Origin of the sequence: Catellatospora vulcania (assembly GCF_009720385.1) — a bacterium.
GTDB lineage: Bacteria > Actinomycetota > Actinomycetes > Mycobacteriales > Micromonosporaceae > Catellatospora > Catellatospora vulcania.
In genome coordinates this window covers 1-113,052 of sequence record NZ_ML769302.1, presented here as the reverse complement: position 1 = coordinate 113,052, position 113,052 = coordinate 1, and the positions used below count along the sequence as shown (strand labels likewise).

Annotated in this window: 112 protein-coding genes and 3 tRNA genes (1 of these 115 only partly in view); 78 read left to right on the top strand and 37 right to left on the bottom strand. The window is 71.3% G+C overall.

The genetic code is table 11. From position 1 onward, the window contains the following. The 6 genes from F6W97_RS04795 to F6W97_RS04770 all read left to right on the top strand — a co-directional run. Positions 1-226, top strand: the final stretch of a protein-coding gene (locus F6W97_RS04795) for an acyl-CoA dehydrogenase family protein (protein ID WP_155369523.1). Its footprint begins 935 nt before the window's first position; only the last 226 of its 1,161 coding nucleotides appear in the window; its start codon lies beyond the left edge, outside the window; it ends in the stop codon at positions 224-226. Between the two features lie 120 nt (positions 227-346). Continuing rightward, complete coding sequence (locus F6W97_RS04790; protein WP_155368926.1) at positions 347-1,117, top strand: DUF4230 domain-containing protein; 771 nt, start codon at positions 347-349, stop codon at positions 1,115-1,117. A 123-nt stretch (positions 1,118-1,240) separates the two neighbouring features. After that, a complete protein-coding gene (locus F6W97_RS04785) occupies positions 1,241-2,599 on the top strand; it encodes an L-serine ammonia-lyase (protein ID WP_155368925.1) in 1,359 nt (452 codons plus the stop codon). A gap of 112 nt (positions 2,600-2,711) precedes the next feature. Next, the gene (locus F6W97_RS04780) at positions 2,712-4,880 is read left to right on the top strand and encodes a bifunctional glycosyltransferase/CDP-glycerol:glycerophosphate glycerophosphotransferase (RefSeq protein ID WP_155368924.1); all 2,169 of its coding nucleotides are present in this window, start codon (positions 2,712-2,714) and stop codon (positions 4,878-4,880) included. A 239-nt stretch (positions 4,881-5,119) separates the two neighbouring features. Further along, complete coding sequence (locus F6W97_RS04775; RefSeq protein ID WP_155368923.1) at positions 5,120-6,430, top strand: ABC transporter ATP-binding protein; 1,311 nt, start codon at positions 5,120-5,122, stop codon at positions 6,428-6,430. Between the two features lie 142 nt (positions 6,431-6,572). Continuing rightward, positions 6,573-7,037: a DUF4442 domain-containing protein gene (locus tag F6W97_RS04770; RefSeq protein ID WP_155368922.1), complete on the top strand. Its 465-nt coding sequence runs from the start codon at positions 6,573-6,575 to the stop codon at positions 7,035-7,037. A gap of 5 nt (positions 7,038-7,042) precedes the next feature. Here F6W97_RS04770 and F6W97_RS04765 read toward each other — a convergent pair whose 3' ends face one another. Continuing rightward, positions 7,043-8,299, bottom strand: a complete 1,257-nt coding sequence (locus F6W97_RS04765) for an MFS transporter (protein ID WP_230686420.1) — start codon at positions 8,297-8,299, stop codon at positions 7,043-7,045. 132 nt (positions 8,300-8,431) lie between these two features. On the opposite strand from F6W97_RS04765, the gene F6W97_RS04760 reads away from it, so the two are divergent. Together F6W97_RS04760 and F6W97_RS04755 are read left to right on the top strand one after the other, a co-directional pair. Beyond that, positions 8,432-8,504: transfer RNA gene (locus F6W97_RS04760), tRNA-Arg, on the top strand. 935 nt (positions 8,505-9,439) lie between these two features. Next, positions 9,440-9,880 carry a hypothetical protein gene (locus F6W97_RS04755; protein ID WP_155368921.1) on the top strand — a complete coding sequence of 147 codons (441 nt, stop codon included), beginning with the start codon at positions 9,440-9,442 and terminating at the stop codon, positions 9,878-9,880. A gap of 65 nt (positions 9,881-9,945) precedes the next feature. Here the strand turns inward: F6W97_RS04755 and F6W97_RS04750 are convergent, their stop codons facing one another. Next, complete coding sequence (locus F6W97_RS04750) at positions 9,946-10,509, bottom strand: hypothetical protein (RefSeq protein ID WP_155368920.1); 564 nt, start codon at positions 10,507-10,509, stop codon at positions 9,946-9,948. Between the two features lie 166 nt (positions 10,510-10,675). Between F6W97_RS04750 and F6W97_RS04745 the strand changes: the two genes are divergently transcribed. Continuing rightward, complete coding sequence (locus F6W97_RS04745) at positions 10,676-11,260, top strand: GNAT family N-acetyltransferase (protein ID WP_196278980.1); 585 nt, start codon at positions 10,676-10,678, stop codon at positions 11,258-11,260. Positions 11,261-11,417: 157 nt separating this feature from the next. On the opposite strand, the gene F6W97_RS04740 is transcribed toward F6W97_RS04745, so the two are convergent. From F6W97_RS04740 to F6W97_RS04725, 4 genes are all read right to left on the bottom strand, one after another. Then, entirely contained in the window at positions 11,418-11,948 is a 531-nt protein-coding gene (locus F6W97_RS04740; protein ID WP_155368918.1) for a GNAT family N-acetyltransferase, read from the bottom strand. Between the two features lie 234 nt (positions 11,949-12,182). Next, positions 12,183-12,605: a hypothetical protein gene (locus F6W97_RS04735; protein ID WP_155368917.1), complete on the bottom strand. Its 423-nt coding sequence runs from the start codon at positions 12,603-12,605 to the stop codon at positions 12,183-12,185. 198 nt (positions 12,606-12,803) lie between these two features. Then, positions 12,804-12,983 carry a hypothetical protein gene (locus F6W97_RS04730; protein ID WP_155368916.1) on the bottom strand — a complete coding sequence of 60 codons (180 nt, stop codon included), beginning with the start codon at positions 12,981-12,983 and terminating at the stop codon, positions 12,804-12,806. A gap of 177 nt (positions 12,984-13,160) precedes the next feature. Continuing rightward, positions 13,161-14,321, bottom strand: a complete 1,161-nt coding sequence (locus F6W97_RS04725) for a helix-turn-helix domain-containing protein (RefSeq protein WP_155368915.1) — start codon at positions 14,319-14,321, stop codon at positions 13,161-13,163. A gap of 327 nt (positions 14,322-14,648) precedes the next feature. On the opposite strand from F6W97_RS04725, the gene F6W97_RS04720 reads away from it, so the two are divergent. Together F6W97_RS04720 and F6W97_RS04715 are read left to right on the top strand one after the other, a co-directional pair. Next, positions 14,649-15,293: a DUF5701 family protein gene (locus F6W97_RS04720; protein ID WP_155368914.1), complete on the top strand. Its 645-nt coding sequence runs from the start codon at positions 14,649-14,651 to the stop codon at positions 15,291-15,293. 142 nt (positions 15,294-15,435) lie between these two features. Next, a complete protein-coding gene (locus F6W97_RS04715) occupies positions 15,436-17,973 on the top strand; it encodes a hypothetical protein (protein WP_155368913.1) in 2,538 nt (845 codons plus the stop codon). Between the two features lie 74 nt (positions 17,974-18,047). Here F6W97_RS04715 and F6W97_RS04710 read toward each other — a convergent pair whose 3' ends face one another. The 4 genes from F6W97_RS04710 to F6W97_RS04695 all read right to left on the bottom strand — a co-directional run bounded on the left by F6W97_RS04710 (position 18,048) and on the right by F6W97_RS04695 (position 22,309). Next, entirely contained in the window at positions 18,048-18,917 is an 870-nt protein-coding gene (locus tag F6W97_RS04710) for an aldo/keto reductase (RefSeq protein WP_155368912.1), read from the bottom strand. A gap of 135 nt (positions 18,918-19,052) precedes the next feature. Beyond that, positions 19,053-20,339, bottom strand: coding sequence for a WD40 repeat domain-containing protein (locus F6W97_RS04705; RefSeq protein WP_155368911.1), 1,287 nt, complete (start codon positions 20,337-20,339; stop codon positions 19,053-19,055). Next, positions 20,336-20,860 (bottom strand): SigE family RNA polymerase sigma factor, encoded by a 525-nt coding sequence (locus tag F6W97_RS04700; RefSeq protein ID WP_155368910.1) that lies wholly within the window; start codon positions 20,858-20,860, stop codon positions 20,336-20,338. The genes F6W97_RS04705 and F6W97_RS04700 overlap by 4 nt, the downstream gene beginning before the upstream one ends. Positions 20,861-21,025: 165 nt before the next feature. Continuing rightward, positions 21,026-22,309, bottom strand: coding sequence for a nucleotide sugar dehydrogenase (locus tag F6W97_RS04695; RefSeq protein ID WP_155368909.1), 1,284 nt, complete (start codon positions 22,307-22,309; stop codon positions 21,026-21,028). Between the two features lie 277 nt (positions 22,310-22,586). Between F6W97_RS04695 and wecB the strand changes: the two genes are divergently transcribed. From wecB to F6W97_RS04640, 11 genes are all read left to right on the top strand, one after another. After that, a complete protein-coding gene (wecB, locus tag F6W97_RS04690) occupies positions 22,587-23,675 on the top strand; it encodes a non-hydrolyzing UDP-N-acetylglucosamine 2-epimerase (RefSeq protein ID WP_155368908.1) in 1,089 nt (362 codons plus the stop codon). A gap of 26 nt (positions 23,676-23,701) precedes the next feature. Continuing rightward, the gene (locus F6W97_RS04685; protein ID WP_230686419.1) at positions 23,702-24,907 is read left to right on the top strand and encodes a glycosyltransferase; all 1,206 of its coding nucleotides are present in this window, start codon (positions 23,702-23,704) and stop codon (positions 24,905-24,907) included. A gap of 122 nt (positions 24,908-25,029) precedes the next feature. Next, a complete protein-coding gene (locus F6W97_RS04680; protein ID WP_155368907.1) occupies positions 25,030-25,554 on the top strand; it encodes a hypothetical protein in 525 nt (174 codons plus the stop codon). Between the two features lie 60 nt (positions 25,555-25,614). Continuing rightward, positions 25,615-26,988, top strand: coding sequence for a glycosyltransferase (locus tag F6W97_RS04675; protein WP_230686489.1), 1,374 nt, complete (start codon positions 25,615-25,617; stop codon positions 26,986-26,988). A 39-nt stretch (positions 26,989-27,027) separates the two neighbouring features. Then, positions 27,028-27,594, top strand: coding sequence for a hypothetical protein (locus F6W97_RS04670; RefSeq protein ID WP_155368906.1), 567 nt, complete (start codon positions 27,028-27,030; stop codon positions 27,592-27,594). Positions 27,595-27,712: 118 nt separating this feature from the next. After that, positions 27,713-29,329 carry a N,N-dimethylformamidase beta subunit family domain-containing protein gene (locus F6W97_RS04665; protein WP_155368905.1) on the top strand — a complete coding sequence of 539 codons (1,617 nt, stop codon included), beginning with the start codon at positions 27,713-27,715 and terminating at the stop codon, positions 29,327-29,329. 230 nt (positions 29,330-29,559) lie between these two features. Continuing rightward, complete coding sequence (locus F6W97_RS04660; protein ID WP_230686418.1) at positions 29,560-31,245, top strand: glycosyltransferase family protein; 1,686 nt, start codon at positions 29,560-29,562, stop codon at positions 31,243-31,245. 71 nt (positions 31,246-31,316) lie between these two features. Continuing rightward, a complete protein-coding gene (locus F6W97_RS04655) occupies positions 31,317-32,894 on the top strand; it encodes a glycosyltransferase family 4 protein (protein WP_196278979.1) in 1,578 nt (525 codons plus the stop codon). A 142-nt stretch (positions 32,895-33,036) separates the two neighbouring features. After that, a complete protein-coding gene (locus tag F6W97_RS04650; protein WP_155368904.1) occupies positions 33,037-34,293 on the top strand; it encodes a nucleotide sugar dehydrogenase in 1,257 nt (418 codons plus the stop codon). A 78-nt stretch (positions 34,294-34,371) separates the two neighbouring features. Beyond that, positions 34,372-35,781, top strand: coding sequence for a glycosyltransferase family protein (locus tag F6W97_RS04645; RefSeq protein WP_230686417.1), 1,410 nt, complete (start codon positions 34,372-34,374; stop codon positions 35,779-35,781). A gap of 11 nt (positions 35,782-35,792) precedes the next feature. Then, a complete protein-coding gene (locus tag F6W97_RS04640; protein WP_155368903.1) occupies positions 35,793-37,394 on the top strand; it encodes a hypothetical protein in 1,602 nt (533 codons plus the stop codon). A gap of 122 nt (positions 37,395-37,516) precedes the next feature. Here F6W97_RS04640 and F6W97_RS04635 read toward each other — a convergent pair whose 3' ends face one another. The 5 genes from F6W97_RS04635 to F6W97_RS04615 form a co-directional block, all read right to left on the bottom strand. Further along, the gene (locus F6W97_RS04635) at positions 37,517-39,076 is read right to left on the bottom strand and encodes a glycosyltransferase family 4 protein (RefSeq protein WP_155369516.1); all 1,560 of its coding nucleotides are present in this window, start codon (positions 39,074-39,076) and stop codon (positions 37,517-37,519) included. Between the two features lie 213 nt (positions 39,077-39,289). Continuing rightward, complete coding sequence (locus F6W97_RS04630) at positions 39,290-40,303, bottom strand: Gfo/Idh/MocA family protein (RefSeq protein ID WP_269059665.1); 1,014 nt, start codon at positions 40,301-40,303, stop codon at positions 39,290-39,292. Next, the gene (locus F6W97_RS04625; RefSeq protein ID WP_155369514.1) at positions 40,300-41,391 is read right to left on the bottom strand and encodes a DegT/DnrJ/EryC1/StrS family aminotransferase; all 1,092 of its coding nucleotides are present in this window, start codon (positions 41,389-41,391) and stop codon (positions 40,300-40,302) included. The genes F6W97_RS04630 and F6W97_RS04625 overlap by 4 nt, the downstream gene beginning before the upstream one ends. An 88-nt stretch (positions 41,392-41,479) precedes the next feature. Beyond that, on the bottom strand, positions 41,480-42,247 hold the full coding sequence (locus F6W97_RS04620; RefSeq protein ID WP_155368902.1) for an ABC transporter ATP-binding protein: 768 nt from the start codon (positions 42,245-42,247) through the stop codon (positions 41,480-41,482). Continuing rightward, positions 42,240-43,139, bottom strand: a complete 900-nt coding sequence (locus F6W97_RS04615; protein ID WP_155368901.1) for an ABC transporter permease — start codon at positions 43,137-43,139, stop codon at positions 42,240-42,242. Before F6W97_RS04615 ends, F6W97_RS04620 begins: the two co-directional genes overlap by 8 nt. A 153-nt stretch (positions 43,140-43,292) precedes the next feature. On the opposite strand from F6W97_RS04615, the gene F6W97_RS04610 reads away from it, so the two are divergent. Continuing rightward, positions 43,293-43,889, top strand: a complete 597-nt coding sequence (locus F6W97_RS04610) for a TetR/AcrR family transcriptional regulator (RefSeq protein ID WP_155368900.1) — start codon at positions 43,293-43,295, stop codon at positions 43,887-43,889. Between the two features lie 179 nt (positions 43,890-44,068). On the opposite strand, the gene F6W97_RS04605 is transcribed toward F6W97_RS04610, so the two are convergent. Both F6W97_RS04605 and F6W97_RS04600 read right to left on the bottom strand, forming a co-directional pair. After that, entirely contained in the window at positions 44,069-44,605 is a 537-nt protein-coding gene (locus F6W97_RS04605; protein ID WP_155368899.1) for an acyltransferase, read from the bottom strand. 125 nt (positions 44,606-44,730) lie between these two features. After that, on the bottom strand, positions 44,731-45,039 hold the full coding sequence (locus tag F6W97_RS04600) for a hypothetical protein (protein ID WP_155368898.1): 309 nt from the start codon (positions 45,037-45,039) through the stop codon (positions 44,731-44,733). A 64-nt stretch (positions 45,040-45,103) separates the two neighbouring features. On the opposite strand from F6W97_RS04600, the gene F6W97_RS04595 reads away from it, so the two are divergent. The 7 genes from F6W97_RS04595 to F6W97_RS04565 all read left to right on the top strand — a co-directional run bounded on the left by F6W97_RS04595 (position 45,104) and on the right by F6W97_RS04565 (position 52,066). After that, on the top strand, positions 45,104-45,898 hold the full coding sequence (locus F6W97_RS04595; protein WP_155368897.1) for an inositol monophosphatase family protein: 795 nt from the start codon (positions 45,104-45,106) through the stop codon (positions 45,896-45,898). A 141-nt stretch (positions 45,899-46,039) separates the two neighbouring features. After that, positions 46,040-47,080 carry a coiled-coil domain-containing protein gene (locus tag F6W97_RS04590; protein ID WP_155368896.1) on the top strand — a complete coding sequence of 347 codons (1,041 nt, stop codon included), beginning with the start codon at positions 46,040-46,042 and terminating at the stop codon, positions 47,078-47,080. A 252-nt stretch (positions 47,081-47,332) separates the two neighbouring features. Further along, positions 47,333-48,475 carry a substrate-binding domain-containing protein gene (locus F6W97_RS04585; RefSeq protein ID WP_155369513.1) on the top strand — a complete coding sequence of 381 codons (1,143 nt, stop codon included), beginning with the start codon at positions 47,333-47,335 and terminating at the stop codon, positions 48,473-48,475. A 93-nt stretch (positions 48,476-48,568) separates the two neighbouring features. Further along, the gene (locus tag F6W97_RS04580; RefSeq protein WP_155368895.1) at positions 48,569-49,312 is read left to right on the top strand and encodes an ABC transporter ATP-binding protein; all 744 of its coding nucleotides are present in this window, start codon (positions 48,569-48,571) and stop codon (positions 49,310-49,312) included. A gap of 95 nt (positions 49,313-49,407) precedes the next feature. Then, on the top strand, positions 49,408-50,118 hold the full coding sequence (locus tag F6W97_RS04575) for an ABC transporter ATP-binding protein (protein ID WP_155369512.1): 711 nt from the start codon (positions 49,408-49,410) through the stop codon (positions 50,116-50,118). Continuing rightward, positions 50,118-51,008 (top strand): branched-chain amino acid ABC transporter permease, encoded by an 891-nt coding sequence (locus F6W97_RS04570; RefSeq protein WP_155368894.1) that lies wholly within the window; start codon positions 50,118-50,120, stop codon positions 51,006-51,008. Before F6W97_RS04575 ends, F6W97_RS04570 begins: the two co-directional genes overlap by 1 nt. Further along, entirely contained in the window at positions 51,005-52,066 is a 1,062-nt protein-coding gene (locus tag F6W97_RS04565) for a branched-chain amino acid ABC transporter permease (protein WP_155368893.1), read from the top strand. The genes F6W97_RS04570 and F6W97_RS04565 overlap by 4 nt, the downstream gene beginning before the upstream one ends. A gap of 110 nt (positions 52,067-52,176) precedes the next feature. Here the strand turns inward: F6W97_RS04565 and F6W97_RS04560 are convergent, their stop codons facing one another. After that, positions 52,177-53,139, bottom strand: coding sequence for a C40 family peptidase (locus F6W97_RS04560; protein ID WP_196278978.1), 963 nt, complete (start codon positions 53,137-53,139; stop codon positions 52,177-52,179). 138 nt (positions 53,140-53,277) lie between these two features. Here F6W97_RS04560 and F6W97_RS04555 point away from each other — a divergent pair, with 138 nt between their 5' ends. The 5 genes from F6W97_RS04555 (at position 53,278) to ddaH (ending at position 58,026) form a co-directional block, all read left to right on the top strand. Beyond that, complete coding sequence (locus F6W97_RS04555) at positions 53,278-53,580, top strand: metal-sensitive transcriptional regulator (RefSeq protein ID WP_155368891.1); 303 nt, start codon at positions 53,278-53,280, stop codon at positions 53,578-53,580. Positions 53,581-53,597: 17 nt separating this feature from the next. After that, positions 53,598-53,816 carry a heavy-metal-associated domain-containing protein gene (locus F6W97_RS04550; RefSeq protein WP_155368890.1) on the top strand — a complete coding sequence of 73 codons (219 nt, stop codon included), beginning with the start codon at positions 53,598-53,600 and terminating at the stop codon, positions 53,814-53,816. Further along, on the top strand, positions 53,809-54,795 hold the full coding sequence (locus F6W97_RS04545; RefSeq protein WP_230686415.1) for a hypothetical protein: 987 nt from the start codon (positions 53,809-53,811) through the stop codon (positions 54,793-54,795). Before F6W97_RS04550 ends, F6W97_RS04545 begins: the two co-directional genes overlap by 8 nt. A 14-nt stretch (positions 54,796-54,809) precedes the next feature. Continuing rightward, positions 54,810-57,014 carry a heavy metal translocating P-type ATPase gene (locus F6W97_RS04540; protein ID WP_155368889.1) on the top strand — a complete coding sequence of 735 codons (2,205 nt, stop codon included), beginning with the start codon at positions 54,810-54,812 and terminating at the stop codon, positions 57,012-57,014. A gap of 166 nt (positions 57,015-57,180) precedes the next feature. Next, positions 57,181-58,026 (top strand): dimethylargininase, encoded by an 846-nt coding sequence (gene ddaH, locus F6W97_RS04535; protein WP_407924538.1) that lies wholly within the window; start codon positions 57,181-57,183, stop codon positions 58,024-58,026. 118 nt (positions 58,027-58,144) lie between these two features. On the opposite strand, the gene F6W97_RS04530 is transcribed toward ddaH, so the two are convergent. After that, positions 58,145-59,098: an HpcH/HpaI aldolase/citrate lyase family protein gene (locus tag F6W97_RS04530; protein ID WP_155368888.1), complete on the bottom strand. Its 954-nt coding sequence runs from the start codon at positions 59,096-59,098 to the stop codon at positions 58,145-58,147. A gap of 72 nt (positions 59,099-59,170) precedes the next feature. Here F6W97_RS04530 and F6W97_RS04525 point away from each other — a divergent pair, with 72 nt between their 5' ends. Continuing rightward, positions 59,171-59,983: an SDR family NAD(P)-dependent oxidoreductase gene (locus F6W97_RS04525; RefSeq protein ID WP_155368887.1), complete on the top strand. Its 813-nt coding sequence runs from the start codon at positions 59,171-59,173 to the stop codon at positions 59,981-59,983. A gap of 111 nt (positions 59,984-60,094) precedes the next feature. Here F6W97_RS04525 and F6W97_RS04520 read toward each other — a convergent pair whose 3' ends face one another. From F6W97_RS04520 to F6W97_RS04510, 3 genes are read right to left on the bottom strand one after another with little or no spacing between them, the layout of a single operon-like run. Continuing rightward, positions 60,095-60,664 (bottom strand): DUF4190 domain-containing protein, encoded by a 570-nt coding sequence (locus F6W97_RS04520; RefSeq protein ID WP_230686414.1) that lies wholly within the window; start codon positions 60,662-60,664, stop codon positions 60,095-60,097. Between the two features lie 15 nt (positions 60,665-60,679). Then, a complete protein-coding gene (locus F6W97_RS04515) occupies positions 60,680-61,222 on the bottom strand; it encodes a DUF4190 domain-containing protein (RefSeq protein ID WP_155368886.1) in 543 nt (180 codons plus the stop codon). Between the two features lie 25 nt (positions 61,223-61,247). Then, the gene (locus F6W97_RS04510; RefSeq protein ID WP_155368885.1) at positions 61,248-61,685 is read right to left on the bottom strand and encodes a DUF4190 domain-containing protein; all 438 of its coding nucleotides are present in this window, start codon (positions 61,683-61,685) and stop codon (positions 61,248-61,250) included. Positions 61,686-61,841: 156 nt separating this feature from the next. On the opposite strand from F6W97_RS04510, the gene F6W97_RS04505 reads away from it, so the two are divergent. Beyond that, the gene (locus F6W97_RS04505) at positions 61,842-63,041 is read left to right on the top strand and encodes an acyl-CoA dehydrogenase family protein (protein WP_155368884.1); all 1,200 of its coding nucleotides are present in this window, start codon (positions 61,842-61,844) and stop codon (positions 63,039-63,041) included. 47 nt (positions 63,042-63,088) lie between these two features. Here F6W97_RS04505 and F6W97_RS04500 read toward each other — a convergent pair whose 3' ends face one another. Then, complete coding sequence (locus tag F6W97_RS04500) at positions 63,089-63,772, bottom strand: hypothetical protein (protein WP_155368883.1); 684 nt, start codon at positions 63,770-63,772, stop codon at positions 63,089-63,091. 79 nt (positions 63,773-63,851) lie between these two features. Here F6W97_RS04500 and F6W97_RS04495 point away from each other — a divergent pair, with 79 nt between their 5' ends. Beyond that, a complete protein-coding gene (locus tag F6W97_RS04495; RefSeq protein WP_155368882.1) occupies positions 63,852-64,259 on the top strand; it encodes a hypothetical protein in 408 nt (135 codons plus the stop codon). Beyond that, entirely contained in the window at positions 64,256-64,579 is a 324-nt protein-coding gene (locus tag F6W97_RS04490; RefSeq protein ID WP_144122103.1) for a DUF3817 domain-containing protein, read from the top strand. Before F6W97_RS04495 ends, F6W97_RS04490 begins: the two co-directional genes overlap by 4 nt. On the opposite strand, the gene F6W97_RS04485 is transcribed toward F6W97_RS04490, so the two are convergent. Both F6W97_RS04485 and F6W97_RS04480 read right to left on the bottom strand, forming a co-directional pair. After that, on the bottom strand, positions 64,566-66,623 hold the full coding sequence (locus F6W97_RS04485) for an intein-containing Rv2578c family radical SAM protein (protein WP_155368881.1): 2,058 nt from the start codon (positions 66,621-66,623) through the stop codon (positions 64,566-64,568). The genes F6W97_RS04490 and F6W97_RS04485 overlap by 14 nt on opposite strands. Positions 66,624-66,650: 27 nt before the next feature. Further along, positions 66,651-67,007 carry a thioredoxin family protein gene (locus tag F6W97_RS04480; protein WP_155368880.1) on the bottom strand — a complete coding sequence of 119 codons (357 nt, stop codon included), beginning with the start codon at positions 67,005-67,007 and terminating at the stop codon, positions 66,651-66,653. A 150-nt stretch (positions 67,008-67,157) separates the two neighbouring features. On the opposite strand from F6W97_RS04480, the gene F6W97_RS04475 reads away from it, so the two are divergent. Continuing rightward, entirely contained in the window at positions 67,158-67,538 is a 381-nt protein-coding gene (locus F6W97_RS04475) for a thiol-disulfide oxidoreductase DCC family protein (protein WP_155368879.1), read from the top strand. Positions 67,539-67,653: 115 nt separating this feature from the next. Here F6W97_RS04475 and F6W97_RS04470 read toward each other — a convergent pair whose 3' ends face one another. Then, complete coding sequence (locus F6W97_RS04470; protein ID WP_155368878.1) at positions 67,654-68,118, bottom strand: MaoC family dehydratase; 465 nt, start codon at positions 68,116-68,118, stop codon at positions 67,654-67,656. A 217-nt stretch (positions 68,119-68,335) separates the two neighbouring features. Here F6W97_RS04470 and F6W97_RS04465 point away from each other — a divergent pair, with 217 nt between their 5' ends. From F6W97_RS04465 to F6W97_RS04425, 10 genes are all read left to right on the top strand, one after another. After that, positions 68,336-68,869 carry a hypothetical protein gene (locus F6W97_RS04465; protein WP_155368877.1) on the top strand — a complete coding sequence of 178 codons (534 nt, stop codon included), beginning with the start codon at positions 68,336-68,338 and terminating at the stop codon, positions 68,867-68,869. Positions 68,870-69,045: 176 nt separating this feature from the next. Next, positions 69,046-69,714, top strand: a complete 669-nt coding sequence (locus F6W97_RS04460; protein ID WP_155369508.1) for a TrmH family RNA methyltransferase — start codon at positions 69,046-69,048, stop codon at positions 69,712-69,714. Positions 69,715-69,777: 63 nt separating this feature from the next. Next, entirely contained in the window at positions 69,778-70,434 is a 657-nt protein-coding gene (locus F6W97_RS04455; protein WP_155368876.1) for a DUF6758 family protein, read from the top strand. 155 nt (positions 70,435-70,589) lie between these two features. Next, complete coding sequence (locus F6W97_RS39985) at positions 70,590-70,748, top strand: hypothetical protein (RefSeq protein WP_170213147.1); 159 nt, start codon at positions 70,590-70,592, stop codon at positions 70,746-70,748. A gap of 5 nt (positions 70,749-70,753) precedes the next feature. Continuing rightward, positions 70,754-71,656, top strand: a complete 903-nt coding sequence (locus tag F6W97_RS04450; RefSeq protein WP_155368875.1) for a PH domain-containing protein — start codon at positions 70,754-70,756, stop codon at positions 71,654-71,656. A gap of 235 nt (positions 71,657-71,891) precedes the next feature. Then, entirely contained in the window at positions 71,892-72,599 is a 708-nt protein-coding gene (locus tag F6W97_RS04445) for a SigE family RNA polymerase sigma factor (protein WP_407924537.1), read from the top strand. Beyond that, positions 72,596-73,828, top strand: a complete 1,233-nt coding sequence (locus tag F6W97_RS04440; RefSeq protein WP_196278977.1) for a hypothetical protein — start codon at positions 72,596-72,598, stop codon at positions 73,826-73,828. The genes F6W97_RS04445 and F6W97_RS04440 overlap by 4 nt, the downstream gene beginning before the upstream one ends. Then, entirely contained in the window at positions 73,828-74,691 is an 864-nt protein-coding gene (locus F6W97_RS04435; protein WP_155368873.1) for a PHP domain-containing protein, read from the top strand. Before F6W97_RS04440 ends, F6W97_RS04435 begins: the two co-directional genes overlap by 1 nt. Positions 74,692-74,719: 28 nt before the next feature. Beyond that, on the top strand, positions 74,720-75,337 hold the full coding sequence (locus tag F6W97_RS04430; protein WP_155368872.1) for a MarC family protein: 618 nt from the start codon (positions 74,720-74,722) through the stop codon (positions 75,335-75,337). Positions 75,338-75,446: 109 nt separating this feature from the next. Further along, positions 75,447-76,316 carry a RecB family exonuclease gene (locus tag F6W97_RS04425; RefSeq protein WP_155369506.1) on the top strand — a complete coding sequence of 290 codons (870 nt, stop codon included), beginning with the start codon at positions 75,447-75,449 and terminating at the stop codon, positions 76,314-76,316. A gap of 1 nt (position 76,317) precedes the next feature. On the opposite strand, the gene F6W97_RS04420 is transcribed toward F6W97_RS04425, so the two are convergent. Beyond that, a complete protein-coding gene (locus tag F6W97_RS04420; protein WP_155368871.1) occupies positions 76,318-76,773 on the bottom strand; it encodes a Fur family transcriptional regulator in 456 nt (151 codons plus the stop codon). Between the two features lie 158 nt (positions 76,774-76,931). On the opposite strand from F6W97_RS04420, the gene F6W97_RS04415 reads away from it, so the two are divergent. Then, a complete protein-coding gene (locus F6W97_RS04415; RefSeq protein WP_155368870.1) occupies positions 76,932-77,417 on the top strand; it encodes a DUF2231 domain-containing protein in 486 nt (161 codons plus the stop codon). Positions 77,418-77,420: 3 nt separating this feature from the next. Here F6W97_RS04415 and F6W97_RS04410 read toward each other — a convergent pair whose 3' ends face one another. After that, positions 77,421-77,708, bottom strand: coding sequence for a translation initiation factor 2 (locus F6W97_RS04410; protein WP_155368869.1), 288 nt, complete (start codon positions 77,706-77,708; stop codon positions 77,421-77,423). Between the two features lie 47 nt (positions 77,709-77,755). Here F6W97_RS04410 and F6W97_RS39980 point away from each other — a divergent pair, with 47 nt between their 5' ends. Further along, the gene (locus tag F6W97_RS39980) at positions 77,756-77,929 is read left to right on the top strand and encodes a hypothetical protein (protein WP_196278976.1); all 174 of its coding nucleotides are present in this window, start codon (positions 77,756-77,758) and stop codon (positions 77,927-77,929) included. 73 nt (positions 77,930-78,002) lie between these two features. On the opposite strand, the gene F6W97_RS04405 is transcribed toward F6W97_RS39980, so the two are convergent. Both F6W97_RS04405 and F6W97_RS04400 read right to left on the bottom strand, forming a co-directional pair. Continuing rightward, a complete protein-coding gene (locus tag F6W97_RS04405) occupies positions 78,003-78,323 on the bottom strand; it encodes an FmdB family zinc ribbon protein (RefSeq protein ID WP_155368868.1) in 321 nt (106 codons plus the stop codon). 104 nt (positions 78,324-78,427) lie between these two features. Continuing rightward, on the bottom strand, positions 78,428-79,039 hold the full coding sequence (locus F6W97_RS04400) for a 5-formyltetrahydrofolate cyclo-ligase (protein ID WP_155368867.1): 612 nt from the start codon (positions 79,037-79,039) through the stop codon (positions 78,428-78,430). An 86-nt stretch (positions 79,040-79,125) separates the two neighbouring features. On the opposite strand from F6W97_RS04400, the gene F6W97_RS40460 reads away from it, so the two are divergent. From F6W97_RS40460 to F6W97_RS04365, 7 genes are all read left to right on the top strand, one after another. Beyond that, positions 79,126-81,693, top strand: a complete 2,568-nt coding sequence (locus F6W97_RS40460; protein WP_230686413.1) for a GGDEF domain-containing protein — start codon at positions 79,126-79,128, stop codon at positions 81,691-81,693. 9 nt (positions 81,694-81,702) lie between these two features. Further along, on the top strand, positions 81,703-82,650 hold the full coding sequence (locus tag F6W97_RS04390) for a UTP--glucose-1-phosphate uridylyltransferase (protein WP_155368866.1): 948 nt from the start codon (positions 81,703-81,705) through the stop codon (positions 82,648-82,650). Position 82,651: 1 nt separating this feature from the next. Further along, positions 82,652-83,956 carry a molybdopterin molybdotransferase MoeA gene (locus tag F6W97_RS04385; RefSeq protein ID WP_155368865.1) on the top strand — a complete coding sequence of 435 codons (1,305 nt, stop codon included), beginning with the start codon at positions 82,652-82,654 and terminating at the stop codon, positions 83,954-83,956. Between the two features lie 67 nt (positions 83,957-84,023). Next, positions 84,024-84,650, top strand: a complete 627-nt coding sequence (locus F6W97_RS04380; RefSeq protein WP_155368864.1) for a GNAT family N-acetyltransferase — start codon at positions 84,024-84,026, stop codon at positions 84,648-84,650. 130 nt (positions 84,651-84,780) lie between these two features. Continuing rightward, positions 84,781-85,545, top strand: a complete 765-nt coding sequence (gene sepX, locus F6W97_RS04375; protein ID WP_196278975.1) for a divisome protein SepX/GlpR — start codon at positions 84,781-84,783, stop codon at positions 85,543-85,545. Positions 85,546-85,720: 175 nt separating this feature from the next. Beyond that, positions 85,721-85,794, top strand: a tRNA-Ala gene (locus tag F6W97_RS04370). A 211-nt stretch (positions 85,795-86,005) separates the two neighbouring features. Further along, positions 86,006-86,164, top strand: coding sequence for a hypothetical protein (locus F6W97_RS04365; RefSeq protein ID WP_155368862.1), 159 nt, complete (start codon positions 86,006-86,008; stop codon positions 86,162-86,164). Positions 86,165-86,234: 70 nt separating this feature from the next. Here F6W97_RS04365 and F6W97_RS04360 read toward each other — a convergent pair whose 3' ends face one another. Continuing rightward, positions 86,235-87,761, bottom strand: coding sequence for a dolichyl-phosphate-mannose--protein mannosyltransferase (locus F6W97_RS04360; protein ID WP_230686412.1), 1,527 nt, complete (start codon positions 87,759-87,761; stop codon positions 86,235-86,237). Between the two features lie 85 nt (positions 87,762-87,846). Here F6W97_RS04360 and rsmI point away from each other — a divergent pair, with 85 nt between their 5' ends. Continuing rightward, on the top strand, positions 87,847-88,677 hold the full coding sequence (rsmI, locus tag F6W97_RS04355) for a 16S rRNA (cytidine(1402)-2'-O)-methyltransferase (protein WP_155368861.1): 831 nt from the start codon (positions 87,847-87,849) through the stop codon (positions 88,675-88,677). 201 nt (positions 88,678-88,878) lie between these two features. Here the strand turns inward: rsmI and F6W97_RS04350 are convergent, their stop codons facing one another. Continuing rightward, positions 88,879-90,645, bottom strand: a complete 1,767-nt coding sequence (locus tag F6W97_RS04350) for a hypothetical protein (RefSeq protein ID WP_155368860.1) — start codon at positions 90,643-90,645, stop codon at positions 88,879-88,881. Between the two features lie 112 nt (positions 90,646-90,757). Here F6W97_RS04350 and metG point away from each other — a divergent pair, with 112 nt between their 5' ends. Continuing rightward, entirely contained in the window at positions 90,758-92,533 is a 1,776-nt protein-coding gene (gene metG, locus F6W97_RS04345) for a methionine--tRNA ligase (protein ID WP_155368859.1), read from the top strand. On the opposite strand, the gene F6W97_RS04340 is transcribed toward metG, so the two are convergent. After that, complete coding sequence (locus F6W97_RS04340; protein WP_155368858.1) at positions 92,530-93,762, bottom strand: hypothetical protein; 1,233 nt, start codon at positions 93,760-93,762, stop codon at positions 92,530-92,532. The genes metG and F6W97_RS04340 overlap by 4 nt on opposite strands. 142 nt (positions 93,763-93,904) lie before the next feature. Between F6W97_RS04340 and F6W97_RS04335 the strand changes: the two genes are divergently transcribed. Next, positions 93,905-94,759, top strand: a complete 855-nt coding sequence (locus tag F6W97_RS04335) for a TatD family hydrolase (protein WP_155368857.1) — start codon at positions 93,905-93,907, stop codon at positions 94,757-94,759. Positions 94,760-94,826: 67 nt separating this feature from the next. Here F6W97_RS04335 and F6W97_RS04330 read toward each other — a convergent pair whose 3' ends face one another. After that, on the bottom strand, positions 94,827-95,162 hold the full coding sequence (locus F6W97_RS04330) for a DUF805 domain-containing protein (RefSeq protein ID WP_269059670.1): 336 nt from the start codon (positions 95,160-95,162) through the stop codon (positions 94,827-94,829). 226 nt (positions 95,163-95,388) lie between these two features. Here F6W97_RS04330 and F6W97_RS04325 point away from each other — a divergent pair, with 226 nt between their 5' ends. The 6 genes from F6W97_RS04325 (at position 95,389) to F6W97_RS04300 (ending at position 101,628) form a co-directional block, all read left to right on the top strand. After that, a complete protein-coding gene (locus F6W97_RS04325; RefSeq protein ID WP_155368855.1) occupies positions 95,389-96,720 on the top strand; it encodes a cytochrome P450 in 1,332 nt (443 codons plus the stop codon). Between the two features lie 9 nt (positions 96,721-96,729). Further along, positions 96,730-97,587, top strand: a complete 858-nt coding sequence (gene rsmA, locus F6W97_RS04320; protein WP_230686410.1) for a 16S rRNA (adenine(1518)-N(6)/adenine(1519)-N(6))-dimethyltransferase RsmA — start codon at positions 96,730-96,732, stop codon at positions 97,585-97,587. 185 nt (positions 97,588-97,772) lie between these two features. Beyond that, positions 97,773-98,729, top strand: coding sequence for a 4-(cytidine 5'-diphospho)-2-C-methyl-D-erythritol kinase (locus F6W97_RS04315; protein ID WP_155368854.1), 957 nt, complete (start codon positions 97,773-97,775; stop codon positions 98,727-98,729). An 8-nt stretch (positions 98,730-98,737) separates the two neighbouring features. After that, a complete protein-coding gene (locus tag F6W97_RS04310; protein WP_155368853.1) occupies positions 98,738-100,537 on the top strand; it encodes an ABC-F family ATP-binding cassette domain-containing protein in 1,800 nt (599 codons plus the stop codon). A gap of 84 nt (positions 100,538-100,621) precedes the next feature. Beyond that, positions 100,622-101,083, top strand: a complete 462-nt coding sequence (locus tag F6W97_RS04305; protein ID WP_155368852.1) for a DUF4383 domain-containing protein — start codon at positions 100,622-100,624, stop codon at positions 101,081-101,083. Between the two features lie 50 nt (positions 101,084-101,133). Further along, positions 101,134-101,628 (top strand): DUF4383 domain-containing protein, encoded by a 495-nt coding sequence (locus tag F6W97_RS04300; RefSeq protein WP_155368851.1) that lies wholly within the window; start codon positions 101,134-101,136, stop codon positions 101,626-101,628. A gap of 3 nt (positions 101,629-101,631) precedes the next feature. Here F6W97_RS04300 and F6W97_RS04295 read toward each other — a convergent pair whose 3' ends face one another. Both F6W97_RS04295 and F6W97_RS04290 read right to left on the bottom strand, forming a co-directional pair. Next, positions 101,632-102,237 carry a TetR/AcrR family transcriptional regulator gene (locus tag F6W97_RS04295; protein ID WP_230686486.1) on the bottom strand — a complete coding sequence of 202 codons (606 nt, stop codon included), beginning with the start codon at positions 102,235-102,237 and terminating at the stop codon, positions 101,632-101,634. 131 nt (positions 102,238-102,368) lie between these two features. Then, complete coding sequence (locus F6W97_RS04290; protein WP_155368849.1) at positions 102,369-103,358, bottom strand: acyl-CoA desaturase; 990 nt, start codon at positions 103,356-103,358, stop codon at positions 102,369-102,371. A gap of 136 nt (positions 103,359-103,494) precedes the next feature. Between F6W97_RS04290 and F6W97_RS04285 the strand changes: the two genes are divergently transcribed. The 3 genes from F6W97_RS04285 to glmU all read left to right on the top strand — a co-directional run bounded on the left by F6W97_RS04285 (position 103,495) and on the right by glmU (position 105,759). Continuing rightward, positions 103,495-104,196 carry a helix-turn-helix domain-containing protein gene (locus F6W97_RS04285; RefSeq protein WP_155368848.1) on the top strand — a complete coding sequence of 234 codons (702 nt, stop codon included), beginning with the start codon at positions 103,495-103,497 and terminating at the stop codon, positions 104,194-104,196. Positions 104,197-104,220: 24 nt separating this feature from the next. Then, a tRNA-Gln gene (locus tag F6W97_RS04280) sits at positions 104,221-104,292 on the top strand. Between the two features lie 36 nt (positions 104,293-104,328). Further along, positions 104,329-105,759: a bifunctional UDP-N-acetylglucosamine diphosphorylase/glucosamine-1-phosphate N-acetyltransferase GlmU gene (glmU, locus tag F6W97_RS04275; protein ID WP_330164953.1), complete on the top strand. Its 1,431-nt coding sequence runs from the start codon at positions 104,329-104,331 to the stop codon at positions 105,757-105,759. A gap of 62 nt (positions 105,760-105,821) precedes the next feature. On the opposite strand, the gene F6W97_RS04270 is transcribed toward glmU, so the two are convergent. After that, positions 105,822-106,061, bottom strand: coding sequence for a LuxR C-terminal-related transcriptional regulator (locus tag F6W97_RS04270; RefSeq protein ID WP_144122137.1), 240 nt, complete (start codon positions 106,059-106,061; stop codon positions 105,822-105,824). Positions 106,062-106,288: 227 nt separating this feature from the next. On the opposite strand from F6W97_RS04270, the gene F6W97_RS04265 reads away from it, so the two are divergent. The 7 genes from F6W97_RS04265 to F6W97_RS04235 all read left to right on the top strand — a co-directional run. Then, entirely contained in the window at positions 106,289-107,269 is a 981-nt protein-coding gene (locus F6W97_RS04265; protein WP_144122138.1) for a ribose-phosphate diphosphokinase, read from the top strand. 404 nt (positions 107,270-107,673) lie between these two features. Next, on the top strand, positions 107,674-108,312 hold the full coding sequence (locus F6W97_RS04260) for a 50S ribosomal protein L25/general stress protein Ctc (protein ID WP_155368847.1): 639 nt from the start codon (positions 107,674-107,676) through the stop codon (positions 108,310-108,312). A gap of 76 nt (positions 108,313-108,388) precedes the next feature. Next, complete coding sequence (gene pth / locus F6W97_RS04255) at positions 108,389-108,985, top strand: aminoacyl-tRNA hydrolase (protein WP_155369501.1); 597 nt, start codon at positions 108,389-108,391, stop codon at positions 108,983-108,985. A gap of 124 nt (positions 108,986-109,109) precedes the next feature. Beyond that, complete coding sequence (locus tag F6W97_RS04250) at positions 109,110-110,753, top strand: sugar transferase (protein ID WP_155368846.1); 1,644 nt, start codon at positions 109,110-109,112, stop codon at positions 110,751-110,753. Then, positions 110,753-111,532, top strand: coding sequence for a 3'(2'),5'-bisphosphate nucleotidase CysQ (locus tag F6W97_RS04245; RefSeq protein WP_155368845.1), 780 nt, complete (start codon positions 110,753-110,755; stop codon positions 111,530-111,532). Before F6W97_RS04250 ends, F6W97_RS04245 begins: the two co-directional genes overlap by 1 nt. 61 nt (positions 111,533-111,593) lie before the next feature. Beyond that, positions 111,594-112,520 (top strand): sulfate adenylyltransferase subunit CysD, encoded by a 927-nt coding sequence (cysD, locus tag F6W97_RS04240; RefSeq protein WP_155368844.1) that lies wholly within the window; start codon positions 111,594-111,596, stop codon positions 112,518-112,520. Next, positions 112,520-113,052, top strand: a 533-nt coding sequence (locus tag F6W97_RS04235; RefSeq protein WP_196278974.1) for a GTP-binding protein, incomplete at its 3' end; no start/stop codon positions are given. The genes cysD and F6W97_RS04235, both read left to right, overlap by 1 nt.

Here is a 113,052-nt window from a genome sequence, read left to right as displayed (position 1 = left end):
GCTGCGCCCGGAGATGGTCAGCGCGGGCAAGCTGAACAACGTGCGCGAGGCGATCGCGATCGCCCGGCAGTGCCGCACCATCCTCGGCGCCAACGGCGTGTCCGGGGAGTACCCGGTGCTGCGCCATGCCAACAACCTGGAGAGCGTGCTCACCTACGAGGGCACCTCGGAGATCCACCAGCTGGTGCTTGGCCAGCGCCTGACCGGTATCGCCGCTTTCGGCTGAGGCCGCACGGCATGAGCCCGGCTGCCGGCGGGTATTGGTCTGGCCGCGGAGGGTGCTTGTTGTCGGCAGCGGGTAATACCGTGGTGTCCGTACACCCCAGCGGTCAGACAGGAGACGTCAATGGGCGCCGCCGACGAGCCGACGCAGAACCTGCCGGAGTTCAAGCCCGGCCGGTCCCGGCCGACCGAACCGCTGCCCCGGCAGCGACCCGACGACGATGATCATGAGCTGGTGGAGCCGCCGCGCCGCTCCGGCTTCGGACGTGCCCTGGTGGCCCTGCTGGTCGTGGCCGGGCTGCTGGTCGGCGGCTACTTCGGGCTGACCGCGGCCGGGCTGATCCCGAAATGGAGCAACCCGTTCGCGGAGCGGACCACCGACAACACGCAGCCGCCGCTGCTGCTGTCGATCAAGGACCTGAGCCGGTTCGTCGCCGCCGAGGGCAACTTCGAGGTCATCGTCGACCTCAAGGAGGACCGCAAGTTCATCCCGGACTGGCTGCTCAACCAGCGCACCCTGTTCGTGGCGGCGGGGACCGTCGAGGCGTACGTCGACTTCAGCAACCTGTCCGACGACAAGATCGTCGTGTCGCCGGACCGCAAGTCAGTCACCATCACGCTGCCCCCGCCGACCGTCGGCGAGCCGAAGCTGGACCTGGACCGCAGCTACGTCTTCGCCGAGGAGCGGGGCCTGATCAACCGGGTCGGCGAGTTCTTCGACGGCGACCCGAACCGCCAGCAGGAGACCCTGCTGCGGGCCGAGCAGCAGCTCGCCGAGGCGGCGAAGAAGAGCACGCTGCAGCAGCGGGCCGAGGAGAACACCCGCAAGATGCTGGAGAGCATGATGCGCTCGCTGGGCTACACCTCGGTGACGGTGATCTTCGACGGCGCCTGACCTGCGGCAGGTGATCCGAACGCGATGTCCGCGGCCGTTCCGGTCGCGGACATCACGCTGCGAAGACCGCTTCACATCCGGGAGCTAAGGTTGGGTGTCCGTTCCAGCGTCGGAAGGCACCCCGTGATCAGCGTGTTCGACCTTTTCAAGATCGGGATCGGGCCCTCCAGCTCGCACACGGTCGGGCCGATGCGTGCCGCGAACCGGTTCGCGACCGGGCTGAAGGCTGACGGGCTGCTCAGCGACGTCACCATGGTGCGGGCCGAGCTCTTCGGTTCCCTCGGCGCGACCGGCCACGGGCACGGCAGCGACAAGGCCGTGCTGCTGGGGCTGGCCGGTGACGACCCGGAGACGGTCGACACGGCCACCGCCGACGCCCGGTTCCGCGAGATCAAGGCCGCCGGCCGGGTCCGGCTGCTCGACATCGAGGACGCCTCCTTCGAGCTGACCCTGCACCGCCGCCGCTCGCTGCCGTACCACCCGAACGGCATGACCTTCGCGGCCTTCGACGCGGCCGGGAACACCGTGCGCGAGCGCACCTACTACTCGGTGGGCGGCGGCTTCGTGGTGGACGAGAACGCGGCCGGGGCGGACCGCATCAAACCGGACGACACGGTGGTGCGCTTCCCGTACCGGACTGGCGTCGAGCTGCTCCAGCTCGCCAAGGACACCGGCCTGCGGATCAGTGACATCGTGCTGGCCAACGAGCTGTCCTGGCGCTCGGAGGCCGACGTGCGGGCCGGGCTGCTGCGCATCTGGCAGGTCATGCAGGACTGCGTGGAGACCGGCTGCAACGTCGAGGGCACTCTGCCCGGCGGGCTGAAGGTGCGCCGGCGCGCCGCCGAGCTGCACCGCACCCTGTCCAAGGAGCACTTCGTCACCGACCCGCTGCGGGTCATGGACTGGATCACGCTGTTCGCGCTCGCCGTGAACGAGGAGAACGCCGCGGGCGGCCGGGTGGTCACCGCCCCGACCAACGGCGCGGCCGGCATCGTGCCCGCGGTGCTGCACTACTACGCGCGGTTCATCCCCGGCGCGAACGAGGACGGCGTGGTGCGCTTCCTGCTCACCGCGGCCGCGATCGGGGTGCTGTTCAAGGAGAACGCGTCCATCTCCGGGGCCGAGGTCGGCTGCCAGGGCGAGGTCGGCTCGGCCTGCTCGATGGCGGCGGCCGGGCTGGCCGAGGTGCTCGGCGGCACGCCGGAGCAGGTGGAGAACGCCGCGGAGATCGCGATGGAGCACAACCTCGGGCTGACCTGCGACCCGGTCGGCGGCCTGGTGCAGATCCCGTGCATCGAGCGCAATGCGGTGGCCAGCATCAAGGCGATCACCGCGGCCCGGATGGCGATGCGCGGCGACGGCAACCACTTCGTCTCCCTGGACAAGGTGATCAAGACGATGCGGGAGACCGGCGCCGACATGAAGGTCAAGTACAAGGAGACCGCACGCGGCGGGCTCGCCGTCAACGTGATCGAGTGCTGAGGGGCAGTCCTGCCGGTTCCCATGACTGAGACCGGCTCACGTTGCTAGCCTTGGCGCGCCATACCCGTACGTGGGCCGCTCCGGCCCCGCCGCACAAGGGGCCGATGCCTTCGTGACGCTGCTGAGCATCGTCCTGCCCGCCTACAAGGTGCAGGGCTATCTGCGCGAGTGCCTCGACTCGATCCTGGACCAGGGCTTCGACGACGTGGAGCTGATCGCGGTCGACGACCGGTCGCCCGACCACTGCGGCGAGATCTTCGACGAGTACGCCGCCCGCGATCCCCGGGTCAAGGTGCTGCACCTGCCGCAGAACGTGGGCCTCGGCGAGGCCCGCAACGCCGGGCTGGCCAAGGCCGTCGGCGAGTACGTGTGGTTCGTCGACACCGACGACACGCTCACCCCGGGCTCGCTGGACAAGATCGCGACGGCGCTGCGCGAGCAGGCTCCCGACGTGCTGATGGTGGACTTCGAGCGCACGTACCCGATCGGGCGCGCCAAGCGCAGCGGCCTGCGCCGGACGCTGGCCGCCGCGGCCGGGCCCAACGGGGCCGACCTGCACGCGCGGCCGGGCCTGATCAAGACCATCCACACCGTCTGGAACAAGATCGTCCGGCGGGACCTGCTGGCCAAGCTCGACCTGAAGTTCGCCCCCGGCTGGTACGAGGACGTCTCCTGGACGTACCCGCTGCTGGTCGGCGCGGAGCGGATCTTCACGCTGGAGGAGGTCTGCTACGCCTACCGCCAGCGCCGCCAGGGTGCGATCACGCGCACCGTCAACCCGCGGCACCTGGAGGTCTTCACCCACTGGGAGCGGGCCTGGGAGCTGATCGACCTGCAGGGCAGCCGGGCCGACCCGGTGCGCCCGGCGCTGTTCGCCCGGATGATCTGGCACCTGATGCAGACCGTCGGCAACGACGACCGGCTCCCGCCGAACCTGCGCAAGCAGTCGTTCCTGCGGACCGCCGAGATGTTCGCCCGCTACCTGCCCGAGGGCGGGTTCGCCCCGCCCGGCGGCGCGGACGGGCTGCGCTACCGCCTGGTGGCCAAGCGTTCCTACGGCCTGTACGCGGCGATGCGCACCGCGCTGCGGGTGCAGCGCAAGGCCCGTGGGGCCGCCGGTGCGCTGCGCAAGGATCCCGGCGAGGGCCGGACCAGGCTCAGCCTGTTCGCACGCGCCTACTACGGCTTGCAGCGCCGCCTGCCGCTCGACCCGAACCTGGCCGGCTACGCGGCGTACTGGTACCGCGAGGTCTCCTGCAACCCGGCCGCCGTCGAGCAGGCGGCCCGCCGCATCGCGCCGCACGTGCGCGGCGTGTGGATCGTCGGCAAGGACGCGTCGGTCCCGGCGGGCACGACTCACGTCGTGGAGGGCTCGCGGGCCTACTACCGGCTGCTCGCGCGGGCCAAGTACCTGGTCAACAACGTGAACTTCCCGGACTTCGTACGCAAGCGGCCCGGCCAGGTGCACCTGCAGACCCACCACGGCACGCCGGTCAAGGCGATGGGCCTGGACGAGCAGTACTTCCCGGCGGGCGAGAAGCACAACTTCGCCGCCCTGCTGCGCCGCAGCGACCGCTGGGACTTCAGCGTCAGCGCCAACGCCCACAGCACCGAAGTGTGGGAGCGGGTCTACCCGTGCGCGTTCGAGTCGCTGGAGTCCGGCTTCCCTCGCAACGACCGGCTGGCCCTGGCGGGCGCGGCCGAGTCGGCGGCGGCCCGGGCGGCGCTGGGCATCCCGGCCGACGAGACCGTCGTGCTCTACATGCCGACGTCGCGCCCGGAGCCGCTGGCGCTGCCGCCGTTCGACCCGGCGACGCTGGCTGCGGCGCTGGGCCCGCGCGGTCGGGTGCTGGTGCGGGGCCGCCTGGTGCCCGGCGTGGACTCGCCGGACCCGCAGGTGCAGGACGTGTCCGGATACCCGGTGGTGGAGGACCTCTACCTGGCCGCGGACATCCTGGTCAGCGATTACTCGTCGGTCATCTTCGACTTCGCGGTGCTGGACCGGCCGATCGTGCTGCACGCGCCGGACTGGGCCGAATACCGGGCGGCCCGGGGGGCTTCGCTCGACGTGATCGAGCACGCGCCCGGCCCGGTCACGCGCAGCTTCCCCGAACTGCTGTCGCTGCTCGGCGACGGCGGCGCATACGCGGACAGTGAGCGCCGCCAGGCTTTCCGTGACCGTTTCTGCGCCTGGGAGGACGGCCACGCCGCCGAGCGGGTGGTGCGCCGCGTTTTTCTCGGCGAGCAGGTGACGCCGCCGCGGCAGCTGCCGCCGCGCTGAATTCCGTAACGCCTTTCCGGGGCCCGGGTCGCTGCGGCGGTCCGGGCCTCGCCGTATGCACCCTCCGAAAAAGACACGCTTTGTTCACGGCCGACTCCGCAGCGTCGAGATCCACGCGGGCAGCAAAGTAATACGTCTGTGACCGCGTGAACATGGAACGTTTACCCGATAGGAAGCTGGGGGATTTTTCGAGAGTGTGTCCAGATTCGGGGCCGGATCGAGGGCTGTGGGAGGAGACGGTGACAACCGTCGCGCTCAAAGACGTCACCAAGGTTTTTCCAGATGGGACCGTAGCGGTCGACAACGTCAGCCTGGACGTGGCCGACGGGGAGTTCATGGTGCTCCTGGGTCCTTCCGGCTGCGGCAAATCGACCGTGCTTCGCATGATCGCAGGGCTTGAGGATCCCAGTAGCGGCGCCATCATGCTCGACGGGCAGCTGGCCAACCAGCTCCCGCCGCGCGACCGGCGCATCGCCATGGTCTTCCAGGACTTCGCGCTGTACCCGCACATGACCGTGGGGGAGAACATCGGCTTCCCGCTGCGGCTGTCCGGCATCGAGCCGGAGCCGCGGGCGGAGCGGGTCGCCGACGTCGCCAGCGCCCTGGGCATCGGGGACGTGCTCGGCCGCAAGCCGAGCCAGCTGTCCGGCGGCCAGCGCCAGCGGGTGGCCATGGGCCGCGCCATCGTGCGCCGTCCCGGCCTGTTCCTGATGGACGAGCCGCTGTCCAACCTCGACAGCGGCCTGCGCGCCGAGCTGCGCGCGGAGATCTCCGGGCTGGTCCGCGAGCTGGGCGTCAGCACGGTGTATGTGACGCACGACCAGGCCGAGGCGCTGACCATGGCCGACCGGGTCGCCATCATGCGCAAGGGCGTGCTGCAGGACGTCGGCACACCCACGCAGGTGTACGGCAAGCCGGCCACCCTCTACGTGGCCGCCTTCCTGGGCAGCCCGCGCATGAACCTGCTGGAGGCGTCGGTCTACGTGCACCTCGACCGCTACGTCCAGCTCAACCTGGGCGAGCAGTCGCTGTACCTGAAGTGGGACGACATCCGCGCCCGCGCGGTCTCGCACTTCCACGGCGAGCGCATCGTCATCGGCGTACGGGCCGAGGCCCTGACGCCGGTCGCCCCGGACACCCCGGGCGACGTGCTGCAGGGGCGCATCCGCTACCTGGAGCACCACGGTCACGAGTCGCTGGCCTTCGTGGACATCGGCGCGACCGCGGTCGTGGTCGACGAGATCGGCCGTTCCGCGGCCGAGCAGGAGGAGCACGGCTCCCGCCTGCGCCGCTTCGGCCACGTCATCAACCGGATGAAGGGCCGCACCAACGGCGCCGCCACCTCGGTGGTCGAGCGGCCGTCCCACCGTGAGCGGGAGAGCGTTCTCTCCGACCCGGGCCGCCACCACCGGCGCGCCGCCGAGCTGGCGGTGCGGCTCGCGCCGTACCCGCAGATCACCTCGGGCCACCCGCTGTCCATCGCGGTACGCATGGACGCGCTGCACTTCTTCGACGAGCGCGGTGACCGGATCGACGTCGGCTGGCGCTGACGGGTCACCGTTCCGTCGGGCCTTCGGGCCCATGATCGCCGTTTCGGGTCGAAAACTAGGGTCTCACCACAGTTTTCGACCCGAAACGGCGATCTTCGTTTCCGCCTTGCCGCACAAGTTACTCGCCGGTAACGTAGCGGCCATGACGATCGACGCCAAAGCCGTCGCCGAGGGCATGCTGGCCAGCGTGCCGTTCGCGCGCACCATCGGGATCCGGTTCACCGAGGTCACCGCCGACGCGGACGGCGTACGCGCCGTCGCCGAGCTGCCCGACGACCCCGCCGTACACAACCACGTCGGCGGCCCGCACGCCGGCGCCATGTTCAGCCTCGCCGAATCCGCCTCCGGCGCGATCGTGCTCGCCGCCTTCGGCGACCAGTTGCACCGGGCCACACCGCTCGCGGTGCGGGCTGGGATCGCGTACAAGAAGCTGGCCATGGGTGTCGTCAGCGCGACCGCCACGCTGTCCCGGCCCGCCGCGGACGTGGTGGCCGAACTGGACGCCGGGCAGCGGCCCGAATTCGAGGTGAACGTCGTCATCGCCGACGCCGAGGGCGTCACCACCGGCGAGATGGCCATCACCTGGACCCTGCGCCCCAAGCGCTGACCTGCTCAGCCGACGGTTGCGGGCACGGCCGGCACCGGGCTGTTTGGTGCGGCGGCCCGCTGGTCCGCCTGCCGCAGTCCCCAGCGGATGATGTGCGGCGCGGTGAGACCGGCGGCTGCGAAGATCGCGGCGAGGGCGCTCCAGCCGGGGGCGCCCCAGCCGATGACCAGCGCCGTGATCACCGGCGGCCCCACCATGTTGCCGATCTGCCGCCCGGTCTGGTGCACGCCCTGGTACTGCCCCTGCGCCCAGTCCGGGGCCAGGTCGAAGACGACCGCGAAGGTCGCGCTCGACAGCCACAGCTCACCCAGCACGTGCACCACCGAGGCCGCCAGCACCAGTACGGTCACCAGCCACGACGGCCGGCCCGCGGTCAGGCCGAACAGGACGCACGACGCGGCCACGACGAGCGCCCCGCGGCGGGCCACCCCGACCGCGTCGGCCGCGGTGTGCGTGCCCCTCGACGCCCACACCTGCAACGTGACGCAGCCGATGGTGTTGACCAGCAGCGCCGCCGAGACGAGTGCGACCGGTCCACTCGTATGCGTGATCAGCCACAGCGGCAGCGCCAGGCTCAGCACCTCGTTGTAGAGCGCCGCCACCACCCCGTCGAGCAGCGCGAACGCCAGAAACGGGCGATCGCGCAGGGCGACCATCCGGGGGTTGCCCGGCGGCGCCGACACCCGCGCGACGGCGGTGACCCGGGTGACGACGGCAGCGGCGAGCAGGAACGTCACCGCGTTGCCGAGTAGCACTGCCAGGTAGCCGGCCCGGGTGTCGAGCAGCAGCGGCAGGCCGCCGGCCAGGGTGCCCAGCGCGATGCCGGCGTTGTTCGTGGATCGGATGAAGGCGCGTGTGCGCACCCGCTCCGCCGGGGGCACCGCGCCCGCGATCATCGCGCCGTTGGCCGCTTTGACGGTCGCGTCGGCGACCGCGATCACGCAGGCGACCAGCACGTACGACCACAGGTGGCGGACCTGGGTCAGACCCGCGAAGCAGAACGCGAGCACGATCAGCGCGGTGATCTGCACCTGCTTCGGGCCCCGGCGGTCGGCGAGGTAGCCCATGGGTGTGGTGAGCAGCATGCCGGCCAGCGCGGCGGCGCTCAGGCCGAGCGCGACCTGGGCAGGGCTCAGCCCGACCGAGCGGGTGAGGAAGAGCGCGCTGGTGGTGAGGTATGCGCCGTTGCCGAAGGTGTTCACCAGGGTGGCGAACATGAGGACGCGTGGCGTGCCCGGGGCGGGGAGGAGCTTGCTGATCACGGTTCAGATTCAACAATACGTACGTACGGTTTGTAAAGCGAGGGTGCTGTGAGCAGCGCGCGGAACACGGACGAGCGCGCGGACGACCTCGCACCGCGAGATGTTCCGTTGGTCGCTAGACTGTGCACTCGCGCCCTCGTAGCTCAGGGGATAGAGCAACGGTTTCCTAAACCGCAGGTCGCAGGTTCGATTCCTGCCGGGGGCACCTCCACGATCAGGCAATTCCCCTTCCGAACTGGGAAGACCCAATCGGCCGATGCCGTGTGCAGTCGTGTGCCGCCCAGAGCCGCCGTTTGTCGTCAGTCCCCATCGCCGGCCACAACAGGCCAGAGGGGAAACGCTGGGCGGTGCGAGACGACACCAGCGTTCGAGCCCGCACCGGCACCACCACGACGCACCGCCGTGGAGACGCGGGGTCGGCTGGTCGATCGGAAGTTCGACGGTCTGCTCGATCGGGAAGTGCTTCTTCGGAGGCGGCACGCCCGGCCAAGTGAAGACATTGACCGTACGCAGGCCGAGCCAGCGCAGACTCCGCCCGATCCGCGCGAATGCATCGCTCCCGCACGGCGACTCCCACGCCTCACCCCGGTAAACCGCCACGCCGCTGCGATCCTCCACGTGCAAGGTCGTCCGTCCGTCACCGTTGCCGTCAACGGTGTATGCGACGTACGCCTTCAACCGCCGGTCGGGACTGGCCTTCGGCTTGGAAACAAGATGCAGCTCGAGGTCGTCCGCCACACATGCGCGATAGGCCGCTGCCAAGGGTGCGGTCGCCCAGCCCTCGCCGGCAGCCATCCGCATCAGCTGATACTGGACCACGTCAAGCGTGGCCAGAGGGATGGGGAGCGGGGACGTTACGTGTCCGCGCAGGTGGGGACCCCTCCGTAGCGCCGAGAAGGTGCCCCTTCCTAAACCGCAGGTCGCAGGTTCGATTCCTGCCGGGGCACCTCGACGATCAGGCATTTGCCCTCCCGACTGGGAAGACTCACCTGTGCCGATCGATGGCTTGTGCAGCCGTGTGCCACTCAGAGCCGCCGGTGTCGCCAGTCGCGGAATGCGCACGAAATGATCTTGGACGCGTGTAGCCGGGACAAGATCGCACAACCCCACGAACCCACCACCATGGTTATGCTCCGCAGGATGCACAGCCATGCGCCGAAGATCATCGCTATCAACCATGACGACTACCACGCCAAGCACGTCGGTAGGGCCTCGGACGGCCGCCAATTCCTACTCACGACGCCGTTCGTGCCGGGACGCGAGGGCAACGAGTTCGTAGCGCTGTATCTCTTCGACGAGGCCGGCGCATTGCTGGAAGCGCAAATCGATGAGTTTGGCAGCCGGGACGCGATGGACGAGGCTGCCGTACGCCGGATGTACGAGGCGCGGCTGGCCGGTCTAGGCGATGTCAGCTTTGAACGGATCGAGGTAGCGCCGTTTCGCATCGAGCGCTTCGGGGTGGAGTTCGGCCTCATCTCCGAGGAGCCTGAGGACGAGGACGACACCTGGTGGGTGACGATGGAACCAGGCGACTACATGGCCTTCAGCGAGCCCTGGGGCAGCGGCGACTACGACACCTGACAGCGAGTATGAGCAGAAGCGATGCTGCGCTTGATCCGTAGGTTCAGGGTTCGCCAGGCTTACAGCTAGGCCGCGGGTTGCGGTAGGGCTGCGCGCTGGGTCAACTCTGCAAGGAGTGTGGTCATCTCGGCGTCGGTCAGCGCGATCATGCCCGCACGGGCACCGGTGCCGACGAAGGCCGGCGTCGGATAGCGCCGCCCATCCCGCAGGTCGACCCACAGCACCCGAGACTTTTCTTGGTGGGGCCGGACGGTGAACGCCTCCACCCGGTCGTACGCGATCGTCAGAGGCTGATTCCCGGCGTGCAGCCTGAGATCTGTCTCGTCGGCGAAGACGCCCACGGACAGCGCCCGCCGGGAGAACCAGGCCAGGACCATGAACGGGGCCATCATCGTGGCGGCCTCGAGTAGGTTCGCCTCTCGCTCCAATACCGCAGCGATCCCTGTCGCCACCGATAGCACAACACCGATCCAGTAACCCATCAGCATGAGGAGCCGCTGCGGGACGTCCGGTGTCAGGCGATTGCTGCCAGCGGGAGTGAAGGGTGAGAGCGCCACAGCCGAATTTTGGGCCATGGTGGTATCTGGCGCTACATGATCGAGTTGGTGATGCGGAATCGAGATCAGCATCGGCGCTACGGAAATGCACGGAATGATCTAGGAGCGGAGGGGCGTCACCGGCAGATACCAGGACGCGGTGTGAGTCGGCCACCCAAATTGCATGAGTCGCCCGCAGGTCATGAGCACGGCCACGGCTCCCCGGCGCGCTTCGCATTCCTCCCTTACGATCCGCTGCATGTGGACCACTACTACTACCACCCGGTTCATCTGGCCGATCGGGAACAGTACCGTCCTGATACCGCGGACGCCGGCGATCGCCACCGCCTACCACGCCCTGCTCGCCGCCAACCATGTCCGCCTGGCTGTCTGGTCACCCGGCTCCGAGAAGCCCACGCCGGAGACCACCCACGCCGCCTTGGAACGCTCCGGGCATGCATGGCTTGACGGCACCCGCCTTCCGCTGGCGATAGGCGTTTCCGCCGATAACGGCCACCGTCTGGTCGGCGCGATGAATCTGGCCATCGACAGCGCCGCGGGGAGTGCTGAGGCGGGTTTCTGGATCGACGCCGCCGCAGAAGGCCAGGGGCTGGTCACCCGGGCGCTGAACGCCGTGCTCGGGCACGCCTTCGATGACCTCGGCCTGCACCGTGTAGAGATACGGACGCTGACCGCCAACGACCGCAGCCGCCGCTTGGCGGAACGTCTCGGTTTCACCCTGGAGGGCGTCCTGCGCGGGGCGGTCAAGTTCCCGGACGGCCACCGAGATGTGGTGGTGTACGCCGTCCTCGCCGACGAATTCGCGAAGCTGGCGCTACCGTAGCAATGCTCGATCGCCGCAACGCATCGTTCTGCTGCGAAGCGCGCGACTCCCGCCCCGATCGCGCGATCATGTCAGGCATCAATCTACGTCGTAGTGCCAGGCGTCAACCGGTGCAGAGCCACGCGGCGGCAATTCCTGTGGCGGCAGTCCTGCCGAATCAGCGGCGTCGCTTCTCGAAAAGGTCGTTCGGAGTGTCGTAGTACCTCGTCGTGCGGCCCAGGTGGGCCATGCCGAGCCGCCGGCAGACAGCCTGGGAGGCAGAGTTTTCGGGATCCGTGACGGCGATGACCTTCGGCAGCCCATGGCTGAATGCGCGGTCGAGTATCACGCTCGCGGCCTCGGTGGCGTAGCCGCGTCCCCACGCGTCCGGGTGCAGGTGCCAGCCGATCTCCACGTCCTTCGGGCCGTCGGAGGGCTCGCCTGCCGACAGCGGAATCGGCTTGAGCAGCAGATTTCCGATCCGCTGGCCGCCCGTGGCTGTGGTGATCATCCAGATGCCGTGGATCGGGTCGTCGACTGCGCGCCGGCGTGCGATCGAGGCGAGCGCCTCTTCGCGGGTGCGCATGGTCGTGGGATGCGCACCCAGGAAACGCATCACCTCCCATCGCGATTCAAGATCGAGGAGGAAGTCGGCGTCGTCATCGCGCCAGGGACGTAGCAGCAGGCGATCGCTGGTTATGACACGCACGTGACCCAACCTAACCCGGTCGCATTCCGTCAGCTGGATGACGGCTGAGGAGTGTCCTCGCCCTCGCCTGGCTCCGATCGGCAGAATGCCGACACGGGGGACTGTCGCACCGTGACCAGCCGGTGCGCACGGATCACACGCCTGGCTTACGCCTCGCTCTGTTCGGGAGGCGACAAGCGAATCGGCTGTGCCCGTCTGGTGACGGTCACAGCCAATCGGCTCGTCGGAACGTGGTCAGGTTGCCGAGCAGGCGGCGGTCAGCTCGGCGATCGCGGCTTCCAGCTTCTGCTTGCCGGGCTTGGCGGTGGCGGACTTCATGTACGCGTCGCCCAGGGCCATCATCTCCTGCTGAACCTTGTCGGCGGCGGCGCTGACCGCCTCGTTCGCGCCGATGGAATGCGCGATGACCATGGCCGAGCCGGCGGCCCACTGGGCGCTTACCGCGAGGTGCCCGGCCGGCGGTCCGATCTTCTCGGCCTTGGCGATCTTATCCGCGTTGTCTTTGATGTCTTTTTCGATGTCGTCGCAGGCTTTCGCGGTGGCTCCGTTGTCGGCCGGGGCGGCGCTCGATGCCGCTGGGACCGACGGCGTGGTGGAAGGCTCCGATCCGGGTTGCGAATCGCAACCCGACATCGCGATCACCGCCGCGATGGCCATACCGCCTAGGACGAACCGTGCCTGATGCATTGATGTTCCCCCCATGATCCTAATGTCGGGCCGGATGCTACCAGTCACGGTCCAAGCTGGTGGGTCGGTCGACGAGGGTGCCGGCCGGGCGGGGCAGACCTTCTGGCGGAGCTCCGCGAACCTGCTGCCGAATCGCGGTCGATGATTCCTGAATCGCAGGTCGTAGGTTCATCTTTGGACCACCTGTACAGCCTCGCGGCCGGCTCGTACGGCGGGCTTTCGTCGCAGTATTTCCTGCAAGGCCAGCGCCACCTTCAATTCGTCGACGGTGTCGATCTCCAGCGCCTGGTTGGGTGTGGTCGCCTCGGTGATCTTTATGCGGACCACCCGGTACACGGGTTCGCGCACGTGCTCCTCCCCCTGTCGGGGAGCCGGAGACCTGATTGCGAGCCATGGTCTCCGGCTCCAGGACGGCATCCGTGCTTCCCCGGGGCTGGATGCGTCACTGAAGGGAGCATTGCCGAAGCATCGGCATCCGTCATTGGCACTTCGCGGTACGCATCGCGGGAAGTGCCAACCGCAGCGTCAATACGTCAGTCGGACCGCGTCGGCGAGGGCGCGCATGTCTTCGGTCAACCGTCGCCGACGCTCGATCATGGAGCGCACGATGTCCCGGGCATAACGCTGCTGCACCAGCCATTCCGGCGCACGGGCCCGAATGGTGAACATGGTGGCTACGGCTTCGCCTGCCAGGCCCAGCCGGACCTGGGCATTCGCCACGTCCAGCAGGTGTCTGTTCCAGTTGTCCGAGGTAGGGACGATGCTGGCAGGAGGTATCCCCGCGGACAGCGCCAGGACCCGGTCGGGCTGGTCGTCGACCATGGCCAGCTCGGCCTGCTTGGCCTGGACGAGCAGCGGCCCGAAGGGGCGTAGGAAGTCGCCGGCCGGCTGAAATTCACGCCCGGCGACAAGGGCGGCAGCCTTCGCGAGACGCATCGCGTCCGCCGACTCGTCGGGCTGGTTGTTCCGGATCGCCGCCATCGCGATCCTGATCAGCATCCAGCCCCATGCGGCCAGTTCACGATGCGTGGCGCTCGACAGTTTTGGTTCCAGGTCGTCGGCCCACCGAGTCGACAGCCGGATGCACTCGTCCAGCTGCCCGCGCCGCACCAGCAACCAGGTCAGGTTATGCACGGCAGCCGACGCGTCGAAGGAGTCCCGGGCATCGGCCAGGGCCTGTGTCAGCGCGGATTCGGCCGCTTCGTACTGATGGGTGTGGACGAGAAGGCCGCCGGTCAGGGTGAGAATCCTGCCTCGGATCGACCGGCCGTCTTCGCCGAGTGCCTGGGCATCACGGATCAGAGCGGGCAGAACAGGAAGCATCGCCGAGAACCTGTTGCCGCGAAACAGAGGTGTGAGCTGTTCGAATGCAGTCGTCACACCCTGCAGCGTCGAACTTTCCTCCGGTTGCGGCGAGTCAAGACTCAGGGCGTTCCGCACCGCCGCCCAGCGGTCGATGTCCTCCGGCGTCGCCCGCTCGGCGTCACTGCCGACGGCCAGTGTCGTCGTGGAGACGTGCAGGGCGAGCGCGAGTTTTCGCAGCGTCTCCAGGCGTGTCTCGGTCACCTCGCCCTGTTCGATCTTTCGGATGAGCGAGATCGAGACGCCGGAGAGCGCGGCAAGCTCGCGCTGGGTGAGTCCTTGGCGCTTGCGAACTGATCGGAGTCGATCGCCGAGGCCGGCCATGGCGTCAGGCTACTCGGCATCGTCCTGCCCGTGTGTTCCGCGACGTGGGTCGGCGCGGCGGCCGGCGTCGCGTACTGCCGGCGGCCGCACCGATGCGGTCAGCGGCGGCAGGTGCCGGACGGCAGGGTCGGGCTGCCCCGCAGCACTATGTTTCGGCGCATCTCGGCGTTCTTGTCGCCGACTCGTCTGCGGGCGTGAGCGCCGTGGTGGTCAAGTCCTGTGCTCACTTCCCGGGCACGCGGGAGGTTGCGGTGGCAACGCGTCTCATCCGGCTGCGATCGGGAGCCTTCGGGTACGTTCGCAGCTCAAGCCATTCTGGAGGTACACATGCCCGCGCCGCTGCCCACTCTGAGCGCACAGGCCGACCGCCTCGTCGAGCTGGGCCTGCATGAGGCGGCGGGGCTCACCGCCGCGCAGGTCCGCGAAGCGGCCGAGGCGGGCGCTCCGGACGCGCTACTGGTGATCCACCCGGGTCGGGTGCCGCCGTCGGCGCTCGCGCCGCTGCTGGAGCGGGACGGCAAGCCGGGTTTCGTGGTGGCGGACATGACCGACGTCGACACGTTCGCGCCGATCGACGTCGCGATGCCGCCGCAGGCAGTGCTCTACCTGCTGAACGGTGTCGAGCGCGGGGACGCCATGGCGAACTGGAGCCCCGACGAGGCGCTGCCGGCGATCACCGCTGCGGGGCGTACACCCCTGATCCTCACCGAGGGCATCATGTGGCTTCTGCAACAGCCGGAAGCGCTGGAGCGCAACCGGTGCTTCATGACGATCGGCTCGCGGCTGCGCAAGGCGAACGGCTCGCTGGACGCGCGGACCCCGGCTCTGTGGATCAGCAACGGCACGGGCCGGGACGGCGCCGCCCGGCGGCACGCGCCGAAGGTGGGCTGGTGCTGGGCGGGCAACCGGCACACGTGGCTCGGGTTCGCCTCGGCGGCCGGCCGATCCGCGCTGAGGGCCGTCGCGACCTGACGTGACACCGACGGGGTTGTCCGGGCGTTGCATCATCCTTATCGGATGCGTGCGCGGGTGAAATCAATGTTCGTCTGTCGCACGGGTCTGGCAACATGATCTCGCTCCCGCACCCCCGCGTGGAGCGTCACGGGGAGACGACATGAGAGCTGACAGCTCCGTACGCCCGAAAAATCCCTTCCTCCGCGGCTCGCTGGCGCTGCTGGCGGCCACGGCCACGATCGCCGCCGGCATCCTGATCGGACCGGCGGCGTCGTACGCGGACCCGACCGCGCCGCCGTCACCGAGCCCTTCACCGAGCCCCTCGGCGTCGCCGTCCCCGGCCTCGTCGCCGAGCCCGGGGCCGTCGGTCGCACCGACCGGGGATCCCCAGCCCAGCCCGTCCGGCGGGCCGGACACCACACCGGTGCCGTCGCCCACCGCATCGCCGAGCACCCCGGTCGCCGCCTGCGGCGGACCGCTGGCGCTGGGTCAGATCGCCGTCTGCCCGTCGATCACCGACAGCGAGCAGCACGTCTACACGGTCACCACGACGAAGAGGTCGGACACGCTGCTCACCACGTTCACCCGCGGGTCGGGCAGCTGGCTGACCGGCTCGATCGCGGCGTCGAACGGCAACGCGGTGTGCTCGCTCCAGACCGATTCCGGCAGCTGCCGGCTGGACCGGGCCGGCACCTACACGATCACGGTCGCGGTGCTGTACGGCCAGGGCACCGGCGACTACACCGTGTCGGTGGAGTCGATGCTGACGCCGTCGTCGTGTACGACGCTGCCCGGCAGCTTCTTCTCGTTCGCCTCCCCGGGGGTGTCCGGGGTGCTGCCGCTGGGCGCGGCGCCGCGCTGCTTCAAGTTCAGCCAGCCGGTGGGCACGGTGCTGAAGCTGCTGTCCCCGTCGACCGGGTCCGGCGACGTGCAGGCGTCCATCCTGGACGCGCAGTACCAGGAGATGGGCTGCCCGGTGCGCTACACCACCGAGTGCACGCTGACCTCGGCGGGACCGTACCGGCTGTTCCTGCACGAGTACTACGGCAACGAGGCGCCGTTCACGCTGCGCCTGCCGCGGTTGAGCAACGCGGCGGGCTGCCCGGTGCTGCGGCCGGGTCCGTTCGGCGACCAGGGGGCCGCGATCGGCACCGGCTCGCTGTCCGCGACCGCCTACCTCAGCTGCCACCAGCTGCGGACCGCCACGGCGGGGCCGGTGGCGCTGCGGTTCAGCCCGGAGCAGTCGATCAACTGGGCGCTGTACGACGACGCCGGGCAGCGGATCTGCGAGCGCTGGGTGGACTACCGGTTCTGCCGCCTGCCGGTGGCCGGTGACTACACCCTGCTGCTGGAGAACAACCAGACCTGGGGCGACCCGTTCGACTACCAGGTCGCCTCGGTCGCGCTGTTCCGCAACGCCGGGTGCGCCACGGCGACCCGCACGACCTGGACCACGCCGACGCTGCAGGTGCGTCAGACGTCCGGGGTGCAGGTCGACTGCCAGCCGTTCAAGGGCGACGCGGGCGACCGGATCGTCAGCTACGCGGCCCCGGCCGAGTACAACGACGTGCTGAAGTTCGTGCTGAACAGTGCCGGTGAGGTGATCTGCACCGAGTATTCGGAGCAGGACGGCTGCGTGCTGCCCGCGACGGGCACGTACCGGGTGGTCTCCTACCTGAGCAACTGGGGGCCGGACGTCTCCGAGGCGACGTACCAGCTCCAGGTGCGGCGGCTGTCGAACCCGGTGGGCTGCCCGACCGTGACCGCCGGGTCGTACGGCGCCGCCCCGGCGCTGGGCACGGTCCGCTGCCGGGTGCTGGACCTGCCGGCGGCGGGCGGTTACGTCATCAAGGCGTTCGACGCGGCCGGCTGGGACTCCGACGTCCAGGTGTACGACGCGGCCGGGCTCAAGGTGTGCACCAGCTGGGGCCGGTGCGACATCCCCGCGGCGGGCCGCTACACCGCGGTGATCAAGGGGTACGGCAACAGCGCGATCATCGCCGACGACCACCGGTTCGCGTGGTCGGTGCTGCCGGCCGTCCCGGCGGGCTGCCCGGTGCTGTCGGATGCGGCGAACCCGCTCGCGGTGCACCGGGGCACGTTCACCGGGGTCGCCGAGGTCGACTGCGTGCAGCTGGCCAGCCCGGCCGGGGCGCGGGTGATCGAGCTGGTGCCCGGTGACGCGGTCGGCGCGGGCCGCCCGTCGGTGACCGTGTTCGACGCGACGGGCGCGTACGTCTGCGACTCGTCGTGGGGCCTGCGCCAGTCGTCCTGCGAGCTGACCGGCACGGCGCCGTTCTTCGCCGTGTTCGGCACGCCCGAGGGCCAGACGTCCGGCTCGTACGCGATGGCGTTCCCGCGGGTGGACGGCCCGCCGGCCTGCCCCGTGCTGCCGCGCACGGCGGAGGGCTCGACCGTCACCAGCTCCGGGGAGGCGTTCGGGTTCTGCTTCGCGATCCCGGCCGGCGAGCACGCCGCGCGGGAGGCGTTCACCTACCGCCGGACCTCCGGCGGCGGCGACGCCACCATGTGGGTGATCGACGGCACCGGCCTGCGCTACTGCGGCTCGTTCGGCCCGTCAATCGACCGCACCATCACCTGCAACCTGCCCGAGGGTCCGGCGACGGTGATCCTGGAGACGGACGCGGTCGACGCGACCTACCAGCTGACCCACCGGGACGCGACCGTCACCCCGTGACCGGGGTGATCCGCTGACCGGGAGCCCGGCCGATCCACTGCGGACCGGCCGGGCTCCCGCCGTTTTTCGACGCGTCAGACGGCTGTCTCGAGGGCCTGGTACTCCGCGTCGGTCAGTGTGATCTCCGCGGCGGCGATGTTCTCCTCGACGTGCGCGACGCTGGACGTGCCCGGGATGGGCAGCATCACCGGGGAGCGCCGCAGCAGCCAGGCCAGCGCCAGTTGCGCCGGGCTCGCCCCGTGCTGCTCGGCGGCAGTGGCCAGCGGGCCGCCGGGTTTGGCCAGCTCGCCGGTCGCCATCGGGAACCACGGGATGAACGCGAGGTTCTGCTCCTCGCAGTGCCGCAGCACGTCCTCGGCACTGCGGTTGGCCAGGTTGTAGAGGTTCTGCACGGAGACGATCGGCGCGAGCCTGCGGGACTGCTCGATCTGCGCCACGGTCACCTCGGACAGCCCGATGTGCCGGATCAGGCCCTCCTGCTGCAGCAGCACCAGCTCGCCGAGCTGGTCCTCCAGCGGCACCTTCGGGTCGATGCGGTGCAGCTGGTAGAGGTCGATGCGGTCCAGGCCGAGGTGGCGCAGGCTGAGCATGCACTGCTGGCGCAGGTACTCAGGGCGGCCCACCGCACGCCAGTCGCCGGGACCGGCCCGGGTGAACCCGCCCTTGGTCGCGATGACCAGGCCTTCCGGGTACGGGTGCAGCGCCTTCTTGATCAGCATCTCGCTGACGAAGGGGCCGTACGAGTCGGCGGTGTCGATCAGGTCGACGCCCAGCTCGACCGCCCGGCGCAGCACGCGGACGGCCTCGTCCGGGTCTGCCGGGTCCCCCCAGACCCCGGGGCCGGTCAGCTGCATCGCGCCGTAGCCGAGCCGGTTGACGGGCAGGTCGCCGCCGATGCTGAAGCGGCCCGAGGCCGCCGCGGGAAGGGTGCTCTGCGCCGTCATGAGTGCTCCTCACCTGGTGCTCGCCGGACGTCACGCCCCGCCGAACAGCCTAGCCCGGCACGTTCCGGTCAGGGTCCGGAAGCGGGGAGCCGTCGCTCAGCCGTTCGGGACTGCAGCGGCTGCGGGCGATGGGCGCTACCTCAGGGAGCGTCGGCGGCGCAGGCGTACCGCGGCGTACCCGAGGGCCAGCAGCACGATCGCCCACCCGGCTCCCACGAGCAGCGACCGGTAGCGGTGGACCGCCGGTCCGGGGTCCGGCGGGCCGGGCTGCCGCGGGGTCCACTGCACCCGGGTGGAGGCCACGGTCAGGGCGCTGACCGTCTGTGGCGTCTCCGGCGTTCGCATCAGCAGTTCCGGCACCTCGGTCAGCCGCACCACGTCCCGGCCCATGGTGACGATCGGAGCCCCGTTCTCCCAGGCCAGGATGATCGGCTTGGCGAAGGTCTGCTCCCGCACCGGCATCCTGGTCAGCCTCTCCTGCCACTGGATGCACTTGCCGGTCGCGCCGGTGTCCGCGTCCAGCAGGCACAGGCCGCTCGCGTCGACGACGCTCCGGCCGTCGGGCGTCCAGGCGAGCTGTCCGGCGACGCCGTCGCCGGAGTCGACCGAGCGGCTCCAGCCGACGCCGCCGTCGCGCCGGTAGGTGTGGAGGTCGCCGTGACGTTGCACGATCAGCGTCGAACCGTCCGGCGACAGCGCGGCGTCGACCTCGCGGGGCAGCGGCCCGTCGGGCAGCGGGGCCGTCCACGCGACCGCGCCTGTGCCGAGGTCGACCACCTGGATCTCGCCGCGCACCGGATACAGGTACCAGGGGTTGTCGAAGTGGACGAGCACGGCCTGGCGGCTGTCCGGGGAGAAGGCCAGGGGCAGCCCCGTCGGCAGCGTCCGGGCGATGCCGGTGGTGACGTCGAGGAGCCGGGAGTGCTCGCCGTGGCCGGTGAGCACGTACCGCCCGTCGGGGGACAGCATGAGGGCCCCGGTCCAGGGTTCGTCGTCTTGGGTCAGGTCGTAGGTGCGGTAGGCGTCGTCCGGGCCGACGAGGGTCAGCGGTCCCACGGGATGGCTCACGCTCTCCCCGCGGTCCTCGTCGACGGTGTAGTCGGTGTCGAAGACGTCGCCGTCGAACGCGACCAGCGCCCGCCGCATCGGAGCATGCCGGATGTCGGCCGTCCATGCCGGAGCGTGCACGAGATAGGCGGGCAAGGGGTCCACCGTGGTGTCATCGAAGGCGGCCGGAGGCGGCGGCGCGGCGATCTGCCCGGTCAAGCCGATGCCACCGACTGCCACGACGGCGGCGGCCAGCCCCGCGAGTCGTCGGCGGAGCCGGTCGCGGCGGGCCCGGTCGAACAACCCCGGTGGCACCGGCAACGGCGGGGCGCTGTCGGCGACCTGGTGCAGGGCGTCGTGCAGGGCGTGCGTCATCGGGCCACCTCCTGCGGGAGCCGGCCGTCGACCAGCTGCGCGAGTTGCGGGTTGAGGGCGCGCAGCCGCATCAGCGCGTGCCGGGTCTGGCTCTTCACCGTGCCCACCGAGCAGCCCAGCACCTCGGCGGTGTGGGACTCGCTGCGGTCCTCGTAGAAGCGCAGCACCAGCACCGCCCGCTGCTTCGGCGTGAGGCGGCGCAGCGCCAGGTCGAGCACCATCCGGGTGTCGTGGCACGGTTCGGCGACGGCCGTCTGCGGCGGCTGGTCGGTCAGCAGCTCGGGTGGCCTGCGCCGCAGCGCGCGCCACCGGGACACGGACTGGGTGTAGAGGACGCGCCGGACGTACGCCTCGGGGTCGTCGAGCCCGCTCCAGCGCACGGCGGCCCGCGCCAGCGCCGATTGGAGCAGATCCTCGGCGTCCTGGCGGTGTCCCGTGAGCAGGTACGCCGTCCGCCCGAGCGCGGCCGAGCGGCCGGTGACGAACTCCTCGAACGCCGCCCGTGCCTGTGCTGTGTCCACGACACCTCCCCCTGACCTGACGCCTGGCGGGCAGACCGTGGAGGGAACCCCATTCGCGACCCGGGCCGCAGGATCGTGCCGGAGCCTGCCGTCCAGGTCAAGCGGATGGCGAACGGCCGCCGCACCGGTAAGGGTGCGACGGCCGTCGGTGTGCAGCGGGCGGGGTCAGCCGCCGATGACGACGCGGTCGGTGCCGGCCCAGCGGGCCGGGTCGGTGACGCGGCGGCCGTCGACCAGCACCCGGACGCCGGGCAGCTCGGCCGGGCCGAGGTTGCGGTACTCGGCGTGGTCGGCCTGGATGATCGCGGCGGTGACGGCCTCACCCTGGTGCGGCGGCAGGCCGTGCGCGGCCAGCTCCTCGACGGTGTACATCGGGTCGCTGACGAACGGGTTCGCGCCCCGGGCACGCAGCGCCTCGACGGTCGGGAAGACGCCGGAGAAGGCCGTCTCCTTCACGCCGCCGCGGTACGCCGCGCCCAGCACGAGCACGTTCGCGCCGGTCAGGTCGCCGTACGCGTCGGCGAGCAGGCTGACGGCGTACTCCGGCATGCCGGCGTTGGCCTCGCGGGCGGCGCGCACGACGGTGGCGGTCGGGTCGTTCCACAGGTACATCCGCGGGTAGATCGGGATGCAGTGGCCGCCGACGGCGATGCCGGGCGAGTGGATGTGGCTGTAGGGCTGGGTGTTGCAGGCCTCGATGACCTTCGTGACGTCGACGCCCACGGTGTCGGCGAAGCGGGCGAACTGGTTCGCCAGGCCGATGTTGACGTCGCGGTACGTGGTCTCGGCGAGCTTGGCCAGCTCGGACGCCTCGGCGGAGCCGAGGTCCCACACGCCGTTGGGCTTGTCGAGGTCGGCACGGGCGTCGAAGTCGAGCACGGCCTCGTAGAAGCGCACGCCGTGGGCGGCCGAGGCCTCGTCGACGCCGCCGACGAGCTTCGGGTAGCGGCGCAGGTCGGCGAAGACGCGGCCGGTGAGCACCCGCTCGGGGCTGAAGACCAGCGAGAAGTCGGCGCCGGCGGTCAGGCCGGAGCCTTCGGCGAGCATCGGGGCCCAGCGGTTGCGGGTGGTGCCGACGGGCAGCGTGGTCTCGTAGCTGACCAGGGTGCCCGGCCGCAGCCCGGCGGCGATGGCGCGGGTGGCGCTGTCCATCCAGCCGAAGTCCGGCACGCCCTCGGCGTCGACGAACAGCGGCACGACCACGACGACGGCCTCGGACTCGGCGACGGCGGCGGTGGTGTCGGTGGTGGCGCGCAGCAGGCCGGCGGCGACGGCCTCCTTGAGCTTGACGTCGAGGTCGGTCTCACCGGGGAAGGGGACCTGGCCCTCGTTGACCAGCGCGACGACGCGCTCGGACACGTCGGCGCCGATCACCTCGTGCCCCTTGGACGCGAACTGGACCGCGAGCGGCAGGCCGATCTTGCCGAGGGCTACAACACAGATCTTCATGGTTTCTTTCTTCCTCGCTGCCTCGCCCGTCGCTGGCGGCGGACGAGCCGGTCCATCGTTGCAAGAGCCGTGGTCGGCGACAACCGGACGGGTCTGACCGGCTGCGCCATAGGCGCTGGTCCCGGTGCGGCGGACCGGGGCGAAGTATAACGGCCGCGCCGCGGACGGCCCGCGGCTGCGGGGACGGCGGTGAGCGGGACTACGGTCCCCGGCGGACCGGTAGGGTCGGGGTGATCCGGATGCCCGGCTCGTCGCGCCTAACCAGGAGAAAGCAGACATGAAGGTCGTCAGTATCGTCGGCGCCCGTCCGCAGCTGGTCAAGCTGGCCCCCATCGCCGCGGCGTTCGCGAACAGCGGCCACGAGCACTTCATCGTGCACACGGGGCAGCACTACGACGCCGACCTGTCCGACGTCTTCTTCTCCGGCCTGGGCATCCCCGACCCTGACGTGCACCTGGGCATCGGCTCCGGCAGCCACGGCGTGCAGACGGGCAACACCCTCGCCGCCCTGGACCCGGTGCTCGACCGCGAGCGCCCGGACTGGGTGCTGGTCTACGGCGACACCAACTCGACGCTGGCGGGGGCGCTGTCGGCGGTGAAGCAGCACCTGCCGGTGGCCCACCTGGAGGCCGGGCTGCGCTCGTTCAACCGGCGTATGCCCGAGGAGCACAACCGCATCCTCACCGACCACGCCGCCGACCTGCTGCTCGCGCCCACCGCGGAGGCGATGCGCCACCTCGCCGGCGAAGGGCTGGCCGCCCGGTCGGTCCTGGTCGGCGACGTGATGGTCGACGTGTGCCTGCGGGTGCGCGACGCGGTGCTCCGCGGCGAGCACCAGGTCGGCGGGCTGCCCGACGGCATCAGCCCCGACGAGCCGTACCTGCTGGCCACGCTGCACCGGGCGGAGAACACCGACGATCCGCAGCGGCTGGCGGGCCTGGTGGAGGCGCTCGCCGCGCTGCCGGTGCCGGTGGCGCTGCTGGCCCACCCGCGCCTGGTGGCGCGGGCCAAGGAGCAGGGGCTGAAGCTGGCCCAGGGCGCGGTGCACGTGGGCCGCCCGCTGCCGTACGGCGGGATGGTCGCCGCCGTGCTCGGCTCGACCGGCGTCGTCACCGACTCCGGAGGCCTGCAGAAGGAGGCCTACCTGCTGGCCCGGCCGTGCACCACGCTGCGCTCGGAGACCGAGTGGGTCGAGACGCTGATCGGCGACTGGAACCGGCTCGTGCCCGACCCGGCGGTGCTCGGCACCGCGGGCTGGGTCGGCACGGCGACCCGTCCCGCGCCGGACACCGCCCGCGACACACCCTTCGGGGACGGGCGGGCGGCCGAGCGGGTCGTCGCGGTGCTGGCCGAACGCGCCGCCTGAGACATCGGCCGGCGGGGGCGGGCGCGATGGCACAGGGCAGCGACGCGGACGTGACGGTCGTCACGCCCTGGTATCCGAGTGCCCAGCTGCCGTTCCGCGGCTCCTTCGTGCAGGCGATGGTGGAGGCGGTCGCGCCCACCGTGCGCCGGCTGTCGGTGTACCACTGCGACGACTGGGTCAGCCGGATGACGCCCCGCCAGGACGCCGAGGTGACCGCGGCCGCCCATGCCCTGTCCGGCGCGGCGCGGCAGGTCCGGCCCGGACCCGGCGGGGCCGAGGTGGTGCACCTGCCGGTGCCGATCCCGGCGGGGACCGGATACGCCGACAACGCGCGGCGGCACGCGGCGATGCTGCGGGCCGTGCTCGGCGGGACCCCGCTGGCCGGCGAGGTCGTGCATGCCCACGTCGGGTTGCCCAGCGGGTGGGCGGCGCTGCACAACCTGCGGCCGGGCGCACGGCTGTTCGTGACCGAGCACGCGAGTTTCCTGCCGCTGATCCTGGCCGACGCCGACGCCCGCGCGCGGTACGGCGAGGTGCTGGCGCGCTGCACGGCGCTGTTCGCGGTCGGCGACGGCGTCCTGGACCTGCTGGCCGGCACATTCCCCAGGCACGCGGACCGGATCCGGCTGATGCCCAATCCCGTCTCCTTCGCGGCCGGGCGGCAGACGCCGGTGCGTTCGCTGGAACGCTGGCTGTATGTCGGCTCGCTGAAGGTGGAGAAGGGCGTCGACCTGCTGCTGGAGGCGTTCGCACAGTGCTGGGCCGAGGACGCCGCGCTGCGGTTGACGCTGGTCGGCGAAGGCCCGCTGGACGGGCCGCTGCGCGCACGGGCCGCGGCGCTGGGCGTCGCGGACGCGGTGGTCCTGACCGGCGCGGTCACTCCGCCGGAAGCGCTGCGGCTGATGCGTGAACATGATCTGCTGGTGCACAACAGCCGGTCGGAGACGTTCGGCATGGTCGTGGTGGAGGCGCTGGCCGCGGGCCTGCCCGTGCTGGTGACCCGGTGCGGTGGTCCGGAACGGACGCTGGCCGGGATCGAGTACGCGGCGGGCGGGCTGGTCGAGGTCGACGACGATCCGGCGACGTTCGCGGCCGGGTACCGGCGGTTGCGGGCGAGGTTCCCGGAAGGGCTCGACCTGGCGTACGCCCGCGAGGCGTTGGCGGCCCGCTACGGCTACCCGGCGGTCGCGGCAGCGCACCACGAGGCGTGGTTCGGCAGCACGCCGGTCTGACGCGGGCCGGGGTGGCCGCTGCGACGCGGGGCTCGGGGACGGCTGTCGCGGGCGGTGCCAAGACGCGCTGCCGGTCGGGTCGTGCGCTGCCTCGGCTCCGGCCCGAGGCATGAGGAGGGGTCGTGCGGGTGCTGTTCCTGGCGCTGGGGGCGACCCGGCGGCGCGCGGTGGTCGAGGAGTCCGCGCGGGTGGTCGCCGCCGGTGGAGACGCGGTGGTGCTGCTCGGCAGCGCGCAGCCGTGGGCGCGGGAGGATCTCGATCCGCGGGTCCGGCTGGTGGATCTCGGTGAGCTGACGGCGCATACCCGGCCGGTGCGCTGGGCGCAGGCGCTGCTGGTGCGGCTGCCGCGGCGGGCGGCCCGGTTGGCGGGCCGAGGACGGCTGCGGGAACCGATGGGGCGCGCCTGGCGGGCGTACGAGCGCGGCGTCGCCCAGCCGGTGCACCGGCGACTGGTGGCGCCCGCGAGCGTGCGCTGGTGGCGGGGACCGGTGCTGCGCCGCGAAGTGGCCGCCCGCGGCCCGTTCGACCTGATCGTGGTCGCCGATCCGCTGTCCATGCCGGATGCGGCGCGGCTGCTGCGGCATGGGGTCGCGGGATCCCGGCGTTCGCCCCGGCTGGCCTTCGTGCTCGGTCTAGGCTGCGAATAGCCGCCCGGCCGGTATGTCCGGGCCGCCCGGCCACCCGTCGCCACGAGGGAGAACGGCGTGATGAACAGACGTGGCCCGCGGCGACCGCGCGTGCTGTACCTGGCCTTCTATTACCCGCCGTCGCGCGCCAGTGGTGTCTACCGGGCCAGGGCGACGGCCAACCACCTCGCTGCCCAGGGCTGGGACGTGACCGTGCTCGCCGCCCCGCTGAAGTTCCTGCACGAGGTCATCGGCTCGGTCGACGAGGAGCTGGCGACCACCGTGGACCCCCGGATCCGGGTGGAGCGCCCGGCCCAGCACCAGTTCGCCTGGGAGCACGACGTACGCCGGTTCGGCGCGCTGCGGCGCTCCATGCCGCTGCTCGCCCGCAAGCTGTACCACCTCAGCCAGGAGAAGATCTTCCCCGAGCACTACTACTCGTGGGGGCTGTCGGCGGTCGCCCACGGGCTGCGGATGCATGCGCGCCGCCGGTTCGACGTGGTGCTGGCCACCGGCAATCCGTTCGTGTCCTTCGCGGCGGCGTGGGGGCTGCACCGGCTGACCGGGCTGCCGTACGTGCTGGACTACCGCGACGCGTGGACGCTCAACCTGTTCACCGACCGGCCCGCGTACCCGGTCGACCATCCGGCCTGGGCCTGGGAGCGGCGGGTGCTGACCCGGGCGTCGGCGGTCTGCTTCGTCAACGACGCGCTGCGGGGCTGGCACGCCGAGCGCTACCCCTCGGTGGCGGACCGGATGATGGTGGTGCCGAACGGCTGGGATCCGGACCTGCTGCCGGGGCTGGCGGGCGGCGCCGGGGCCCGGGGCGCGGGCCCGCTGCAGTTCGGCTACCTGGGCACGCTCACCACCACCCAGCCCGTCGAAGAGATGATCACCGCGTTCCGGCGGGCCCGCGCGCATCCCGAGCTTGCCGACGCGACGCTCAACATCCACGGGCACCTCGGCTTCTTCGCGCACAGCCAGGCCCATCTCGCGGCCCGGCTGGGGATCTGCCTGGACCCGGCGCCGGACGGGGCGGAGCGGGACGTGGTCTATCGCGGGCCGGTCTCCAAGACCGACGTCGCCGGCGTCTACCGGGACAGCGACGTGCTCGTCTTCCTGGCGGGCGGGGCGCGCTACGTGACCTCCGGCAAGATCTTCGAGTACATGGCCGCGGCCCGGCCGATCGTGTCGGTGCACGCGCCCGGGATCGCGGCAGCCGAGGTGCTCGACGGTTACCCGCTGTGGTTCAACGCCGAGAGCCTGGACCCGGACGAGATCGCCCAGGCGATGGTCGCGGCGGGCAAGGCCGCCCGTGATCTGAGCCCTGAGCAGCGTCGACAGGCGTACGAGCACGCGCAGGCCTATGCCCGCCAGACCGTGCTGGCTCCGCTGGAAACTCGACTACGCACAGTGAGCAATGTTCATAGGATAGGTGGCGGGGCCGCCTGGTGAACGGCGGCGGTGACGGGCTGCAGATCGGGAGAGCGCGCCATGTCGGGCAACCGGCCGAGGGTGATCGTGCTGGCGTTCGCCGCGCCGTCCAAGCGGGTCAAGGACTACGCGGCAGGGTTGCTGGCCCAGGGCGTCGAAGTGGATCTGATCACATCCGTGGCCGCCCCCTGGCGTGCGGCGGGGCTTGACCGGGCGGTGCGCATCCACGCCGTGGCCGAGGCCGAGGAACGCCATCCGGTCCGCCGGGTGGAGAACCTGCTGCTCTACCGGATCCCCGGCCGGATCCTGCACGACCTGCGCCGCAGCCGGCTCGGGCCGAACGCGGACCGGCGTCTCGAAGAGCTGTGCGACCTGCACCGGCGGGCGGCGGGACGGCTGCACCGGATCTTCTACCGCAGGGTCTACAACGTGATGCGTCCCTTGGTGATCGCGCGTGCGGCCCGGCGTCCGCTGCAGGGCGTCGACTTCGGCCGGGTCGAGCGCATCGTCGCCGCCGACATCTTCGCGGTGACGCTGACCTGGGAGCTGGCCAGGAGGTTCCCGGGCGTGGCCGCGACCACGGCGCTGGAGGCCGGCCCGCCTGCCGGTGGCGGCCCGCCGTCCTGACGGGATCGTCCACGGCAAGCCGGTGGGATGAATCGATCAGGGCGCTTCGGCGGCGGCCGAACACCCAGAAAGCGTGATAACTTCGGATCCCCCTCCACCGGATTGAAGCAGGCAGGCTGTGCCCCGAGTCTCCCGTCGCACCGCGTTGTCGATCGCCGTCGGTTCTGTGGTCGCCGGCGCGGGCCTGGCGTTCCACGGCTCCCGCGAGCTGACCGGCGATCCCACGCCGGCATCACTTGATCAGACGGTCGGCAGCGCCCCACCGCGGTCCACCGCGCCCCGGCCGCTGCCGGAGCCCCTGCCGGCCACGCCCGGGGTCACGGCGACCGAGAACGCCCTGCCCGGCCATCGGGACTGGGTCATCGGCGCGGACCGCACCCGGTCCGCCGACGACGTGGCAGGTCAGATCAAGGGCTACACGTCGGCCAGCACGGTGCTGCTGGGCGGGGACGTCTCCTTCCACGTGTCGGTGGCCGACGCCGAGGACTACACGGTCGGGGTGTACCGGCTCGGGTGGTACGGCGGGCTCGGCGCACGCAAGGTGCTCACCAGCCCGGTGCTGCGCGGGTCCCGGCAGGCGCCGCCCGAGCTGAACCCCGGCACCGGCATGATCAGCTGCTCGTGGCAGCCGTCCTGGACGCTGAGCGTGCCCGCGGACTGGGTGCCGGGTCTCTATCTCGCGGTGTTCACCACGGCGTCGGGCTTCCGCAACTACGCGCCCTTCGTGGTCCGCAACGCTCAGCGCGTCAACCGGCTGTGCCTGGTCCTGCCGTTCACCACGTACCAGGCGTACAACCAGTGGCCGCTCGACGGAGTGCTCGGCAAGAGCCTCTACTACGGGTACCCGGTCGATCCGACGCTGGGCAACGAGCAGGCCGACGGTGTGCGCAAGACCGGGGTGCGCAGCTCCGACCTGCGCAGCTTCCACGTGTCGTTCGACCGCCCCTACATGGCGACCGGGCTGCCCAGCCGGTTCGACGACGACCGCTACTTCATCCAGTGGGCCGAGGCGGCCGGCTACGACTTCGACTACGCGACGAGCGAGGATCTGCACTCGGGGGCGATCGACGCCGCGGGGTACGCGGGCCTGGTCTTCAGCGGCCACGACGAGTACTGGTCCCGGGAGATGCGCGACCGGGTGGAGCAGGCGCTGGCCGGCGGCACGAGCCTGGCGTACATGGCGGCCAACAACGTCTACTGGAAGATCCGGTTCGCGCCGAGCGCGGACGGCCGGGCCAACCGCGTGGTGGCCTGCTACAAGAACCGGCTCGACGCGGCGGGCAACAGCTCGGCGACGATGCGCTGGCGTGATCCGGAGCCGGGTCCGGCCGAGGCGGAGCAGCGTCTGCTCGGCGTGCAGTACAACGGGATCGTGAAGGCGGCGGTGCCGCTGGTGGTCACGGACTCCGGGCACTGGTTCTGGAACGGCTGCAAGGTCAAGGACGGCGACAGCATCCCGAAGGTCGTCGCAGGCGAGGCCGACGGCTTCGACCCCGACGTCCACCTGCCCCGGTTCACCACCCGCGGGTTGCTGTCGGCCTCGCCGTACCAGTTGCGCAACGGCACCCGGATGGTGCAGAACACCAGCCTTTACGAGACCGACAAGAACGCCGTCGTGTTCGTCGCCGGGACGCTGAGCTGGACCCGCGGCCTGGCCGTACGGGGCTTCCGGGACGTACGTCTGATGCGGGCCACCGAGAACCTGATCGAGCGGATGCTGCGGCAGAAGGCGTGAGCTGCGTCACCGGGTCGATCGGGTGCGGCAGGCCGGTCCGGCGGGGACATACCCCCTCGTCAGCCGGTATGTCCAGGGTTTGCCGGTGATCATGCCCTGTGGCAGACTCGGCGCGTCGCACGTCCGACACTTCGCTGGGGCGTGTCACCGTTTCGGATTCGCAGAGGGGCCCCCGCGCAGATGATCATTGATCCCCCAGGGGCCCGGGTGACCCGATCGGAGGGGCGGCGATGAGCTTCGCCCGCTCGACCAGAAGAGCCACCGCCCGCTCGGCCAGGGCCGCGCTGCGGCTGGCGGCCTCGCCGTCGGTGATGCGTTCGCGGATGCTCGCCGGCCTGTGGGGCGCGGTCGTCTCCGCGCCCGGAGTGCCCGACCGGGCCCGCCGTGAACTCGCCGGCGTGGTGCACGCGAGCCTGCTGCGGGCCGGCCGTCCCGCCGAGGCGGCCCGGACCGCCGCCACCGCGCTGGGCCGGATGCGCAACCGCCGGGCGCGCGCCGACCTGCTGGCCCGGCAGGCCAAGGCCGAGCTGGACTTCGGCACCCCGCCGAGCCTGCAGGCCGCTGTCGCGGCCGAGCTGGCACTCGCCGACGCGCTGTACGCCCAGGGCAACCACCGTGCTGCGGTGGCCTCGCTGCAGACCGCCCAGCGGCAGCTGTTCGACCGGCGGCTGCACTTCGACCGGCTGACCTCGCCGCTGACCCAGGACCCGACCGGCTTCCTGTCGGCCTGGCACGCCAGCCCGGCCGCCCGCGCGCTGTCGGCCCCGCGCGGCCGCCGCGGGCCCGCGGCCCCGCTGCCCACCGACCGCCCGGTCCGCCTGCTGATCGCGACGTACGGCAACCACGGCTTCCTCAACCCCATCCGGCGGCACTTCGAGCAGCTGAGCAACGTCGAGGTGCGCTTCCTGGACCCGGGTGAGGACGGCGGCACGCAGGTGCCGATGCTGAACAACTCCCGCGCCATGATGGAACACGCGCTGGCCGGCGGCTCGCCCTTCGGCGACGAGGTCGCCGCATGGCTGGAGCCGCACGTGAGCTGGGCCGACGTGGTCTTCGTCGACTGGCTGGCCGCGCTGACCGTGCTGTTCACCCTCGTCGACCCGGGTAAGACCAGGATCATCGCCCGGCTGCACAGCTTCGAGGCGTTCGCGGTCTGGCCGCACCTGGCCGACTACTCGCGCATCGACGACCTGGTGTTCGTCTCGGACTTCCTGCGCGACCTCACCGTCGCGGTGACGCCGGCCCTGACCGCGGGCGGCACCACCCCGCACGTCGTCAGCAACGCCATGGACCTGCGCTCCTTCCAGGGCGACAAGGACGCCGACGCCCGCTTCACGCTGGGCCTGGTCGGCATCAAGGCGGTGGCCAAGGACCCGCGCTGGGCCGTGGAGGTGCTGCGTCACCTGCGCGCCCACGACGAGCGCTACCGCCTGTTCTTCTACGGCCACGAGCTCAACGCCGACGCCAGCCCGGACGCCCGCCGCTACTGGGACGGCTTCCTGGCCGACATCGCCGACCTGGAGCCGTCCGGGGCGGTGGTGCGCCGCGGCCAGACCGCGGACATGCCCGCCGCGCTGCGCGAGGTCGGTGTGATCCTGAGCACCTCGGTCCGGGAGAGCTTCCACTGCGCCCTGGTCGAGGGCGCGGCCAGCGGCGCCGTCCCGGTGGTCCGGGACTGGCCGTTCTTCGCCGGCGGCCCGTCCAGCGCCCGCACGCTGTTCCCGGCGGACTGGATGGCCGACACCCCCGAGGAGGCCGCCAAGCGGATCCTCGCCCTCACCGCCGACGAGCAGACCTGGCGCGAGGCCGGGGCGGCGGCGGCGGCCCATGCGATCGCCACCTGGGACTGGGAGGTCGTCAAGCACCAGTTCGAGCAGCTCGTGCTGGGCGCGACCGGTGTGCGACGAGACGGCTGATCAGTAGACTCGGCGGGCCTGCGGCCCGCCCCCTGTACACGCGGGGCACCGCCCCCGAGGAGGAGTGATCAATGGCCGAGACCAGGGAAAACCGCCCGGCCCGCATCGTCATGCTCGTGGACAACGGGGTGAACGGCGATTCCCGGGTGCAGAAGACCGCGCGGTCGGCCGCCGAGGCGGGGTGGGAGGTCATCCTGATCGGCCGCTCACCGACCGGGCACCCCGAGCGCTGGCAGCTCGGTGACGCCGAGGTGCGGCTCGTGGTCATGCACAGCCCGATGGCCAAGCGCCGCCACGAGTTCCGGCGGCACTGGCTGATCACCCCGTTCGCGTACCCGCCGACCGGTGTCGCGGCCCAGCGGCTGCAGTCGGTCAAGGCGTGGAAGCAGGACCTGAAGATGAAGCGGGCCCTGCGCAAGCTCAAGGGCAAGGGCCCCGGCCTGTCCGTGCAGGTCCAGGGCGCGCTCGCCGGGCTGTACGGCAAGTGGGTCTCGTTCCGCTACTGGCAGCTCAACATCGGCCAGCGCTACCGCGGTTCGCTGCGCTCGCCGTGGGACCAGGCCTACACCTGGTTCCAGCACAAGGTGCGCGGCCACGGCGCCTGGCGCAAGCTGGAGCCGCAGCTGTGGGACTTCGAGCTGGCGTACGCGGACACCGTCGACGCGCTCAAGCCCGACGTGATCTACGCCAACGACTTCCGGATGCTCGGTGTCGGGGCGCGGGCCAAGGTCCGGGCCGCGGTCGCGGGGCACAAGATCAAGCTGATCTGGGACGTGCACGAGTACCTGCCCGGAGTGAAGCCGCGGGCCAACAACCGCCGCTGGATGGGCGCGAACCGGGCACACGAGCACGAGTACGCCCCCTACGCCGACGCGGTGATCACCGTCTCGGCGAAGCTGGGCGAGCTGCTCAAGCGTGACCACCACCTGCCCGAGCTGCCCTCGGTCGTGCTGAACACCCCCAGCGCCGCCGACGCGGCCGCCAAGAACGCCCCGGGCGCCCCGGACATCCGCAGCGCCTGCGGGCTGGGCCCGGACACCCCGCTGGTGGTGTACAGCGGCGCCGCCGCGGCCCACCGCGGCATGGGCGTCATGGTCGAGGCGCTGCCCCGGCTGGCGGGCGTGCACACGGCGTTCGTGGTCAACGACCCGACCGGGCCGTACCTGACCAGCCTGAAGAAGCGCGCCGCCGAGCTGGGCGTGGCCGACCGGCTGCACGTGCTGCCGTACGTGTCGCACTCCGAGGTGGTGGGCTTCCTGTCCACGGCGACGGTCGGGGTGATCCCGATCCACCACTACCTGAACCACGAGATCCAGCTGATCACGAAGTTCTTCGAGTACTCGCACGCCGGTCTGCCGATCATCAGCAGCGACTGCGAGGTGATGGCCAACACCACGCTGGCCAACAAGCAGGGCGAGGTCTTCAAGGTCGAGGACGTGGCCGACTACACGCGCGCCGTGCAGGCGATCGTCGCCGACCCGGAGCGCTACCGGGCGGCGTACGAGGCGATGGACCTGGACGTGTGGACCTGGGAGGCGCAGGCGAAGGTCCAGGACGCGATCTACCGCCGCCTCGTGCTGCCCCACCAGCGCCCGGCAACGGGTGCGCAGGAGGTCGACGAGCCCCTCGCGGTGCCCGTCGGCAGCTGATCCGACCAGGGATTTTGTCATGATCACCGACGGCGGCAGTTCGGGTGGCCCGGCTTCTTCGGGTAGCATCCGCACAGCCGTTGTCGGCGGATCTCCTCCGGCTCCCCCTCCGATGCGACACATCGTGGCTTAAGGAACAAAAATGACAGATGTCGTGATTCTGGGCTTGGGTTACGTCGGTCTCCCGCTCGCGCGGGAGGCGACGCGATCCGGCGCGTCGGTGCTCGGCTTCGACGTGAAGGCCGGTGTGGTCGACGCGCTCAACGGCGGCGTGTCCCACATCGACGACCTGTCCGACGCCGACATCACCGAGATGATCGCCGGCGGGTTCCGGGCCACCACCGACGAGTCGGAGATCGCCTCGGCGCGCACCGCCGTCATCTGTGTGCCCACCCCGCTGGCCGACGACGGCGGCCCGGACCTCGGCGCGGTCGTGTCGGCCGTACGGGCCGTGGCCCGCAACCTGCGCCCCGGCATGCTGGTCGTGCTGGAGTCGACGACCTACCCGGGCACCACCGACGAGGTCGTGCGGCCGATCCTGGAGGAGACCGGGCTCGTCGCCGGCGTCGACTTCCACCTGGCCTTCTCGCCCGAGCGCATCGACCCGGGCAACCAGAAGTTCGGCCCGCGCAACACCCCGAAGGTGGTCGGCGGGCACACTCCGGCCTGCTCCGAGCGCGCCGCCGAGTTCTACGGCCGGTTCATCGACACCATCGTGCGCACCAAGGGCACCCGCGAGGCCGAGACCGCCAAGCTGCTGGAGAACACCTACCGGCACGTCAACATCGCGCTGGTCAACGAGATGGCCCGGTTCTGCCACCAGCTCGGCATCGACCTCTGGGACGTCATCGACGCCGCCAGCAGCAAGCCGTTCGGCTTCCAGGCGTTCTACCCGGGCCCCGGGGTGGGCGGCCACTGCATCCCGATCGACCCGAACTACCTCAGCCACAACGTGCGGGCGAAGCTCGGTTACCCGTTCCGCTTCGTGGAGCTGGCGCAGGAGATCAACGCGACCATGCCGGCGTACGTGGCCCGGCGCGCGCAGAACATCCTCAACGACGCGGGCATGGCCACCAACGGCTCGCGCATCCTGCTGCTCGGCGTGACCTACAAGCCCGACATCGCCGACCAGCGCGAGTCGCCCGCGACGCCGCTGGCCAAGCTGCTGGCCGGGCTCGGGGCGAAGCTGAGCTACCACGACCCCTACGTGGCGAGCTGGCACGCGCCCGGCATCGACGTGCAGCGGGTCGAGGACGCCGAGACCGGTGTCGCCGAAGCCGACCTGGTGATCCTCGTGCAGAACCACCGCGCGTACGACGCCGAGGCGCTGGCCGCCAAGTCGAAGCGCTTCTTCGACACCCGCGGCGCGACCACGGGCGACCAGTCGCACCGGCTCTGACCAGCGCGTAAGGCGACGACGGCCGCCGGGGCAGGTTTGCCCGGCGGCCGGTCACCGGTTCTTGAGAAGGAGTCCCCCGTGAAGGCAGGCGAGCTGGCCGGGCCGCGCAAGCCGGGGCACGACGGCGTGCGGCCGCACGTCATCTACCTCGCCATCGGCTTCCCTCCGGCGGCGAAGAGCAGCGCCTACCGGCTGCGCGAGACTGCGAACCAGTTCATCGCGCACGGCTGGGACGTCACGGTCATCACGATCAGCAACGAATCGTGGGAACGCGAGTTCGGGCTGGACCACACCCTGTCGGCGCGGGTCGACCCGCGCATCAGGATCGTGGAATTGCCGATCGCGCGCGAGGACCTGGAGACCGACATCCGCCGGTTCTCCCGGCAGCGCGCGCTGGAGCCGCAGCGCTGGCTGAGCGCGCTGCGCCGCCGCCAGCAGGAGAGCTTCCCCGAGTCCGTCTTCGGCGGCTGGCGCGACGCGCTGGAGGAAGGCGTGCTGCGGGTGCACCGCGAGCACCCCGCCGATCTGCTGATGACCTCCTGCGCGCCGTACGTCAACCTCGCGCCGACCTGGCGGCTGTGGACCGAGCACCGGGTGCCCTACGTCGTCGACTTCCGCGACGGCTGGTCGATCAACGTCATCGACGGCACCGAGGCGTTCGAGCGCGACTCCGTGGCCGGCAAGTGGGAGCAGCAGGTCCTGGAGCAGGCGCGGGCGGTCTGGTGCGTCAACGACCCGATCGCCGACTTCTACCGCGAGCGCTACCCGTCGATCGCGGACCGGGTCCGGGTGGCCCGCAACGGCTTCGACGCCGACAGCGTGCCCGCCCCGTCGACCCGCACCGCCGACCCCGAGCAGGGCCTGGTCTTCGGCTACCTGGGCACGGTCAACTTCCCGCCGTCGGTGCTCGACGCGGTGCTCACCGGCTGGCGGCTGGCCCGCGAGCAGGACCCGCTGCTGGCGCGCTCGCGCCTGGAGGTGCGCGGGCACATCGGCGCGGGCGAGCAGCGCGGCGTCAACCCCTACATCGAGCTGCTGGAGGCGGCCCAGCCCGACGGGGTGACCTTCGGCGGCAACGTCGCCAAGGCCGACGTCGCGGGCACCTACGGCAGCTGGGACGCGCTGGTGCTGATGCTGGTCGGCGGGCGCTACGTCACCTCCGGCAAGGTGTACGAGTTCGTCGCCACCGGCCTGCCCATCGTCTCCGCCCACGAGATCGAGCACGATGCGGCCACCGTGCTGGACGGCTACCCGCTGTGGACCGGAGCTGTCGGCCTCAACCCGCGCCGCCTCGCGGAGTCTTTCGTCACGGCGGCCCGGCTGGCCGTCGAGGCCCCCGCCGAGGTCAGGCAGGCCGCCCGGGAGCACGCCGGCCGGTTCACCCGGCCCGCGCAGATCGCCCCGGTCGTCGCCGAACTGAGCAGCCCCGTGCCCGCCCAGCGCCCGGACGGCAGCGCCGCGCTCGGGCCCGCCGAGGTCCTGAACTGAGAGGCACGTCCATGGCAGACAGAGCCGCGACGAGGGTCCTCGTCATCGTCGGGACGGTCCCCAAGCAGCAGGCCGCCCTCGCCGCGAAGCTCGCCCAGCTCCGGGCGATGGGCGCCGAGGTCATGCTGGCCTGCAACTTCGACCCGGCCCTGCTGACCGTCGACACCGCGCCCGCCACCCGCACCGCGCTGACCTCCGCCGACGGCGAGTACAACGCGTGGCTGCGCGGCGCCCTCGAAGTGGCGTCGGGCCCGCGCAAGGTCTGGCTGCTCACCCGCCGCAACGCGGCGGTACGCCGGTACGCGCGCCAGGCCGACGTGCTGGTCGCGCTGGACCACCTCGCCGTGTACGCGATCTGGGAGCTGGCCCAGCGGCACCGCCGCCCTGCCGCCGTGTACGGCATCGAGGCGTCCGTGCAGGCGGTCACCGCCCACCGGTCCCACCCTGACCAGGCCGCCCGCGGGCTGCTGCCGTCCGCGCCCGCGTGGGGCGGCGTCGCCGTCCGGGACGCCGGCCAGGCGGCTTTGACCAGCGCGGCCTTCGCCGCCGGTGCGACGCTGTCGCCGACGGTCATGCGCACCTCGGTGGGCGCGCGGTTCTGGGGGGCCATGGTCGCCCTGCCGCGCATCCCCGACCCGGTGCGCCGGCACATGGCGTTCACCGTGCACGCCAACATGCTCAAGGCCGGCCGGGCCGACGCCGCGGCGAAGGTCTCCGCGCGCGCCCGCCGCCGCATCCGGGACCGGCACGTGCTGGCCGACCTGCTGCTGCGGGAGGCCGCCGAGCAGGCCCGCTACGGTGCGACGACCGGCATGGCCGCCGCGATGCAGGCCAACCTCGCGGTCGCCGACGCGCACCTGCCGCGCCGCGAGTTCACCAAGTCCGCGGCCGCGGTGCACCGCGCCCTGGCCGTGCTCTTCGACCGCAGGCTGCACCGGGACCGCCCGGCCACGCCGCTGGCCGACGACCCGGCCGGATACCTGGCCGCCTGGCGGCAGAGCACGTCGGTGCAGCGGCTGACCGCCCCGCGCGGCCGGTCCGCGCAGGCCGCGCCGGTCCCGGCCGGTCGGCCGGTGCGTGTGCTGCTGCTCGCTGACCGCGCCGACGACGCGATCGAGGCGCGCGGCGTCGAGTCGTACGAGGAGCTGCTGCGGCGGTACGAGCGCGACAGCCGCGTCGAGGTGCAGGCCGTCGACCTGGCCGCGCTGGAGGAGTTCGCGCCGTTCCGGCCGGGCGACAAGCAGATCGTCGAACACCTGGTCACCGGCGGTTCGGTGTACGGCAACAAGCTGGAGGCCCTGCTGCGCCCGCACCTGTCCTGGGCGGACGTGGTGCTGGTGGAGGGCGGCGGCTCCGCCGCGGCGGCACTCGGCCTGCTGGACCCCGCGGACACCCGCGTCGTGATCCGGCTGCACGGCGCCGAGACGCTGTCGGCGTGGCCGCACCTGATGGACTTCACCCGCGTCGACGACCTGGCCCTGTCCGGCCCGGCCGCCGAGAAGTCGCTGCTCGCGCTGCTGCCGCAGCTCGCCGACGGCCCGCGCCGCCACGTGCTCGGCGACGCGACCGCGGCGGAGGACCTGGACGCGATCCTGCTCGACCACCGCGCCTGAAAGCGCCCGCCGGATCGTTCGGCGGACGGTCGACGCCCGGCGCACCATCACAGACAGCTCGCGACTCACATACACGGAAGAGGCCCGGACCGCATCGGTCCGGGCCTCCGTTGTTTGTCTGATCAGGCCAGGCTGGCGGCCGGGTCGCGGCGGGCGGTCGTGGGGGCGGCCGGACGGCCCGGCATGAGCCCGGCGTAGACGCCGTCGAGCACGTCCGCCTGGGCCTCCCAGGTCCAGTTCTGCAGCAGCCCCGGGCGGTCGTACGCGGCCCGGTAGCGCTCCGGGTCGGCCAGCACGGCCTGCACCGCGCTGACGTACCCGTCGAGGTCGAGCGCGGTGAAGACCTCGCCCTGGCCGGTCTCGCGTACGGTCTGCGCCATCGCCTGCACGTCGCTGACCACGATCGGCAGCCGGGCGTGCGAGTACTCGAAGAATTTCGTGATCAGCGCGATCTCGTGGTTGGGCTGGTGGTGCAGCGGGATCACGCCGATGTTCGCGGCGGCCAGGAACGGCGCGACCTGCCAGTGCTCGACGTAGGGCAGCAGGTGCACCCGGTCGCCGACGCCCGCGGCGGCGGCCCGCGCGGCCAGCTCGTGGGAGGCCTTGTTGGCCCCGGTGGGGTGCAGCGTGACGAGCGCGACGTGCACGCCGGGCAGGCGCGGCAGCGCCTCGATCATGGTGTCCACGCCGCGGCGGGGGTTGACCCCGCCGCAGTAGACCAGCAGCGGCACATCCGGGCCGATCCCGCACAGCCCGCGCAGGTCCGGCACGGCCTTGCCGCGCTGGTGCTCGTCGGGCGCGCAGACCGGGGCGTTGAGCACGACCGACGGCATCGTCGGCAGCTTGTGCTCCTCGCGCAGCATCGCCGACAGCGTGGGGGACACGGTGACCACCGCGTCGGCGTACGGCGCGTACTCGCGCACGTGGTCGATCTGCGCGGGGTGCCAGCGCGGGTTGGCGGCCCGGGGCATGACCCCGGACACCGACTCGTGCGCGTCCCAGACCAGCTTCACCTGCCGCCCGCGGGCACGGGCACGGGCCGTGGCACGCACCCCGACGCCGAGCATGCGGAAGTCGTTGGCGTGGATGATGTCGGCGTTCAGCTGGTCGATCACCGGCCCGAAGGCCAGCTCGTAGTCCCACAGGCCGGGGTCGAGCCGCCGCCAGCTGCGGCTGCCCAGCACCTTCCGCCAGAACGCGATCTGAACGCGGTTGAGCAGCGAGTTCTTCTGGTTGGCCTGGCGCACCCGGGTGAGCTGACCGGCCCGGAGACGAGTCCAGGTGAGGCCGATGGACGCGGTCACGTTCGCCAGCCGCAGGCCGAGGCCGGCGAGCGCGTCCGCCGGACGGCCCTTCCCGGCGCTGCGGCGGGCCTTGAGCTGGGCGAGGCGGGCGACGACGTCGGCCTTGCGGCCCTTCTTCAGCTGCACCCGGTAACCGGCCTGCTCGCCCGGGGCGTAGGCCAGGGGGCGCCGCCAGCGGGCGTAACGCAGGCGGCCGTACGGCGAGCTCAGCGCGTAGTGGACCGGGACCAGCCGGACCTCGGCCTGCCCGATCTGCCAGCTGTGCGGCTCGCTGTCGCCGGAGATGCCGACCAGGATGACCTCCCAGCCGGCCGCCGCGGCCGAGCGGGCGCTCTTCTGCACCCGGGAGTCGCCGACGACGCCGTTGTCCACCAGCATCACGACGCGTCCGCGGGACGTGCCGTCGGTCCGCTCAACACTCACGTGTGATCCACTCCGCTTCGTTCACACCGCCCGGCGCTCGGCCGCCGAGCCACCATACCCGAGGGGAAGGCCGCCCGGCATGGCCAAGATCGGCTGCCGGAGGGCCGGTAAGACCGCAGGCCGGACACCTTGCGGAGTCCGGCCTGCGGGTGGTTCACGTGCCGTGCGTCAGTGCTGCTCGGCGGGGGCGTCGATGCGGATCGTGCTGCGCTCGGCGGCCGACCGCAGCACCGCCGCGGCGACCTCGACCGTACGCAGACCCTGCCGCAGCGTCACGATGTCGCTGGCCTTGCCCTCCACCGCGTCGCGGAAGCGCTCGTGCTCGACGAGCAGCGGCTCCCGCTTCGGGATGGCGTAGCGGACCATGTCACCCTCGGCGACGCCGCGGAAGGACCGCAGCGCCTCCCACTCGGTGTTGATCGCACCGTTGGCGTAGAAGGTCAGGTCGGCGGTCAGCGTGTCCGCGACGAAGCAGCCCTTCTCGCCGGTGATGACCGTGGACCGCTCCTTGAGCGGGCTGAGCCAGTTCACCAGGTGGTTGACCATGGAACCGTCGGCGAGCTGGCCCACCGCGGCGACCATGTCCTCGTGCGGGCGGCCGCTGCGGAACACCGTGTGCGCCGACACCGAGGTGTACGCCTGCCCGGTGACCCAGCTGGTCAGGTCGATGTCGTGGGTGGCGAGGTCCATGACCACGCCGACATCGGCGATGCGGTGCGGGAACGGGCCCTGCCGGCGGGTGACCACCTGGAAGACCTCGCCCAGCTCGCCCGCCTCCAGGCGGGACCGCAGGTTCTGCAGCGCCGGGTTGTACCGCTCGATGTGCCCGACACCCGCGACCAGCCCGGCCTGCTCGAACGCGTCGACCAGGCGGCGGGCCGCGTCCAGCGTCGAGGCCAGCGGCTTCTCGATCAGCGCCGAGACACCGTTGGCGGCCAGCTCCAGGCCGACCTCCTCGTGCAGCGCCGTCGGGCAGGCGACCACGGCGTAGTCGATGCCCAGGGCGATCAGCTCGGAGACCGTGTTGACCACGGGGACGCGCAGCGTGCCGGTGGTGTCGCCCATCGGGTCGACGACCGCGACCAGCTCGACGCCGCCCAGACCGGACAGCACGCGGGCGTGGTTGCGGCCCATCGCGCCCAGGCCGATCAGTCCGGCGCGCAGCTTGCGTTCGGTGCTCACAGCAGACCCGCCACACTGTTCGCGGCGTCGGCGATGCGCTCCAGCTGGGCCGGGGTGAGCTGCGGGAAGATCGGCAGCGACAGCACCTCGGCGGCGGCCTTCTCGGTCTCCGGCAGGTGCCAGTCCTTGACCTTGCCGTCCTCGGTGAGGAACGGCTTGAGGCGGTGGATCGGCGTCGGGTAGTACACCGCGTTGCCGATGCCCTTGGCGGTCAGCGCCTGCTGCACCGCGTCCCGGGCGCCGCCGGGCACGCGCACCGTGTACTGGTGGTAGACGTGCTTGGCGTTGTCCGCGACCGGCGGGGTCACCAGGGCGGTGATCCGGGAGTCGAGGAACTTGGCGTTCGCGCGGCGCTGCTCGGTCCACTCCGGCAGCTGCTTGAACTGCTCCCGGCCGATGGCCGCGGCGACGTCGGTGAGCCGCACGTTCGCGCCGACGATCTCGTTGGCGTAGCGCTGCTCCATGCCCTGGTTGCGCAGCAGCCGCAGGGTGCGGGCGAACTCCGCGTCCGCGGTCGTGATCATGCCGCCTTCGAGCGAGTGCATGTTCTTCGTCGGGTAGAAGCTGAACGTGCCCGCCACGCCGAACGCGCCGACCGGGGTGCCGTTGAGCGCAGCACCGTGCGCCTGGCAGGCGTCCTCCAGGACGGCCAGGCCGTGGCGCTGCGCGAGCGCCATGATCCGGTCCATCGCGGCGGGGTGGCCGTACAGGTGCACCGGCATGATCGCCACGGTGCGCGGGGTGATCGCGGCGGCGACGGCGTCCGGGTCGAGGCAGAAGCTGCCCGCCTCGATGTCGGCGAAGACCGGCTCCGCGCCGACCAGCCGCACCACGTTCGCGCTGGCCGCGAAGGAGAAGGACGGGACGATGACCTCGTCGCCGGGGCCGACGCCCATCGCCATCAGGGCGAGGTGGAGTGCCGAGGTGCCCGAGTTCACGGCCACGCAGTGCCGGCCGTCGACCAGGGTCGAGAAGTCCTCTTCGAAGCCCTTGACCTCCGGGCCCTGCACGACCATGCCGCTACGCAGCACGCGCACCGCGGCTTCGATCTCCGCTTCACCGATGACCGGGCGTGCCGGGGGGATCATCTCGTCGTTCAAGGGGTCCTCCTCATTTCCGTGCCGCTCACCGGGTCGGTGCCGATGGCGCGTTCGAGTCTATCTGCGCTGGTGGGCGTCATTTGGCGCCGGTGAATTCCTCATACGCGGTGAGAACCTCCTCGGTCGGGCCGTCCATACGGATCACACCCGATTCGAGCCAGATCGACCGCTCGCAGGTGTCGCGCACCGAGCTCAGCGAGTGGCTGACCAGGAACACGGTGCCCGCCGAGGCCCGCAGCTCGCGGACCCGGTCCTCACTGCGCTTGCGGAACTTCGCGTCACCGGTGGCCAGTGCCTCGTCGATGAGCAGCACCTCGTGCTGCTTGGCCGCGGCGATGGAGAACCGCAGGCGGGCCGACATGCCGGAGGAGTACGTGCGCATCGGCAGCGAGCTGAAGTCGCCGCGCTCGTTGATGCCCGAGAACTCGATGATCTCCGGGGTGCGCCGCTTGACCTCTTCGCGGTCCATGCCCATGGCCAGGCAGCCGAGCACCACGTTGCGCTCGCCCGACAGGTCGTTCATCAGGGCGGCGTTGACGCCGAGCAGGGAGGGCTGGCCCTGGGTGTAGATCGCGCCCCGGGTGGACGGGATGACACCCGCGACCGCCCGCAGCAGCGTGGACTTGCCGGAGCCGTTGCTGCCGATCAGGCCGATGGCCTCACCCTCGTACGCGGTGAAGCTGACGCCCTTGACCGCGTGCACCTCGCGTACGGTCGGCGACTTCTTGCGCGACACGATCCGGCGCATCGCGCCCAGCGGGGAGTTGTCCTTCGAGCCTGCGCCGTGGATGCGGTACACGATGTGCACGTTGTCGACGACGACGGTGGGCTTCTTCTCAGCCACGTCCGTACTCCTTCTCGCCGCGCCAGAAGTAGAGGAAACCGCAGATGCCCATGACCAGGGCCCAGACGGTCGCGGTGGTCCACATGTAGGTCGTGGTCATGCCCGACTCGTTCGGGCCGGCGAGCAGCGCCTCACGGGCCAGCTCGATGAAGATCAGCATCGGGTTGAGCTTGAGCAGCGTCGCCGCCCAGGTCGGCATGTGGTCCATGACGTTGGCCAGGCTGTAGAACACGCCCGAGCCGTAGAGCCAGGTCCGCAGCACGAACGGGATGATCTGCTTGAGGTCGGTGATCTTCGAGCCGAGCCGGGCGAGCAGCATGGCCAGGCCGGCGTTGAACACCGTCTGCAGGAAGAGCAGCGGCACCAGGGTCAGCCAGGCGAAGGTGATCGGCTCGCCGGTGACCAGCACGATGCCGATCAGCACGGCCATCGCCGCCAGCAGCTGGTTGAGCTGCGTGAGCGTCACCGACAGCGGCAGGCTGGCCCGGGGGAACTGCAGCGCCCGGATCATGTTCAGGTTGCCCGAGATGATGCCGGTGCCTGCCGAGGCCACCTGCGTGGTGTATCCGAAGATGAAGATGCCCGCGCACAGGTAGCCGACGAAGTTGTCGATGTTGTGCCGGGTGCCCAGGATGACGCCGAAGATCAGGTAGTAGACCGCGGCGTTGGTCAGTGGGGTGAGCACGTGCCAGAGCTGGCCGAGCCGGGCGGTCGTCAGGGTCGCGACGTTGCGGGCGTTCGCAAAGGCGACGATGAAGTGACGGTAGGCCCAGATCCTGCGGGCGTACTCGACCAGGCCCGGCCGCTCGCCCGCAACGCGGAGCCCATGCCGGGCGGCGAGCTGGTCCGGTGCGAGGGCGGGATAAGGCTCTGTCACCACAGCTTCAGCCATGGTACGGGCTCCGATCTCCGAGCTGGGGATGAGTGGCGGTGACACACGGTAGCCGACTCCAAGGATGGAACGCCACCGTAGCGACGTACTGGTGATGTTAGTCCCCGGCAACGTCGCGACGCAACCGTTGCGTCGCTGCGCTATCGTAGGCACGTGCTGGCAGAGAGTAGGCGTGTCCCCGCGGGGGCCGCGGTGCTGAGAGGTGACATCACCGAGGCGATTCAGGCCGCGGTGGTGGAGGAGCTTGCCGCCGTGGGCTACGGGCGGCTCTCGATCGAGGCGGTGGCCCGCCGCGCCGGTGTGGCCAAGACCGCCGTGTACCGCCGCTGGGGCTCGAAGCTCGCGATGGTGCTGGAGATCGTGGCGGGAGTGGCCGGCCGCAAGCTGCCGCTGCCCGACACCGGCACGTTGTCCGGCGACCTGACCGTCTTCCTGCAGATCCTCACGATCGCGCTGCGCCACCCGCTGGCCTCGCAGATCATCCCCGACCTGCTGGCCGAGGCGGCCCGCAACCCGGAGATCGCCCAGACGCTGCAGCAGGCGCTGCGCGCCAACCAGCACGAGATCGGGTCGCTGCTGGTCGGGCGCGCGATCGAGCGGGGCGAGCTGCCCGAGGGCGCCGACCCCGACCTCGCCGTCGACCTGATCGTCGGCCCGATCTACTGGCGCCTGACGGTCAACCGCGACCCGCTGCCCCCCGACTACGTCCCCCGCCTGGTCACCGCGGTGATCGCCGCCCTCTCCGCCTGACCCGCCCGCCGCGCCGCGTGCTGTGGGCGCGCCTCGCGCCGCCTTGATCATCCGGCTTGCCGGGCACCTGTGCGTATCTTGAGCATGCTTTTGCACAGGTGCCGGGCAAGTCGAGCGATCTTGGTGCGTTCGGGTCCGCGACAGGCGGGCCACGGCGAGCCGGGCCTGGCCGAGCGTGGTCAGAGGCCCTCGGGGCGTTCGGCCTCGCGGGAGATGACGTTGCCCTTCTCGTCGACCCATCCGAGGTGGCGGGCCGGGTTGCCGGCGACGAGCTGGTTCGGAGCCACGTCCTTGGTCACCACGGAGCCGGCCGCGATCATGGCGCGCTCGCCGATGACGGTCCCGCAGACGATGGTGGCGTTCGCGCCCAGCGAGGCGCCCCGCTTGATCAGCGTCGGGGTGATCTGCCAGTCCGGGTTCTGCGCCCGCGGCCGCAGGTCGTTGGTGAAGACCACACACGGGCCGACGAAGACCTCGTCCTCCACGGTGACGCCCTGGTAGACCGAGACGTTGTTCTGGATCTTCACGAGGTCGCCGATCACCACGTTCGAGTCGACGTACACGTTGCGGCCGATCACGCAGCCGGCCCCGATCGTCGCCGTGTTGCGCACGTGGGCCAGGTGCCAGATCTTGCTGCCGGCGCCGACCTGGGCGCCTTCCTCGACGTCGGCACTGGGGTGCACGAACACGGAGGGAGTGGAGGAGTTGCCAGTCATCTGTCGACCACCGGTGGTCCGGGGCGCTCCGCGCCGGGTTTGGGCTGCTCGGGGCAGCCGGACGCGGACCAGATTAGCCCCGGCGGGCGGCCGTGCCGGGCCGGGGTCACCGGCCCGCGCGCAGGTCAGCGGGTGACCTCCACCACGACCTGGCTGTCGGTGATCGAGGTGACCTTCACGGAGAAGTCGCCGACCTGGACGCCGTCGCCGCGCTGCACGGTGACCTCCTGGCCGGCCACCTTCAGGGTGACCGAGTCGTTGTTCGCGCTGACGAGCTGCACCTCGATGCCCAGGATCGAGATCTTGGCGTTGGTGACGTTGCGCTCGAAGGTGATCGTGCAACCGGTCGAGCTGCAGGTGCTGGTGGCGCCCTCGCCGCTGCAACCGGCCAGGGCCCCGCCCGTGAGAGCGGCCATCAGCGCTGCGGTGGCCATGAGCCGACTCGTCCTCCGTGCGAACATTAGGCGATCATAAACCCTTCGGCATCGGGGAGTGGCGATGATTGACCGGATTGTGGAGATTCTCCGGGAGACCGCGGAGGCGGTGGTCCTGCCGAGGTTCCGCAACCTGGCCGACGGGGAGATCGTCGAGAAGAGCCCCGGCGACCTCGTCACGATCGCCGACCGGGAGGCCGAGGTCATGCTGACCGCGCGGCTCGCGGCGCTGCTGCCGGGCTCGCTGGTGGTCGGCGAGGAGGCCGTCGCGGCCGACCCGGAAGTGCTCACCCGGCTGGACGACGACGGCGCGGTATGGCTGATCGACCCCATCGACGGCACCGGCAACTTCGCCGCGGGCAAGGAACCGTTCGGCATGATGGTCGCACTGATGCGCGGAGGCGTGCCGGTGCTCGCGGTGATCTACGAGCCGGTCCCCGGGACGGTCGCCGCGGCCGAGGCGGGTTCCGGCTCCTATGTCGACGGCGTCCGGATGGTGCCGGACCACACCCCGATCCGCGCGGACCAGCTGCGCGGCGCGGTGATGACCAAGTACCTGCCGCCGGAGCTGCGCGAGCAGATGGAGTCCCGGCTGCCGAACCTCTCCGAGGCGATCCCCGGCCTGCGCTGCGCGGCCCGGGAGTATCCCGAACTGCTGCGCGAGACGCGGCACTTCGCGCTGTTCTGGCGGGCCAAGCCGTGGGACCACGCGCCGGGTGCGCTGCTGATGCGCGAGGCGGGCGGGGTGGTCCGGCACTTCGACGGCGCGGACTACGACCCGGTGCACCCGCGCAACGGGCTCGTCGTGTGCCGTGACGATGCGGTGTTTGGGCTGGTACGCAGCGTGTTGCTGGCATGAACAACTTTCCTGTCGGCGCGGCGCTGCGGTAATCTGCGTCGCGGCCGCACGTCTGCGGGTGCCCCCGACACCCGTGGCGGCCGCCGCCGCGCGCACCCCCAGCTCCTTCCCTTCGCGGCGTGAGACGGAAGGACCACGTCCGTGACCCTGACGGTGCGCCGCCCTAGGCGTCGTTTCGTGCCGGCCATCGCCGTCGCCGTGGCGGCAGCGTTCCTGGTGACCGCGTTCCCCACCGCCGCGCTGGCCGAGCCCAACGAGATCTCCTCGACCAAGGTGGCCAAGCTGCGCCAGACCCTGGAGAGCGCGGCCGGTCAGTACCTGGAGGCCGAGGGCCTGCTCACCAAGGCCAAGACGGAGCAGACGGCGCTCAACAAGTCGCTGGTCCTGGCGGAGAACCGCTACCTGCGTGCCAAGACCGGGGTGCAGAAGTACGCCGCCGAGGCCTACAAGGCCGGTCGGCTGGGCGTCATCGGCGTCATGCTGAACGCCAACTCGCCGGACGACTTCCTGGCCCGCTCCGCCGCGTTCGAGAAGATGACGGCGCGCGACGAGGCCCGCATCAGCGAGCTGGTCGCCTCCCGTAAGGAGATCGACAGCACCAAGGCGGAGATCGACGCTCGGGTGCGCGAGCAGAACAAGCAGCTCGCGGAGATGTCGAAGCTGCGCGCGGCGACCGAGCGGGCGCTGTCGGCCGTCGGCGGGTACGCCACCAACGGCTGGGTCGACCCGTACGCGCCGACCGCCACCGCGGCCAAGCGCAACTCCGACGGCAGCTGGCCGTCGCAGGGCTGCACCGTCGACGACCCGACCCCGGCCAACGGCTGCATCACCCCGCGCACCCTGCACGCGCTGCAGCAGGCCCAGCGGTGGTTCCACCACTACGTCTCCTGCTACCGCTCCGGCGACATGTACGAGCATCCGAAGGGCCGGGCCTGCGACTTCTCCTCTGAGCCGGACGGATTCAAGAACTTCTCGTCCATGGGCGCGAACCGGCTCTACGGTGACAAGCTGGCCTCGTTCTTCGTGAAGAACGCGAGCAGGCTCGGCGTCATGTACGTGATCTGGCGCTGCAAGATCTGGCTGGCCGGATCGGGCTGGAAGACGTACCGGGCCGCGGGTGGCACCTGTGGCGACGACCCGGCCGGCGACCACACCAACCACGTCCATCTGTCCATCCTCTAGCTGCGCGCTACATCGCCTCGGCGGTCGTTGTGGGTCCGGCCCACATGGCCGCCTGTGAGGTGTCTCTCTAGCGTGGTCCGCGACCCCGAGGTGACTCGCTCCGGCAACACCGCATTAACAAGAGCGACCTCTCGGCATCAGCAGATCACTCAACGAGGAGATGCAGTGAGCGAGCGCAGCAGACTGCACAGCTTTGCAGATAATGCCGGTTTGTCCCGGCGCGTGTTCGTCGCCTCGACGGTCGCCGCTGCCATGCTGGCCGCCGCCGGTTGCAGCAGCCCGCAGGAGGCCGCGCAGGGCAACGGCGGCGACGGGCCGGTCAAGGTAGGCCTGGTGTACTCCCAGTCCGGTGCCCTGGCCAGCTACGGCAAGCAGTACATCGACGGCTTCAAGGCCGGGCTGGCCCAGGCCACCAACGGCACCAACAAGGTCAACGGCCGGACCGTCGAGCTGCTGGAGGCCGACGACGCCGGCGACCCGGCCAAGGCGGTCTCCGCGGCGAAGGACCTGATCGGCAAGGGCGTCAAGATCCTCGCCGGGTCGGCCTCGTCCGGTGTGGCGCTGCAGGTGGCCCCGGTCGCCGCACAGGACAAGACGCTGTTCATCTCCGGCCCGGCCGCCACCGACGGCATCACCGGCGTGAACCGCTACACGTTCCGCTCCGGCCGCCAGTCGTACCAGGACGTGCTCGCCGCGAAGTCGTTCATCGGCGACGCCAAGGACAAGAAGGTCGTCGTCTTCGCCCAGGACAGCGCGTTCGGCAAGGCCAACGAGGCCGCGGTGACCGCGGTCATCGGCGGGGCCGGCGCGAAGGTCTCGGCGATCCTGGTCCCGGCCAGCGCGACCGACTTCACCCCGTTCGCCAGCCAGGTCAGCACCGCCAAGCCGGACCTGCTCTTCGTGGCCTGGGCGGGGACCACCGCCACCGCCATGTGGGGCGCGCTGGACCAGCAGGGCGTGCTCAGCAGCACCACCGTGGTGACCGGCCTGGACCAGAAGGCGTCGTACCCGGTGTTCGGCGCGGCCGGCGAGAAGATCTCCTTCCTGTCGCACTACTTCGACGGCGCGACCAGCAACGACGCAGCCAAGGCGGCCGGTGCGAAGATCACCGGCGGGCTCGACCTGTTCAGCCCGGACGGTTTCAACGCCGCGCAGATGGTGGTGCGGGCGATCACCGAGGGCGGCGACGACGTCGAGAAGATGGTCACCGCGCTGGAGGGCTGGAGCTTCGACGGGGTCAAGGGCAAGATGACCATCCGCAAGGAGGACCACGCCATGATCCAGCCGATGTTCCAGGTCAAGCTCGTGGGTACCGGCCCGGCCGCCAAGCCGCAGCTGGTCAAGGAGCTGGCGCCGGAAGACGTCACCCCGCCCGCCGTAGCGATGAAGCCCTGACCTGTGGACCACCCCACCACGGGTCTCACCGAGGCTCCGTCCGCGCCGCACCAGCGGCCCGGCCGGAGCCTCGGCTCCCCAGAAGCCCCTGCCGTGCTCGCCACGGACGCGCTGACCTGGCGCATCGGTGAGGTCGCCATCGTCGACGGCGTATCACTGCAGCTGCACGCCGGCGAGTTCCTCGGCGTGATCGGCCCGAACGGGGCCGGCAAGACCTCGCTGTTCAACCTCATCTCGGGCCTGCGCGCGGTCACCTCCGGCAAGGTGCTGCTGCACGGCGCGGACATCACCGCGCTGGCCCCGCACCGCCGGGCGCAGCGCGGCCTGGGCCGCACCTTCCAGTCCTCATCGGTCTTCGGCAGCCTGTCGGTACGCGAGAACGTCCGGCTCGCCGTGCAGGCGCACCGCGGCGGCTCGATGGCCCTGTGGCGGCGTGCCGCCACGTATCGCGAGGTCGCGCAGCTGGCCGACGAGTGCCTGGCCACGGTCGGGCTCGACGCACGCGGCGAGGCAGTGGCCGGCACGCTCGCCCACGGCGAGAAGCGCAAGCTGGAGATCGCGCTGCTGCTGGCGGGCGACCCGTCGGTGCTGCTGCTCGACGAGCCGATGGCCGGGGTGTCCGCCGAGGACGTGCCCGAGCTGGTCGAGGTGATCAGGGACCTGACCGCCCACAGCGGTCGCAGCGTGCTCATGGTGGAGCACCACATGGACGTGATCCTGGAACTGGCCGACCGCATCGCCGTCATGCACCACGGTGCGCTGCTGGCCTGCGACACCCCCGACGCGGTGATGGCCAACGCCACCGTGCAGGAGGCATACCTGGGGGAGGGACTGTGAAGGCCGACGAGCGAACCGGCGAGCCCCATCCGGCGAGTCCCGGCAGCGCGACGACCACCGCCGACGAGTCGACGTCCGCGCCGGGCGCGGCGGCACTGCTGCAGGTCGAGAACCTGTCGGTGCGCATCGCCGGGCTGCACATCCTGCAGGGGGTGTCGTTCGAGGTCGCGGCCTCGGGCGTGACCGTGCTGCTGGGCCGCAACGGGGTGGGCAAGTCGACCACGTTGCGCGCGATCCTGGGGCTGACCCCGCGCAACGGGTCTGCCACCGGGTCGGTCCGGCTGGGCGGCGAGCAGATCCTCGGCAGGCCCACCCACGCGCTGGTCAAGGGGGGTCTGGGCTACGTGCCCGAGGACCGGAACGTGTTCGCCGGGTTGACCGTCGCGGAGAACCTGCGGCTGGCGGAGCGCACCGACACCCCCGACTACGACCTCGTCTTCGGCCTGTTCCCCGAGCTGTCCAAGCGGGCCAGGCAGCGGGCGGGCTCGCTGTCCGGCGGGCAGCAGCAGATGCTGTCGCTGGGCCGGGTGCTGCTCAACCCCAACCGGCTGCTGCTGATCGACGAACCGACCAAGGGCCTCGCGCCCAAGGTGGTCACCGAGGTGGCCGAGGCCCTGGAACGGGCCGCGCAGGCGGTGCCGGTGCTGCTCGTCGAGCAGAACCTCGCCGTCGTACGCAGGCTCGCCGGCGACGCCGTCGTCATCGCCGCGGGTCAGGTCGCCTGGACCGGGCCGGGCGAGCAGTTGCTGGCCGACCCCGCGCTCACCAAGTCTCTGCTGGCCGTCAACGCTGCCGGGGGGCACTGATGTCGACGATCGTCCTGATGACCGTCACCGGGCTCGGCCTGGCGGCGCTGTACTTCCTCGTCGCGTCGGGCCTGTCGCTCGTGTTCGGGCTGGCCGACGTGCTCAACTTCGCGCACGGGCTGTTCCTGTCCGTCGGCGCGTACGCCACCTGGTGGGCCGCGGGCAACCTGCCCGGCGCGGGCCCCGACGGGTGGGGCTTCGTGCTCGCCGTCGCCTTCGGCGTGGTGGCCGGGACCGTGGTCGCCGCGCTGGTGGAACTGGTCATGATCCGGCCGCTCTACTCGCGCACCATCGAGCAGGTGCTGGTGACCGTCGGCCTGTCGCTGGCCGGGGTGGCCGCGCTGCAGGCCGGGTTCGGCGCGGACCCGCGCCCGTTCCCGCGCCCGTCCTGGACCCAGGACGTCGTCACCCTGGCCGGCGCCCGGGTGCCACTGGACCGGCTGCTGTTGATCGTCGCCGCGGTGGTGGTGCTCGGCCTGCTGCTGGCCTTCCTGCGCTGGACCCGGTACGGCCTGATCATCCGGGCAGGGGTGGAGAACCGGGAGATGGTGACCGCGCTCGGCATCGACGTGCGCAAGGCCTTCACTCTGGTGTTCGCCATCGGCGGGGCGGCCGCGGCGCTCGCGGGCGCGCTGTCCGGGGTGTACTTCGGCAGCGTCTCGCCGACCAGCGGCGCATCCCTGCTGATCTTCGCGTTCATCGTCGTCGTGATCGGCGGCATGGGCTCGGTGTCCGGCTCGGCGGTCGCCGCGGTCGCGGTGGGCCTGCTCCAGCAGTTCGTCAACTACTACGGCACCTCGGGCGCCGGAGACATCTGCGTGGTCGCGCTGCTGGCCGTCGTGCTGCTGTGGCGTCCCGCGGGCCTGGCCGGAAAGGCGGCGACCGCATGACCACGACCCCGTCCGCACTGTTCAAGCGGTACTGGCCGGTGGCGGCCTTCGTGCTGCTGGCCGTGCTGCCGTACAGCGGGATCACGATCCCCGGGCTGTTCGACGGGCCGATCAACTCGCCCGGGGCGCTGCAGGTGCTGGCGCTGTGCCTGGTCTTCGGCGGCCTAGCGGCCGGCTACGACCTGCTGTTCGGGCGCACCGGCCTGCTCTCGTTCGGGCACGCGCTCTACTTCGCGCTCGGCGTCTACGGCACCGACATCCTCATCACCAAGTACGGCTACCCGCTGCCACTGGCCGCGCTGCTGGCGGTGCTGTTCGCGACCACCGTCGCGACGGCCCTGGGCGCGGTCGCGCTGCGCGTGCACGGCATCGCGTTCTCCATGGTCACCCTCGCGTTCGGCCAGGTCGGCGCGATCCTGGTGGCCCGGGACCCGGGCGGCCTGACCGGTGGCGAGGAGGGCCTGTCGCTGGACGCCTCCGGGCTGCCCGACGCGCTGGTCGGCGTCGTCAACACGGTCAACCTGTACTGGCTCGCGCTGGCGTACCTCACCCTGGTCGTGGTCGTGCTGCACCGGGTGGCGCAGTCGCCGACCGGGCGGGTGTTCGCGGGCCTGCGCGACGACGAGCGGCGCATCGGGGTGCTGGGGCTGGACCCGTACCGCTTCAAGCTGGTCTCGTTCACCCTGTCCAGCTCGCTGGCCGCGCTCGGCGGCGTGGTGTACCTGCTGCTCGCGGCCGGCGCCTCGCCGCACGTCGCGTCGTCGGACCTGACGCTCACCCTGCTGGTGATGGTGGTGCTCGGCGGTCCCGGCACCCGGTTCGGCCCGGTGCTGGGCGGGGTGCTGTTCACCTACCTGGACCACCGGCTGACCGACCTCGGCTCGTCCGGCGCGGTCGACTCGCTGCCCGGCGTGCTGGCCGGCCCCCTGTCCCAGCCCCTGTTCGTGCTGGGCACCATCTTCATCCTGGCCGTCTACTTCTTCCCCGGCGGCCTCGCCGGCCTCGGCACCCGCCTCACCGCCCTCCGCCGCTCCGTCACCCCCGCCCCTCGCCCCTGACCCCCACCCCCACCCCCACCTGCCGCAACTCTTAAAGACTTGCGGCCTCGGCACCCGTCTGAGGCCGCAAGTCTTTAAGAGTTGCGGCAGAGGGTGGGGTGGGGGCGGGGTCAGTGGGTGGAGAGGACGACGCGGCCGAAGCTGTTGATGGGGAGGGAGTCGATGGGGTCCACGCGGACGCGCTCGCCGTATTGGGGGGCGTGGACCATCTTGTTGCCGCCCAGGTAGATGCCTACGTGGTGGACGTCGCGGTAGAAGAAGATCAGGTCGCCGGGGACGAGCTGGCCGCGGGAGATGGTGCGGGCGCGCTGCTGCTGCCGGCCGGAGCTGTGCGGCAGCTGGATGCCGATCGTGCGGAACGTGGCGGCGACCAGCCCCGAGCAGTCGAAGCCACCCGGACCCTCCCCGGCCCACTTGTAGTCCTTGCCGATCTGCGCCAGCGCGTACTTCAGGACCTTCTCGCCCGCTCCGGCCAGCCGTGGCACGGGCGGCTTCGCCTTGTCCTCGACGCGCGCCACCCGGCCGGTCGGGCCGTACGCCTTGAGGCGTAGCGCCTTGAGTTCCTTGATCGCGGACTCGATCGTGGTCTGCTGGCGGCTGAGCTGCTTCTGCTGATTCTTCTGCTGGTCGATCAGCGCGTCCAGGGTGCGCCGGGCGGTGGCGTACCGCTCCGAGGTGAGCGCCAGCTCGTCGATCTCGCGCTGCTGGTGCTGGGTGAACGACTTCATCAGCAGCAGCCGGTCGACGATGTCGCGGGTGGTGCCCGCGTCGAGCAGCAGCGACAGTGACATGGACCGGCTGGACCGGTACCCGGCGGCCGCCAGCCGCCCGACGGCGCCGCGGCGGGAAGTGATCTGCTCCTTCAACGGGTCGATCTGGCGCTGCAGGACCCCGGTCTGCGCCGCCGTCGTCTTGAGGTCGTCGCGCAGGTCGTGGTATCTCTCCACGACCACCTCAAGCTGGTCGGACTTGGCACGGATCTGGCGGTCGAGCTCGGCGCTCGACGGTTCGGCGTGCGCGGCGCCCGACATGAGCACGGTCGACGCGATGAGCGTCGCGCCGGCCCATAACACGAGGCGCCGCGTGGCGGAGTTCGACACGTGGTCTATAACGACAAAAGTGCATGATCGGTGCAGCATCGGTCAGATCGGCGTGTTCGGCGACACTCCGCGAAGGTTGGCGGGGGTACCCCCAGGGGGTATGGTGAAATCGTGGAGAGCACGGAGAAGACCCCGGTCAGTTACGCCCACGACGACGACAAGCAGGCGCTGCTCGCGCGACTGAAGCGGGTCGAGGGGCAGGTCCGCGGGCTGCAGCGGATGGTCGAGCAGGACACTTACTGCGTCGACGTCCTCACGCAGATCTCGGCCGCCACCCGTGCGCTGCAGGCGGTGGCGCTCGGTCTGCTGGAGGGCCACCTCAACCACTGCGTGGTGGACGCCGCCCGGCAGGGCGATCCCACCGCCAAAGTCAAGGAAGCCACCGAGGCGATCGCTCGCCTGGTCCGGTCATAGGTCGTAGGGAGACCGCGATGTCCGTTCGGACGACATACCAGATCACCGGCATGACCTGTGGGCACTGCGTCAGCGCGGTGACCCGGGAGCTGACCGCGCTGCCCGGCGTGAAGGAGGTCGAGGTCGACCTCGCCGCGGGCAACGCCGCGGTCGTCAGCGATTCCGTGCTGCCGCTCGACGAGGTGCGCAACGCGGTCGACGAGGCGGGTTACCAGCTGGCCGGCGTCGATGCCTGAGCAGCAGGCGACCCAGGTCGAAGCCCAGGTCCCGGTGCAGGCCGAGACGGTCCGCGCGCAGGCCGCCGGCAGATCCGGCGACCCGGCGGGGACCAAGCTCGGCATGTTCGTCGGCGGGCTCATCGTGGCGCTGGTCGCGGGATTCACCCTCGGCAAGGTGCTCGGCCCGGCGCAGAGCCCGACCCAGGGGGCGACGACCGGGGCCCCGGCGGCCTCGACGGACGCCATGGGCATGGGCGGCGCGCACGTGCACGCCCCGGGTGCCAGTGCCGGCTCCGAGGTCGGCGGCCTGGCGGTGAGCAGCGGCGGCTACACGCTGGCCCCGGCGGCGACGGTGTTCGCAGCCCCCGGCTCGCAGCAGCTCAAGTTCACCGTCAACGGGGCTGACGGCAAGGCCGTGACGAACTTCGCGGTCGTGCACTCCAAGCCGCTGCACCTGGTTGTCGTGCGCCGGGACATGACCGGCTACCAGCACCTGCACCCGACCATGGCCGCCGACGGCACCTGGACCGTGCAGGCCGACCTGGCCACGCCGGGTTCGTGGCGGGCGTACGCCGACTTCACCGCGATCAGCGCGGGTGGCACGCAGACCGCGATCGCGCTGGGCGCCGACCTGACCGTGGCCGGCGACTACCGCCCGCAGCCGCTGCCCGCGGCGGCCCGCGAGGCCGCGCTCGACGGCCAGACCGTCGGGTACGAGGGCACCCCGGTCATCGGGGCCAGCCAGCCGATGCTGTTCACCGTGAAGCAGGGCGGCGCGACCGCCGCGCTGGAGCCGTACCTCGGCTCGTTCGGGCACCTGGTGGTGCTGCGCGAGCTGGACCTGGCGTACGTGCACGTGCACCCGGAGCCCGCGCTGGTCAACGGCGGCGTGAAGTTCTGGCTGGCCGCCCCGAGCCCGGGGCGCTACCGGATGTTCTTCGACTACTCGGTGGGCGGCAAGGTGCGCACCGCCCAGTTCACGCTCGAAGTGAAGTAGGGGGACACGGGGTCATGGACCTGCGGCAGGCGAACGTCATCGAGCTGGAGATCGGCGGGATGACCTGCGCCACCTGCGCCGGCCGGGTGGAGAAGAAGCTGAACCGGGTGGACGGCGTCACCGCCACCGTCAACTTCGCCACCGAGACCGCGCACGTGACGTACCCGGAGACGGTCTCCGTCGACGACCTGATCAAGGTCGTGGCGGCCACCGGGTACACCGCCGCGCTGCCGCAGGCCGTCCCCGCCGACGAGGCCGCCCGGCCGGAGCCGGACCCGCTCGGCCAGCGGCTGCTGATCAGCGGCCTGCTGACGCTGCCCGTGGTGCTGCTCAGCATGATCCCGGCGCTGCAGTTCACCAACTGGCAGTGGCTGGCGTTCACGCTGGCCAGCCCGGTTGCGGTGTGGGGCGCCTGGCCGTTCCACCGGGCCGCCGCGCTCAATGCGCGCCACGGCGCGGCCACCATGGACACGCTGATCAGCCTCGGCGTGCTGGTGTCGTACGGCTGGAGCGCCTGGGCGCTGTTCTTCGGCGGCGCGGGCATGCCCGGCATGACCATGTCGCTGGCCTGGCTGGCCGCCCGCGGTGACGACCCCGGCATGCACCTCTACCTGGAGGTGACCACCACGCTGACCACGTTCCTGCTGGCCGGACGGTGGTTCGAGCACCGCGCCAAGCGCCGGGCCGGCTCGGCCCTGCGCGCCCTGCTGGACCTCGGCGCCAAGGACGCGGTGGTGCTGCGCAACGGCGTCGAGCAGCGGGTCCCGGTGGACCGGCTCGCGGTCGGCGACCTGTTCGTGGTGCGCCCCGGCGAGAAGATCGCCACCGACGGCGTGATCGTCGAGGGCGCCAGCGCCGTGGACACCGCCCTGCTCACCGGCGAGAGCATGCCGGTCGAGGTCGGCGTCGGCGACGCGGTGGTCGGCGCGACCGTCAACGCGGGCGGCCGCCTCGTCGTGCGGGCGACCCGGATCGGCGCGGACACCCAGCTCGCGCAGATGGCGAAGCTGGTCACCGAGGCCCAGTCGGGCAAGGCCCCCGTGCAGCGGCTGGCCGACCGGATCTCCAGCGTGTTCGTCCCCGTGGTGATCGCGCTGTCGGTAGGCACGTTCGCGTTCTGGACGGCGTACGACGGCGGGGTCACCTCGGCCGCGGTCACCGCCGCCGTGGCGGTGCTGATCGTCGCCTGCCCGTGCGCGCTGGGCCTGGCCACGCCGACCGCGCTGCTGGTGGGCACCGGCCGGGGCGCCCAGCTCGGCATCCTGATCAAGGGCCCCGAGGTGCTCGAATCGACCCGCCGGGTCGACACGATCGTGCTCGACAAGACGGGCACGGTCACCACCGGCGTGATGGCGCTGGTCGGCACGCACCCGGCCGCCGGGATCGAAGAGCAGGACCTGCTGCGGTACGCCGCCGCGGTGGAGCACGCGTCCGAGCACCCGATCGCCCGCGCCGTGGTGCACGGGGCCGCCGCCCGCGGCATCGCCCCCGCCGCGGTGCGCGACTTCCAGTCCCTGCCCGGCCTCGGCGCGCAGGGCCTCGTCGACGGCCGCAAGGTGCTGGTCGGCCGCGCGTCCATGCTCGCCGAGCAGGGCGTGGCCCTCGACCCGGCGGGCGCGGCCGACGGGGAGCGGACCGCGGTAGCGGTGGCGCTGGACGGCGAGTTCGCCGGGTGGCTGGTCGTGGCGGACACGGTCAAGCCCGGCTCGGTGGCGGCGGTGGCCGAGTTCAAGCGGCTCGGGCTGCGTCCGGTGCTGCTGACCGGCGACGCCGCAGGCCCTGCGCGGGCGGTGGCGGCCGAGGTCGGCATCGACGAGGTCATCGCCGGGGTGCTCCCGGCCGGCAAGGTCGACGCCGTGCGAAAGCTGCAGGAGCAGGGGCACACGGTGGCGATGGTGGGCGACGGGGTGAACGACGCGGCCGCGCTGGCCGCCGCCGACCTCGGCCTGGCCATGGGCACCGGCACCGACGCCGCGATCGAGGCGGCCGACCTGACGCTGGTGCGCGGCGACCTGACCGTCGCGGCGGACGCGATCCGGCTGTCCCGGGCCACCCTGCGCACGATCAAGGGCAACCTGTTCTGGGCGTTCGCCTACAACGTGGCGGCGCTGCCGCTGGCCGCGGCGGGCCTGGTCACGCCGGTGCTGGCCGCCGCCGCGATGGCGCTGAGCAGCATCTTCGTCGTGACGAATTCGCTCCGCCTGTTCCGTTTCCGGTGATCCGTCACGCTGGGTGGCACCGGATCCGCATCCGCCGCCGGGAGCGTGAACCTGCCCTTTCACGCAACAGACCGCCGGTCGGGGCTGCGAAGACGCAACAGACCAGCGTAAGGACGCAATCCTTCACGCTACTGAGCAGCGGCTCCGGTGCGTAACCTTGCTGATCGTGACAGAGCGTGACTTGACCCCCACTGCCCGGCGGCCCCGTCCGCGTGCCTACCTGATGTGCGCCCCGGAGCACTTCGTCGTGGAGTACGCCATCAACCCGTGGATGGACACCACCGCGCCCGTGGACACCGCGCTGGCGGTCAAGCAGTGGGACGTGCTGCGCCAGACCATGCTCGACCTCGGCCACACGGTGCACGTGCTCACCCCGCAGGCCGGCCTGCCGGACATGGTCTTCGCGGCCAACGGCGGGTTCGTGGTCGACGGCGTCGCGTACGGGGCGAAGTTCCGCTACCCGCAGCGCGCCGACGAGGCCGCGGCCCACCGGGCCTTCTACGAGTCCCGCGACGAGTACGCCTTCGTCGCGCCGACGCAGATCAATGAGGGTGAGGGCGACTTCGCCTACCTGCCCGACGCCCACGGCGGCATCGCCCTGGCCGGGTACGGCTTCCGCACCGAGCCCGCCGCGCACGCCGAGGCCGCCGAGGCCCTGGGCCGCCCCGTGATCTCGCTGAAGCTGGTCGACCCGCGCTTCTACCACCTCGACGTCGCGCTGACCGTGCTCGACGACGAGAACATCGCCTACTACCCCGGCGCGTTCTCCGAGGCGTCGCAGAAGGTCATCGCGCAGCTGTTCCCGAACGCCGTGATCGCCGACGAGGCCGACGCGCTCGCGTTCGCCCTGAACCTGGTCAGCGACGGCCGCAACGTCGTCATCAACACCGAGTCGACCGCGTTCGCCGACAAGCTCACCGCCGCCGGCTACCACCCCGTCCTGGTCGACCTGGCCGAGCTGAAGAAGGGCGGCGGCAGCGTCAAGTGCTGCATCGCCGAACTCCGCGACTGACCCACGACCCGTCCCCCTCTCGCTCGGCAACTCTTAAAGACTCGCGGCCTCAGGACTGTCCTGAGGCCGCGAGTCTTTAAGAGTTGCGCCGGTGGTGGCGGTGGTGGCGGTGGTGGCGTCAGGCCGGGGGGGTGAAGGAGGTGGTGCGGGTCATGGCGGCGGCGCGGCCCTTGGCGGAGATGACGAGGGCCATCTTGCGCGAGGCTTCGTCGATCATCTCGTCGCCGAGCATGACCGCGCCGAGGCGGCCGCCCTGCTCGGAGGTGTAGTAGTCGTAGGCGTCGAGGATCAGTTCGGCGTGGTCGTAGTCGGACTGGGCCGGCGAGTAGACCTCGTTGGCGGCGTCGATCTGGCCGGGGTGCAGCACCCACTTGCCGTCGAAGCCGAGGGCTGCCGAGCGCCGGGCCACCTCGGTGAACCCGTCGACGTCCTTGATCTGCAGGTACGGTCCGTCGATGGCCTGCTTGTCGTGCATGCGGGCGGCCATCAGGATGCGCATCAGGATGTAGTGGTACGGGTCGCCCGGGTAGCCGGGGATCAGCGAGCCGACGACCAGCGACTTCATGTTGATCGAGGCCATGAAGTCGGCGGGGCCGAAGATGATGGTCTCCACCCGGGGCGAGGCTGCCGCGATGGCGTCCACGTTGACCAGCCCGGCGGCGTTCTCGATCTGGGCCTCGATGCCGATCGCGCCGACCGGCAGGCCGAGCGACTTCTCCAGCTGGGTCAGCGTCAGGTCGAGCCATTCCACGTGCGACGCGCTCTGCACCTTGGGCAGCATGATCGCGTCCAGGTTGGCCCCGGCCCCCTCGACGATCTCGATGACGTCGGTGTAGGTCCACGGCGTGGTCAGGTCGTTGACCCGTACCACGCGGGTCTTGCCGGCCCAGTCGCCCTCGTTGAGCGCGGCCACGATGTTCTTGCGGGCCTCAGGCTTGGCCAGCGGCGCCACCGCGTCCTCCAGGTCGAGGAAGACCTGGTCGGCGGGCAGGCCCTGGGCCTTGCCGAGCATCTTGACGCTGGAACCCGGCACGGCCAGACATGACCTGCGGGCACGCCCGAGAGCGGCCATCGATACTCCTTAGGGAGCGTTCAGTAGTTGACGCCACGGTAACCTCACTCCCGTCGAGAGGAGAACGGGACTGTGGAAGATCTCACGCGCCACGCGGTGATCACCGGTGCCACATCCGGCATCGGGCAGGCGGGCGCCGTCGCGCTGGTGCGGCAGGGCTGGCAGGTCACCCTGGTCGGGCGCGATCCGGGCCGGCTGGACGCGGCACTGGGTGCGGTGCGGGCCGAGGCGGCGGGCCCCGAGCCGGTCGGCCTGCTGGCCGACTTCGCGCAGCTGTCGCAGGTGCACGACCTCGCCGCCAAGCTCGCCGGGCAGCGCATCGACGTGCTGGCCAACAACGCGGGTCTGGTCGCCAACCGGCGGACCACCACCGTGGACGGGCACGAGCTGACCATCCAGACCAACCACCTGGCCCCGTTCCTGCTGTCGCACCTGCTGCGCGACCAGCTGGCCCCGGGCGCCCGCATCGTCAACACGGCGTCGATGGCGCACTCGTTCGGCACCCTCGACCCGGACAACCTGGACCGGCGCGGCGGCATCTACAGCGCCTGGCTGGCGTACGGCGGCTCGAAGCGGGCCAACATCCTGTTCGCGGCGGAAGCCGCCCGGCGCTGGCCGGACCTGCTCAGCTTCTCGTTCCACCCGGGGGTGGTGCGCACCCGCTTCGGCACGCCCGCCGCCCGGCTGTTCTACAAGATCGGTCCTGGTATCACCACCCCGGAGCAGGGCGCCGACCAGCTCGTCTGGCTGTCCACGGCCGACCCGGCGGAGCTGCAGAACGGCGCGTACTACGTGCTGCGCAAGCCGACCCGCCCGCACCCCAGCGCCCGCGACCCGCACTTCGCCGCACGGCTGTGGGACGCGAGCGCCGCAGCCGTGCTCTGACGCGCGCGAGCGCGGACCATACGAGTCGAGGCTCCGGCCTGCTGCCGGTGACGGCAGGCCGGAGCCTCGATCGTTTTCGCAGCGCACCCGGGCGTCGGGAGCGCGCCGCGGTCAGTAGCTGGTGCTCGCGCCGCTCACGCCGATCAGGGCGAGGAACGGCAGGCCGAACGCGCAGAGGCAGCCGATGATGCCGAGGCCCGTGATGATCCAGCCGACGATGATCGCCGCCTTCGCCATCCCCTCGCCGTCCTCGCCGGTCTGGCGGATCTGCTTCATCGCCGAGTGACCGAGGATCGCCCCGATCGGGGCGGTGATCCAGGTCATCAGGCCGACCAGGGACAGGATCAGCGCGACCAGGGCCATGCTGTTCTGCGGCCGGGCCGGCGGGTAACCGCCGTACGGGGGCTGCTGGCCGTAGGGCTGCTGCCCGTACGGCTGCGGCGTGGCGGCGTAGGGGTCACCGGTCTTGTAGGGGTCGCCGTAGGGCTGCCCCGACTGCGGTGCCACCGGCGGCACGCTCATCGGCGGCCCGCTCGCCGGCGGCGTCACCGGTGAGCCGGGCACGGCCGGGGAGCCGTAGGACGGCGGCGTCGCGTACGGGTTGGCCGGTGGCGGCGGTGCATAGGGGTCCGGCTGACTCGAGTACGGGTCCTGGCCGGCGGGCGGAGGCGGATACGTCATGGCTTGTCTCCTACGTCAGTCCCAGTCGCTACTGCTGCTACCGCTCTGGATCTCATTCCAGAAGTTCGGGTCGTTGAGCACGCCGATGATCAGGAGGACCACCATGATCGCCGTCAGTGCGACGGCCGACCAGCCGGTGGCGATACCGGCGATGGCCATGCCGCGACCCTGCTGCCCGGTCTGCTTGACCTGCTTGAGGCTGATGTGGCCGAGGATGGCCCCGATCAGGCCCGGCAGCGCGCCGATGCCGTAGCAGCAGCACAGCATCACACCGACGATGCCGAGCACCATCGACGCGATCGCCATGCCGTTGGTGCCAGGTGCGGTGGGTCCCGCCGCGTAGGGGGTGTACGGCACGCCGTACGAGCCCGTCGGCTGCGGGGAGTACGGCGCACCGCTGACGGCCGGAGCCGCGTACGGGTCGGCGCTGACCGGCGGCACCGCGTAGGGGTCGGCGCTGACCGGCTGCGGGGCGTACGGGTTCGGGGTGGCCGGCGGAGCGTACGGATCGGGCTGCTGGTTGAACGGATCCGGGCCCGCGGGTGGCGGATAGGTCATGAAGGGCTCCTGACTCGGGGACTCGTCAGAACGAGCCGAAGCCGCCGTTGAGGTTCAGCACCAGACCGGCGATGCCGTTCAGGATGCCGAGACCGACGCCGACGTAGCCGGTGATGATGCCGGTCAGCGCGTGCGAGCGGTTGGACTGACCCTGCTGGGCGATCTGCTTCATGCTGATGTGGCCCATGATCGCGGCGGCCGCGCCGACCGCGACGCCGAGCAGCGCGCAGCACGCGGACGGGATGGAGATGATGCCGACGATCATGGCGGCGAGCGCCAGGCCGTTGTTCTGCTTCACCGGGGCCGCGCTCCACGGCTGCGCGTAGGGCTGCTGCAGCTCGGGCTGGCCGTAGGGCTGCGGGGCGGGGGACACCGGCTGGCCGTAGGGGTTCGGCTGCTGGGGCTGCGCGTAGGGGTCCGGCTGCTGGCCGTAGGGGTCCTGGCCGGGTGGGGTGTAGCTCATGGGGTGCCTTGTCTCTCGGATATGGGTTCAGCGCACGTTAGCGAACCCGGTGAACCTTTTCACAGTGACGGTGCTGTCAAGCGCCTTGGATGGGACGGAAGCCCGGCTCATACTCAGCTCACCTGAAGGTTCGTTCAGTCCCCAGGAGGCTGACAGATGGCTCGTCTCGCCCGTACTCCAGGCCTGTCCGATGTGCAGACCGCCATCCTCGAGACGGTGCGCGAGTTCGCGGACAAGGAGATCATTCCGCGCGCGCAGCGGCTGGAGCACGCCGACGAGTACCCCGAGGAGATCCTCGCCGGGATGAAGGCGATGGGCCTGTTCGGCCTGACCATCCCGGAGGAGTACGGCGGTCTCGGTGAGTCGCTGCTGACCTACGCGCTGGTCGTGGAGGAGCTGTCCCGCGGCTGGATGTCGGTGTCCGGCATCGTCAACACCCACTTCATCGTGGCGTACCTGGTCGGCCAGCACGGCTCGCCCGAGCAGAAGCAGCGGCTGCTGCCCCGCATGGCCACCGGCGAGGTGCGCGGCGCGTTCAGCATGTCCGAGCCGGAGACCGGCTCCGACGTCGCCGCGATCAAGTCGCGGGCGCAACGCGACGGCGACTCCTACGTGCTCAACGGCCAGAAGATGTGGCTGACCAACGGCGCGTACTCGTCGGTGGTGGCCACGCTGGTGAAGACCGACCAGGGCGCGGACAGCGTCTACGGCAACATGACCACGTTCCTGCTGGAGAAGGAGCCCGGCTTCGGCGAGACCGCGCCGGGCCTGACCATCCCCGGCAAGATCGAGAAGATGGGCTACAAAGGCGTCGAGACCACCGAGATGATCCTCGACGGTCACCGGGTGCCCGAGTCGGCGATCCTCGGCGGCGCGGACCAGGCCGGTCGTGGCTTCTACCAGATGATGGACGGCATCGAGGTGGGCCGGGTCAACGTGGCCGCCCGTGCCTGCGGCATCTCCATCCGGGCTTTCGAGCTGGCCGTGGCGTACGCCCAGCACCGCTCGACGTTCGGCAAGCCGATCGCGCAGCACCAGGCGATCGCGTTCAAGCTGGCCGAGATGGGCACCAAGATCGAGGCCTCGCACGCGCTGATGGTCAACGCGGCCCGGCTGAAGGACTCCGGCGAGCGCAACGACGTCGAGGCGGGCATGGCCAAGCTGCTGGCCAGCGAGTACTGCCACGAGATCGTCACCGAGTCGTTCCGCATCCACGGCGGCTACGGCTTCTCCAAGGAGTACGAGATCGAGCGCCTCATGCGCGAGGCCCCGTTCCTGCTCATCGGCGAGGGCACCAGCGAGATCCAGAAGACGATCATCTCCCGCGGCCTGCTCAAGGAGTACCGCGCCCGCTGACCGTGTGCCGATGGCGCGATCCCCGGCGGGGTCGCGCCATCGGTCTGTCAGTGGGAGCGCAGCTCCGGCGGGGCGTCGGCGAGGTGGGCCAGGTCGCCGCGGCGCTCGGGGTGGTCCAGGTAGTACTGCAGGACGCCGGCCACGTCGGCGTCGCGCATGCGGTAGTCCGCGCCGCGCAGGCGCAGGGTGCGCTCGGCGGTCTCCAGCCGCAGCCCGGCCCCGCTGTTCAGGCGGGCCGAGCGGACCTGCGACCAGGGGAAGTGCTGCCGGTGTACGCGTACCCCGCCGGCGTTGAGCACGATCTGCCGGGCGTGGCCGTGGGCCGGGCGCACCACCACCCAGAGCAGCCCCAGCGCGAGCAGCGTCCACACGATGGCGAGACCGAGCTCACGGCCGTCGTTCAGCCGCGCCCAGCGGGCGATGATCGGCAGCTGCACGGCGAACCAGATCGCGGTCAGCATCCGGTCCGACACCGGGGTGAGCACGAGGCCGGGTTCTCCGTCGGCGGCGCCCTGCCGCCACTGCCCGGTCGGGTGGCGCATCAGGTAGAAGGAGCGGGCGACGGCCGCCCCGACGCCGATGACGATCAGCCAGAGGGTGAGCGCCTCGTCCTCGGAGAGCGGGTGGATGGGCGTGGTGCGCCCGTACCACCAGGCGACGGCGATGAGCAGCAGCCCGGCCGCGGTCAGCACGGTGGCGCGGGCGCGCGGGGTCGTCGGCACGGCGATCACTCCGAAAGGCTACGAGACCACCTCACCTCCGCCAACGGCGCGGCCGGTGTCGATCGGGGGGCAGGCTATCCTGGCCGACGTGCGACGACTGCTCACCCCCGGCTGGCTGGCCGGTCACGTGCTGGCGCTGCTGGCCGTCGTCACATGTCTGGCCCTCGGTTGGTGGCAGGCGGGCCGTGCCGCCGAGGGAAACACACTGAGCTGGGCGTACACCTTCGAGTGGCCGATCTTCGCGATCTTCGTGGTGGTGATCTGGGTCCGCGAGATGCGGCTCACCCTCCGCAAGGGCCGTGCCGAGGTCCCGGCCCCCGCCGTTGACCCGGTGGACCGGCCGCGTCCGGTCATCACGCGGCGGGTGAACCAGCCCACTGCGGCGGGGGAGGAATCCGGCGATCCGCAGCTGGCCGAGTACAACCGGTACCTGGCGTGGCTGACCGAGAACCCCGAAGCCCGACCCGGCGACTATCCCGCTAAGGAGTATCGATGAACGGCGCACTCACCCGGTACCGCATCATCGCCTGGATCGTGGGCGTGCTGCTGCTGGCGCTCACCCTGGTCGCCATGCCGATGAAGTACTTCGGCGACAACAACCTGGGCGTGATGATCATCGCCCCGGTGCACGGCTGGCTGTACGTGGTCTACCTGGCCGCCGTCGGCGACCTGGCCCGGCGGGTGCAGTGGCCGGTCACCCGCATCCTGCTGGTGGCGCTGGCCGGCACCATCCCGTTCCTGTCGTTCATCATGGAGCGCCGCGTGGTCGGCTGGCTCAGCGGCACGGACCGGCAGCCCTCGTTCACAGAAGCGTGAGCTGGACGCCCGTCGCCTCCGTGGCGGCGGGCGGCACCGGCTCCTCCTGCCCGGTCACCACCAGATCCCGGGCGGGCGTGTCGCGGGCCGGCAGCCCGTGCCGCCGGCAGGCCCGGCGCACCTTCGCCGTCACCAGCCGCTGGTAGTCGTCGCTCACATAGGCGCGCTTGCCCGGGTAGAGCCGCTCGTAGAACGGCACCAGCCCGGGATGGTTCGCGGCGAGCCAGCCCAGGTACCACTCCCGGGCGCCGGGCCGCAGGTGCAGGACCAGCGGCGTGATGCTCGCGGCCCCCGCCGCGACCAGCGCCCCGACGGTCGCGTCGAGCTGCTCCTCGCTGTCGGACAGGCCCGGCAGGATCGGCGCCATCAGCACCCCGACCCGCAGCCCGGCGTCGCTCATCCGGCGCACCGCGTCCAGCCGCCGCGACGGGCTCGGCGTGCCCGACTCCACGCTGCGCCACAGCGCCTCGTCGAGGAAGCCGATCGAGTAAGCCACCGACACCTTCGTGCGCAACGCGGCCTGCTGCAGCAGCGGCAGGTCCCGCAGGATCAGCGTGCCCTTGGTGAGGATCGAGAACGGGTTCGACCAGTCCGACAGCGCCCCGATGATGCCCGGCATCAGCCGGTAGCGGCCCTCGGCCCGCTGGTAGCAGTCGACGTTGGTGCCCATCGCGATCGGCCTGCCCTCCCAGCGGGGCGCGGCCAGCTCACGGCGCAGCAGCTCGGGCGCGTTCACCTTCACCACGATCTTCGAGTCGAAGTCGTGCCCGGTGTCCAGGTCGAGATAGCTGTGCGTGTTGCGGGCGAAGCAGTTGTGGCTGACCACGCCGTTGGCGATGAAGTCGCCGGTGCCGGTGGTGATGTCCCACAGCGGCAGCTCCAGGCCCAGCGGCTCGATCGAGTCCACGTGCAGCGGCACGGTGCCCTTGATCGCGACGCCCTGCACGGTGCGCCGCCGGGTCACCGCGGGGTCGGTCAGGTGGAAGAAGCGCAGCTTCTCCGGCAGGCCGCCGAGCAGGCGCAGGCTGAGCAGCCCGATCAGGTCGCGCCGGTCCTCCACGACGAACTCGAACCCGAACGCGCGCAGCGCCGCCCTGGTGGGCTCGACCAGCTCCGGATCGGTGTGCACGATGCGCCACAGGCCCTGGGTGTGGCTGCCCTCCGCGTCGAAGACGCCGGCCAGGAAACCCTTGTCCCATTCGGCGTCGCGCTCGTCGGGCCGCTCCAGCAGGGTGTGGATCAGGTCGAGATCGCGGCGGGCGTACGTGCGCAGCCCCGTGCGCTGGCCCAGCGGCGTGAACTCGGCCGTGTGCGCCCCCGACTCGCGCAGGTAGCCGATGGTGCGGCTGAGCAGCTGCGGCTCGGCGGACGCGAGCCGGAACCGCGGCACGGTGCCGTACGGGTCGCGGTAGCCGCTCTCCGGCTCCGGGCGCAGCACCGCGTGCAGGTAGCCGCGCCGGTACTCCGGGGACTCCTTGGGCTGCTCGGCGAAGCGGCCGGTGCCCATCAGCTTGTTGCCGGTGGTCAGGTGCGGCCGCTGCGCAGGCCCCGAGCGGGCCCCGGTGACGTGCTTCCAGCCCCGGTCGGTGAGGAACCGGTGGTCCCCGCTGGCCACCAGCTCGGTGCCGTCGCGCAGGGTCACCCGGTAGGCCGGCTTCACGGTGGACCACTTGTCCCGCACGTGGGTCACCGCGTAGCGCCGGTAGGAGCCCTCGCGGACCGTGCCGATGATCGCGTCGCCGACGCGCAGCTCGGAGATGGGTTTGGTGCGCCCGTCCGCCATCAGCACGGGGGTGTCCCCGGCCAGGCAGTACGAGCAGGCATGGGTGCAGCCGCGGTATGGGTTGATCGTGTATTCGAACGGCACCCCGCGCCGCTCGCCCGCCACCTTGTTGATCAGTGACTTGGCGCGTACCTCGTAGAACGTCATCCCGGCGAAGCCGGGAGTGTCGAACGTACGCACGACCGCGCCGGGCAGCGGCTGCTGCACCGGCGCGGTCGCGTCCGGCGGGGTGCTGCTCTCGGTGAGATGACTCCAGCGCACCCCGCTATTCAAACATATGTTCGAACGTCAGGCAGCCGTCGCGTCCGCCTTCACCTTCTCCATGTCGAGCTCGCGCACCTTGGAGATCAGGTCCAGGAACGCGGTCTCGGGCAGCGCGCCTGGCTGCGCGTACACGATCACGCCGTCGCGGATCGCCATGATCGTGGGGATCGACTGGATGTTGAAGTGCATGGCGAGCTCCTGCTGCGCCTCGGTGTCGACCTTGCCGAAGGTGACGTCCGGGTTCGCTTCGGCGGCCCGCTCGTAGACCGGCGCGAAACGGACACACGGGCCACACCAGCTCGCCCAGAAGTCCACGAACGTGATGCCGTCGCCGCTCGTCTTCTCGCCGAAGTTGTCGGTGGTGAACTCCACGGTGCCCATCGTCGTGCTCCTCATTTCATCGAGTGACCAGCGTCCATGTAAACCACTGCGTCACCTTGCACATTCCCGTCCCGTCCACGTTACCGACGGTGACGTGACACACAGGGCATCCCGCCGTACTGCGGGCGTGTGGCGGAGGACCATGAAAGTGTGCCCGCGACCTTCGTCTACGACGGCGACTGCGCCTTCTGCACCCGGTGCGTCGAGTTCATCCGCCGCCGGATCCCGACCGACGCCCTGCTCGTGCCCTGGCACCGCGCGGACCTGCCCGCCCTGGGCCTGACCCGCGAGCAGTGCCTGGAGGCGGTGCAGTACGTCGAACCCGGCCGACCCCCGCTCGCCGGGCCCGACGCGATCGCCGCGCTGCTGCGCACGAGCCGCTCGGCCTGGCGTCCGCTGGGCGGCGCACTCGGCCTGCCCGGTGTGGGGCTCGCGTCCTGGCCCGTGTACCGCTGGATCGCCCGCCACCGCCACCAGCTCCCCGGCGGCACCGCCGCCTGCGCCGTGCCGCCGGCCCCACCCCGTCCCTGAGCCCCCGTCCTGGGCGCCCCTCCTTGAATGGACGTTGGCCTATTACATCGAGTTTGATCTACAAATACTCGACGTAATAGGCCAACGTCTATGGAAAACGGGGCCGTGGGCGGCCCTACTCGGCGGCGTCGGGGCGCTTGGGGACCATGACCTTGCGCTTGAAGATGCAGACCAGGGTGCCGTCCTGGTTGTAGCCGCGGGTCTCGACGCTGACCACGCCGCGATCGGGCTTGGACCCGGACTCGCGCTTGTCCAGCACGGTGGTCTCGCCGTAAATGGTGTCGCCGTGGAAGGTCGGCGCGACGTGGCGCAGGCTCTCGACCTCGAGGTTGGCGATGGCCTTGCCGCTGACGTCGGGCACGGACATGCCCAGCAGCAGCGAGTAGATGTAGTTGCCGACCACCACGTTGCGCTTGAACTCGGTCTGCGTCGCCGCGTAGTGGGCGTCCAGGTGCAGCGGGTGGTGGTTCATCGTCAGCAGGCAGAAGAGGTGGTCGTCGTACTCGGTGACCGTCTTGCCGGGCCAGTGCTTGTAGATCGCCCCGACCTCGAACTCCTCGAAGTAGCGCCCGAACTGCATTGTCCGTCTCCCGCCCCTGGATGCAGCGAACGGCGGGGCCCTCCCCGGCACCCGCCGCCCGCGCTTGTGAAAAGGATTCTGCACGGCCGTTACCGGCGAGTACATAGGCCGTGCCGAGAACTACATCACAGACAACGGTCGCCGCCCTTGCGGGTGATTGGCACGCTTCGCGGCAAGCGTCCGCGGTCGCGGCATATGCTGACGGCAGGAGGTCGCCATGCCGAGTAATTCCGCAGCGGATCACCTGATCTCGCGCCAGCTGTACCGGCGGGAGATCGCTCCCCTCACCTTCGAACCGCACGAGTGGGAGCTGCTGACCCGGCTCCCGGCCCGTGTCATGATCGCCGCCACCTCCGCCGAACCCGACAGCGACCGCCGTACGGTCGACGAGGGCCTGGCCGGCATCAACGCCATCGCCGCCGGAGCCGACGAGGACTCCGAGCTGGTGAAAGCCATCGTCGGCGCGATCTACGCCGAGGCGGACCCCGATCCGCCCGCCGCGGAGCAGTTCCGCGACCCGCACGCCGCGATCACCGAGGTGCTGGTGAGCTGCCGGGCCGCGGCGATCGTGCTCGACTCCCGGGCCACCCCGGCCGACGGGCAGGCGTACCGCCGCTGGCTGGCGGCGATCGCGGACCAGGTCTGCGGCGCGGCTCGCTCCGGCGGCCTGCTGGGCATCGGCGGGGTCACCCGCAGCCCGGCCGAGCAGCGTTTCCTGGCCGACCTGCTGGACGCGCTGCGCAACGTATGACCAGCTAAAATCCTTCACTTGTGACCACCGAACGGGACGCGGACGCCGCCACGCCGCAAGACCAGCGGCCGGGCGGCGGTCGCGTGCCCGCCGAGCGCGCGGACCGCGCAGCCACGCCGCACGACCGGCAGTCCGGCGGCGTCGGCTTGCCCGCCGGACGCACCGCGGTGGACGGTGTGCCGTCGCAGGCCGGCCCGGACGGTTTCGGCACGGGCGGCCCGGTCGCCGAAGACGAGCTGGAGGTCGGCGTCGGCCCCTGGGCCGGCCGGTGGCCGGACGGCGAGCACTACGACCCCGAGCTGCTGGCCGCCGGCGACCGGCGCAACGTGGTGGACCGCTACCGGTACTGGCGGCACGAGGCGATCGTGGCCGACCTGGACACCCGGCGGCACGAGTTCCACGTCGCCATCGAGAACTGGCAGCACGACTTCAACATCGGCACGGTGGTGCGCACCGCGAACGCGTTCCTGGCCGCCGAGGTGCACATCGTGGGCCGCCGCCGCTGGAACCGGCGCGGCGCCATGGTCACCGACCGCTACCAGCACGTACGCCACCATGACTCGATCGCGTCCTTCGCCGCCTGGGCGCGTGGGGCGGGCGTGGCCGTCATCGGCATCGACAACCTGCCCGGCAGCGTCCCGCTGGAGACGACCACCCTGCCGCGGCACTGTGCGCTCCTGTTCGGCCAGGAGGGCCCGGGGCTGTCCGAGGCGGCGCGGGCGGCCTGCGACCAGATGTACTCGATCGCCCAGTACGGCTCGACCCGGTCCGTGAACGCCGGAGTGGCCTCAGCGGTCGCCATGCACGCCTGGATCCGGGCGTACGCCGGCCCGCCCCCCGCCTGACCGGCCTGCCGATCTTGGCGAGTGGCTTGACGTGCCTCGATCACGGGGCGGACAGTTGTCCTCATGGGGCTCGCGGTGTCATGTCCGCGGTGCGGTGGCGATCTGCGGCCGCCCGGTCTTGCTCACTCCGACTGGGTCTGCGAACGCGACGGCCCGGTGCCGCCGCTGCACACCGCCCAGCATGTGAACCAGGACGTCTTCGCCTGCGCCAGCAAGCGCGCGGCCGAGTCGGGAGTGCCGCTCTGGTGCCCCTGGCCGCTGCCGACCGGCTGGACCGTCACCGGCGTGGCGTGGGCGGGCGACGACCGGTCCGGAGTGTCCGCCACGGCGCTGGCGTGCAGCGGGCCGACACCGTTCAGCGACGGCCCGGCCGATGTCCTGCTCATCGCCGAGGAGCCGGGCGTGGGGCTCGGCGCCCACTTCGCGGGGCTGACCGGCACGGACCCCGGCCCGGCCCTGCTGGAGCTGGAGGGCGGGCACGGCGCGCACGCGAAGGTGAAGGCCGGCGGGCACCCCACTCCACTGTGGGCGGTGTCCACGCCCGACGACCGCTGCGCGTACGCAGGGGAGGCCCAGGGGCGCTGGCTGTACGCCGTGACCTGGCCGGCGCAGGCCGGCTACCTCCTCTCCGAGGAGGTCGTGCTGCAGGACCTGAGCGACTGGCTGCCGCCGGAACTGGTGTTCGGAGCGCTGTCACCGCGGCTGCGTCCCACCCGGTGAGTCGACTTCCTTACTTTCCTCATCGGACGCTGGTCAAAGCACTGGCACGGATGTGCGCTAATGATTCTCGGCAGGCACCGTTACTGATACGCTGAGTCTCGCCACGGCCACCAGTTGTCGAGTGGACACGGCCAGGCGGAGGGGGATAGCCCGACATGCTCAAGAAGATCCTTACGTGGGGCGGCATCGCCTTTTTGATCTTCTTCGTGGCGTTCCGGCCCGATTCTGCGGCGAACGTCGTGAAGACGCTGGGCGGGACCGTCATGGACATCGCCCAGGGTTTCGGTGACTTCTTCGGCAGCCTGGTCGCTTAGCTCACATGATCGGCGGTCTAGGGCCGGACGAGCCAAGCGAAGAGCGCACTCCGGGTCCTGACGGTCCGGAGTGGTCCGGTCGCCGTGAACGCGACACGGAGCCCATCCCGCGGACGCGAGCGGAGTCTCAGCCACCGGCTGAGGGCGAGTTCCACGCCGATCAGGGCGACCACGCACACTTCATCGGCAAGGCCACCGTGGGGGCGACCGCGGGCACCGCTTCGGGCGGCGCCGGTGGCAGGCCCCCCGGTGACAGTGCCTCGACGGCGCCGCTCGGCGACGAGCTGCCGAACTTCTCCGAGGAGGAGCTCGCCGGTCTGCGTTTCGACGCCTCCGGCGTGCCACTCGGGCCGCGCCGGGTGCTTCCGCTCGAAGACGAGCCGAGCGCCATGGTCGCGCGCTACCTGTTCCCCACGGAGCGTTATCGCGGGGAGTGGAAGCGGCACTGGGTGCACCTCACCAATCCGCTGCTGATCGGCGTGTTCGCCACCTTCGCGCTCGGCTACCTGTCGGGCTTCCTGGCGAAGTCCGACATCGCCGGCATGTGGGTGGTGGCGGTGGTGATCTGGGCGCTGGTGATGAGCTGGGTCGCCTGGACCGTCGCCGACTGGTATTTCGACCGGTTCATCCTGACCAACAAGCGGCTGATGCTCGTCAACGGGCTCATCACCCGCAAGGTGGCGATGATGCCGCTGTTGAAGGTCACCGACATGAAATACGAGCAGTCGCCGCTGGGCCGGATGCTCAACTACGGCACGTTCGTGCTCGAGTCCGCCGGTCAGGATCAGGCGCTCAGCAAGGTCGAGCACATGCCGAATCCGAACGAGCTCTACCTGCGCATCGTCGAGGAGATGTACGAGCCCGCGGCAGTGGAGGCGCGGCTCGGGCGCGAGGCGGAAGAGGAGTAGCCGGGGCTTTTCGGCCACCGCCGAAATGCCCGATCGGCGACAGGAAAGTTCTCTGCCAGATCTAGATCCGCTAGCGCGAGTATGCCAGTCTGTCCGTTGAGGTGACGCATACGGGGTATCCACCCGATACCGGGAACCGAACGGCGTGCGGAAGCCTCTTACACGGGGTGATGGGCGCGTTCGGCGCGCCTCGGTCAGGCGTCCGCGACGTACGCCTGCGATGGGAGGTGCGTCTGTGAGCCAACGTTTGGCCATGGAGGACGAGTTCCGCGAGTTCGTGACCGCACGTTCGGCTGCCCTGCTGCGCACGGCATACCTGCTGGCCGGTGACTGGGCCACCGCGGAGGACCTGCTGCAGACGGCGCTCACCAAGACGTACCTGGCGTGGAAGCGCCTGGGCCAGATCGAGGCGGTGGAGCCGTACGCCCGCCGGGTGCTGGTCAACACCGCGACCAGCTGGTGGCGGCGCCGCTGGCACGGCGAGCGACCCACCGAATTCCTGCCGGAACGGGCGGCCCCGGACAACCTCGAAGAGCAGCTCGAACGCGATGTGATGTGGAAACATGTCAAAGCTCTTCCGGCACGACAACGCGCCGTGCTGGTCCTGCGTTTCTACGAGGACATGTCTGAGGCGCAGACAGCCGCGATGTTGCAGATCTCGCCCGGGACCGTGAAGAGCCAGACCTCACGGGCCCTGGGGACACTGCGGCAGCGGCTGGCTGCCGAGGGAGTCACCGGCAGGCTGCCGGCCGCGAAGGCGGCGGCGGAGCCGGCGGTCCCGAAGCAGCGGGCGGGCAGAGTCGTCACGGAACCGCTCGACCTGCCGGTCGGCGAGGTCACCCTGACGGCCGAGCCCACCCCGGTCGCGGCACCCGCGGTGCCGTCGCCTCGGAGGGAAGCTGTTCGACCGGCCCGCGTGCCGGTCGGCCAACCTGGGCGGTGACCATGCTTGAGGACGAGCTGCGTGAGATGTTCGCGGCTCGCGCGCAGACCCTGCCTGCGCCCGCCGATCCGGCCGGCCGCGCCATCCGACAGGCGCGCCGGACGAACCGGCGACGGCGCACGGCGACCGGCACGATGACGGTGTTCGCCTTCGCGACCGTGCTCGGCGGCGCCGTCGCGGCACAGGGGATCGGCGGCGGGACGCCGATAGCCGCGGACCCGAACCAGGTCACCTTCCAGAATCTCTTCGGCGCCGACCAGCCGGTCGCCGCCCGCCAGACCCAGCTGCCGACCATGGAGCTGCCGGTCGACCTGCTGGTCGGCCAGCAGTTGTGGACCAGCGACGGGCAGCGGGTGGACCTCGACCACGACGGCGACGTCGCCATGATCGCCAAGGTCCCCGACGGCTGGGTGTACTCCGACTCCACCACGGTGCGCCTGCTCTCCAACAGCGCCGCGGAGCCGCTCAAGCTCTCCGGCCAGGCGGAGTGGACCGTGAGCCACGACGGCAGCCGGGTCGCCGTCAACGACCAGGGCACGCTGGCGGTCACCAAGGTGTCCGGCGACGACCGGGGCACGACCGTCGCGTCGTCACCGGTGCCCGCTACGGCTGCCCCGGTGACCTTCTTCGGGGACCGGGTGGTCGTGTCCAGCGAGAAGGGCTTCGACTACTGGAGCGCCGCCGCTCCCTCGCAGTACACCGAGACCTGGAACGCCGAGCTGCTAGCGGTGTTCGGCAGCGCCGGGGCGAGCGTGGCGGTCGGCATCGTGCGCGGCGAGGGCGACCTGCTGTGCCTGGTCGACGTGTCCGCGGTCAAGAAGGGCCTGAAGATCGGCGCGCGGCTGGGCTGCGGCGACCTGGTGGGCCGGGCGCTGGTCAAGCTCCACGCGGCGCTGTCGCCCGACGGCCGGCTGCTCGCCGTGGCCACCCCGAGCGGCCTGCAGATGGTCGACCTGGACAAAGCGCGCATCAACGCCGTGGCCAACGGCGGCAAGAAGCAGGCGCAGTCGCAGGCACAGGCGCAGGTCCGGGCACTGGTGTTGAAGGCGGACTGCCCGATCACCGCGGTCGACGCGGTGGTGTGGTCGGACAGCGCGACCGCACTGGCGCAGACCGACGCCGACGGCATCTTCGCCTGCAGGACCGACGGCACCAAACTGCAGGTGACGCTGCCCTCCGACGTCCAGCCCGGCTGGACGATGATCCCGTCGTACGGCACCAAAAAGTGATGATCGACCTGCACCTGCACTCCACCGCGAGTGACGGCACCACCCCACCCGACGAGCTGATGCGCCTGGCCGGCGCGGCAGGACTGCGGGTGGCCGCGCTCACCGACCACGACACCACCGCCGGCTGGGCGGCCGCCGAGCAGGCGCTGCCGCCCGGCCTCACCCTCATCCGCGGGGCCGAGCTGAGCTGCCGCTGGCACGGCGAGGGCGAGTCGATCCCGCTGCACCTGCTGGCATATCTGTTCGACCCGGCCGACGCGGCGCTGGTCGCGGCGCTGGCCCGGGTCCGCGAGTCGCGGCTGGGGCGCGCCGAGCGCATGGTCGCGCTGATGCGCGCCGACGGCATCGCCGTGGACTGGGCCGACATCCTCGCCCACGCCGACGGCGGCACCATCGGCCGGCCGCACCTGGCCGCCGCGCTGATCCGGGCCGGGCTCGTGGCCGACACGCAGGAGGCGTTCGGCCCGCGCTGGCTCGGCAACGGCAGCCCGTACCGGCTGCCCAAGGAGGACCTCGACGTGTTCGAGGCGCTGCGCCTGGTGCAGGGCGCCGGCGGGGTGACCGTGTTCGCCCACCCGCGCGCCTCGGTCCGCGGCCGGGTCGTGCCGGAGGAGGTGTTCGGGCAGCTCGCGGCCGCCGGACTGGACGGCCTGGAGGCCGACCACCACGACCACAGCCCGGCCGAGCGCGCCGAGGTGCGCCGCATCGCCGCCGACCTCGGCCTGTTCACGACCGGCAGCTCGGACTTCCACGGCACCCACAAGAAGGTGCGCATCGGGGAGTACACCACGGCCCCCGAGGCGCTCGAGAAGATAGTCGCCGGTGCGACCGGGACCACCCCCGTCACGGGAGTCGCGGGATAACCCTTGCCCGGCGTGCTATGCATCCCGTGTGGATTGGAAGTTCTTCGGCGAGGTCTTCGTCACCCTGCTCGTCATCACCGACCCGCCGGGAATGGTGCCCATCTTTCTGGCGCTGACCGGGGCGCTGCCCGCCCGGGACCGGCACAAGGCGGCCACGCACGCCGTCGCGCTGGCCCTGGGCGTCATCGCGGTCTTCGCGGTGGCCGGTCAGACCATCCTGGACTACCTGCACATCCAGCTGCCCGCACTGCAGGGCGCGGGTGGCCTGCTGCTGGTCCTGGTCGCGCTGGAGCTGCTCACCGGCAAGGCCGACGACCCCGACCAGCAGTCGACCTCGAACATCGCCCTGGTGCCGCTCGGCACGCCGCTGCTGGCCGGTCCCGGCGCGATCGTGGCGACCATGCTGTTCGTGCAGCGGGCCGACAGCGGCGGCCAGTACCTGGCGATCGGGCTGGGCATCCTGGCGGTCATGGTCGCGGTGTGGCTGGTGCTGCGCTACTCCGGGTTCATCGTGAAGGTGCTGCGGCCCGGCGGCATCGAGGTGCTCACCCGGATCGCCGGTCTGCTGCTGGCCGCGATCGCGGTCCAGCTGATGGCCGACTCCATCGGCGCCTTCGTCGAGATGTTCACCACCGCCCACCCGTAGCGCGCGGGTCGACTCGCGAGTGTCCCACCGGACTGGCACGATCTGCCAGGTGAGCCGAACCCCCCACCCCCGCCGCGGCAAGGACGTCCCGGAGCAGCTCGGCTTCGACATGATGCCCGAGCGCCTGTTCGTGTGCACCCCGAGCAAGCTCTCGTCGTACGCAGACTGTCCGCGCCGCTACCGGCACACCTACCTCGACCGGCCCGCGCCGCAGAAGGGGCCCGCGTGGGCGCACAACTCGCTCGGTGCGAGCGTGCACACGGCCCTGCGCAACTGGTGGGACGTGCCGGTGGAGCGGCGCACGAGCGCGGCGCTGCCGAAGCTGCTGCGGGCGACCTGGGTGCGCGAGGGCTACCGCGACGACGAGCAGGAGCGCGCGGTCTACGAACGGGCGCTGGGCTGGCTGGAGGCGTACACCGCGGACCTGGACCCGGAGCTGGAACTGCTGGGCGTGGAGCGCACGGTGGCCGCGAAGACGGCGGTGCTGGCGCTGAGCGGCCGGGCCGACCGCATCGACGCGCGCGACGGGCAGGCCGTGATCGTCGACTACAAGACCGGCCGCACCGGGCTGGACGCCGACGACGCCCGCGGCTCGCTGGCGCTGGCGCTGTACGCGTTCGCCGCCGAGCGGGTGTTCCGCCGTCCCTGCCGCACGGTCGAGCTGCACCACCTGCCGACCGGCACGGTCGCCGCGCACGAGCACACCCCGGAGTCGATCGCCCGGCACGTGTCGCGGGCCGAGGACACGGCGCGTGACATCGTGGCGGCGGAGAAGGCGCTGGCCGGCGGCACGCCGCCCGACGAGGCCTTCCCGACCCGGCCGAGCAGCCTGTGCAGCTGGTGCGACTTCCGCCGGGTGTGCCCGGCGGGCGCGGAAGCGCCGGTGAAGGAGACCTGGGCGGCGGTGGAGACGGCGGCGCAGGTGCCGCACCCCGCCGGCCCGCTGGGCGAGCAGGTGCCGCCCGCGGTCAAGCCCTGACTCAGGCCGCGGTCCCGGCGGTGCGGTCCTCTGCGGCGAGCTGCTGGCACTTCGGGCACAGCCCCCAGTAGGTCACCTCGGCCTCGTCGAGGGCGAAGCCGTGCGTCTGGCTCGGGTCGAGGCAGGGCGCGGCGCCGGTGGCGCAGTCCACGTCGGCGATCGCGCCGCAGCCGCGGCAGACGATGTGGTGGTGGTTGTCGCCGCTGCGGGCCTCGTACCGCGCGGGGGAGCCGGCGGGCTCGATGCGCCGGGCCAGGCCTGCGCGGGCGAGTGCGCCGAGCACGTCGTAGACGGCCTGGGTGGAGACCGAGTCGAGGCGCTGCCGGGCCTGCCGGGTGATCTCCTCGACTTCGAGGTGGCCGCCCTGTCCGAGGATGTCGAGCACGGCGAGCCGCGGCCGGGTCACCCGCAGACCCCGCGCGCGAAGGAGAGCCTGAGGCTCTATGCCGCCGTCCATGAACACCATTTCAGCAGCTAACTTGGATCTGCTCAAGAAAAGGTCCGATTTACGTGGTCTGCGACACGGCGGATTCCCGCTCTGTCCCATCGACGCAGCCGGGTCTAGGCTCACCTTTGACCTTGGGTACGCACCCCCGGAATCCACGTGGAGGCACAGTGTTCGAGGAACTGCTCGGCTTGCCGGCTCACCCCCTGCTCGTGCACGCCGCAGTGGTATTCGCCCCGCTGCTGATCGCCGGCGTGGTCGTCTATTCGTTCGCGCCTTCGGTGCGCCGGTACATCGGCTGGGCGGTGCTGCTGCTCGGGGTGGGCGCGCCGATCGCGCTGTGGTTCGCGCGGCAGAGCGGCGAGGCGCTGTTCACGACGCTCGTCGAGAAGGGCTACCCGCCCCAGATCCTGGCCCAGGTGGACCTGCACAAGGACTACGGCGACGCGGCGGCCTGGGCGGGCACCCTGCTCGGCGTGCTGGCGATCGCGCTGGTGCTGTTCACCACCTCGGCCGCGAAGAAGCCGGCGACCAGCGGCTCGCGTGCCACGGGCTGGGCGCTGATCGCGCTGAACCTGCTCGCCGCCGGGGCCACCGCCTACTACGTCTTCAAGACCGGCGACACCGGAGCGCAGGCGGTCTGGAGCACCATCTGACCGTCAGGTCCGCCACTGGATGCAGGCGACGAGGATGAGCACGACGCCCGCGGCGATGCCGAGGGCGTTGGTGAACCGGTCCGCGCGTTCCTCGGCGAGATCGATCGCGTCGTGGTCCAGCTCGGGCAGCCGCCGCGGGGGCACGGTGCGCGCAGTGACCTCCGGGTGCCAGCCCGGTGGCGGCGGCACCGCGGGCGGCGGCCCGGGGTACGCCGCGGCGGACTGCTCGGCGTCGGCCCCGTCCGCGGACGGGGTGGGCCGACGCCATTGGTCGTCGGCGGGCCGGTTCACGGGGCCTGCCCCGGTGCGCGGCCCGCGGCGGGTCTTATGCTGCGGTGATGAGCAGTGAGGCCGGATTCGGCGGTCGAGACGACGACCGCGTCGTGGAGTTCGAGGACGACACTCCCGTGCTGCCCGAGCAGACCCGCGAGGACACGGACCGGGGCTGGGGCGAGCGGTCGTACAGCAACGACGACCGGCTGCGCGACGAACGCCCGCCGCACTGGGACTGACCGCCGGCTACAGCGGGGGCGGGGCTGGCGCACCGCCGTACTATAGCGCGGAACCGGACAATGCGGGCGAATCTCAGGAAGTGCTGCTGCTCGCGGCCGACGACGAGGTGCTCGACGATGTCGTGCTGCTGCCGCTCGACGAAGAACTGCCGGTCGAGCTGCTCGTTGCGGGGGCCGAGGAGCTGCCGGACGACGCGGGGGCGGTGGCGGAGCCGCTGCCGCGCGAGTCGGTGCGGTAGAAGCCGGATCCCTTGAACACCACGCCGACCGAGGAGAACAGCTTGCGCAGGGTGCCCTCGCACGTCGGGCACTCGGTCAGCGGCTCGTCCGCGAAGGACTGCACGGCCTCCAGCTGGTGACCGCAAGCGGTGCAGGCGTACTGGTAGGTGGGCACGTTCCCCTCCATGATCATTGCTGGCACTCGGGTATACCGAGTGCTAATAGTGCCTGACAGCCCGGCGAGGTGCCAAGTAGCTGTCGCCGATCACACTGTCCGCGTCAGCCGGGAATGCGCCGCAGGCCGCTCGGCATGAGCGCGCCACCTACCCGCTGGTCGTGCTCCTCGGCGGGGACCGCGTCGCGCAGCTCGCCGTCGTACAGCAGCGCGATCACCGCCGTGCCGGGCCGCACCCTGGCCAGCGCCCGGTCGTAGCTGCCGCCGCCGCGGCCCAGCCGGATGCCGCGCCGGTCCACGGCCACCGCCGGAACCAGCACCAACTCGGCTGAGGTGATCCCGGTCACGCCGAGCCGCGGTCCGGTCGGTTCGCGCAGCCCGAACGCGGCGGGCGCCAGCGACTCCGGCCCGGCGTACGCGGCCCAGTCGAGATCGCGATCGGCGCGCAGCACCGGCAGCAGCACCCGGGCCACGCCGGGCACGGCGGCGAGCCGGTCCGCCAGGTCCGGCCCGCCGGGCTCGCCGGCAATCGGCACGTACGCGCAGACGGTCCACGCCGCGCCGGGCGTGACCAGCTCCGTCAGCCGCCCGGCCAGCGCCGCGTCCGCCTCGGCGACGGCTGCCGGGGTCATCGCCCGGCGGGCGGCCAGCACCGCGGCGCGTACCTCGCGTTTGGCCGGCACGGGGGTCACTGAAGAAACGGAATATTCACTCATAACGTCCTCAGGTTGTACAAGCGTCGCATCCTAGCGCGGCGTTCGCCGTTGACTCCGATGACTTCACCGCCGCCGAGGGGGAAAGTGTGACACTGCGCGCACGGCTCACCACCGCCTTCCTGGCGGTGGTCCTGAGCCCCGTACTGCTCGGCGCCTTCTTCGTCGGCACCATGGTCAGCAAGCTGTCCCACGAGCGGGCGACCGAGCGGCTGGCCGTGGCCGCCGGCTCGGTGCGCACCTCGGTCGGCGCGCTCTGCGGCCAGCTGCGCGCCGTCGCCGAGGGCGTCGCCGCCGCACCCGCCGACCAGCGCCTGGCGACCGCCGAGCGGATGGTCGCCGCCGGTCTCGCGGGCGGCGTGCACATCGACACCGGCATCGACGGCGCCACCACCGCCCAGGCGCCGGCCCCGCCGTGGGCCGACTGCGCCGGGCCGGACCCGCAGGTGCGCCCGGACGCGGTGGCCGGGTTCGAGGCGCTGTCGGCCCGGGTGCCGCTGGCCGGCCCGAACGGCGAGCCGACCGGCACCGTCTCGGCCGCGCTCACCGTCGACGGCGACCTCATCCGCCGCCTCGCCCAGGCCAGCGGCGCGCAGCTGACCCTGCTGCCCGGAGCCGGTGTCCCGGCCGGCGCGGTCGCCGCCGACCCGGATTCAGCGGCCGACCCGGACGACACCACCGGTGACCTGGACGGCGACGCGACGGACGGCACCGGTGAGCCGGACGGCGACGCGACCGACGGCACCGAGGACGGCGCGGGCGGCATCGGTGGAATGCCGGGCGCGGTGCCTGGTGGCATCGGCGCTCCGGCCGGTGCGACGGCCGGGCAGCCCGGCGACCTCACCGGCGGCGCGCTGCCCGTCGACCCGACTGCCGACGGTCCCGGTCCAGCCGACGCCGCCATGGTCCCGGCGGGCCAGGCTCCGGTGAACGCCGCCGCCGCTGCGGCGGGGCAGGGCCAGGCTCCGGCTGACGCTGCCGCCGCTCCGGCGGGCCAGGACCCGGCCGACGCGGCCGCGGCCGGGGAATACCCCGTCGGCGGTGAGTTCGGCCGGGAGGTCGACCTCGCTCCCGCCCCGGAGGATCTGGGCACCGGCGGGCCGGTGCACACCACCATGCTCGGCGCGGACGCCGCGTCGATCAGCGGGTACGCGGGCAGGCTGCGCGAAGGCGCGACCGGCGCGGCGGACAACGGCCACCTCGTGGCGCGGGTCGGTCCCGTCGCCGGCGAGCCGCTGCCGCTGGCGGTGTCGCTGCCCGCCCGGCCGCCGACCGGCCTCTACCTGCTGCTCACCCTCGTCGTCCTGATCACCGCGGCGGTGGCCGTGACGGTCGCCTGGTGGCTGGCGAAGACCGCCACCGAGCCCGTGGTCGAGCTGGCCGCGGCCGCCGACCGGGTCGCCGGGGGCGACCTGGACGCCCGGGTGCCGGTACGCGGCAACGACGAGATCGCGCGGATGGCCACCGCCTTCAACCACATGACCCGGGAGCTGCACACCTACGTGGCGGCGCTGACGGCGAGCCGGGACCAGTTGCGCGGGCACCTCGGCGTGCTCGGCGACACCCTGTCCAGCACCCACGACCTCGACCGCATCCTGCGGGTGATCCTGCAGACCGCACGGCACGCCACCGGCGCGTCGGCCGGCATGGTGCTGCTGGCCGACCCGGCCACCGGCGCGCTGGTCGGCCAGTGCACCGAGGGCCTGCCCGAGCAGTGGACCACCGGCGAGCGGGGCACCCTACGGGTGCCGTACGGGCTGGGCCTGACCGGCCTGGTCGCGGCCACCGGGGTGCCCCGGCTGGGCCGCGTCGAGCGGGACGGGCCGCGGCTGGACCCGGGCGAGCCGGACTGCCGCACGTACATGGTGGTGCCGTTCTCCGCGCCGGGGCTCGGTGAGGCCAACGCGTTCCCGCAGCCCGGGGCGCTGCCCGCGGCGCGCGGCGTGCTGGCCCTCTACGACCGGCTGGGCCGCGACGAGTTCGACGACTCCGACCTGGTCACCCTGCGCACGTTCGCCGGGCAGGCCGCGGTCGCGGTGGACAACGTGCGGGTGCACGAGGAGGCGCAGCGGCTGTCGGTGACCGACCCGCTGACCGGGCTGTTCAACTACCGCTCGCTGCGCGAGTCGCTGCGCAGGGAGTCCGAGCGGGCCGTCCGGTTCGGCCGGCGGCTGTGCGTGCTCGCCCTGGACCTGGACCGGTTCAAGGAGATCAACGACACCTACGGCCACGCCGCGGGCGATGCCGTGCTGGCCGAGTTCGCCCAGCGCATCCGGTACGAGATCCGCGAGGTCGACGTGGCCTTCCGGCACGGCGGCGAGGAGTTCGTGGTGCTGCTGCCGGAGACCGACGAGGTGGGCGGCGTCGCCGTCGCCGAGCGGCTGTGCGAGGCGGTGCGCCGCGAGCCGATCGTCGTGCCGGCCCGCGACGGCGGTCCGGACCTCTACGTCCATGTCACCGTCTCGATCGGACTGGCCGTGCTGCCCGACCACGGGTCGCAGGGCGCCGGGGTGCTCCAGGCGGCCGATGAGGCCCTGTACGCCGCCAAGGCGGCCGGGCGCGACACGTTCCAGGTAGCGCTGCCCGGCGGCGTCCTGTGCCCATCCGGCGGCGCGTCGAGCAGCCCACAAGCCCCTCGACAGGCTCGGGGCCGTTAGTCTCGCGACATGTCGGAGCACACCCCCCTCGCACAAGCGCACGGCCAGCGGGCCACCAAGGCTGTCATTCCCGCGGCCGGTCTGGCGACCCGTTTCCTCCCGGCCACCAAGGCGGTGCCCAAGGAGCTGCTGCCCGTCGTCGACCGGCCTGTTCTGCAGTACATCGTGGAGGAGGCGTCCCGGGCGGGCATCAACGATGTCTTGCTGATCACGGGACGCGGCAAGACGAGCATGGTCGACCACTTCGACCGCCAGCCGTACCTGGAGGCGCGGCTGGAGGCCAAGGGCGACATGGAGCGCCTGGCCGCCGTCCGCGGCACCTCGGAGCTGGCCGAGATCTACACCTGCCGCCAGGGCGAGCCGCTGGGCCTCGGCCACGCGGTCTCCTACGCCGAGTCCCACGTGGGCGACGCCCCGTTCGTGGTGCTGCTGGGTGACGAGTTCACCGAGGAGTCCCAGCCGCTGCTGCCACAGATGATCGAGCTGCAGTCGCGTACCGGCGGCATCGTGCTGGCCTTCATCGAGATCCCCGAGGACCAGGTCAACCGGTACGGCATCGCGTCGGTGTCCGAGGCCCCCGAGTACGCCGACGTCGAGAACGTCGTGCGGGTCACCGGGCTGGTCGAGAAGCCGTCCCGCGAGGAGGCCCCGAGCAACCTGGCCGTCGTCGGGCGGTACGTGCTGCCCGGCACGATCTTCGACGCGATCCGGCGCACCAAGCCGGGCAGCGGCGGTGAGATCCAGCTCACCGACGCGATGGCGCTGCTGCTCGCCGAGGGCACCCCGGTGCACGGGATCGTGTACCGCGGGCACCGCTACGACACCGGCATGCCGCTGGGCTACCTGCAGGCCGTCGTACAGCTGGCCAGCGAACGAGACGACCTCGGCCCCGCCTTCACGGAGTGGCTGAAGTCCTTCGTCGCCGGCCTCGACCGCAATGCGGGGAAGGCCGCCTGACATGACCGCCACGGTCAGGTCCACTCCGGACCCCGTCCATCTCGACGCGGCCGCGGCCGCGGGCGAGCTGACGCCACTCGCCGACTACCTGGGCAGCGTGCTGCGCAGGTTGCGGGCGTTGCCGGCGTTGGATCTGGACCTGACCCAGGCGCACGGCAACGTGCTGGCCGACAACGTGGTGGCGTCCCACCCGTACCCGGCCTTCGACCAGGCCGCGATCGACGGCTACGCGGCCCGGTCCGAGGACATCGCCGCGGCGGCGGCCGGGCGGCCGGCCCGGCTGAACGTGGTGGGCGACCTCGCCGCGGCCAGCTGGCGGCCGGCCCGGCTCACGCCCGGCACCTGCTTCTCGGTGGCCGCCGGGGCGGCGCTGCCGCAGGCCGCCGACGTGGTGGTGCCGATCCGCTGGACCGACCAGGGCATGGCCTCGGTCGAGGTGCACCACCCCGTCAAGCGCGGCTACGGCGTACGCCGCACCGGCGAGATCGTCGCCGAGGGCATGGTGCTGGCCCGCGCCGGCACCGCGGTGACCCCCGCCCTGGTCGGCGCGCTGGCCGCCAGCGGGATCGGGCACGTGGTGGTGCGGCCCAGCCCGCGCGTCGTGATCGTGTCCACCGGCGACGAGCTCGTCGAGGCGGGCCGGGTCTCGCAGGCCGGGCAGGTCGTCGACGTCAACTCGCACGCGCTGACCGCGGCCACCGCGGAGGCGGGCGCGCACGCGTACCGCGTGGGGATCTGCGACGACGACCCGGAGGCGCTGCGCGCGCTGCTGGAGGACCAGACCCTGCGCGCCGATCTGATCATCACCACCGGCGGGTCCGGCACCGGGCCGGGCGACATGGTGCGGCGCATCCTGTCGCGCCGCGACGGCAGCCGCGCCGGCATGGTCAACTTCACCGACGTGTCGCTCTACCCGTGCGGCACGCTCGGTTTCGGCACCGTCGGCAGCGCCGAGGAGGTGCCGATCGTATGCCTGCCCGGCGAGCCCGGGGCCGCGCTGATCGGCTTCGAGGTGCTGGCCCGGCCCGTGATCCAGGTGCTGGCCGGGGCCGAGCCGGTGTTCCGGCCCTCGGTGCGCGGCCACCTGCTGGAGACCGTCGCGTCGCCCGGCGGGCTGCGTGAGTTCCGGCCGGCGCTGGTCGCCGAGCGGCGCGGGGGCGGATACACGGTGCAACCGCTGGCGGGCGGTGCCCGTACCCTGGCCGGTATGGCCGAGGCTAACGGACTTCTGGTGCTGGGTGAGCGGGTGACCAGCGCGGCCGCGGGCTCCACCGTGGACGTGCTGCTGCTGGACCGCCGGCGATGAGGGAGCGAAGCGAGCGAATCATGTTCCCGGGTCCTCATGCTGCCGACGAGCGCAGCGAGGAGCGGGCATGACTTCTGCGGTGGGGTATCCCGCGGTGCTCACCGACGGGGACGTCGTGCTGCGGCCGTACCGGCGCGGTGACGCCGGGCACTGGGTCGAGGTGCGCACCTACAACGAGGCCTGGCTGCGCCAGTGGGAGGCCACGCCGCCCGCGGCCTGGTCGGAGCTGAACTCGACGGCCGCGTTCCACATGATCCGGCGGGCCATGCGCCGCGGGGCCCGCCAGGGCGAATCGATGCCGTTCGCGATCTGCCTGCGCGAGAACGGCCGGGAGCGCCTGGTCGGGCACATCAACCTGGGCAGCATCGTGCGCCGGGCCTTCTCGTCGGCGTACTGCGGCTACTGGATCGATTCGCGGGTGGCCGGGCGCGGCATCATGCCCACCGCGCTCGCGCTCGTCGTCGACCACGCGTTCGGCCCCGGCAGGCTGCACCGCGTCGAGGTGAACATCCGGCCGGAGAACAAGCCCAGCCGTCGCGTGGTGGAGAAGCTCGGCTTCCGCGAGGAGGGCTACCACCCGCACTACATGTTCATCGACGGCGCTTGGCGTGATCACATCGGATATGCGCTGACCTGGGAGGACGTAGCCTCCGACGGCGGCCTGATGGCACGCTGGCGGCGTCGGCGCGGCTGAACCGGACTTCACCTTCCTACGGTGTGGCGTTACGCGATCACGTGATCACGAACGTAGGCTCCCCTCACTGGAAGTCTTACGGTGACCGATTCCTGAACCGGTCGGTCGCCACACCTTGGTGACGGGAGGGGTGAGGGTGCCGACCTCGGTGCTCCTCGCCGTCCTCGCCGCTGCCGGTCTGCTCGCTCTCGCCCCGGCGCTGGTGCGCCGGTACGACGCCACCGAGCGGCTGGTGGCGGAGCGGGCGATCTCTACCGCGCGGGTGCTGTCGCGCCGGCGCCGCCGCCGCACTGTGCCCGGCCGCCGCCCGATCCGGCCGCCGCGGGCACTGTGCACCGCTCCCGTGTCCGCCCCGCCCGTCTCCGGCAACGGCCCGTCCCGCACCCCGCTGCGGCTGGTCGGCCAGGGTGAGCGGGGCAGGGCCAAGCCGCGTCGCAGGCACCGCCCCGCCGTGTACCGCCGCCGGCGGCTGCTGGCCGGGCTGGTGCTGCTGAACCTGGTGCAGCTCGCGGGCGTCGTGCTGGTCAGCCCCGGTTTCCTGATCAGCGTGTCGGTGACCGGCTCGGCGCTGCTGCTGTACGTCGCCCACCTGCGCGGTCAGGCGCTGCGCTCGGCCCGCCGCCGCCGCGCCGAGGAGCGCCAGGCGCAGTGGCTCGCCGAGCAGCAGGCACAGGTCCGCCTCGCGCAGCGCCGCCGCGCCGAGGCCCGCCGCGAGGCCGCCCGCCTGCTCCAGGAGGAGCTGCTGCGGGCACAGGAGCAACTCGCCCTGTTGCAGGCCCAGGCCGAGACGCTGGCCGCCGAAGCGCCGCCGCCGCCCCGCGTGGCGACGATCTCCTACCGCGGCCGCCAGGCCGGCGTACGCGGCAAGCCGTACCACGCGGGGCCTGCCGCCTGACGCGCCCGCCGGGCGGCCCGCCATGATCGCTGTTTCAGGTCAGCGGGTGTGGCGGGGCCGCAGGTCCTGACCAGAAACAGCGATCTTCGACCGTGACCCACGACGCACCGGGTATGGATTCGCGAACGTCCGGCGGACCTGCTAACCTTGGCCGGTCCGTTACGCGGACCAACTCGGGGACGTGGCGCAGCCCGGTAGCGCACCTCGTTCGCATCGAGGGGGTCAGGGGTTCGAATCCCCTCGTCTCCACCGAGTTCAGCGGCCATCTTCCATTGATGAAGATGGCCGCTTCGCTGTTCGCGCGGCCGCGCAGCGCAAGTCGGATGACGCCGCCCCGCGGCGCGGCTAGGGTCGCGGCATGGCGACGGACTCCGACGAGTGGGTGACCCTCTTCCACTACAGCAGCATCAAGGCCCGGGTGTGGCACCGGGCCTGGGAGCGTTGACTGTTCCGGTGGGGCATGGACTGGAACCCGTTCACCGCTGACGAGCTGCGCCTCAACCACTACACCGTGCGCAAGCCCGACGGAACCGGCGGCTGCTCATGGGTCTGGGTGGTGCGGGCGAGCGCGCTGCGGCGCCTCGGCATCGAGCCGCCTGAGGTCCAGCAGCTGGACTGACCCGGACCCTGCACCCCGACGGACACGGCGAAGGCCCGTGGCGAGCGCCACGGGCCTTCGTGCGGCCGTATCAGATCCAGTTGTTGCCGAGGATCATGCGTTTCTGCCAGTCCACGTACGGGATCGGCTCGCCCGTGTAGATCGGGTAGAAGAACGCGAACATGATCACGACGAGCAGCACGAACGCGCCCAGCGCGATCGAACCGGCGAGCTGCCTGTTCTCGTTCTGCGGCAGGCCCGGCGGTGAGGTCATGATCGCGCCGAAGACGAACACCACGGCCAGGATCAGGAACGGCTCGGCCGGCATCGCGTAGAAGTAGAACATCGTGCGGTTCGGGAAGAAGAACCACGGGATCAGCGCGGCGGCCGTCATCGCCAGGATCGCCCCGGCCCGCCAGTCGCGGCGGGCGATGCCGAACCACAGCGTCGCGCCCAGCGCGGGCAGGAAGCTCCACCACAGCAGGGGCGTGCCCAGCAGCAGCACCTCCGCGGCGCACTGGTCCACCCCGCAGCCCGGGTCCCCGGACCAGTAGAACGCCACCGGACGGCCCAGCAGCAGCCACTGGATGGGCGCCCACGGGCCCGCCGACTGGTATGTGTGCTCCGAGCTGAGCCCTTCGTGGAAGTTCAGCGCCTCCTGGTGGTAGTGCAACAGGCTGCTGAACCAGTTCGGGGACCAGTTCCGGTAGTAGCCGCCGTCGGTGAGGATCCAGCCGCTCCAGCTCGCCAGGTACACGCCCAGCACGACGGGGATGCAGGCCAGCACCCACAGGCCCTCGTCGAGGATGGTGTCGCGGATCGGGTGGCGCACCCCGGCACTGCGCCTGGCGCCGACCTCCCACCAGATCACCAGCAGCACGAACACCGGCAGGAACGCCAGCGCGGACCACTTCACCGCGAGCGCGCAGCCCAGCAGCGCCGCCGCCGCCAGCCGCCACCACGGCACCGCGAACGCCGGGCGACTCGACCGGCCGCGCCCGTGCGGGTCCCCGCCGCCCTCCACGAAGCGCAGCCACCGCAGCCGCCGCTGATCGCGGTCGAGCACCAGCGCGCCGAACGCGGCCAGCAGGAAGAACATCAGGAACAGGTCGAGCAGGGCGGTGCGCGAGAGCACGAAGTGCATGCCGTCGAACGCCATCAGCAGGCCCGCCGCGCCGCCCAGCACCACCGAGCCGAACATCCGCATGGCGATGCGGGTGAACATCAGCACCGAGATGGTGCCGAACACCGCGGCGGACAGCCGCCAGCCCGCCTCGTTGTAGCCGAGGACCTGCTCACCCAGCCCGATGATCCACTTGCCCAGGGGCGGGTGCACGACGTAGCCGGCGGTGCCGTTCTTCTCGTCCCACTCGAACCCCTTCTCCCACAGCCAGTGGGCGTCGGTGGCGTAGTAGGTCTCGTCGAAGATCTTGCCGGGCGGCTTCGCCAGGTTGTACAGGCGCAGCACGCCCGCGAGGAAGGTGACCGCCAGCGCGGCCAGCCACGCGTACGGGTTCAGCCGCTGCTCCAGGGGCAGCAGCCGGCGCCGAACGACATTGAGCACGTGCGGCTCGGAAGTGATGGGCGCCTGCGGGGGCGCCGTCGCCGTCTGGGTCACGCCAAGGATCGTAGGCTGAAAAACTCGGAAACCGTCGCCTCAGTTCACGGTGATCGGCAAAAGAACACATCGAAGGCAGGGACAGATGGCGGAAGTCACCGGGCTGGTGCTGTGCGGCGCGCCGCTGGGCAACCCCGCGGACGCCTCGGCGCGGCTGCGTCAGGTGCTCACCGACGTCGACCTGGTCGCCGCCGAGGACACCCGGCGGCTGCTGCGGCTGGCCCGGGATCTCGACATCGTCATACCCGGGAAGATCGTCTCGTACTTCGAGGGCAACGAGGAACGGCGTACCCCCGAGCTGGTCGAGGCGATGCGGGACGGGCAGTCGGTGGCGCTGGTGACCGACGGCGGCATGCCCAGCGTCAGCGACCCCGGCTACCGGCTCGTCGCCGCCGCGCTCACGGCCGGGCTCCCGGTCACCTGCGCCCCCGGCCCCAGCGCGGTCACCACGGCCCTGGCGCTGTCCGGGCTGCCGTGCGACCGGTTCTGCTTCGAGGGCTTCCTGCCGCGCAAGGGCGGCGAGCGGCGGGCGCGGCTCGCCGCGCTCGCGGCCGAGGAACGCACCCTGGTCTTCTTCGAGTCCACCCACCGCGTCAAGGACACCCTCGCCGACCTGGTGGCGGCCTTCGGCGGCGACCGTGCCGCCGCGTTGTGCCGCGAGCTGACCAAGACCTACGAGGAGGTACGCCGCGCGCCCCTGGCCGAGCTGGCCGGGCTGGAGGAGCTCCGTGGCGAGCTCACCCTCGTCGTGGCCGGCGCGACGCCCGACACGACCCGGCCCACCGACGAGCAGCTCATCGCCGAGGTCGCCGCGCACGTGGCCGCCGGCTCGTCCCGGCGTGACGCCGCGGCCGCCGTGGCCGCCGCCCACCACCTCCCCAAACGCGACGTCTACGACCTCTCCACCCGCCGCTGACACCACGCCGAACCACCGCAACCCACCACCCGCGCCCCCAAAGCACGTGACCGCGTTGCGCCCCACCGGGCCCACCGGGCCCACCGGGCCGCCGCCCTCGGCCTCCGCATAGACACTGGCCTATCTGGATGAGTTCGATCGTCGAAAACTCATCCAGATAGGCCAGTGTCTATTGAAAGCGCGGTGGGGCCGTGCAGTCGGTCAGAAGGTGGCGGCGAGGAAGCCGATGGTGACCAGGAGGGGGCCGGCGAAGGCGAGGCCGACGGCGGCGAGGCGTTCGCGGCGCTCGGGCAGGCGCAGGGCGCCGGTGGCGAAGACGATGGCGATCGAGCAGAGCAGCACGATCGACAGCCCGACGATCCAGCGCAGGTGCAGGCCGCCGGTGCCGTTGGTGACGTACGCCCGGTGGCTGTTGGCCCCGACCATGCGCGCCGGGGCGCTCAGTCCCTCGGCCTGTCCGGGCGGGCCGAGCACGTTGACCGCGTCGACCGTGAAGTCGCGTGCCGGCGTGGCGAACTCGCCGACGCAGCGCTCCAGGAGCCCGCTGCCCGCGCAGCTGGTGACGGTCAGCGTGCCGGTCTCGCCGTGGCCGAGCGCGAGCCACAGCGGTTCCGCGCTGACCCAGCTGAAGAAGGCGGACACCAGCGCGAAGAAGATCAGGAACGGCATCGCGACACCCGCGCGTCGTGGCGCGCGGGGCGGCCTCGGCCGCTTGGGCGGTGCCACGGCCTCGGGCCGGGCGCGACGGGCGCCGTGCAGCCGGGGGTCGATCCAGCTCTCCCGCGGGACCTCCTGCACCGGCATGGTGAACGCCTCGGTGTGCGCCGAGTTCCCGAGAGCCTGCGCCGGCGGCGCTCCCGCCACCGGCCGGTGCCCCGCGGGCGGTGCGAGAGCGGGGGCGCCCGGCGTGGCGATTTCGGTCATGCGCCGGCCGGGTGCGGACCTGGCGTCGGTGTCCGGCAGGCCGTGCCCGCTGTCCTGGTCCGCGAGGTCCACCGTCACGGCGTTGCGCGCCGCGCGCACCGGGCCGGACCCCGTCGTGTCCGGCGTCGTCCTGCCGGCTGTCCGGCTGAACGCGGCCGAGGGCGCGTCGTCGGGCAGCGCGTACTGGTCGAACGGTTCGTCGGGGTCGGCGCGACGGTTGGGCTCGCCGAGCCAGGACGGATTCGTGCGGCCGGGTTCGGGCAGGTCTAGGTCGAAGTGGCCGGTCGGCTCGCCGAGCCAGGCGGGGTGCTGACGCTCGGGTGCGAACGCGGGTTCGGGGTCGTCGGCCAGGTCGTCGTCACGATCTGCGGAGGCGCTGTCGTCGACCGGAGGCGATGCCACGCCATCCGCCTGCACGGCAGGACCCTCGGTGACCGGCTCGGGAGGTGGCGCTGCCACCCGGTCCCGCGCCACGGTGGGTGGCGACGCGGGGTCATCCGGAGCGGTCGTCGGCGACGCCGCATCATCTGCCACGGGCTGTGTTGGCGTGGACTCCGGCAGGCCGGCCTGTTCGTGCGTGACCGGTTGCCGCGGCGCGGGGTCGTGCGGGCCGGTCTGCTGCTGCGCGACCGACTGCTGTGGTGCCGGCTCGTGCGGGACCGCCTGCTCGTGCCCGACCGGCTGCTGCGGCGCAGGGTCGTGCATGGCCTGCTGCTGCAGCGCACGGTCGTGCCAGTCGGCCTGCTCGTCCACGACTGGCTGCGGTGAACCAGGGTCGTGGGTGGCGGCCTGCTCGGCCACGACCGGCCGTGGTGGCGTGGGATCTGGCGTGGCGTGACGGCGCGACGGGGGCGGGTCGTCGGGGCGGCGCCATGGGGCGTCGGTGTCGGAAGGTAGCGCCACCAGGCCGGGCGGGGGCGGCGCGACGAGCGTGCCGGACCGGCCGGGCCGGGAGGGGTGGGCTTCGTCGCGGGCGGGGGCCGCGCCGGGCTCGACCCGCTGGGTGGGCTCATCGTGCGCGAGGCTGTCCACGTTATCCCTCATACCTGGTCATTTCACTCCAGTCGGACACTCGACAAGGGGATTTGCCGGGCGTGTCGTACGAGGTGACAACCGGTGCATAGGCCACTGAGCGCCTTCACTACGCTGGGTCGTTATGAGTCACGTTCTCGCCGCGGTCGCCTGGCCTTATGCGAACGGCCCCCGCCACATCGGTCATGTCTCCGGTTTCGGAGTGCCCTCCGACGTCTTCAGCCGGTACATGCGCATGGCAGGCCACGACGTGCTCATGGTGTCGGGCACCGACGAGCACGGCACGCCCATCCAGGTGCAGGCCGACGCCGAGGGCATCACGCCCCGGGAGGCGGTCGACAAGTACAACCGCATGATCGTCGAGGATCTGCACGGGCTGGGCCTGGCCTACGACCTGTTCACCCGGACCACCACCCGCAACCACTACGCCGTGGTGCAGGAGCTGTTCACCGCCCTGTTCGACAACGGGTACGTGATCGCGAAGACCACCCAGGCCGCGATCTCCCCGTCGACCGGCCGCGGCCTGCCCGACCGGTACATCGAGGGCACCTGCCCGATCTGCGGCTACACCAGTGCCCGCGGCGACCAGTGCGACAACTGCGGCAACCAGCTGGACCCGATCGACCTGATCGACCCCAAGTCGAAGATCAACGGTGAGACGCCGGAGTTCATCGACTCGGAGCACTACTTCCTGGACCTGTCGGCGTTCGCCGACGCGCTGGGCTCGTGGCTCGACACCCGTGAGGGCTGGCGGCCCAACGTGCTGCGCTTCTCCAAGAACCTGGTCGCCGACCTGCGGCCCCGCGCGATCACCCGCGACCTGGACTGGGGGGTGCCCATCCCGAAGGAGGGCTGGGACACCAAGCGCTTCTACGTCTGGTTCGACGCGGTCATCGGCTACCTGTCGGCCTCGATCGAGTGGGCCCGCCGCTCCGGCGACCCGGAGGCGTGGCGCAAGTGGTGGCAGTCCGAGGACGGCCTGTCGTACTACTTCATGGGCAAGGACAACATCGTCTTCCACTCCCTGATCTGGCCGGCGATCCTGCTCGGCTACGACGGTAAGGGCGACAAGGGCGGCAAGCCGGGCCAGCTCGGCGAGCTGGGCCTGCCCACCGAGGTGGTGTCCAGCGAGTACCTGACCATGGAGGGCCGCAAGTTCTCCTCCTCGCGCCGGGTCGTCATCTACGTGCGCGACTTCCTGGAGCGCTACGACGCCGACGCGCTGCGCTACTACATCGCGGTGGCCGGCCCGGAGACCACCGACACCGACTTCACCTGGGCGGAGTTCCTGCGCCGCAACAACGACGAGCTGGTCGCGGGCTGGGGCAACCTGGTCAACCGGACCGTCTCGATGGCGGTGAAGAACTTCGGCGCGGTGCCCATGGCCAGCAACCTGACCGCGGAGGACACCGCGCTGCTGGAGACGGTGCGCGGCGGCTTCGCCACGGTCGGCGGCCTGCTCGGCAACCACAAGCAGAAGGCCGCGATCAACGAGGCGATGCGGATCGTCGGCGAGGCCAACAAGTACCTGTCCGACCAGTCGCCCTGGAAGATCAAGGCGGAGGAGGACCGGCCCCGGCTGGCCACCATCCTGCACACCGCCCTGCAGGCGATCACCGACTGCAACACGCTGCTGACGCCGTTCCTGCCGCACGCCGCGCAGAAGATCCACGAGCTGCTCGGCGGCGAGGGCGTGCACGCGCCGATGCCGCAGATCGTCGAGGTGTCCGATCTCGACGGCGGCCCCGGCTACCCGATCCTCACCGGCGACTACACCGTCGGCGCCAAGTGGGAGCCGCGCGAGCTGCGCCCCGGCACGCAGCTGAGCGCGCCGACGCCGGTGTTCAGGAAGCTGGACCCGTCCATCGTGGAGGAAGAACTCGCCCGCCTGGAGAGCTAGAGCGGGTAAGGGATGTTGACGTCCTGGGCGTCGGTGACCTCGGTCGCCGGCGCCCAGGCCTCGTACACGCCCCGTTCGTAGCACTGCGCTCCCAGCGCGGCGACGTTCGTCGGGTCGGGGCGGCACAGGCGCAGCCGGACCCAGTTGCTGTCGGCCGCGAGCACGGTGCAGGGCGCGCCGCGCCAGTGCGCGTAGCGGGTGCGCCGCAGCAGCGACTCGACCGGGTAGCGGGCGGCCCGGCTCATCGCCAGCACCCGGAACTCCTCCGGCGGGTCGGCGACGGCCTCGTACTCCTCGCCCCGGAACGTGCCGATCAGCCGGCTGTGCACCGGCTCGGTGCGCGGGATCGGCAGGTACTCCTGGTCCGCGCTGATCTCGCGGAGCGGGTGCAGCAGCCGCCGCCACTGCGGGCCGACCAGGCGCAGCCAGCCCCGCTGCTCGGGCTGGAAGGTGTAGAGCACGATCTCGGTGCCGTCCGGCACGTACGCGACCAGCGCCGCGTGCGCGGGCAGCGGCAGGTCGGCGAAGTCCGCGGTGATCCACTCCGGGATCAGCTCGCTGCTGCTGGGCGCGAACCCGGTGCCCAGCACCGCCGCCCCGACCCGGTCGTGCGGCGGCATGGCCACCAGCCCGGCCACGGTGTCGCCGCTCGACGGCTGGTAGTCGCGCGGGTCGACGGCCCGCCAGCGCAGCAGGTAGGCGATCTCGTCGGCCGGGTCCTGGGCGCCGGTGCCGCCCGCGCCGAGCACGGCCAGTTCTGCGGGGGTACGCAGGTGGGCGAGGTCCCATTCGCGGTAGCAGAAGCCGTGCGGCAGGCGGCCACGCAGCAGGGCGGTGACACCGGTCGGGTTCAGTGGCATGACCATCCGGGTGCCCCGGCGCACGGTGGCGGTCGCCCGCACGGTGCCGACCAGCTCGGCGGCCTGCCGGTCACGTGGTGGGCGCTGGCTCAGCCGGTGTACGTGCTCCCAGCTCACGGCACGTGACAGCGGCGCGCACAGCGGCGACTCCGGGTGCGTCGCGGCCGGCTCCTGCGCGCCCGCGGTGACCTCGGCGGCCGGCACGAACCGGTGGTACGCCCACTGGGCAGGGTGGTCCAGGCGCAGGAAGCCCGGCGCGGGCGTCTCACTGAACAGCTCGTACGCGGCGCCACCGGCGACCGCGTCCGCGGCGTAGGCGCGGCCGTCCACGAGTACCGTGCCACGGTCGGTGTCATTGACGGTCGTCACGGGTTTTGACGCTAATGCCCGCGCGTGCCCCGCAGATGAACGAGGACTGAACAGAAGGCCGCGCGCGGGGTGATCGACCTCGCAGCGGGACCGTGCGCTCACCGACCGCTGTGTCGGTCGGCCGGGGTGGGATCATGGGCGGGTGACCAACGATCGCGCCGCGCGGGCCGCCGAACGCCGCTGGGAGTCCTTCCCGCCCGCCCCGGAGCCGCTGCCGCACCCCGTGCTGGACAGCCACACCCACCTCGACATCGTCGCCCAGGACGGCGGCGACCCGGCCGTCCAGCTCGACGCCGCCGCCAAGGTCGGCGTGGACCGGCTGGTGCAGGTGGGCGTCGACGTGGCCTCCTCGCGCTGGGGCGTGGCCTGCGCCGCCGAGCACGCGGCCGTCGTCGCGACCGTGGCGCTGCACCCCAACGAGGCCCCGCGACTGTCCGATCTGGATGCCGCGCTGGCCGAGATCGCGGTGCTGGCCGAGGACCCGCGGGTGCGCGGCATCGGCGAGACGGGCCTGGACTTCTTCCGTACCGGGGAGGAAGGGCTGGCGCCGCAGGAGCGCAGCTTCCGGGCGCACGTCGCGCTGGCCAAGCGGGTCGGCAAGCCGCTGGTCATCCACGACCGCGACGCCCACGCCGACATCCTGCGGGTGCTCGACGACGAGGGCGCCCCGCCGACCGTGGTGATGCACTGCTTCTCCGGGGACGAGGCGTTCGCCGCCGAATGCGTACGGCGCGGCTTCGTGCTGTCCTTCGCCGGGACGGTGACCTTCAAGAACGCCCCGCAGCTGCGGGCAGCGGTCGCGCTGACCCCACCGGAGCAGATCCTGGTCGAGACCGACGCGCCGTACCTGACGCCGATGCCGCACCGGGGACGGCCCAACGCCTCCTACCTGATCCCGCTGACCGTGCGGGCGCTCGCCGAGGCCAAGGGCATGCCGCTGGCCGAGATGTGCCACGCGATCTCGGACAACGGCGACCGCGTCTTCGGCCCCTGGTGAGCCTCGCCCGACACAGCAGAACGCCCTGCTCCCCGGTGGTCCGGGGGCAGGGCGTTCTGCTGTGCGGTCAGGCGGCCTTGGGGTCCGGGCCGTAGAGGTTCGCCTTCGGCTCGCCCGCGCCGGCCAGCAGGGCGAGCAGCCAGAACCCGCCGATGAGCGGCACAGCGCCGATGAAGTACCAGCCGCCCGAGCGGCCGGTGTCGTGCAGCCGCCGCCAGCTCACCGCGAGCGTCGGGATGATGGTGCCGAAGAAGTAGGCGAGGTACAGGTAGTAGAACGCATCGACCTCGGTGGTCAGGTACAGGGCGAAGAGCGCGGTGACGATGACGAACTGGATGAGCGTGAACATCCAGAACTCCTTGCGACGGGCGCGCCCGCCGAAAGTCGCGTATTTCTTCAGCACATCAAGGTATGAGCCCACTTGCGGTTTCCTCCCGTGAAGGTCAAGTTCGCTGAACCTAGGCAGTTGAAGATCATCCGTCAACGGGCCGAAGGTGGGCGGAGAACGAGCCGACCGGGCGCCGGGACCACCTCATGAGCGGGACCGCTCCGCCACCCGTCGGCGCAGGTCGCCCGGCCGGGTCGGCGGCCTCTGGTGAGTGTCGCCGGGCACGTCTAACCTCGTCGATGTGACGACGGAGACCATCCCCTCGCCGCCGGGCATGCCGCTGCTGGGCAACCTGCGCGAGATGAACCGGGACATGCCCGGCTTCCTGCAGCACACGGCACGCACCATGGGCCCGCTGAGCCGTGTCCGGATGGGCACCCTGTCGATGCTGCTCGTCGCCGACCCGCTGCTGGTGCACGAGATGCTGGTGAAGCGGCCGCAGGAGTTCGCCAAGTCGTGGCGCACCACCCGGCTGCTGCAGGGCCACATCGGCGACGGCCTGCTCACCCGCGAGGGCGTCGAGCACCGCCGCCAGCGCCGGCTGGTGCTGCCGAGCCTGCACACCCAGCGCATCGCGCGGTACGGCGAGATCATGGTGGACGAGTCGCGGCGGCTGGCCGGCTCCTGGGCCGACGGGCAGCGGGTCGAGGTCGTCGAGGAGATGACGCAGCTGACCCTGCGCATCGTCGGCACCTCGCTGTTCACCGTGGACGACGACGGCGACGAGGTGTTCGCGGCGGTGCACGACTTCGTCAACTCGCTCAACGCGTACCTGCTGTCGTTCGGGCTGCTGCCCGGCTGGCTGCCGACGAAGACCCACCGCTGGCGCAAGGCCAGCGTGGCCCGGATGGACCGGCTGTCGTACGAGCTGATCCGGCGTCGCCGGGAACGCGGCGGCGACGGCGGCGACCTGCTCTCCATGCTGATCAACGCCCGGGACCCGGAGGGCGGCCCCGCGCTGACCGACACCGAGATCCGCGACGAGCTGCTGACCATGTTTTTCGCCGGTCACGAGACCAGCGCGACCGCGCTGACCTGGGCGTTCTATGAACTCGGCCGGCATCCGGAGATCGCCGACAGGCTGCGCGCCGAGGTCGTCGAGGTGCTCGGCGAGCGCCCCGCCACCATGGCCGACCTGCCGAACCTGCCCTACCTCGGGCAGGTGGTGAAGGAGACGCTGCGCCGCTGGCCCCCGGGCTGGCTGTTCGACCGCACGCCGGTCGCCGACACGTCACTCGGCGGGCACACCGTCAAGGCGGGGCAGATCCTGTTCTTCAGCCCGTACGTGATCCACACCGATCCGGCGTACTGGCCCGAGCCGGAGGAGTTCCGCCCCGAGCGGTTCGCGCCCGGCGCGGACATCACGCGCGAGGCCTACCTGCCGTTCGGCGACGGCCCGCGCATCTGTGTCGGCAACCGCTTCGCCGAGGCCGAGATCGCGCTGGTGCTGGCCACCCTGGTGCCCCGGGTGACGCTGGAGCCGACCTCCGGCGCCCCGGCGCAGCTGTCCGGTCAGGCCACCATCCGGCCCAAGGGCGGGCTGCACATGACCGTCCGCGAGCGTGGCCGATAGCCTGATGGCGTGACCGTTGAACAGGCAAGACTGCTCGGCCCGGCGGAGATCCGGGAGCTGGCCGCGCGGCTCGGTGTCGCGCCGACCAAGAAGCTCGGGCAGAACTTCCTGCACGACCCCAACACCATCCGGCGCATCGTGGCCGCCGCCGAGCTCGACCCCGCCGACGTCGCCGTCGAGGTCGGGCCCGGCCTGGGCTCGCTGACCCTGGGCCTGCTCCCGTACGCGGCCCACGTGCACGCGGTGGAGATCGACCCGCCGCTGGCCGCGGCACTCGGCGCGACCGCCGCCGAGCGCGCCCCCGGGCTCGTCGACCGGCTCACCATCCACAATGGCGACGCCATGCGCGTCACCGCGGCCGAGTTCGACCCGCCGCCCACGGCGCTGGTGGCGAACCTGCCGTACAACGTCGCCGTGCCGGTGGTGCTGCACCTGCTGGCGGAGCTGCCCGGGATCAGGCACGGCCTGGTCATGGTGCAGAAGGAGGTCGCCGACCGGCTCACCGCCGCGCCCGGCAGCAAGATCTACGGCATCCCGTCGGTGAAACTCGCCTGGTATGCCTCGTCCCGCCAGGCCGGCAAGGTGCCGCCCGCGGTGTTCTGGCCGATGCCCAACGTGGACTCCGGCCTGGTGTCCTTCACTCGCCGGGAGCCGCCCCGCGACGACGTCGCGCGGGAGGCGGTGTTCGCGGTGGTCGACGCCGCGTTCGCGCAGCGCCGCAAGACGTTGCGGGCCGCGCTGGCCGGCTGGGCGGGCAGCCCCCCTGAGGCCGAGGCGCTGCTGCGCAAGGCCGGCATCGACCCGTCGGCCCGCGGCGAACAGCTCGACGTGCACGCCTTCGCCGCCCTGGCCGCCGCGAAGGGCTGACCGCCAACGTTCTTCATAGACGTTGGCCTATCTGGATGAGTTCGATCGCAGAATTGTCATCCAGATAGGCCAACGTCTACATAAGGCGGGGTCGGCAGGCCGCGTCGGATCGCCGTGGGCAGGGCACGTGGGAGCGGGGTGCTGCGGCGGCGGGTGATCGGGGTGGGGCCAGTACGCTGGTCGGCGTGACAGAGGCATGGACGCTCGGCGACGACGACGATGACCTGGCGGGAGCCTCGTCAGGGCCGGTCCGGGTGAGGGTGCCCGCGAAGATCAACCTGCACCTCGGGGTCGGCCCGCTGCGGTCCGACGGCTACCACGAGCTGCACACCGTGTATCACGCCATCTCCGTCTACGACGAGGTCACCGCGCGGTCCGGGGACACGCTGAGCCTGACCATGCAGGGCGAGGGCGTCGGTGAGCTGGAGCTCGACGACAGCAACCTGATCATCCGCGCCGCGCACGCGCTGGCCGCGACCGCCAAGGTGCCCGCCCACGCCCGGCTGCACCTGCGCAAGACGATCCCGCTCGCGGGCGGCCTGGCCGGCGGTTCCGCCGACGCCGCCGCGACCCTGGTCGCGCTGGACGCCCTGTGGGGCACCGGCCTGGGCCGTGACGAGCTGGCCCGGATCGCCGCGACGCTCGGCTCCGACGTGCCCTTCCTGCTGTACGGCGGCACCGCGCTGGGCACCGGCCACGGCGAGGCGGTCAGCCCGGTGCTGGCCCGCGCCAACCGGTGGCACTGGGTGGTGGCGTTCGCCGACGGCGGCCTGTCCACCCCGCAGGTGTACGGCGAGCTGGACCGCATGCGTGCCGCGGGCACCGCACCCGCCCCGCTGAACAGCAGCGACGACCTGCTCAGCGCGCTGCGCCAGCGGGACCCGGCGGTGCTCGGCGCGGTCCTCGGCAACGACCTGCAGGCGGCGGCGCTGTCGCTGCGCCCCGCGCTGGCCGACACGCTCGACGTGGGCGACAAGGCCGGCGCGCTGGCCAGCCTGGTCTCCGGCAGCGGCCCGACCTGTGTCTTCCTGGCCCGTGACGAGGCCCACGGGGCCGACCTCGCGGCAGCGCTGCGCGAGTCGGGGCTGTGCCGCGGGGTGCAGCAGGCGTACGGAGCAGTGCACGGCGCCCGGATAGGCTGACCAGCATCATGGCCAACATCATCAATCTCGACCGGGTGAGCAAGGGTTACGGCCCGACCGGCCCCCTGCTCACCGACGTCTCCCTAGGGCTGGACGACGCGGACCGGATCGGCGTGGTCGGCCTCAACGGCGCGGGCAAGTCGACCCTGCTGCGGATGCTGACCAAGGCCGAGGACCCCGATACCGGGCGCGTCACGCACCGCCGCGACCTGCGCGTGTCCGCGCTGCCACAGGCGCTGGACCTGGCCCCGGACCTGACCGTGCGCGACGTGGTGCTGGGCGACGCCTGGCTGCCCGCCGCGTTCGAGGCCGAGCACGAGTGGGCCGGTGACTCCGGCGTCCGCCACATCCTCGACGGCCTCGGCATGCCGGGCCTCGGGCTGGACCAGCCGGTCGGCACGATGTCCGGCGGCGAGCGGCGGCGCATCGCGCTGGCCGCGCTGCTGGTGCGCCCGACCGACCTGCTGATCCTCGACGAGCCCACCAACCACCTCGACATCGCGGGCGTCAACTGGCTGGCCCGCTACCTCAACGAGAGCCTGCGCGGAGCGCTGATCGTGGTCACCCACGACCGGTGGTTCCTCGACGAGGTCTGCAACCGCATCTGGGAGGTCGCCGACCTCCAGGTGCGGGCGTACGACGGCGGCTTCGCCGCGTGGATCCTGGCCCGCGCCGAGCGGGAGCGGGTCGCCGCGGTGACCGAGTCCCGCCGCCAGAACCTGCTCCGCAAGGAGATCGCCTGGCTGCGCCGCGGCCCGCCGGCCCGCACCTCGAAGCCCAAGTTCCGCATCGACGCCGCCAACGCGCTCATCGCCGACGTGCCCGAGGCCCGCGACCAGGTCACCCTGGCCAAACTGGCCACCGCCCGGCTCGGCCGCCAGGTGTACGACCTGGAGAACGTCACCCTGTACGCCGGGCCGAAGCTGATCCTGGACGACGTCACCTGGCACGTCGGCCCCGGCGACCGGATCGCGCTGCTCGGCGCGAACGGCGCGGGCAAGTCGACGCTGCTGCGCCTGCTGGCGAGGGTCACCGAGGCGACCGGTTTCCGTGCCGGCCAGACGGTGCGGCCCGCGTTCCTGTCCCAGGAGCTCGCGGAGCTGCCCGGCGAGCTGCGGCTGCTGGAGGCCGTCGAGCAGGTGGCGCGGCGGGTCAAGCTCGGCGACCGGGAGCTGTCCGCGTCGCAACTGGCCGAGATCTTCGGCTTCACCGACCGCCGGGTGTGGACCCCGGTGTCCGACCTGTCCGGTGGCGAGCGCCGGCGGCTGCAGCTGCTGCGCCTGCTGGCCGGTGAGCCGAACGTGCTGATCCTCGACGAGCCGACCAACGACCTGGACACCGACACCCTGGCCTCGCTGGAGGACCTGCTCGACACCTGGCCCGGCACGATGGTCGTCGCCAGCCACGACCGCTACCTGGTCGAACGCGTCTGCGACAAGGTGTACGGCCTGCTCGGCGACGGCAAGATCCGGCACCTGCCCGGCGGCGTCGACGAGTACCTGCAGCGCGTCGACCACGATGCGGCCCGGGTCGCGGCCTCGTCGGCGACGGTCAAGGAGCTGAAGGCCGAACGCACCGGCGGGCCGAGCGCGGCCGAGGTACGCGCGGCGAAGAAAGAGGTGTCGCGGGTCGAGCGGCAGATCGACAAGCTCGACCAGCGGGTCGCGAAGGTGCACGCGCAGATGGCCGAGCACGCCACCGACTTCGCGAAGATCGCCGAACTGGACGCGAGCCTCAAGGCGCTGCAGGACGAGCGCGGGCTGCTCGAAGACGAGTGGCTCAACCTCGCGGAGCTGATCTCCGAGTAGCGCCCGCACTGGCGGAAAGCGGGTCAGGGGAGGCCTGATAACCTCACGCTTCCCCTGACCCCTCGTCCCCGCCGGAGCTGCGACATGGCTTCCCACATGCCCGTCAACCACTCCCTTCGCCCGCTCTACCGCGGGCTGGCCCTGCTCGCCGGGCTGTTCGTGCTGGCGTTCGGTGTGCTCGGCTACCTCGACAGCCAGGGCGAGCCGTTGCTCAACCAGGGCGAGGCCAGCGCGCTCGGGCTGAAGACCAACCCCGCCTTCTCGTACGCGAGCATCGCCGCCGGGGCCGTCGTGCTGCTGGCCACGCTGGTGGGCCGCAACCTGGACCGCTTCGTCGACATGTGGGTCGGCGCCGGCTTCATGCTCGTGGGCACCGCGATGCTGGCGCTGATGCACACCGACTCGAATGTGCTCAACTTCACCATGGCGACCTGCATCGTCTCGTACCTCATCGGGTCGGTCCTGTTCACCGCCGGCATGTACGTCAAGGTCGGCCCGGCCGCCAAGGCCGCCGCGGAAGAGAAGCACCGCGTCGGCGTGGCCTGATTTGCCGTGAAACGGTCCCGCCGGGACACTCCCGGCGGGACACTGAGGTCATGCATCTTCCGGTCAATCACCGACTAAGGCCCCAGTGGCGCTTCCTGGCGGGACTGTCGGGTGCGTACCTGCTGGTGTTCGGCATCGTCGGCGCCATCCGCACCGCCGGTGAACCGTTCTTCAGCCGCGCCGACATCGAGGCACTCGGGCTGAAGACCAACCCCGCGTTCGCGTGGCTGTCCGTCATCGTCGGCGCGATCGTGCTCGGCGGCGCCATCATCGGCCGCAACATCGACCACTTCATCAACATCTTCGGCGGCGCGGTCTTCATGCTCGCCGGCCTCATCATGTTGACGGTCATGCAGACCCCGGCGAACAAGCTCAACTTCGAGATCTCCACCTGCGTGGTCTCGTTCATCCTCGGCACGATCATGCTGATCGCCGGGATGTACGGCAAGGTCGGCACACCGGCCGAGTCCATCGCCGAAGAGGTGCTGCGCCACAGCACCCGCCCCGGCGACAAGTTCGCCGTCAAGCCGCACGCCAACAAGTAGCGGCTACTTGACGCCCTTGCGGGTCAGCAGGGCGGGCTTGGGCTCCAATTGGGCCAGACCGTTCCAGCACAGGTTGACCAGGTGCGCGGCCACCGTCTCCTTGCGCGGCTTGCGCACCTCCAGCCACCAGCGGCCGGTCAGCGCCACCATGCCCACCAGCGCCTGCGAGTACAGCTCGGCCAGCTTCGGGTCGTACCCCCGCGTCTTGAACTCGGCCCCGAGGATGTGCTCGACCTGGTGCGCGACGTCGTTGAGGACCGAGGAGAAGTTGCCCGACGAGGACATCACCGGCGACTCGCGCACCAGCACGCGGAAGCCGTTGGTCTCCTCCTCGATGTAGTCCAGCAGCGCCAGCGCCGCCTGCTCCAGCAGTTCGCGTGGATGCCCCGCGGTCAGGGCGGAGGTGACCCGGTTCAGCAGCGAGGTGACCTCGCGGTCCACCACGACGGCATACAGGCCTTCCTTACCGCCGAAGTGCTCGTACACCACGGGCTTGGAAACCTTGGCACGGGAGGCGATCTCCTCGATCGAGGTCGCGTCGAAACCGCGCTCGGCGAAAAGCTGCCGCCCCACGGCGATCAGCTGCTCACGGCGCTGAGAGAAGCTCATGCGTACCCGTGAGCCGGTCTTCGGCGGTGCAGGCTGCCGTCCGGCCGGCCGGGCGTCACGGGAGTCGTCTGCCACGCCCCCATCCTGCCAGGAGGATGAGGGCGGCGATGGTGTGCCCGTCGTGTCGACGGTCACCGGGCCAGCTTGGGCTCGGCGTCGCGGTCGATCATCTTGGCCTTGAGCCGGTCGGCCTTGGGCCACTTGACGTTCGTCGCCCAGCCGAACTTCTCGAAGAACCAGATCACGCGGGCCGAGATGTCGATCTGGCCGCGCAGCACGCCGTGCCGGGCGCTGGTCGGGTCCGAGTGGTGCAGGTTGTGCCAGCTCTCGCCGAACGACAGGATCGCCAGTGGCCAGAAGTTGGAGGCCTTGTCGCCCTCGCGCATCTCGAACGGGCGCTCGCCGTACACGTGGCAGACCGAGTTGATCGCCCAGGTGACGTGGTGCAGCAGGCCGATGCGGACCAGGCCGGCCCAGAAGAACGCGGTCAGCGCGCCCTGCCACGACCAGGTCACCAGACCGCCGACGACGGCCGGCGCGAACGCGGTGGTCAGCGACAGCAGGCCGAACAGCTTGTCGACCTTGGCGATGTCCTTGTCGGCCAGCAGGTCCGGTGCGAAGCGGACCCGGTTGGACAGCTCGCGGGCGAACAGCCAGCCCACGTGGGCGTGGAACATGCCCTTGGTCAGGCCCTTGAAGGAGTTGCCGAAACGCCACGGCGAGTGCGGGTCGTCCTCAAGGTCGGAGTACTGGTGGTGACGGCGGTGGTCGGCGACCCACTGGGTCGGCGAGCCCTGCACGGCCATCGCGCCGGAGACCGCCAGCGTCACGCGCAGCCAGCGCGTGGCCTTGAACGAGCTGTGCGTCAGGTAGCGGTGGTAGCCGACGGTGATGCCCAGCCCCGTCACCACGTACATCACCGCGAAGATGACCACGTCGGTGACGTTCAGCCAGCCGCCCCAGGCGACCGGGACCACAGCGAACAGCGCCAGGAACGGCAGGACCACGAAGGCCCAGAGCCCGATCAAGGTGCCCTTGGACTGGGCCCCCTCGGTCAGTGGCTTCTGTCCGCGTGCAGTCGCCGCGGTGCCGGTAGGCGTGTCGATGGCTGTCGTGGTCATGGCACCTCGCTGGAGCTGGGTGGAAGGCATGGTTTGTACTACCTACGACACCGTAACCTACGGGACCGTAGTTTGACAGAGCCGCCTGTTGAGAAATTCCTCCGGGAGCGTCGTACGCCTGTCCTAAAATCACCGCATGGCCAAGGCGGAACTGCGCGCGCAGGCGGTAGCGCTGCGCGAGGCCGGTTCGACCGTCCCGGAGATCGCGGCGCGGCTGGGCGTGGCACGGTCGACGGCGTTCACCTGGGTGCGTCACGTGCCTCTGCCCGACACGGACGAACGCGTCGCACGACGGCGCGAGCACTCGAAACGCATGACGGACGCGCAATGGTCAGCGCACCGCCGGCAGCGCGACGAGCGCCACCTCGAGGTAGTCGACACCACGGCTGTGCAGGTCGGGCGGCTCACCGAGCGCGAGTTGCTACTGGTGGGCGCAGTGCTCTACTGGAGCGAAGGTGCCAAGCACAAACCATGGCGGCCGACGGACTGGCAGGTCACCTTCACCAACAGCGACCTGGTACTGGTGGAGCTGTTCCTGAGGTTCGTCGAGTCGACCGGCCGATCCCGGCATGATCTCCGGTACCGGCTGAGCATTCACGAGTCGGCGGAGGTGGCGGTCGTTCAGGCGTGGTGGGCGCAGCAGTTGCACCTGACCGAAAGCGCCGTCGGCTCCGTGACGCTGAAGCGGCATACGCCGTCGACCGGCCGCCACAACCAGGGCGTCGAGTACCGAGGCTGCCTCGTGGTCACCGTTCCACGAGGCCGTGAGCTCTACTGGCTCATCGAAGGTGTGATGAACGGGCTGGCCAGAAGTGGGCGACCGGCAGCGGCGGGGTAGGCGCTAAGCTGTCAGGCGACCCGATCGGCTGTGGTGTAATTGGCAACACTCGCGCCTTTGGAGCGCGCTTTCCAGGTTCGAGCCCTGGCAGCCGAGCTTTAGTTATGTGTTCGGATCGACGTTAGGCAGCTCGTGACTCGTACGGTGATCGTCCTCGCGGCGGGCGAGGGTAAGCGGATGAAGTCGGATCTGCCGAAGATGCTGCATCCACTGCTCGGCCGCTCCCTGGTGGGCCACGTGCTCGCCGCCGCCGCCCCGCTCGGCGCGCAGCGCACCCTGGCCGTCGTCGGCAACCGGGCCGACCAGGTCACCGAGCACCTCGCCGGGATCGCGCCCGACGTGGCGACCGCACTCCAGGCGCAGCAGAACGGCACCGGCCACGCGGTGCGTATCGCGATCGAGGCGCTCGGCGAGCTGGACGGCACCGTGGTCGTGCTCAACGGCGACGTGCCGCTGCTGCGCGCGCAGACGCTGCAGGACCTCGTCGAGGCGCACGAGTCGGCGGGGGCTGCGGCGACCGTGCTGGGCGCGTCCGTGCCGGACCCGGCCGGTCTGGGCCGGCTGGTCCGCGACGCCGACGGCGGGCTGGTCCGCATCGTCGAGGAGCGCGACGCGACGCCGGAGCAGCGGGCGATCCGCGAGATCAACGCGGGCATCTACGCCTTCGACGCGGCCGCGCTGCGGACCGCGCTGGCGAAGCTGACCACCGACAACGACCAGGGCGAGGAGTACCTCACCGACGTCTTCGAGCTGTTCGTGACGCAGGGCTCGCCGGTGCGCGTGCACCTGGCGGCCGACGCGACCGAGACGCTGGGCTGCAACGACCGGGCCGAGCTGGCGACGCTGCGGGCGCTGCTGCGTGACCGGATCAACCTCGGTCTGATGCGCGACGGCGTGACTATCGTCGACCCGGCCACGACCTGGGTCGACGCCACGGTGACCGTGGAGCGCGACGCGCTGCTGGAGCCGAACGTGCAGCTGCGCGGGACGACCAGCGTGGGCACGGGCGCCGTGGTGGGCCCGGACGTGACGCTGATCGACACCATCGTGGGCGAGCAGGCCCAGGTGGTACGGGCACACGCGGTGCAGGCCGAGATCGGCCCGAACGTGTCCGTGGGCCCGTACGCGTACCTGCGTCCGGGGGCGCGGATCGGCCGCAAGGGCAAGGTCGGCACGTTCGTCGAGATCAAGAACGCGTCGCTGGGCGAGGGCACCAAGGTTCCGCACCTGACGTACGTCGGTGACGCGACGATCGGCGAGCAGACCAACATCGGCGCGGGCAACCTGTTCGCGAACTACAGCGGCAGCACGAAGAGCCACACCGTGATCGGCTCGCACGTGAAGACGAGCTGCGACACCACGTTCGTGGCGCCCGTTCGGATCGGCGACGGGGCGTACACGGCGGCCGGCTCGGTGATCGACAAGGATGTGCCGCCGGGCGCGCTGGCGGTGGCGCGGGCGCACCAGCGCAACATCGAGGGCTGGGTGCGCCGGTCCCGTCCGGGCAGCGCGGCGGCCGAGGCGGCCGAGGCGGCCGAGCAGACGGCCGCTGAAGAGGGCTGATCCCGCGAGACATGGGAAAAGGCGCGACCCCTGCGGGGGTTGCGCCTTTTTCGTGGGCCGGTTCAGCGGCGGCCGGGCTGCTCGTCCTCGTCTTCGAGCCAGCCGCGCTTGGCGGCCTCCGCCCCGAGGGAGAACTGGTTCTTGGCGCCGGTGGCCTGCTTGAGGTTGGCGATGTGGTCGTGCACTGCGCGCTCGCTGAGGAAGACCAGCTTGGTGATCGTCTGCACGGTGAAACCTGCGGCGAGCAGCAGGAGGATCCGGCGCTGAACGAGCGTCGGTTCTCCGGACCGGTCCCGGGCCATCGAGTGCAGCCTTTCTGTACGGACACTTGTGCTTTACGAAGGTAGCGCCCGGCGTCGGGGCCGGGCAAGGCACCCTGGTGTCACCTGCGTGAACTCGGGGGCAAGCGATCTGTCCGTGATCTGTCGCACCCAGGAACGGCCTTGCTGGCTGGTTGGCGAACCGCCGGGAGAGGATGAACCGAAAAGGTGATACTGACCGCAGACCATCGTGAAGGGGCGGCAAGCCGATGGGCAGCATCGTCACTGAGAACCGCAAGAACCTGATGCTCTTCTCGGGCCGGGCCTACCCCGAGCTCGCGAAGGAGATCGGCGAGGTGCTGGGCGTGGGGGTGACCCCGACGACGGCGTACGACTTCGCCAGCGGTGAGACGTTTGTCCGTTACAAGGAGTCCGTCCGCGGTTCGGACGCCTTCATCGTCCAGTCCATGACCCAGCCGGTGAACAACTGGATCATGGAAACCCTGCTGATGATCGACGCGGCGAAGCGCGGCTCGGCCAAGCGCATCACCGTGGTGCTGCCGTTCTACCCGTACGCCCGCCAGGACAAGAAGCACCGCGGCCGCGAGCCGATCTCCGCCCGCCTCATCGCGGACCTGCTCAAGACCGCCGGCGCGAACCGCATCCTCACCGTCGACCTGCACACCGCCCAGATCCAGGGCTTCTTCGACGGCCCGGTGGACCACCTGTTCGCGATGGACATCCTGGCCGACTACGTACAGGCCAACTACGGCCACCGCGAGCTGACCGTGGTGTCGCCGGACTCGGGCCGGGTGCGCGTCGGTGAGCGCTGGACCGACCGGCTCGGCGGCTGCCCGCTGGCGTTCATCCACAAGACCCGCGACCCGCTCAAGCCCAACCAGGTCGTCGCGAACCGGGTCATCGGCGAGGTCGCCGGGCGCACCTGCATCCTGGTCGACGACATGATCGATACCGCGGGCACGATCTGCAAGGCCGCGGACATCCTGTTCGACAACGGCGCGGCCGACGTCATCGTGACCACCACGCACGCCGTGCACTCCGACCCCGCCACCGAGCGCCTGAAGAACAGCCGCATCAGCGAGGTCATCGTGACCAACACGCTCCCGCTGGGCTCGGACAAGCAGTTCGACAAGCTGACCGTGCTCTCCATCGCCCCGCTGCTGGCCCGCGCGATCCGCGAGGTCTTCGACGACGGCTCCGTCACCACCCTCTTCGGCGGCCTCAGCTGACGAGCCCGCTTCGACCGGTCCTGCCGCACGCGCCGGGTCCGAGCTCCCGTTTTTGATAGACGTTGGCCTATCACATCGAATTCGATCGCGTATTTTTCGATGTGATAGGCCAGCGTCTATGCGGGACGGCGTGTGTCGGGCGGCGGTGAGGCGGTTCCCCGGATGGCGGGGCAGGTGGGTGTGGTGCTCGCCCGATAAACCCGGAGCAGGGGTGACATGGGCCGCCCCGGCGGGGATCACCGAAAGTGATCGGGTACAGTAATCGGGTTGCCACGGCGAGGGTGCCCTGCGGGTCGAAAAGCCTGTTGATGGCGCCGTGATCGACGCGGTGCTCCGGGTCATGGTTACCCCGCGCGCCCTCGTTCGCTCGGCCTGACAGAGACCCGTTGAGCAGGAGAAGAATCGTGTCTGAAGTAAAGATCAGCGCCGAGCCGCGTACCGAGTTCGGTAAGGGTGGCGCCCGTCGCACCCGTCGTCTGGGCCTCGTGCCCGCCGTCATCTACGGCCACGGTGAGGCCCCGCGCCACATCGCCGTGCCCGCTCGTGAGTTCGCCGCGGCCATCCGCCACGGCGGCATCAACACCGTCTTCGAGCTCGTCGGTCCCGACGGCACCAAGACCCTGGCCCTGCCGAAGGCCATCCAGCGCGACCCGCTGAAGGACACCTTCGAGCACATCGACATGATCATCGTCAAGCGCGGCGAGCAGGTCACCGTCGACGTGCCGGTGCACCTGGTCGGCGAGGCCGCCAAGGGCACGCTGGTCATGCACGAGCACGACAAGATCTCGATCATCGCCGAGGCGCTGCACCTGCCCGAGTTCGTCGAGGTCTCCATCGAGGGCCTCGAGGCCGGCACGCACATCACCGCCGGTGACATCACGCTGCCGAAGGGCTCGCAGCTGGCCGTCGACGCCGACACCATGGTCGCCATCGTGACGCAGGCCCCGACCGCCGAGCAGCTCGAGGGCGAGACCGCCGAGGCGCCGGAGTCGGCCGAGGCCGAGGCCGCCGAGGCTGCCGAGACCGTGGCCGCCGAGGCCTGATCGCTTTAGCGTCCGACCGTGGCGTCCTTCATGCTGTGAGAGCGTGAAGGACGCCACGAGCGTATTCAGGGGAGTGTTGATGGAGCAGGCCGCACCGTGGCTGATCGTGGGCCTGGGCAATCCGGGGCCGCAGTACGCCGGCAACCGGCACAACGTCGGGTTCTTCATCGCCGACCTGCTGGCCGAGCGCACCGGCGTGAAGTTCGGCCGGCACCGCAAGGCCGTCGCCGAGGTCGCCGAGTCCCGGCTCGGGTTCGGCGTGGACGCCCCTCGGCTGGTGCTGGTGAAGCCGCTGACCTACATGAACCTGTCCGGCGGTCCCGCCGCGGCGCTGAGCCAGTTCTACAAGGTGCCGCCGGAGCAGATCATCGCCGTGCACGACGAGCTGGACATCCCGTACGGGCAGCTGCGGTTGAAGGTCGGCGGCGGCGAGGGCGGCCACAACGGGCTGCGCTCGATGACCAAGTCGCTGGCCACCAAGGAGTACGTGCGGGTGCGCTTCGGCGTGGGCCGCCCGCCCGGCCGGCAGGACCCGGCGGACTTCGTGCTGTCCGACTTCTCCTCGGTGGAGCGCAAGGAGCTGGACTTCCTGGTGGACCGGGCCGCGGACGCGGTCGAGGCGATCGTCAAGGGCGGCCTGGCCGCGGCCCAGCAGACGTACCACACCGCCTGATCCCGGACAGTCTCCCGCCGTCACATTTGCCCCTTTCTCGCGTTGTAACCGTCAGGCGCATCTGCCACAGACCGGTTTCCGCAGGTCTGCGCGGGTGCCGCCGGGTCGGTGACGGGGGGCATTCATGGAGCAGCGCCGAGACGACGATCGGCGCGGCCCGCGGCCCTACCCGCAACGCCATCGGCACATCGACGCCTCCGGGGCGCTGTCCTACACCGCCACGCCGACCCCTGCCGGTCCGGCGCCGTTCAGCCCCGCGCCGGTGGGCCTGGTCGCGGTACGCCCGCAGACGCCCCAGCACCGCCCCGCCGCGAGCCGGCGCCCGCTGCACCGGGGCAGCACCCACATCGGCCTGCCCATGCGGGTGCTCGACCGCCGCAAGGGCTGGGAGCAGCGGTACCTGCGTTCGCTGCTCGGCTCGGACCTGCTCGTCGGCGCGGCCGCGGGCGTGCTCGTCTACATGCTGCGCTTCGGCACCGAGATCACCCCGTACACCAGCACCTACGTCCTGCTGTCCCTGGCGCTGCCGTTCGCGCTCGTCACGTCGCTGGCGCTGACCAGGGCCTACGACAAGCGTTACCTGTACGTCGGCACGCAGGAGTACGACCGGGTCATGCGCGGCGGGCTGTGGCTGATCGCGACCGCGGCCGTCGGCTCGTACGCCCTGGAACTGCCCACGGCCCGCTCGTACGTGCTCATCGCGCTGCCCGCCGCGACGGGGACGCTGGTGCTGACCAGATTCGTGATCCGCAAGTCGCTGCACCGGCGGCGCGAGCGCGGCGAGTGCCTGCGCCGGACCATCGTGGTCGGGCATGAGCTGGCCATCATCGGCCTGCACCGGCAGCTGTGCCGCGAGCGCTTCCACGGCCTGGAGGTAGTCGGGGCGTGCGTGCCCCGGGGCAGCGACGGCCGGGTCGGCCTGCCGGTGTACGGCACCTTCGACGACGTCGCGGCGGCCGTGCGGGCCGCGGGCGCGGACACCGTGATCGTGCTCAGCTGCCCCGAGCTGGACGGGCACGCGCTGCGCCGGATGGCCTGGCAGCTGGAGCGCGACGAGATCGACCTGATCGTGGCCAGCGCCCTGATCGACGTGGCCGGCGGCCGCACCACCATCCGTCCGGTGGACGGGCTGCCGATGTTGCACGTGGAACATCCGCGGCTGTCCGGCGGCAGCCGGGTGATGAAGGAGCTGATGGACCGGGCCGGGGCGGCGCTGCTGCTGGTCATGTCCGCGCCACTGCTGCTGGTGATCGCGATGGCGCTGCGCATCGACTCCTCCGGACCGGCCCTGTTCCGGCAGGTGAGAGTCGGCAGGGACGGGCGCGAGTTCGTCATCTTCAAGTTCCGTACCATGTACACCGACGCCGAAGCGCGGCTGGCCGAGCTGAAGCATCTCAACGAGCACGACGGAGTGCTGTTCAAGATCCGGGATGACCCGCGGGTGACCGCGATGGGCAAATGGATGCGCCGCTACTCACTCGACGAGCTGCCGCAGTTGCTGAACGTGCTGCTGGGACAGATGTCACTGGTGGGGCCGCGGCCGCCGCTGCCCTGCGAGGTCGCGGCGTACGCCGACGACGTACGCCGCAGACTGGCGGTGAAACCCGGAATGACAGGACTCTGGCAGGTCTCCGGGCGATCCGACCTGCCGTGGGAGGAGGCGGTCCGGTTGGACCTCCGCTATGTCGAGAACTGGTCAATGTCCATGGACCTGCTCATTCTCCTGCGTACGCTGACCGCCGTTGCCCGTAGCTCTGGAGCGTACTGATGCCCCCGGTGGAAGACGGCGCCTTCGCCGTATGGCTGGCCCGACAGGCCGGCGACCTGCTGCTCGCCCTGCGTGACGAACTCGGCTTCGACGACCCCGCAGGACTGCGGGCCGCCGGGGACAAGCGCTCACACGACCTGCTCATGACCGAGCTGTCCCGCTGGCGGCCCGCCGACGCGGTGCTGAGCGAGGAGGGTGTGGACGACCCGGCCCGGCTCAGCGCCAACCGGCTGTGGATCATCGACCCGCTCGACGGCACCCGCGAGTTCGGCGAGGAAGGCCGCGCCGACTGGGCCGTGCACGTCGCCCTGTGGCGGCGCACCGGTGAGACCACCGGCGTGCTCGCGGCCGGGGCCGTCGGACTGCCCGCGCAGCAGCGCGTGCTCGGCAGCGAGCCGGCCGCGCCGTACCCGCCGCTGTCCCCGCAGGTCGCCGCGGGCGGCCCGATCCGCATCGCCACTAGCCGCACCCGCCCGCCGTACTTCCTGGCCGCGGTCGCCGAGCAGGTCGGCGCGCAGCTCGTGCCGATGGGCTCGGCCGGCGTGAAGATCGCCGCCGTGGTCACCGGTGAGGTCGACGCCTACATCCACGGCGGTGGCCAGTACGAGTGGGACTCGGCGGCCCCGGTCGCCGTCGCCGCTGCGGCGGGCCTGCACACCTCCCGCATCGACGGCTCCCCGCTGATCTACAACCAGTCGGACGCGAGCCTGCCCGATCTGATCGTCTGCCGCCGCGATCTGGCCGCTGACCTGCTGTCGGCCGTGTCACAGCATTCTTGATCGGCAAGCGCGACCGCGTGTACGGTAGATTCCCGAGTAATTCACTAGGAAAGGTCTGGATATGATCCAGCCTGCGTCTGAGCAGCCGGCTGCGTACCGGGTCTCCCACCTCGACGCTCTCGAAGCCGAGAGCGTCTTCGTGATGCGGGAGGTGGTGGCGGAGTTCGAGCGTCCGGTGCTGCTGTTCTCGGGTGGCAAGGATTCGATCGTGATGCTGCGCCTGGCGCAGAAGGCGTTCGCCCCGGGCCGGATCCCTTTCCCGGTGATGCACATCGACACGGGCCACAACTTCCCCGAGGTGCTCGAATATCGCGACCGCCGGGTGCAGGAACTCGGCCTGCAGCTGATCGTCGCGTCGGTTCCCGAGGCTCTCGCGCGCGGGCTGGTCACGGAGCCCGCAGGTGGGTCCCGTAACCGGATCCAGACGCCGGTGCTGCTGGACGCGGTGGACAAGTACCGGTTCGACGCGCTGTTCGGTGGTGCGCGCCGGGATGAGGAGAAGGCGCGGGCCAAGGAGCGGGTGTTCTCGTTCCGGGACGAGTTCGGGCAGTGGGATCCGAAGAACCAGCGGCCGGAGCTGTGGTCGCTTTACAACGGTCGTCATCACCCGGGCGAGAGCATTCGGGTGTTCCCGTTGTCGAACTGGACCGAGCTGGACATCTGGCACTACATCGCGCGGGAGGAGATCCCGCTGCCGTCGATCTACTACGCGCACGAGCGTGAAGTGGTCAGCCGGGACGGGATGCTGTTCGCGGTCAACGAGTTCATCACGGCCAAGCCCGGCGAGAACGTGTTCAAGGCCCGGGTGCGCTACCGCACCGTCGGCGACGCGACGCTGACCGCTGCGGTGGCCTCGGAGGCCGACACGGTGGAGAAGGTGATCGCGGAGGTCGCCGCGACCCGGGTGACCGAGCGTGGCGCGACCCGTGGTGATGACAAGGTCAGTGAAGCGGCGATGGAAGACCGCAAGCGTGAGGGGTACTTCTGATGACCGCTGTTGCTGAGCCCGTGGCCGAGGCCCGTTCGGAGGCCAGGGTCGACCTGCTGCGCTTCGCGACGGCCGGGTCGGTCGACGACGGCAAGAGCACGCTGATCGGCCGGCTGCTGTACGACACCAAGTCGCTGTTCGAGGACCAGCTCGAAGCCGTCGAGGCCGTCAGCGCTGCCCGTGGCGACGAGTACACCAACCTCGCGCTGCTGACCGACGGTCTGCGGGCCGAGCGGGAGCAGGGCATCACCATCGACGTCGCGTACCGGTACTTCGCGACGCCGCGGCGCAAGTTCATCATCGCCGACACCCCCGGCCACATCCAGTACACGCGCAACATGGTCACCGGCGCCTCCACCGCCGACCTGGCCCTCGTCCTGGTCGACGCGCGCAAGGGGATCGTCGAGCAGTCACGCCGGCACGCGTTCCTGTGCTCGCTGCTGCGCGTGCCGCACCTGGTCCTGTGCGTCAACAAGATGGACCTCGTCGACTTCGACCAGGCCGTCTACGACCGCATCGTCGACGAATTCAC

Coding starts and splice junctions, on each gene's coding strand:
- F6W97_RS04790 (WP_155368926.1), top strand. CDS start 347: ATGGGCGCCGCCGACGAGCCGACGCAGAACCTGCCGGAGTTCAAGCCC.
- F6W97_RS04770 (WP_155368922.1), top strand. CDS start 6,573: ATGACGATCGACGCCAAAGCCGTCGCCGAGGGCATGCTGGCCAGCGTG.
- F6W97_RS04755 (WP_155368921.1), top strand. CDS start 9,440: ATGCACAGCCATGCGCCGAAGATCATCGCTATCAACCATGACGACTAC.
- F6W97_RS04750 (WP_155368920.1), bottom strand. CDS start 10,509: ATGCTGATCTCGATTCCGCATCACCAACTCGATCATGTAGCGCCAGAT.
- F6W97_RS04745 (WP_196278980.1), top strand. CDS start 10,676: ATGTGGACCACTACTACTACCACCCGGTTCATCTGGCCGATCGGGAAC.
- F6W97_RS04735 (WP_155368917.1), bottom strand. CDS start 12,605: ATGGCCATCGCGGCGGTGATCGCGATGTCGGGTTGCGATTCGCAACCC.
- F6W97_RS04725 (WP_155368915.1), bottom strand. CDS start 14,321: ATGGCCGGCCTCGGCGATCGACTCCGATCAGTTCGCAAGCGCCAAGGA.
- F6W97_RS04720 (WP_155368914.1), top strand. CDS start 14,649: ATGCCCGCGCCGCTGCCCACTCTGAGCGCACAGGCCGACCGCCTCGTC.
- F6W97_RS04715 (WP_155368913.1), top strand. CDS start 15,436: ATGAGAGCTGACAGCTCCGTACGCCCGAAAAATCCCTTCCTCCGCGGC.
- F6W97_RS04710 (WP_155368912.1), bottom strand. CDS start 18,917: ATGACGGCGCAGAGCACCCTTCCCGCGGCGGCCTCGGGCCGCTTCAGC.
- F6W97_RS04705 (WP_155368911.1), bottom strand. CDS start 20,339: ATGACGCACGCCCTGCACGACGCCCTGCACCAGGTCGCCGACAGCGCC.
- F6W97_RS04695 (WP_155368909.1), bottom strand. CDS start 22,309: ATGAAGATCTGTGTTGTAGCCCTCGGCAAGATCGGCCTGCCGCTCGCG.
- wecB (WP_155368908.1), top strand. CDS start 22,587: ATGAAGGTCGTCAGTATCGTCGGCGCCCGTCCGCAGCTGGTCAAGCTG.
- F6W97_RS04685 (WP_230686419.1), top strand. CDS start 23,702: ATGGCACAGGGCAGCGACGCGGACGTGACGGTCGTCACGCCCTGGTAT.
- F6W97_RS04675 (WP_230686489.1), top strand. CDS start 25,615: ATGAACAGACGTGGCCCGCGGCGACCGCGCGTGCTGTACCTGGCCTTC.
- F6W97_RS04670 (WP_155368906.1), top strand. CDS start 27,028: ATGTCGGGCAACCGGCCGAGGGTGATCGTGCTGGCGTTCGCCGCGCCG.
- F6W97_RS04660 (WP_230686418.1), top strand. CDS start 29,560: ATGAGCTTCGCCCGCTCGACCAGAAGAGCCACCGCCCGCTCGGCCAGG.
- F6W97_RS04655 (WP_196278979.1), top strand. CDS start 31,317: ATGGCCGAGACCAGGGAAAACCGCCCGGCCCGCATCGTCATGCTCGTG.
- F6W97_RS04650 (WP_155368904.1), top strand. CDS start 33,037: ATGACAGATGTCGTGATTCTGGGCTTGGGTTACGTCGGTCTCCCGCTC.
- F6W97_RS04640 (WP_155368903.1), top strand. CDS start 35,793: ATGGCAGACAGAGCCGCGACGAGGGTCCTCGTCATCGTCGGGACGGTC.
- F6W97_RS04635 (WP_155369516.1), bottom strand. CDS start 39,076: ATGCTGGTGGACAACGGCGTCGTCGGCGACTCCCGGGTGCAGAAGAGC.
- F6W97_RS04625 (WP_155369514.1), bottom strand. CDS start 41,391: ATGATCCCCCCGGCACGCCCGGTCATCGGTGAAGCGGAGATCGAAGCC.
- F6W97_RS04615 (WP_155368901.1), bottom strand. CDS start 43,139: ATGGCTGAAGCTGTGGTGACAGAGCCTTATCCCGCCCTCGCACCGGAC.
- F6W97_RS04605 (WP_155368899.1), bottom strand. CDS start 44,605: ATGACTGGCAACTCCTCCACTCCCTCCGTGTTCGTGCACCCCAGTGCC.
- F6W97_RS04600 (WP_155368898.1), bottom strand. CDS start 45,039: ATGGCCACCGCAGCGCTGATGGCCGCTCTCACGGGCGGGGCCCTGGCC.
- F6W97_RS04595 (WP_155368897.1), top strand. CDS start 45,104: ATGATTGACCGGATTGTGGAGATTCTCCGGGAGACCGCGGAGGCGGTG.
- F6W97_RS04585 (WP_155369513.1), top strand. CDS start 47,333: ATGCTGGCCGCCGCCGGTTGCAGCAGCCCGCAGGAGGCCGCGCAGGGC.
- F6W97_RS04570 (WP_155368894.1), top strand. CDS start 50,118: ATGTCGACGATCGTCCTGATGACCGTCACCGGGCTCGGCCTGGCGGCG.
- F6W97_RS04565 (WP_155368893.1), top strand. CDS start 51,005: ATGACCACGACCCCGTCCGCACTGTTCAAGCGGTACTGGCCGGTGGCG.
- F6W97_RS04550 (WP_155368890.1), top strand. CDS start 53,598: ATGTCCGTTCGGACGACATACCAGATCACCGGCATGACCTGTGGGCAC.
- F6W97_RS04545 (WP_230686415.1), top strand. CDS start 53,809: ATGCCTGAGCAGCAGGCGACCCAGGTCGAAGCCCAGGTCCCGGTGCAG.
- F6W97_RS04540 (WP_155368889.1), top strand. CDS start 54,810: ATGGACCTGCGGCAGGCGAACGTCATCGAGCTGGAGATCGGCGGGATG.
- F6W97_RS04530 (WP_155368888.1), bottom strand. CDS start 59,098: ATGGCCGCTCTCGGGCGTGCCCGCAGGTCATGTCTGGCCGTGCCGGGT.
- F6W97_RS04520 (WP_230686414.1), bottom strand. CDS start 60,664: ATGACGTATCCGCCTCCGCCCGCCGGCCAGGACCCGTACTCGAGTCAG.
- F6W97_RS04515 (WP_155368886.1), bottom strand. CDS start 61,222: ATGACCTATCCGCCACCCGCGGGCCCGGATCCGTTCAACCAGCAGCCC.
- F6W97_RS04510 (WP_155368885.1), bottom strand. CDS start 61,685: ATGAGCTACACCCCACCCGGCCAGGACCCCTACGGCCAGCAGCCGGAC.
- F6W97_RS04505 (WP_155368884.1), top strand. CDS start 61,842: ATGGCTCGTCTCGCCCGTACTCCAGGCCTGTCCGATGTGCAGACCGCC.
- F6W97_RS04490 (WP_144122103.1), top strand. CDS start 64,256: ATGAACGGCGCACTCACCCGGTACCGCATCATCGCCTGGATCGTGGGC.
- F6W97_RS04480 (WP_155368880.1), bottom strand. CDS start 67,007: ATGGGCACCGTGGAGTTCACCACCGACAACTTCGGCGAGAAGACGAGC.
- F6W97_RS04470 (WP_155368878.1), bottom strand. CDS start 68,118: ATGCAGTTCGGGCGCTACTTCGAGGAGTTCGAGGTCGGGGCGATCTAC.
- F6W97_RS04465 (WP_155368877.1), top strand. CDS start 68,336: ATGCCGAGTAATTCCGCAGCGGATCACCTGATCTCGCGCCAGCTGTAC.
- F6W97_RS04455 (WP_155368876.1), top strand. CDS start 69,778: ATGGGGCTCGCGGTGTCATGTCCGCGGTGCGGTGGCGATCTGCGGCCG.
- F6W97_RS39985 (WP_170213147.1), top strand. CDS start 70,590: ATGCTCAAGAAGATCCTTACGTGGGGCGGCATCGCCTTTTTGATCTTC.
- F6W97_RS04450 (WP_155368875.1), top strand. CDS start 70,754: ATGATCGGCGGTCTAGGGCCGGACGAGCCAAGCGAAGAGCGCACTCCG.
- F6W97_RS04435 (WP_155368873.1), top strand. CDS start 73,828: ATGATCGACCTGCACCTGCACTCCACCGCGAGTGACGGCACCACCCCA.
- F6W97_RS04425 (WP_155369506.1), top strand. CDS start 75,447: ATGATGCCCGAGCGCCTGTTCGTGTGCACCCCGAGCAAGCTCTCGTCG.
- F6W97_RS04420 (WP_155368871.1), bottom strand. CDS start 76,773: ATGGACGGCGGCATAGAGCCTCAGGCTCTCCTTCGCGCGCGGGGTCTG.
- F6W97_RS39980 (WP_196278976.1), top strand. CDS start 77,756: ATGAGCAGTGAGGCCGGATTCGGCGGTCGAGACGACGACCGCGTCGTG.
- F6W97_RS04400 (WP_155368867.1), bottom strand. CDS start 79,039: ATGAGTGAATATTCCGTTTCTTCAGTGACCCCCGTGCCGGCCAAACGC.
- F6W97_RS04390 (WP_155368866.1), top strand. CDS start 81,703: ATGTCGGAGCACACCCCCCTCGCACAAGCGCACGGCCAGCGGGCCACC.
- F6W97_RS04385 (WP_155368865.1), top strand. CDS start 82,652: ATGACCGCCACGGTCAGGTCCACTCCGGACCCCGTCCATCTCGACGCG.
- F6W97_RS04380 (WP_155368864.1), top strand. CDS start 84,024: ATGACTTCTGCGGTGGGGTATCCCGCGGTGCTCACCGACGGGGACGTC.
- F6W97_RS04365 (WP_155368862.1), top strand. CDS start 86,006: ATGGACTGGAACCCGTTCACCGCTGACGAGCTGCGCCTCAACCACTAC.
- rsmI (WP_155368861.1), top strand. CDS start 87,847: ATGGCGGAAGTCACCGGGCTGGTGCTGTGCGGCGCGCCGCTGGGCAAC.
- F6W97_RS04350 (WP_155368860.1), bottom strand. CDS start 90,645: ATGAGGGATAACGTGGACAGCCTCGCGCACGATGAGCCCACCCAGCGG.
- metG (WP_155368859.1), top strand. CDS start 90,758: ATGAGTCACGTTCTCGCCGCGGTCGCCTGGCCTTATGCGAACGGCCCC.
- F6W97_RS04310 (WP_155368853.1), top strand. CDS start 98,738: ATGGCCAACATCATCAATCTCGACCGGGTGAGCAAGGGTTACGGCCCG.
- F6W97_RS04305 (WP_155368852.1), top strand. CDS start 100,622: ATGGCTTCCCACATGCCCGTCAACCACTCCCTTCGCCCGCTCTACCGC.
- F6W97_RS04300 (WP_155368851.1), top strand. CDS start 101,134: ATGCATCTTCCGGTCAATCACCGACTAAGGCCCCAGTGGCGCTTCCTG.
- F6W97_RS04295 (WP_230686486.1), bottom strand. CDS start 102,237: ATGAGCTTCTCTCAGCGCCGTGAGCAGCTGATCGCCGTGGGGCGGCAG.
- F6W97_RS04290 (WP_155368849.1), bottom strand. CDS start 103,358: ATGACCACGACAGCCATCGACACGCCTACCGGCACCGCGGCGACTGCA.
- F6W97_RS04285 (WP_155368848.1), top strand. CDS start 103,495: ATGGCCAAGGCGGAACTGCGCGCGCAGGCGGTAGCGCTGCGCGAGGCC.
- F6W97_RS04270 (WP_144122137.1), bottom strand. CDS start 106,061: ATGGCCCGGGACCGGTCCGGAGAACCGACGCTCGTTCAGCGCCGGATC.
- F6W97_RS04265 (WP_144122138.1), top strand. CDS start 106,289: ATGGGCAGCATCGTCACTGAGAACCGCAAGAACCTGATGCTCTTCTCG.
- F6W97_RS04250 (WP_155368846.1), top strand. CDS start 109,110: ATGGAGCAGCGCCGAGACGACGATCGGCGCGGCCCGCGGCCCTACCCG.
- F6W97_RS04245 (WP_155368845.1), top strand. CDS start 110,753: ATGCCCCCGGTGGAAGACGGCGCCTTCGCCGTATGGCTGGCCCGACAG.
- cysD (WP_155368844.1), top strand. CDS start 111,594: ATGATCCAGCCTGCGTCTGAGCAGCCGGCTGCGTACCGGGTCTCCCAC.